Genomic DNA, 113,128 nt, shown 5'->3' with positions numbered 1-113,128 from the left:
GCTTGTCCAGTTCCGCGCGGTCCGTGAGCCCGCCGCGGATCTTCTCCACCGACTGGACCAGCGTTTCCTGCGACGAAGCGTCGATCAGGCCCTCCTCGGTCTTGCTGCACCCGTACAGGGCCAGCGAAACGGCGAACACCAGGAAGAACTTGTGGGCATTGTTGAACAGGGACATGCGATTAGCTCGTTGGGTTGGATGCCTTGCGGGCATGTTTGATTTGAAGGTCCACCGTGGTGTTGCCACGGAAGGTGTTCGCGGAAAGAGTGAAAGCAGCGTTGATCTCGTCGCCTGCCTGCACCGGAGGGATGGGTTCTCCATCGTCCGGACGCAGCACCGATTTCTTCACTGCGCCGAACCAGATGGCGGAGGTCACTCCACCGTACTGGTCCTTCAGGCTGAGCTTCAGATGGGTGCCATCGGCACCGATGACCTTGGCGGTGAGAACGTCAAAGCGGCCGTGGAAGACCGGCGGCTCGAACTCGCGCCCGTACGGTTCCAGTTGGGCCAGTTCGTCGATCATGCTCAACGTCGGGGAGCGATCGAGCTCGCCATCGGAAAGGATCTGCGGGTGAAGCTGCGACGGATTGACCTGCAGCAGAACTGCCTCGCAGAACAGTTCCTGCAGTAACTCGATGTTCGCGGCCTGGACACGCAGGCCGCCGGCGCCGTGATGGCCGCCATGGGAGAGCAACATGCCCGGTTCCCACTCATTCACCTGATCCATCGCCTGCTTGACGTTGACGCCGGCAGCCGTGCGCAGCGAGCCGGTGAACACGCCTACCTCACCCTCCTTGGGCGAGAGCATCATGGTGGGCCGGCCAAAGGTTTCAGTGAGGCGAGAAGCGGTTATACCGTGAATGCCGGCGTGTCCGTTGTCCAGACGAACGACGATGGCGGGGCTACCGCTGCTCACCTGCAACGAGGCCAGCGTCATCGCGGCCGCGGTCAGTTCCTTCTCGATGGCCCGGCGCGTGGTGTTGTCCTGTTCGAGGACCGTAGCCAGCTGCACAGCATCGTCGTGGTTCGTGCTCATCAGGAACTGCACGCCCGTCATCGCCTCGCTGAGCCGCGAGCGGGCATTCAGTCGGGGGCCGATCTTCCATGCCAGATCGGGAGCGGTGTAGGCATCCTGCTTGCCCAGAACGACGGCCATGCCTTCCCACGCGGGGCGGCGCTTGGCGTTCATCACCTTCAGGCCGTGGGCGATCAGGGCACGATTGTTGATCGACTTGGACAGGCTCACGGCGTCGCACGCACTGCCCAGCGCCACCCAGTCCAGCAAGTCACCCAGACGCGGTGCGTTCTCCGGCAGGTGGCCACGCTTGATCAGCTCGGCACGGACAGCGCACATCACCAACCAGGAGACATGGCAGCCTGCAACGTTCTTATCGGGGAAGTCCGAGTCCTCGCGGGCAGGATTGACGACCGCGATCGCGTCTTCCGGTACGCCCCGCGCCGGGATCTCATGATGGTCGGTGACAACCGTCTCGATGCCCTCTTCGAGCATCCGCGTGATCCGATCATGGTCCGCGCTGCCTTGATCGCCAGTGACGATCAGGGTCGGACGGGGCTGATGCTGCAGGATGCGGTCCACAACCGCATTGCTGACGCCGTAACCTTCCTTCATTCGGTGCGAGTTGAAGAGCAGTACGTTCTGCTTGTCGACTCCGAAGTGGTCGACCAGCGCCGTCAGCATGACCGCGCCGGCGGTGGATCCGTCAGCATCATGGTCGACGACGCAAGCGATCACCTCGCCATTGATGACGGCACTGCAGATGCGGTCAACGGCCTGCTCAATGTCGGGGAGCAGCTGGTAGGAGTCCAAATCCGCAATCCGGGGGAGCACGCGCTTTCCGATGGGCTCCTGGCTTTCCTGCGCCTTCATGCGGCCCGCGATAACGCGAGCCTGCAAGGCGGTGAAGCCATCGCGTTCTGCAGCCGCGAGTACATCGGCATCGACCTGGCGCTTTCGGATTTTCGGTTCGGGTGCCACGTCGAGAAGTCCAAACGGTAGAGATTCAACCTTAATGGCGCCGTCGTGACCCACAGTGGGGCCCTTGTTTCTTTCACCGCGCGAGACGAACTTCGGGGCGACGGCGCTCATGTGTCAGGCACACTTGGTCTTGGGGTACGTGACAGGAGCTTCATCACGCGTCGCGGGGTTGTCCACATATGACCAGAACATCGTGGTGATGTTTCGCACCAACACTCGCTCCAATCGGTACGGCAGCTGACGGTGCGGATAAATGTTGCGAACGGCGGTGACGCTCAGGACCAGCTGTACGCCGTTGCTGTTGAGGTTCATGCCGACGTTGATGTGCGCCGTTGCTACCGGGCGTTGGCCTGACATGCTGTCGTGGCAGACAAGAATCCATCTGCGGCCTTCCATCTTCACTGCAGCGGCCGCCTGCCCCGCGCCAGATACGTCAAAGTCTGGGTGCCGAGTGGCGGCGGGAAGAGAGAACAGCTCTCCTGCCAGGACGTTGGCATCCACTTCATGAATCGGATGGCGCTGCTCATGGAAGTCGCGCACGAAGGATCGGATCAGGCTCAACGTCGTGGATGCCGGCACGATCCGGCTGCTGATGGAGGTCATGACTGGGATCCTTTCTCGCCTTTGGTGATCACAATTCGAGGCGTCCTGGACCAGTACTTCTCGAACGTGCCTTTGAACAGGGTTTCGTCTTTGGGGACAAGATGGTCTTCGACAGCCTTGATCAGGTTGCTTCCGTCGGGCCGGGTCATCTTGGGCTTTCCATCCATCTGCACCTTGATGGACTCAGGCCAGGAGTTGGGCATCGGAAAATGGAACTCGATGCGGTAGTTCAGCGGCAGCTTTGCCCCACGAAGACGTAGCTCATCGCCGAAGGCCCTGTAGCGACGAACGCACGCCCGAGGAGCAAACTTGTCCCGAACCGACATGCGAGGCTTTGGCACTGCCAGCATCGGAAATTCCTGGCGATCGGGCACCGCCGCATCCAACTGCAGCACTGCGTTGGCGGAGGACACCAGCTGCGCGAGGTATGCGTTCTTGCTGGGACGAGTCGGCTGGTTCCGGCGAGCGGGTCGGCTGCGCAGCATCACCGGCGCCGTCGAGACAGCCTGCCCCTGCAGGTGCTTCTCCCACGCGCTGCGCTGGCCGAAGCCCTTCTTCATGCCGAGAGCTTCCGGGTCAAGCCGTTGCTCGGCCGGAAGGTCGGTCGGCGAATGGTGTGGGTGGCCTGTAGCGCGGGCGCCAGGCGGCGCGTACTCGATGCATAGACCGTCACCGGCTCGCTGGCGAAGACGCCGAACCCACTGATGTTCACCTCGCGGCCCTTGTCCAGCTGAGCCACGATGGCATCGAACAGAACGGCAACAGCCTTGGTGGTCTTGTGCTTGGGAATGTCCAGTTCATGGGACAGCAGCAGTGCCAGGTCTTTCTTGTTCATCAGGTGCGTTCTTTCAGTTGCTGGTGTTGAGGTGCCAGGTATCGGCGATGTCGAGGCGGGCGATGGTGTGGATTGCCGAAAGACCGTGCTGGGCGAAGACCTCCCGATCGACACCGAGGAGACTCATCCACTGGTTGAGCCGGCGCCTGTGGTACTTGGCTTCCTCATCGTTGGCCGGGAGCAGAATCGACTGCAGCGCATAGACCAGGGCGTTGACATCGGTAGCGAGCATCAGCCCGCCATTGGCATCTGTAAGCTCAACATAGTTCCTGGAGCGACCGCGCCGGATGCCGCGAATGACCAGCGTGGCAGCGTCAGGAAAGGCCTGCTTGATGCTGTTGATGGAGAAGGAAAGCAGCGGGTTGGCATCGGTGCTGGAACCGTTTGCCGACGTAATCACCCCGTCTGCAGTGACCTTCCGACCAAGCGGAGCATCGGGATTAATGCAGATCCGCGAGTGGGGAATGCCTTCATACAGATCCCTCATCAGGCCCCATGCCTGCCGCGCACGCTCGGGGCTGACAGCCTTCTCGCGATTGATGATGACCTGCTCTGCATGCTCGCGTGCGGTCACGATGTAGGAGCGGTTGTGGGCGCTCTTGGCCTCCATCTCCATCAACGTGACCATGGGGGTGTCGTTGGACTGCGAGCGATCCTTGTGCTTTCCACGGGGCTCGGTCACTACGGCACGAACCCGCGGAATGATTGCCGAGAGTTCCGAGGTGAGTTCGCGTACTTTCTGGACGCTAAGACGAGTGGTCATCGCTTATTGGTTGCTGACGAGTGCGGTAGTGGTTTGGCCCAGGATCGTGGTGCGTTCACTGGAGCGCTTGGCGATGAGGCCGATGTAGCGCTGCTGATGCACGGGCGTGGGCGAGTGGTAGTGCTTGATGGCCTTGATGATGTCGCCGTTGTGGCGCTTGAGTTCCGTGGCGTAGATCCACATGGCAACACGCACGTTGGTGCACAGGTCGCTGGTCACGGCGTATTCGCTGATGCCGTATCGGGACAGTTTCGGCAGCCACGCTGAGTTGATCTGCGCCGGACCCATGTCATAGGTGCCGTTCTTGTTCATGGACACCTTGCCAAGGGTGCCCCGCTCCACGTCCAGGATCAGATACATCGGCGTGGGCTCAACACCGAAGCTCGCCGCGGCCTGGGTCACGCAATGCACCACTGCAGGGTCCTGCTCCGGCAGGACGCGTCGGCTTGCCTTTTTCCTGGTCGCCGGCTGTGCCGCCGCCCGAGGCGCCGCGGATCTCGCCGGCGGCGTCATGCTGGCCACCGTGGGGTACCGGATCATCTCCACCGCATTGACCACATCCCCGCCAGACTCTGAAACTGTCCGGATCATTTGCGGGCGTACGGCCTCGCCTGGTTGGGTGGCCTCAGCCTCAGGTGTGCTGGCCAGCGCCAGGCCAACCAGCAGTGCTGCCGTGCTCGGATAGATCAAGCCTCTGAAGAAGAAGGAACCTTTGCCCATTGGGACGCAAACCTGTTCTGGGATTGCGTCCAAGTTAGCCCCCTGGCCATGTAATGAGCCCCCGTATGGTTCGCCGGAATCGGGCTGTCTGGAGGGGCTTATTCGCAGGCCCCATCACCATCGAACAGGGTCTGCTGACCCTTCCGACGTCTGGGTAGGGCGTCAGGTCCACGCTCACCCGCCTGCCTGTCCCTTGACGCCATCAGGTGGTGGACCCTCCCCAGCACCCGGGCTCGATCGCTGGGGCGCAGCTCAACGGCCCCGACCTCAATGGCGACCGGCACCATCCCTTCCGGGATCGAGTAGTGTGGAATCAGGGCGTGCCTGTTGAAGTACTTGCCGCGGTCGAGCTCGAGCTTGAGCGCCAGGTCGTGGAGGGCCTGCAGGTCATCGGAAAGCAGGTGGCCACACAGCACATCCATCCGCATCCACTGAGCCTGCTCCACCCAGACCGTCATCAGCGAAACTGCCCCATGCTCATGGCGTGCAGGCGGCAGATCTTCGTGCACAGCCTCTTCAGGGCGGCTTGGGACTCCAGAGCGAACCTTGGTGCATAAGCTCCGCCGCCGGTGGCCAGCAGCCAGCCCAGGCGTAGCTCGATTGCCTGCAGGGTGTCCGCGGTCAGGACAAGCTGCGTGCGTTCGACCTCCAATGCCCCATTCGATGCCAGTACCAGGGTCAGAGGCTCCCGCTTGCACCTGGTCAGCGAAGGCGCGTCCCACTTCATGTGGGCAAGCAGGCCATCGAAGGTATCTGCGGTCAGCCTGGTGGTCGGAATCGCAGTTGAGAGAACGCCCTCGAACCAGTTGCACAGCCTTGCGGCATCAACGCCGGCGTCGATGGCCAGATTGACGTCTTCCGACCAGGCCTGCTGCAGCTGGTCAGCAGTACCTGCGTATCGACACTCCCACCGCGTTCCCTGCTCTCCACGATCGATCTCGACCATCAGCAGGTAGCCCCGCTTCGCGTTGGCCACACTCTCCACACTGGAGGGATCAATCGCGCAGCTGGACTGATGATAGGCCTCCAGGCTGAAAGACAGCGCCACCTGGTTGATGAAGTTTCCCTGTCGCATGGGGACCTCAGTGACGCGTGCCGTTCGAGCTGGACACCAGCTGCAGCACAGGGGCGCCGGCGCCAGCATGCGAGCCAAGACGCTCATTGAGCACCCACTCGACATCCTCGTAGCGCAGCTTCAGCTCCTGACCCAGCGTCGGGCTGTAGGGGCTCTTGCTTCGACGGTAGGCGTTGATCGGATCCGAACGCAGCCGGAAGATCGTTTCCCCGTCCTTGGCCAGGCGGAACATGGCCTTGTCACCCAGGTAGGCGTCCGCCATCAGGGTCAGCAAGTCCACCATGGCATTGTGCAGGTCCTGCTCGACCAGTACGCCGGCACGCATCAGCGCCTGGGTGTGCTGCTCGAAGTGCGTCTGGTGGCAATCGTCGGTGAAGCACAGGTCCATTGCGTACACGGGCGCACTGTCTTCTGCCCGCGCGGCCGACTCCCCGGCCTCGCCATCGGTCTCAGGCAGCGTGATCAGCTTGCCCACGGCGGCACCATTCACACAGATCGTGGCGGCCCATTCGTCCGCGGCTCCTGCACGTACAGTGCGGACACTGCGCAGGCTGAAGGGAGCGAAGTTCTTCTGGAGTAGATCAAACATGTTCTTTCCTACTTACCGCGGGAATGTGATGCGGTCGTTGCGTGGGTTCCAGCGGGCGAGATCCTGGAGCATGCCGATCGCTGTATGGAGGTTGGCGGGCGTGGTTCTCAGCTCACGCGCCTTGGCTTTGAAGCTTGCTGGCCACTCGATGTCCCCGGTCCAGTCTTGAGTGGGCAGTTGGGGCCTCTCCGGTAGCTCGCACTGGCGGCCGCCGGCCAGATGCACGGTGAAGATCAGACCGGACCGCTGGCGAGCCCACCGGACTTCGTGGACCGTGTGGATCAGGCGACGAAGATGCCCCGCACGCGGCCACCTCTGGAACAAGGTGAGCCCCGGATCCGGCGCCAGATCACGAATTCCAATGCTCCTGCGGATAGACGGCGGCAGGTGCCGTGCCATCATCTTCAGCTCATGGGGTGTCATAGCGCGGCCTTGTAGGGAAAGGAGACCGACGTGCGGCCATTGAAGTCAGTGCCGGCCAGCCAGTAGTGCAGCTGGTGCAGCCACTCGGTCCCGATCTGACTCTCGGACCACGTGGTGAAGAGCATGTTCTGCTCATCCCAGTCATCCTCAATCTCATCGGCCCGATTGTTGAGCAGCTCGATCGCCGCACTGGCGTCTGGGTAACGCAATGCAAGGATCTGCGTCTCTTCCAGATCCCACGTGCCACCCACCCTGACTTGCTGCCCGTCATCTCGCAGCAGGGTCACATCAAAGCGGCACATCGGCTGGCCGAGGCTCTCGTAGCGCTCCTCTGTCCACGTCGCACCGGTGATGCGTCCACGCTCACCATTGATGGTGCTCAGGGCATTGGCCAGCCGGTCGACAGGTGCCTGACAGCGGCATGCCTGTGCCGGAGCTTGTGCGTTCTGGGTCTGGATCATGCGCAGTTCCTGCTAGGTCTGTGATGACAGAATCGCACCGGGTGAGATCCCGGCGTGGGGGATCAGGATTCCTGCAACTCGGAGATCTCGATGCTGCCTTTGTCTGCGAGATCCGGCTGGGCCCGGACCCACTCGAACATGGCATCTGCCAGCGAGAGTCCGATCAGGTTGGGCACGCCCGCCCACTTCGCGAAGGCAGCATCGACCATCTCGTCATCCTCGATCCCGTTGTACTGAAGCTTGGAGACGATCTCGGCGATGGTGCCGCCATCGGAGTAGGCATCCCACTCGACCTCGCGGCTTTCAAGTGAGTGCGGGCTGGAAAGATCCAGTGACTGTCCGTCATCTCGCTCCAACACGATGGCGCTGACCGCATAGGCGTCGACCGTTTCGTGGATCGACTCGATCTCCCACTTCAGTACCTTGATGCGACCGGCGTTGGCTGCGATGAAGGCTTCCAGCGATCCGATGTACGCGCTGCGGTACTGATCGAACTCCATGCGCAGCTGGGCGAGGTCGGCCGTGGTGTTGATCATCATGTCGATGGTGCAGGTCATCCGGAGTCATCCTGATTGGCTATGGACTCAGTTTGGCGTCTGGACGGATAGCGAAATTGGGGGGCAATGTTTCCGCACGCCCATGAAAAAGGGCGCCCATTGGGCGCCCTTTCTGGTTTGCTTCGCGCCGGATTTACCAGCTGAAGCGCACGCCGGCCTTCCACAGGTCGGCGTTGGAGTCTTCGCCGAAGCTGTACTGCGCATTGAAGCCCACGTTGGCCCACGGCTTGATCAGCGTGCCGATGGTGCCTTCGGTGGCGCCGCCGATCTCGTCCACGTCGGTGTAGGCGACCTTCACGTACGGCTCGAAGTACTTGCCGGCAGCGAAGCGGGCGCCGACGCCGGCCTGATAGCCATCGGCGTCGAAACCGCCCACGTCGACCTGGTAATAACCCGCTTCGCCGAACAGGGCAACGGCATTGCTGACGTTCTTCTGGTAGCCCAGCAGGACGACGGACTCCTTCAGGTCGACGCCGGCGGCTTCGACGTCGAACTTGGAGTACTCGCCCGACAGGTACAGGCCGGTACCGCCGAACGCGACGCTGCCCTTGATGCTGGTGCCGTCGATGTTGTCACCCATGTCGGCGTACTGGGCCTGGACGTAGGAGGTGCTGAAGTCGCCGGCGGAGGCGGTGGCGGCGACAGCGAACAGCGAGGAGATCAGGGCAAGCGAGAAAAAGGACTTCTTCATGTGGTGCATTTCCTTGTTGTTTTCCGCAGTGACTTCTGCGGTATGGGTATTGGAACTGATGTGTATCGGGGCTCGTAAGGTAGGTTGGCGGTAGTTTTAGAAGGCCGTCTCCCGTTGGCTTTTGGTGGAGCCGGTCTTGCCGGCGACAGGGATAGATTCGCCCAGCTGACAAGCCGCAGATCGGGGTGCGGAAAAGTTGCAGGAACACAAAACGCCTTGTTTTAAGCTCTTTTCTAGGATCGCCAAACGTAGACGGCCACCCGAAGGTGGCCGCAAGGCGTCGAACTGTTGGGTCCAATCAGGTACGGGGGAGCGATGCCTGATGAATGTTGGCGTTGATCCAGGAGCTGATCCTTGGGGGGACTGCCCCTTCAGGGCGCTCGAATAGTGGTGGGATCTCAACCATGGTGAAGACCTCGCCTTCCTGCACCTGGTACTTACCGCTGGGCTCATCCCAGACGTAGGTGTCCTCAGCGTACCCGCCGCTTCGAGATGCGGCCGCATAGAAGATCCCCTCACTCGGATGCTGGTCGATCAGCAGGACCTCATCGAACGGGTAACGCAGATTCGCGAACTGGATTGCCTGAAGGAAGAGCTCTTCGGTCGGAATCAGGTGGAAGTCACGAACAATCTGCATTGCCGTCCGGCCGCCGGCGAAGAAGATGGCTTCGTAGTGCCGGCGGACGGGCTGTCTGCTGGTTGCGAACAGCGAATGAATGCCGTCAATCAGGCGAACGAGGCGATCGCTTTGAATGACGACATCGGACATCGGGCTTCCCCTTCGGTCAGTGCTCGTAAACGGGCAGCTGCTCGGCGATCTCGCCATCCCCGTCAAAGCGAATGTATGCGATCCCATTGGCCCGGGCAAAGATGACCACGTTGGACAGTCCTGGCAGGAGCGTCGAGGTTTCAACGTCCGCGCTTCCCGCTTCCGGGTCAACCCAGAACATCGGGCCGTAGGAGCTGTGCATGCTGTGTATGACGCCTGGCATCTTCAGCTCATCCTTCTCCAGCTGGAGCAGTTCATATCCGCTCAAGTGGGCGGTGCTGAAGGTCGGGATGATATTGCACTCCAGCCCTTTCAAGTTGACCACGGCGTTGCGCAGGCCGGTCAGCGACTCCAGCTCGGCGGCCGGAATGTTGTCCTTGGCCAGCTCGAACAGGCGCTCGATGGAGTTTGCAAACGTGTCGGTGGTGAAGTTGTTGAGCATGTCGAGCCTCTATGTGTGTTGAAGGGGTGTGCGTCTGTATGAGGCTCTAGATGTTCATCGCGAACATGCTGCTGCGCTTGGGGATGAAGGCCGCTGGATCAACCGCCTTCTTCGGTGGTGAAGCCACTGGTCCCGGCACGGGTTGCATGTACTTGGAATAGAACGCGATTGGGTTGTTCAACAGGAAGTCGAAGGCGTTCGCATCGAGCCTTTTCACTTTCCCACCTTCATTGGCCACCTGTTGCCACGACTTGTACTTCCTGCCCTTACCGTTCTCGGCGAAGTCGAAGAAGATGTGCGTTGAGTGAGTGACCAACTGCTGCACGCTGCCACCAACACGGGCAATTGCAGCCTCAATTTGACTCCTGTTGTAGCCGTTATGTCGGCCGGTAATGACGAAACTCAGCGGGGTGGGAAGGGATGCCATTGCCTGCTCCGAATGTTCTAAGTCAAGGCTATCTCTTTGACCGTTGAGACCCTTGGGGCACAGCGTTCATGCCTCTCCATATCACCTCATCAGGCGTCGTTGCGCTCCGTGCCACCCATCGCCTGCCACTGCTTCAACGATGGCGGCAATCCGTCGAGGAAGAAGTAAATTGGCACCAGCATTGCGCCCTTCACCGCAACACCGTCCCGCATCGCCGGTTTGAACTGCCATGTCGATATTGCCCGCAGCGCTTCCAGGGTCAGCAACTGGCCGGCCCGATCTCCGGGATCACGCGTGGACATCGGCGACCACCTCGCGTGCATGATCCTTCTCCATCCCCAGCCACCGCTCGGCCAGAACCGCGTGCAGGGCACTGGCATCGTTCAGTGCATCCAGCGGATCACGCCCCCGCGAGGCCTCCAGTGCCTGCTTGAGCCAGAAGCTGGTGCCGGGATCGGCCAGCACACGCTGCTCGATGCCGGTGGTCGCGATGTCGATATGGGACTGAAGGGGATTGGGGGTGGTGCTCATGCGGCTGCCTTGGCCTGATGGACTTCGATGTCTCGGGGGTTGATGCGGTAGGTGTGCTGCTCGCGACCGCTGCGCGTGGTGGCCTCGACGACGATCCAGGCATCACTGACCTGGGTGATCTCGACCGACGCATAGCCGGTACCATCGATCTTGACGTCATGGATGACGGTGCCAACACGCCAGTTATTGGCTGCCAGGACACCCGAGACCTCGCGGCCTTTGATGTACGCGCGGTACTGCTGACGGGCGGCATAGATCTCGTCGTACTGCAGCTTGCCGAGGATGGCCGCATAGCTCGGCTCATCAGTGAACGTGTGGATTGCAACGTCGCCCCGTCCAGTGGAAATGATGGCGTCGATGAAGACGTCATTGGTGGGCATCCGCTGGGCGATGAAGCCCCAGGTTCCACGCGGCATCGTTCGGATGTTGGCAATCAGCCTGTCCGCTGCAGCGTTGAACTCGGTGATGCTGTCGTAGGTCCCGCCCAAGTCGCTCGCCGTGGTCGTTACCAGCTGTTCGGCGCTCGGGTAGAGTTTTTCCCACTCCGGTCGCACGGCATCAATGAAGGCATCCGTTGCCAGGGTGTTCGACAGGTTCAGCGATTCGATGATGCCAAAGGCGGGGGTAAAGGTGATCATGTGGGATGCTCGGCGGAAGTCCCCTACATCCTTGCAGTAACGCAAGGTCTGAACTTGGGGCGCGGGGTTGTTGCCCTATACCGCCACGCTTTCCTTCTTCAGGGCGATCAGCTGTTCAACCTTCGCGCTGGGCAGACCATGGCGACCGTCATGCAGTGCAAGGAAGATCGCCTTCTCGGAGATGCCGGCATGAAGTGCGTCGGCAATAGACTTGCTTTGCGCCTCGCGTTCCGACCTGCGAACGGCGTTGGGGATGTTCCCCAGGGGGATCATCGCTGCGTCCTGCAGCAGCCGTTGCGTTGCGCCCTCAAAGCTCATGACTGCCCCCTGTTCTGCTGAGTGTGTATCCGCAAAGCAACCGCGACCTCCGCGCCCGCGTACGCAAACACGATGGCCAGTAAGCTCACTGGCTCGAATGCGATCGAGCAGGCAGCCAAGACCACCATCTTCACCAGCTGTGCGTTGAACTCCTGCTGGCGGGTCGGTCCAGGCGCCGCGTTCGGTTCCTGGTTGTCAGGCTGCTGCATTGATTCCTACCTTCGCCGCGTCCAAAGGGGACGGAACAGCGTTGTTGGGGAGTGCGGATCGCTCGATCCGGGCCAGCTCATCCATGACCTGCCACGCGGAGCGATACGGGCCGTACTCGGCCCCTTCATGGATCACCAGCCAGCCGTCCATCACCGCCGCGATTGCCGCCGTGGTTCCATCACCCATCAGCACGCGCTTGCCATCACACACATCGCCGCGCATTGGGTGGAACTGGTCAAATGCAACTGCCGACATCGGACACCTCCGTGCTTGTCGTGAGTATTGCGAGCCTCAGAGGGGCTCGAAAGTGGGGTTTGCGGTGGATTCGGAGAAGCCGAAACTCGGCTGGTAGGCACGCAAGTCCTCCCGATCCTCCAGCAGCTGGTCAATGTGGGGAGCGATGGCGGCAAACACCGCCGACTCCATCAGGTCTCGGCATCGACCCGTGATGCGCCCATCCTCGCCAGTGGGAAGCATTCCCAACAGGGACTCGCCCGATGCCGACCTCGCGTACACCGCACGCGCCGCCGCGGCCGGCAGATCGAAGGTGTCGGGAATGCGCTCGATGCCGGTAGTGAGCCAGCTGGTCAGTTCGGCCTCGACCTCCTCGGCGCGATAGCCGCGCTGGACCATCTCCAGCAGGCGCGTGATGCGCCAGCGGGGAATCTGCGTCAGAGTGAGGGGCGAAACCTGTTTGTTGGACATGCCGGCGTTCCTCGCTGGGATACAACGAGGATGACGCCGGATGAAAGGCGCACGTGGGGGTGCGCGAAACCTGCGTGATTACAGTTCGAGGTAGGACAGCTGCTTCAGCACGTCGCCGAAGTACTTGGCCAGGTCCATTCGCTGGTAGCCCTGCGGATAGATGCTGTTCGTGTGCGAATCGCGGTCCCGAATGTACCCGTCGACGTGTCGGACAAGGAACTCGTTCTGCACGTTCGCCGCCAGCATCCGGTCCAGGGCAAAGGTCTCGAACGCACGGGCGAACAATTCCCTGGGCAACGCCCAGTAAGCGTGTCCGGCATCATTGTCGCGGTCATCGCTTCGCGCATAGAACGAGTCCTTGAGCCTGCGGAACATCAGGCTCTCGAACAGCGAGTCCATCATCTTGATCGTATGCGGATGCCGCCCCTTCTTGAGCATCCCCACCACACCACTGCTCATCGTGTAGCGACCGTCGGGATCGTAGTACTCCGCCATCAGATCGGACAGGAAGTAGGTTTCTGGCGGGAGCTTGTCGGGATCGAATAGCGCATCGAGCAGCATCGCATCAAGCGCATGCCCGAACTCATGGCACAGCGCACCGCCTCCACGGGTCTTGGTCAGGTGCATCAACCACTGCTCGCGGTCGAAGTGCGCTGCGCCGGTGGCGGCGCCCCGGCCCTGGCTACCGAAGCCAATGCCCAGGCGACCGACGCACGAAGCAGCGATTGGCGGCGCCTGCAGCACTTCGCACAAGTCCATCGCAGCGTCGTACAGGCCATTGAGGAATGCCTGGCGCTCAGTTGCGCTGACCGTTTTTCCGAACTGCAGTCCCTTGAAGCGGAATGCCGTCAGCAGCATACCCTCCGTCACGTCCTGACCTTCTCGCCAGTTCGGACCGGTGCGGCTGTAGTCCAGCACCGGCGTGCCGGCACGCGTCTGCAGCACCTCGTTTCGGCGCTTCAGTTCCTCAGTCGCATCTCGAACCGCTGCGGCCTTCGACGCAAAGGGCTCATGTCGAATCGGGACAACGCGACCAGTGCCGGTGATGGCAAGCGCCGGATAGAAGCCGTCGCTGAAACCGGAAACAGGTTTTTCGGGTGTCACCTGCATGACACCCACCCGCGCATCGTCAGGGATCTCGGGATCTTCCGGCCATCCCATGGCCTCCAGGCTGTAAATCCGCATTCGTATGTTCGCAGGGAAATCTGTTGGTGAAGCGTTTGGTGAAAGTCGACCTTTAGCCGTTGCCGCCGTGGCGTACTGACGCTCGCCCTCGGACACTGCCAGCGACTGCTGTGAGGCCCGGTACGCCCTGGCCAGGCGATCTGCGGTGTGGAACTGCCTCGTTTCCCAGGCGCGACGCATAAAGCCCACGCCTGATCTGTACATCCGTGACCAGAAACCCTTGGTCAGTTCGTCCGTTTCGGGGCGAGTCACCGGCGAACGGCGCAGGTTGTCGTATACGGACATGTAGAGCAGCGCGATGGATGGCGTCACCTCACCACGAAGTGCTGCCGCCCGGAAATCTGGCCGCGGCCATAGGTCCGAAAGGGTGATCTCTGCCGGCGCACGCTTGCGCCTCGGCTCGTGCTTCCTGGCACCCCTGTATGCCTGGCCGAAGTCGCCATCGGACATGCCTGAGTTTTTCGGATCATTGTCCGGCATGTAGGACCAGCTGCCCGCAGGCAACAAATAGTTCGGGGTGCCTGCAGGAAGCTCATGGGACGTCAGCCGGGAAGGCGTGCCTTCACCGCACCGGCCGTCACCAACTGCGCCCTGCTCTCATGAGACTCCGGAAGGTAGTCCCCCCACCCTTCCAGCGTCTTTAGAGTAACACCGAGGGCCTTTGCCGCCTCTGATGGGCTTCCCAGAAGCTCGACCAGGGTGCTGACCAGGATAGGATTGGCGCCGTTGATGGCAATTGGCCTGTCGATCGCCGCCTTAGAGATCATCCCCTGGAGTACGTGCAAACGGCGTAAACGGGCAACTACCACACGAAGATCTTCATCCAGTGCAACCGGGACGTCCTTGTTCGGATCAGCCAAAGCCAACAGCTCGCGGCCCGTCAGGCGCTGCGCGTCCTGTGTGGACTCTCCTCCGGCCGACTTCCGAACCTTGGGCGGTTGCATCTTCTTCAACTCGTCTATGATGGTCGAAACCACTTCCGACGAGATCGAAGCCGGCAGTTCAGAGGTCTCATCGAGACCCATCACCTTGCGCGTGGTTGCTGCCACGACATCAGGCCCAAGCTTCGACTTCAGGATGCCGATGTAGTGCGTTTGATTGTCGGTACCGAACTTGGTGTTGGTCAGCATTGTCTCTTCCTAGCGAGGTGTCACAGTGTCAGGCTATCGGGCGCCGCCGGTAACGAATGCGCTTATGGACGTGTGTTTTCGCGAAATTTCGGAATGAAAAGGGCCGCACATTGGCGGCCCTTTCTGCTCGATCTGCTTACGATGCCATGCGTCTGGCGCGGCGCGGTGCCGCATTCCGGACGCTCCTGGCTTCCTGCCAGTCACGCATGTTGATCACGACATCGATCGGGTCGTTTCCGTTGCGCTTGTAGGTGCGACCCTTGTCCAGGGGCTTGCGGCCAGTGGGGTGACGAAGGGCGTTGAGCACCTCATCGACATCCTTCCACTTCGCCGTAGTCTGATAGGACAGCTTCGCATCAGCGTGGATGCGACGAACGTATCCACCGCTGCAGAGCATCGAGATGATGTGGTCCACCCACACGCGCAGCGGACGCACCAACATCACCTCATCATCCCAGTTGACCGCATCTGCGGTGCGCAGAAGGACCTGGGTGCGAGAGACGACCTGACCAGGCGAAAGCAGGTTCTCCACCAGCAGGCAGGCACGTTCACTGGGCAGGATGTGGTAGAGGGTGAGGTTCTTGTCGGAGCGCTTGCTGTTGTTCATGGCATTACCTGCGACGATTGCTTGTGGCATCGAGCCCATCAGCGAGCTGTTGGGATCCGGTCTTGTGGTTTCGGGCGAGAGCACGACACGGCGCGGCGGCGCGCTTCGGTGTCCATGTGTCCATTCGCGACTCGATGTCCTTCGTGCACGCACCAAGCAATCGCTCGCGAGCAAGGTCATCGGCGGTGTAACCCACCGTGCGCAGCGGATTGCGCTTGCGGAAGTCCTCAACGCTTACCAGGCTGGCCGAGATTCGTGCGTTCTCAGGGAGCTGGCGCAGCCGCTTGTTGAGGTAGGGCTGCTCAAGGATGCTGCAGCAGGTGAGTTCGACCAGGCGCGAGGATCCATCCGGGATACCGATTGCATCGCTCCACGTCAGACGTCCCGTGTAGACCGGCATTTCCTCGCCCGGCACCTCGATACGAACATCGAAGCTGGGCTTGTTGATCGTCAGCCCCGTAGAGTTCGACATGCGGAAGGCGAAGATCGCCCGGTTGTTGGCAACCTTGACGTCGCCGTCCGGCGGGGCGATGAAGGACGGGGGATTGAATTGCAGCTGATCGAGCGTGAAGTACCCGGACTGGTTGAGCGCGAGTCGGTTGCTTTCCAGCGCCTTGAGTTCCATCCGCATCGTCTCGACCAGACGGCCGTTGATCCACACCGGATGTTCCGGATCGATTGCAGGAACATTCGTGTCCTGGATCTGTCGGGCCTGCCTGGTGAACTCCTCCACCGTCATGCCATTGAGGGCTGAAAGCGGAGTGGCTGTGTCCAAACCGGACCGGTCGTTCGACTTCAGGTGCGAGAGGTAGATCTCCAGCGCCTTGGACAGCTCTGCGCCGGCGGCTTTCTGTTCCTTCGCCGCGAGCGCGGCAATCGCCTTCCGAAGCCCTTCCTCACTTCCATCGAACTCAATGGTCCGGCCACCCGACTTCGTGCAGCCAGCCAGAAGGCCGACGGCAAGCGCCATGGTGAGCAGGGTTTTCTTGTGCTTGCGCATCGAAACTCATGGGTTGAGCAGATGCGACACATGTTGGGAGGCTCGGGAAGTAACGAATCCCCGTATGGGCGCGGTCAAAACACCCCAGCTAACCGACCTTCGTTGCAGGGGCAGGAGGCGCCACGGGCATCAAGGGGAGGATTGCCCTCCCCGTTCACAGTCGACTATCGACGGTTGGCCTGGCGGGTTCGGACCGGGGCCACGCTGCAGGTCTCGGCAATCGGGCAATAGCGGCAGTTGGCCGGATCCCTGGTGGGAATGGCCGCGTCACCACCATCAACCAGCCAGTACCGATCATAGATCTCGATCAGCTCGCGGTCCGTCAGCAGTTGCGTGCGCAGGTAGACCGGGTTCCGGCCAGGCGCCACCTTCCTCACATAACCCCACGTGGCCACATTGCCCGCCGGCCTGCTGGCGGAAGTGCTGTGCCGTAGAACTGAGGCCTGAACCGACAGCTCCACCAGATCCGCACGTCGAACCTCACGCCGGAATCCAGTCTTCGTGTCGACCGGGACCAGCATGCCGTTAGGAGTCAGGTACACCTGGTCCACCCGGGCGCCGAACCTACGTGGCAAGTCGCAACGCAGGTAGTGCTCTGAGAGGACCAGCACCCCATTGGCGATCTCGGCCGGCTGGAACTGCCTCTCCTGCTCGCCATATCCCCTGCCGCCAGCCCGCCTCACACCCACGGGCTGGCGGTAGATCAGTACCAGCGCCAGGACGATCAGGCCAATGCCGAGCAACGTCCCCATCATCGGCAGACCCATCAGTCGAAGTCCCGCTGAGGGTTCGGCTCGTACCGAACCATGAGGATCGGTCCACTCTCGACCTCATGGATCACCAGCTCCACGGATTTCGGCACCGCGTCCTCACAGATCAGGGCCATCAGAGATCGAACCTCCTCATAGGCGAGGAAGGCCATGCTCTGGTACGAGTTGAGCTGCGAAGACAAGCTGGCCGCCGCACGCAGGGTGTTGGCGCCATAGATCGAGCGAGCAGCCTTCATCGAGCCCAGCAGGATCGTGGTTGCTTCCAGAGAACCGAGCAATGCCCAGCACAGCGGGTTCGAGCTCAGATCCTGGGGCCGATTCACCCAGTCGGTCACGTCATCCATCTGGCGAAACAGCGCCGGCGTTGTGTGGTCGCGAAGCTTGCGGACCATGTGCATCGAGAAGTTCTGGAGGTGGTGCTCCAGCTTTTCCCACTCGGCATCTGCATCCGCCAAGTTCTCCCGAGCCATCTTCAGCAAGTCGCGCACACGCAACCACAGCGCGGCAGCCTGGGTCACCCGCGAGACATAGCTCATCCAGTAGGGGTCGTGGTTGCCTACCCGTTCGACCAGCTTTCGACCCTTACGTGCACTCATCTTTTCCATCGCTTCCGTTCTCCAGTAGCGGGTGGACCATCCTGGTCCGAACCCAATCCAACACCTTGGCCACCTTCGCCGCAGCGGCCGGCCGGCTCGAAAGCCAGTTGGCCAGCGGCGGACTGATCGCGTAGTAGGTAGCCACCACCCACGCCGTCCACTTCGTACGCAACAGGACTTGATCGCGGAATGCCCGCAGTTCATCGGTCCTGAAGTCGTCGTAACCGTACACGGCCGACGCCACGAAACATGGGCCGCGGCCTCGACTCCGTTCCGGCCGGTTGTGAGCACTGGTCACCTGCAGGTGGAAGCGGTCGTGCTCAGCAATACCCTCCTTCCGAGCAGCCTCTCCCTCCTCCGTCACCACCTGGCCATGTCGCTGCTCCTGTTCCACCAGGCGTTCGCATCGAGCAAAGCGAGCCAGCACCGAGGCGGGGAGGTAGTCCCCCCGCTTGTAGCGACGGACTCGGCGGATCCCTTTCACTCGATCGCTCCCTGTTTGGCGCCGGAGACGAACGAACGGGAAACCGCTTCAGCCGTCAGACCCATGTCCGTCATGAAGGAAGACTTCGCGCGGTACTGGTAGATGCGCTTGTCCTTAAAGCGGGTGAGCTTCAGGTCTTCCAGAACCGCTATCTCATCCACAAGCCCCAGCTCCATCGCATCCTGCGCAGTCCAGATCCGGCCCGACATCAGCTGCTCACGACTGCCTTTGAGCTTCGTGCCCCGTGCTGCCTGCAGCTGGCCGTAGAACTCGCCGGCCACCTGAACCACCAGTTCCGACATCAACGCCGAGTCTTCAGGCGAGGTCCCCGACAACGTGGACGGACCACCCTTAAGCTGCCCCGACTTGTAGACCTGCTCGACCAGGCCGAGGCGCTGAGCCAAACCGCTGGCATCAACGTACCGGGTGATCGCACCGATGGACCCGACCAGGGAGTAGCGCGATGCGTAGATCCTGTCCGTGTGCATGGCGATCATGTACGCAGCACTGGCACCCATCGAGCCGATCACCGAGACCACCGGCCTCTTCGCGGCCTTGCAGATCTTCAGGGCCGACACGATCCGATCCGCATCGGTGGGCGAGCCGCCGGGCGAATCGATCAGCAGCACCACTTCGGTCACCCGCTCCGCACGGCAGGCCTGCTCGATCAGCGGAATGACGGACGTGGCGGACGCCTTGCCCATGTCGCCGATACCGCCGTTGATGGTGATCAGGGCGATCGAGTCCCGCGCCGGGTCTGCATTCAGACCCCACAGCCGACGGAAGTTGTGCAGGTTCACCAGGATGGCGAAAACGAACACCGAGCCCAGGGCCGCGAATTTGACCGCGTTCCAGTAGCCCTTGCGCCGCTCATTTCGGGCCGCGGTATCGGCGAGCACCGACACTGCAGACATGGCGTCCTTGATTGCCGGGGCCAGATCCGCGAGCAGATCGTCCCGGGTCGGCTTGTCAGAATTCTCGTTGGTGTTGCTCATGGGATTTCCTTTTCGTCGCCTGCAACGGTCTTCTCGACCGAGCGGCGAAGGGGGAGAACGTCAGCGGATCCGCGGGCGGTGACTGCGGGCGAGTTGCCCTGCCGGAGAAATGCGTACGGGCGGCGCAGCACCGCTGCCAGCGGCACCGGCAGGTTCAAGTAGCTGCGGAGGGAGTCCCACACGCCGACCTCGGCCGGCGTCATGTGGTGTGCGGTTGCGGTGATGTGCATCTGGTCCGTTCCTTGGGTCTGTTCATCAGGGCAGCCATCCGTTGGCTTGGTACTAGTCATACACGCCCTCTTGGTGGAGAGCCAAACCGGTTTGGGGGAACTCAGCGGCCGCAGCGGCAAGTTCGTCGTCAGGCGGCTGGTCGTTGGATGCGGGGGCGGTGGGCGCGGCAGCCAGCTGGGCGACCCGAACCTCAATCGCATCTGCCCCCCGCTGGGTCGATAGCTCCTCGACCTGCGAAGTGATCTTCCGCAGTGCCAGCCGAAGGGTCACCACGCGCGACCAGAAGTCACGAAGCGCCGTGGCCCTGCGCTCAGCCTCAAGTACCAGGGTCAGCTCGTAACTCCTCGCCTTGGAGGCCAGCTTGCTCACGTCATAGCTGTGTCGCTTGCCCTTGTTCAGGCGCGTCCTGAACCAGCCCGTCTTGCCGTCAGCGCCAGGCTTGGTCTTGCCCTTGGTCTCTGACCAGTAGATCTCCAGTGTGCCCTTGTGAAGTCGGGCATGAAGTGACAAAGGAGCGAACCTCTCCCTGAACTCCTGCTTGGTCGTTGCCTCCCCAAGCTGAGCTTGGATCTTCTTCCGCTCTTCCTTGAACCACTCGCACAGTTCATGGGCCTGCATTTCCGCAAGCGTCTCCATGACTGCAAGGTGGCCGTTTATGGCCTCAGCAGGTTTGATGACCTGCTCAACATCGAACGCCGGATGGTGCTGTGTGTTTTCTGCCCTCATCCCATCTCTCTACTTTACGTGGGACTGAAGAAAATCCCACTCAAGAAGGACGGGCGTAAGGTAGGTTCGGGGGTGTTTCGATTTGAGGTTATCCACGAATTTGTGGGGAACCGACTTCAGTCCTCCTGCAATGAGTGGGGAAGACTATGCAGTCTCACCCATGCGGTATTGCCACCCTAGCGGGGACGCTGCACTGAGTCCCACTCAATTGAGTGGGAACGCAACACTGTTCCCGAAGTGACTGCAGGGCTCCTTTCATCACTCGGAACTGTGGGAACGCTTACCGCGTGCGTGCGGATCCAGGCGCCGTGTAACCCAGCGCGCGGTGGTGAGATCCGGCACAGGCGGCTGATTGCCATGTCGATATTGGACACGCCGATTTCTTCCGCCGTCGATTGTGCGAGATTCCTATCGCGCTGAATCCCTTGTGGCGCAAACGATCTGGGGCATTACGTGTGCCGCCAGACAAGAACAATGTTCGACTTTCTTCCTGGTGCCAGCGAAAGCGATCGCGAGCCAGCTGTTCTCGCTTACGAATGTTCTAGTTTCCATTCCGCCTGAAATGCTTGCGTAGCAATGCTTTCGAGGTGCCAACCGCCAGCCGTGCCTGTTCGATTGTTCGAGATTCTTTCATGGCGTGCTGGGTGACCCCGGAATGGCAGTTCGCCACACCCTTTGTCCGACTTTCCTTCCTGCGCCGAATCGCTTGTGCTGCAAGGCCATCGACGTGGATTGCTCCGTCAGTGACGAATCGATTGTTCGAGTTTTTTCAAACACCCCACAACCTCGCTTACGCGCGCACTTTTGCCGGTCAACGCTACCCATGTGACTGAAACGCGGAATCCCCCGCCACATGGAGTAGTCGCAATGAGCACCTTTCCCTACACCGCAGCCGGGCTCGACGTCGGGTACGGCAACGTCAAACTCAGCGTCCGTGTCGCCGGCGAGGCAAAGCCGCGCGAGCAGACGATGCCGATCGGCGCTGTTCCGTTGGACCAGGCACCGAAGAAGCTCTCGGGTGGCTACGACATCCGTGATGGCGTGATCGTGTCGATCGATGGACAGGCGTGGGCCGCCGGCTTGGAGCCTTCGCACCTGCAGGGTTTCTCGCGCCCCACCCATGAAAACTACCCGGCCACGAATGAGTACAAGGCGCTCATGATCGGCGCGCTGGCCAAGGCAGGCATCACTGAGGTGGACATGCTGTACACCGGCATTCCGGTCGCCCAGTACTACGGCCACAACGGTGTCGCCCTTCGCACCCAGATCAGCAACACCATGACTGGGACCCATTGGATCAATTCGACGACCTCCATCAAGGTCAAGGCGACCACCGTTGTGCCCCAGGCCGCCGGCGCCTACATGGACATCCTGGCCCGCAGTCCGGAGCTGAAGCCGGCCAAGGGCTCCCCCACCCTGATCATTGACGTTGGCTACTTCAGCGTCGACTGGGTTCGCGTGATCGATAACGCCGTGCTTGATGACTCCAGCGGCTCGTCCCTCAACGCGACCTCCGTTCTGCTGGAGAAGGCCGCCGCCCTGATTCGCCAGAAGTACGGCCGCCCGATCTCGGCCGCCCGCCTGGAGACGGCATTCCGTGGTGGTGAGGGAACGATCGACTGGGGTCAGGTGACCCTGCATGTCGGCGAGTGGCTCGAACTGGCGTCCGAAGAGATCGCCCCGAAGGTGTTCAACGACGTGGTGCGGATGCAGCGCCACCAGGAAGACTTCCCGAACCTGATCATCCTGACCGGCGGTGGCGGCTCGCTTTACAAGAAGGCAGCCGAACAGTTCTTCCCCCACTCGAAGGTCGCGCTGAGCCGTGAGCCGGTGATGGCCAATGCCCGCGGCTTCCAGCACCTGGCCCACCTGAAGATGGGTTCCCAGCTGAAGGCGCAGGCCAGCGAGGCGGCAGCAGTTCCCAACCAGGCTGCGGCTTGAGTCTTCCCGTGAACGGAAAGCTCCCCTCCACGGCACAGTCCCCCAAGCGGACCAAGACCCTGCTCAACGTCTGTTGGCTGCCAACAGACGCTGTGCTGATGGACGCGCTACGTCCATACAAGGCTCGCTCCCGGGGACGCAGGCTGAAGGAGCTGGCTTTGCTCGGCGCCGAACTTGAGCGGCTCGGATTCCGTTTGGAGTCCACTGGCACGGGCTATCGCGTAATGCATCCTGCCAATCTGGACGCAGGTGTAGACGCGGCGGCCTGGGGCCCAGTTGCTGGCAGCCCGGTCACCCCTGCTCCAGCGTTGCTAGCTCAGATGGAAGTCGAAGCACCGGCCACCGGCCCAACAGACCACACTCAGGAACCCCTGCCGGTTGTGGCGCAGGCCGGATTCGCCACCTCTGCTCCGCACGTTGCACCTGAGCCGGTCGCTGCAATCGACGATCACGATGCGCTAGCGTTCGCTGCCAATTTTTGACGGCAGCACTGGACTGTGGGGGGCAATGCCCCCCCTCTCTTCAGGGCTCGCTCCCCAGCGGCTTTCTGACCTACTCGCCTCTGTAGCCGATCCGCTCAAGGATCCCCTCCAGGTCATCGTTGTCCACAAAGGCGAACACCAGGCGCCCTCCTCCCCCCTTTGTGTCGATCGAGACCCTGGCTTGGTACTGGCTGGACAACCTGCGCTCGAGGTCCGCTACGTTCGGGTCGGCACTAGGTTCCTCCAGCACCCTGACACCCTTGGCCTTTGTCACTTCCTTGCGCAAGTAGTCTGTGGACCAGCCGTATTGCATAGCCCGCCGAAGAAGCTCGTCTGCCAGAGCGGGCTTAAGGTTGAGCACGTATTCCAGGTGCTTGAGGGTCAGGGCCCCTCGGTCCACCCACTCAAGCCATTCTGGTCGGGCTCTCTTCAGGGTTCGGGCAATGTTGGCCACGCGAGGCCTGGACAGACCAAGCAGGATCGCGATGTCCCGTTGCTTCGTCTTCTGCTCGAGAAGCTGACGCACCTTCTCGATGTCGGATGGTTGAACAGCAATCACTGGCCGGCCGCGCCCCAGATGTTCCTGAGGAACATTTTAGCCCGATTCCACGTGCGAAATGTTCCTGGGGAACATTTACCCTACGTCCTATCGGGGGCGTCGATCAGATCAACCTCGTTAGCCAGCCTCTTCTGCCCGCCGTGGGCTTTGGACCAGGTGCTGCCCGGCACACTGATCTGCCACACAGACCCACCGGTCTTGGGCACCCTACCAAGGCTTCATGAGGCGCTTGATAGCGACGAATCCCGCCAGGTGAATGACCGTAAGGCATTTTCCTACATGGCCGGACGCATTGGAGTGTCCAATATCGACTGGCGGCGCCAGCGAAGGTGAATGATGGACGCCTCCATTTCCTGTGCTCGTCCCACGGTATTCCGATAGCGATGCCTGGCCGCTTGAAACCGTGATGCCAGGTAACCTACGGGTTGCGTGCCCTGCCCTGCTACGCCGGCGTTCGGCATTGAGCTGTCTTGCCAGTAACCAGTGGAGAGCCCCGGTCTGCTTACCTGCATGTCCTTCCCTTCCCCCTCCAGCTCTCGGGGTTGCTTCCGAAGGGCCGACGCCTTTGATTTGAGCTTTGTTTATCAGGCTTTCGGGCGGAGCCCCAAAGAGCTGCATAGATAGATCTAAAGCAAAGCTAAAGCATTGCTAGCCAGGCCGGCTTCTGCCCTGTAAGACCCATGCCGTAAGCCTTTGCCAATCTGCACGGTCGGGAAATCATCTCGGTCCGGTCGGGAAATCATCTCAGCATGGTCGGGAAATCCTCGCACCTTGGTCGGCAAACCGTCTCAGTCTGGTCGGGAAACCATCGCACCCTTGGTCGGGAAACCATCGCACCCTTGGTCGGGAAATCGTCTCACCCCTGATTCGGCGGCTGGCCAGTCTGGTCGGGAAAACCTCTCACCATTCATTGTATTCAAAGCATGACCGGCGTCTCGTTTGGTGGGCTAATCTTTGAGCCACAACATAGTGTGTGTGGTGGATTCTAACCCCCTACTTGTAGGGGCAGACCCTACGGAGGCTTCAGCCTGGGACACAGGAGGGCCTCGGTTTCGGGCCGGGTGAGATGATTTCCCGACCGCTGCCCTGCCGAGGGGGTGAGATGATTTCCCGACCGCTGCCCTGCCGAGGGGGTGAGATGATTTCCCGACCGCTGCCCTGCCGAGGGGGTGAGAGGATTTCCCGACCGCCTCCCCTGTAGAGGGGCCGTGACCTCCCGATCACCAGGCACCAGCTGGATCCAATGATCTGTCTGGCTGGGCGAGCCCTACCCTGTCTGCCGCCTGCCGCCTGCCGCCTGCCGCCTGCCGCCCGCCGCCCGCCGCCCGCCGCCCGCCGCCCGCCGCCCGCCGCCCGCCCGCCGCGGTGACGCTCATGAGCCGCACGCTATGATCGGCTTGCCAGCTCAACTTACGCGTCGACCCATGCACTGGGGGGGGGGCTGCGGCAGTCGTCGTGAAGGCTCTTACAGCCATCAACCGCAGGCAAAAAAAAGCCCGGCATTTGCCGGGCCTCTTCCTCAGGTAAGCCTTAGCGGCTTCGACCTCACGATGTAGATCTTGTCGTCCTTGATCTCCCAGGAGTCGATCTCCTCGATCGCGACCAACTCATTCAGTGCGTTCTTGAGGTTGGATTTGAAGTGCTTTGGGGAGGTCGTGGTCCCAGTGAACTGCCTCATGGTTTCGACTTTGATCGGGTACACGTGATTCGTGTGTGTCGAATAGAAGCGCAGGAGGTACCGGGCAAGGTTGCTGCTCAGCTTGCGATCGGTTTCCAGGTGGTACCGGGCTTGGACGCCAGGACCAAGCAGCACGATCAAGTCTTTGCTGAACTCCACGGACCACTGATCAGCCTGTCCAGATTCAATACGAAGAAAGGAAGCGATCAGCTGCCCTCTGTACTGAATTCTCCTGTCTTCATTCTTGTAGTTCAGTTCGATCTCGGTGCTACGCAGGCGCTCAATCGACTCACGCACACGGGTGAAGTTCTCGCCATTGGCATGCAAATCGAGGTCAAGGCAGAGCTCCCGCAGGGAGAACCAGACCTTCGTACCGAAAGGCTGGTTCCTCTGGTAATGCAGCAGCTGCGCCTGGACGTCGGCGTCGAAGATGTTGGTCTCTTCACCGGTGGCCCTCAGCTCGAAATTCGACATGCTGAAGAGCAGGGTTTTGTGGCGCCGCGGGCGTTCGGCGCCCATGCCGTAGCGGTTGATAGTGAAGAGAGAGCTTCGCAGTAGGTCCGCCGGCATCGCGCGAACATCTCGAGGCCAGACGTGGGAAAGCGTGCCTTCCTCAATATTCTGGGTTGGGCGACTGCGTTGTACGGACCGCTGGGGCGGGCGAGGGGAGATGTCAGTGCCCGATGCCTTCCTTGTGTCCTCGCTAGCGCCGGCACTTGGCCCCGACTTGATCGCCTTTGTGGCTGGAGGGTCGCCGATGGCGATTTGAACCTCGGTCAAGCCGTCGGGCAAAGCGTTCCTGATGTCTGGCCTGACTACGGCAACCTCTTCCGAGACGAAGATGTTCGGGGCGTAGAGGATGAAGCAGTAGTCATGGATCCACGGCTTCAGTGGAGCGATGTTGGTGGCCAACCAGTCGGGATCGTGGTTGGCGAAAAGCTGTTCCTTGATGGTCTTCCAGAGGTGTTCGGGCTTCATTGCGGTGTTGTTCTCGGAGAACAGTCTGTGGATAAGTTCATAACGCATTGTTTTATATAGCTTTTAGCTGCTACAAAAACGCCGCGAAACGTCCGTGTATTGAATACTCAATACGCTATCACGTAGACACTGTTGCACCAAAAGCGCAGTGCGCCGTAAAGTAGCACGGAGCCGTGCTCTCAACCTTGCGTGGGAAGAGCAATACAGTTGGGGAGGCGATTTTGAAGATCCTGTGCGTCTCACAGAACAAGGGCGGCGTCGGAAAGACCTCGCTCTGCAAGATTCTTGCCGTTGGCTTCGCCCGAATGGGGCAGCGTGTACTTGCGATCGATCTCGACGCTCAGTGCAACCTTAGCAAGCGATTTCTTGAGATGGTCCGCGACCCTGAGCTGCCGGATGGTAGCTGGCCGCCAGTACATCCTGACTATGACCCCGAAGAAGACTTCGACTGGATCGGGACATCAAGTAGCGCAGACATCTTCACGGCAGGGCAGGTTGTCCCATACCCGACCGGCATCGAGAATTTAGAGATCCTCCCGGGCAACGGTGAAGCGCTCCGCGCCATCGAACAGGTCACGATCGAGGATGCGGTCGCCCGCGTGCATGGTGCGCTGAGAACATTCCTCCGAAAGGAGGAGGTGGCAGCCGCCTACGACCTGATCATCATCGATACGCCCCCCTCAAAGGGTCCGTTGGTTCATAGCGCCATCAGGGCTGCTACGCATGTTGTGGTTCCGTCAGTGATGGAGCCAAACAGCGTTGAAGGCCTGGAAGGCATGTTCGCGCTCTGGATGCAGGAGTCTCGAACTCGCGCCGACAACGACGAGATCGTCAATGTCGGGATCCTGCCCAACATGTTCCGAAGCAACGTGGCTCTCCATGAAGGCATTCGTCAGAGCCTCCTGGAAGATCCGCTGCTCGGGCCGATGATGCTTCCCCTTCAGCTTGCGCAGCGAACGGCATTTGCGGAGTCGGATCACGATAGTGCCCGCCCAGGCTCTGTCTTCACTCTCCCAGCCAAGAATGCTGCCAGGCGTGAGGCAGAGGAAGTGGTTAAGCACATCGCGAAGGTAATGGGAGTTGCAGCATGAGTCAGCCCAGCAAGCGACAGCGGTTCTCGGCTGCAACGACAGCGACAAACAATGTGTCGGCAATGGTCGAGAACAAGGCTAACGACACAGGTACGTTTCTCTCGATTCCTGTCTCATCTGTTATTCCCGATCCAAACAACCATCGTTTGGTGAAGCTTGATTGGGATAACCCTGAATTCATTGCTGAAGATGACCCTCAAGCAGAAGCGAAGCAGGCGGAGCTCGAAGATCTTCGTCAGATGGCCAAATCCATTGGCAAGGATGGTGTCGGACTAATAAACCCCATACTCGTTATGCGTCGAGGCGATAGCTATCAGCTGATCGCCGGCTACCGTCGGACGCTTGCAAGCAAGCTCGCGGGAGCACCCACGGTCAAGGCGAACATTCGGACCAAGGTGCTGACGAGGCTTGCTCAGCATGTAGAAAACGCACAGCGACGTGACATCTCTTTCCCGGAGCTTCTAATCTCCCTTCGAGGCGTCCTACAGGAGATTGGCATCGCTGTCGTCGCAGGCATCAAGCACACGCAGGTCCAGCAGGCTCTCGAAAACGAAGTTGGATACGGTCGTATCCAGGCCTATCGACTTGCAGTCATCCTTGTCGGTTCTGGCGCCTTGCACGATGCGATCGAGTCTGGTCGTGTCACCAGCATCATTGACGCCGCTGAGCTTGCGAAGCTATCTGAAGATGACCTCGCCACTGAACTGCTTGCGCGTGAGGCGGGACCTTCATTGCTCCCAGCACAGGATGATCGCAATGAGGGGGGGGCAGGGCAGGTGGCGGCAACCAGGTCTTCGGCTCCTTCCAGAAGGACGAAGGACTATGTGAGCCTGGGCAAGGTGCGCGACATGGGCGTGGTAAAGATCTTAATGGAGAAAGTACTAGGTGACCGGGTTCCAACTGACATCAACTGGAACGACACTAAGTCAGTGACTAAGGCTTTCAAGAAAATGCTGGAGCAGCTGACTGAAAGTGCGAAATGATGGCTACCACAGTTAAGAAGCTCCCTCACACAAAAGCAACATCGGTTCGTATGACCGCGGCGATGGCAGAGAAGTATGTCTCCGCCTACACGTCCATCTATGGCCCGAGGGGTGGTGGTAGATGGGTCGAGGAGGCATTGGCACAACTGCTTAAGCATCCAAGCTTCCTGACCAAGATCGGTGCAGGTGAGGCCAATATCGAGTTCGAGATAAGCAGGCACATCGGCTTGACTCCTCTGTCGCAATCACAGATTGAGGAGGCCGTTCGCCAGGTGAGGCGTGTTGATCCGCTTCTTAGTGGCTTGCCTTCCATGATCATTCGAGCCGCAATAAAGCACAGACTCGATTCCGAGCCGGTACCTGCCAGGATGGTTGAGCAAGTCGCTACGCCGCAGGCTGAGATCTCACCGGGAAGTTTGAGGCGTCGTAAGCAGGCTTGATGGGAGCAAAGGCCGCCGAGAGGCGGCCTTTCTCGTCTAGCTGGCAGAAGTTGCATCACGTTGCAACAGAGAAGATGCTTTCCATTCGCGCACCTGAGCCGAATTGCATGCATTGGTCCTGATTACAACGGTGACGCTCGTCAAGGAATCGAAAAAAGGATTGGGCGCCGAAATTCCGACGCCGCCCGCGACAAGTTGTCGCACCCGCAAAGCACGAAAGTTGTTTTTGCGCTCCGTGCGTAAGGGATGCCCGGACACGGGCGCGGCATGTCACCCGCATTGCCGCCATGTTTGATGTAAATCGTCGACTCTTTGACGCAATCACCTGAACGCGGTTCAGCTTCCGAGCACTGTGCTTAAGACGAGTGCGCAGCATGCTGAGTAACGACACCAATTGATAACAAATACAATCGCGCCGCTTTTAGGGGGAAGTGTGTGCTGGTAGTGAGCTGCTGCCTGCAATGAGCGCTGAGTCTGTTCCCCCAAACTAAATTGACGGCACTCTTTGCCGTTACATACTGGTTGTTAGGTAAGGCAACAGAACGTGTCGCGATGAACACAGGTGCATGGAACATCGATCTGGTCGAATTCAATATGGCTTATCTGAACCTGCTTCGGATGGCCATGCTGGATGACCCAACTGAAGCAGCGGAAGCTTTCGGCTTCGCCGGTCATGAGGAGCGTCTGCGTACGCTGACCTTCCTTACCGAACAGCAGCTCATGGAGCTGGCGAGCAACGACATCCTCTTCGGATGCGACAACCTGGACGAGCTGGAGCGGGAGCTGGAATCGGCAAGCTTGCCAGGCCCGTGTGAACGAGCCATCGACCTGCTCGACGCCGGCGGCGGTAAAAGGTTGACCGGCTGGCAGGCCGAGCGCCGCCTGTTCGACATGCAGTGGTGGTTCGTACTGCGAGGCCTCACCGCAGAAAACCCGCAGGTCGCCAGTGCGGTGTTTCGCCTCCCGAGCCCCATCGTGATCCACCGAATCCGCGTGCTGACCCGGAAGTCTGTTCTCCGACTGGCCAGCTGGGGCGGCAACACGCGCCTGCGCCTGTCGCCGGCATTCCTGAGCTACATCCAGATGTTGTCGGGAGGCCTGAAGGCTGACCACCTTCGCATTGCCGGCGGCGCCATGCTGACCAGCAACCGACAAATCAACACCAACGCATTGATCTGAGTCGCGCCATGACCCAACAACTTCGCAAGCTCAAGCCCCGCCGTATGCCGCTCAATGCGGTCGACGCAAGTCAGAACTCGGCGCTTCTGCTGATCCGTGCAGCACTGAGGAATGATGAGGTTTCCAAGGAAATTGGGAACGCTGTCAGGCTGCTGAAGATGAAGCTCAAGACGCCCGACATCGCGGACTTGACGGGCCTCACCCGAGAGATGGTCTCCCGCCTGGGAAAGAAAGAATCGCGAGTGCTGGTTCAGACCGGGCGCAAGCTGCAGTCGGTGGGCACAGTGGTCCAGGACGCTTACACCCACGTGAAGGCTTCGGCCTTCCTGGTGATGCTGGAGCAGGTGTTGGCCTCAGACTCGAATTACACACTGACAGCAGACGTCTTCCTGGCCGCCATTGATGCCCATGAGGTTTTTACGCATCAGGATGTCGAAACAACGCCGTACAACATGTACGTGCTCCTGGCACGGAAATTCATGAGCCGGGATGTCTTCTTGACCGACTGCCCGCGTTGCAAGAACCGTTTCCTGCAGCTGACCTTCGACGAGCGCGACCTTCGCGAACCCCTCGAGGGCGAATGCCCCCACTGCCGCCTGGTGAGCTCAGTCATGGGTTGCAGGCCTAACTCCACGCGCGGCGAGCCTGTCATGCGTCGCGTATCGCGCATCAAGCGGAAGATCAGCGATCAGGAGACCACCACGAAGGCATTCCGCATGATGGTGGGGACCGGCTGGGATTGATCCAGGCCAAAAAACCACTAATACGTGAGAATCCTCCCACCAATTAAAAGTGGGCGACGGGCGGAACGAACACCCCTCTAACCGCCGGGATTCACCCATCCCATACTTGGGTTCGTTACATTTCGAGCCCCGCACACTGACTGGCATGACTAATGCCAGCAGAACCGTAACTCGCAGGATGCGCCCACGCCGCTGGGCAACCTACCTGCTCTCATTGTCTCTATTGGCCGGCCTGCAACAGGCCAGCGCCCAGTCATCCCTCGACCCACGCGCGGTGTTCGACCAGGCCATCAGTAGGCCGGCAGGGCAGGGGACAGCAATGCCCGCCCAAGGGGTGCAGAGCCCGCAGGGGATGACTGGACAGCAGAAGGGCAGCACGACTGCCGTCGCCGCACCTGGCGCCCGAAACCAGTTTCTTGGCCGCCATGAAGATGGCTGGTTCTGGTACGAGGAGCCGCCGCCGCCGCCGCCGCCCAAGTCGGACGAGCCGCCGCCGACCAGCCAGCCGAGCCAGCCTCAGGACAAGCCGCTGAGTGTGGAATGGATCCGGAACAACATCGATCGCCTACGCGACCAGGCCATCAACAATCCCACGAAGGAAAACGTGGAGATGTTCCTGTACGTCCACAAGTACATGATGGATCTGTCCGAGCGGTTCGCTTACACGTACCGGTCCGTCGCAGAGCAGAACACAGCGCTGGACGAGACGATCTCCAATCCAGTGACGGCGGTGTCACGTCGGCAGATCTCCGATGCGACGGAGGCTGCTCAGAGCGAGATCATCCAGCGACTGGCCGGCCAAGTGGGGGTCTGGTACTTCTTCCAGTCCACTTGCCAGTACTGCCTGCGCCAGAACCCCATCCTGGACTACATGCGGCAGGAAGCGCCGATGTCGATCCTGCCCATCAGCCTCGACGGTCTACCGATGATCGATGGCTCTCACCCGAACTGGGTGGTCGACAACGGACAGGCAGCTCAGCTGCAGGTCAGCACCACACCCACGCTCTACCTGGTTAAGCCGGACACGAATGAGGTCGTGCTGTTGGCGGCGGGACTGCGCTCGCTACCTGAGTTGAAGCAGCGCTTTGTCGAGGTTGCCAGGGCGCAGAACTGGATCACCAGGGATGAGTACGAGACGGCAATGCACGGGCTCCCGCGCAGGCTGCTGACCGATGGTGTCGATCTTGAGGAGGTGCCGCAGGGTACGTCCGATCAGGAACTACTGAAGATCATGCGCCGTGGCGGTGTTCACGGCGGGGGCGAGCAACTCAACACGCAGAACGAGGGTGGTAACACGCCCTGGAGGAAACAGTAATGGCGAGCTATTTCATCAAGTGGGTTGCCGCAGCTGCATTGGCGCTCGTTTTCTTGCTGGGTTCCCAGGGGGCCAAGGCTGATACAGGCTTTGACCGTGCTGTGGGTGACATGTTCGGTGCAATGTCGAACACGACCGATCCCCACATCTTCATGTCAGCGAAGCGAGGCGTCGTCTCTGGCGGCGGGATCGAAGTTCGCAACAAGATGATGAACATCAATGCCTACAACTTCCAGCCGCCGAGCTTGTCGATCGGTTGCAACGGCATCAGCGCATTCTTCGGCAGCTTCTCCTTCATCACGAAGGAGCAGCTGCAGCAGGCAATGCGAGCGATCGCAACAGCGGCGGTGATGTATGCATTCAAGATCGCGCTAGCAGCCATGTGCCCAACCTGTGAGGAGAAGCTGGCTGCCCTGCAGGACAAGATGGACAAGTGGAACATGGGCAACCTCAACGCCTGTGAGATCGGTGAAAAGCTGGTCAGGGACACGAAACTCGAAGGTGCGATTCAGGAGAAGTCCAAGGCGTTCGGCATGGCTTCTGGTCTGCGGGATGACCGAGAAGATGCATCCGCCCGAGGTGAGGGGCGCTCGCCATCGGCCTGGGCCAACTCCCGCATGACGAACGCCATGCGAAATGAAGTCTTCAAGGGTAACCAGGCATGGAGGCTCATGAAGGACAAGGGCCTTGGATCGTGGGGAATTGGTGTAACGAAGGAACTGATGGAGGACGTCATGTCCTACACGGGAACCATCGTGGCTTGTGTGCCCAACGTTGACGCTACGTGTCCGGCGCGAGCCAAGGCGAGCGGGGCAGCCGAGGATGTTTCGATTCACTACGTCGAGCCCTCAATGACGTTGCGTGAGCTCATCAAGGGGCGCAACGGCAACCGGAATGTCACTCGCATCGTTTGCAACGACAACGATCTCTGCCTGAACCCGCGTGCCACCGAGATCCCGACGTTCAAGGGGATCGAGGAGCGGATCAAGACGGTCTTCATTGGTGAAACGGGACAGGGTGGTCTGGTTGCCAAGATCCGCGTACCCGGCGCGACTGAGCCGACGACTTCCGAGATCGGCTGGATCACCAACACTGGCTCATACGGCCAGATCATCCTGAGCCTTGCTAAGACCAATCCTGATGCAGCTATCGCGTTCGTGGACACCTTCTCTGAAGAGATGGCAGCGACTGTCGTCTCTCAGATCATGGGCCAATACCTGCAGTCGATCCTGATCTCGCTTAGTTCGGAAGAAGGGGAGGGCACCCAGGAGTTCCGCGAGAAGGCACGAGAGGCTACCCAGCGCCTTCGGGAAGAGTCTCGCCCCTTCTTTGAACGCACCAAGAGCCGCAGCGCACATCTGGACTACTACATGCGCGTTCGCGAAACCTCATCTGAGCGGCCGTTCCTGGCCACCACCCCCGCGAAGTAATCAAGGAAGACCCTATGTTCGAGATCTACTCACTGGGAGACGGCCTGTTCATGAAGCGCGTGCTCGATGGCGTAGCCATGATGAGCAACGAAGGCTTCCTGCTCGCATTGGGCGGTTTCGGCATGCTGATCGGTTTGCTGCTCATGGGCTTGAAGGCCATTGAGTCAGGTGGCCAGAAGGTCGAGCTACCGAACCTGTTCGTCAGCTTCATCCTGATCCTTGGCATGTTCTCGGTCAAAGTGGACACGACGATCTATGCCCTGGACGGCGCACCTGGCGCCAACACGCTCCAGACCTACACCGTCGACAATGTGCCGATTGGTGTTGCTGCACCGGCAACCATCGTCTCGACAATCGGCAAGGTGATCACCGAGAAGATGCAGCAGGCATTCTCGGTTCCGGGCATGGAAGAGTTCGATGTCAACAGTGGACAGTTCGGCAACACGCTCAAGTTGCTGGACATGACGCGTCGCTGGGATCTGGGAGGGCTGAAGGGCACCCAGAGCAAGGTGTCGACTTTCAAGACCAACCTGCGCTCCTACTATGCCGAATGCACCATCCCCGCCATTCAGCGTGGCGCCGTCGATCAGAACGCGGTGATGGCGGCCACTAATCCACTCAGCTTCCATGAAACCGATGGAGGAATTGGTTTCAGGGATAAGTGGACATCGGTCAACTACATCACCTCCACGGGTCCTGCGGTCCTTGACTGTGATACGGCAATGGAGCGACTGATCGTTGACTCGAATGATGCCGGTATGGTCGGTTCGTTCCTGAATTCAGCGATGGCCATGACGGATGCCAGGTCAAACTCTACCGACCCGACTGGTGCAGCTAACTCCGCCTTTTCTGCCATCGGTGCGGCGACCAGTAGCATCCACAGTCACGTGATGGCTTCTGCTATCAGGGAGATCATGGATGAGGCCGTGGCAGGTTCCTCCACACTGACGCCGCAAGACATTCAGGCCCAGCTGATGCTGATCCAGGGTAACCGCCAGCGGCAGGACGAGTGGGGTGCCGGTGAGGTGATGTTCCGCAAGGCCATGCGACCCTTCATGGCGTTCCTGGAGTGCATCGTCTTCATTGCAGCGCCGTTTATGGCTCTCATCGCAGGCATGGGCACATTCGGCCAGCGTGTGGTTGGCAAGTACTTCACAATCATCTTGTGGGTGACTACGTGGGCGCCAATGTTCGCTGCCGTCGATCTGTTTCAGCTCACGATGGTGCAGCACGCCGTGACTGCCATGGAACGACTCCATGCAGCAAATCATGGTGTTCCGCTATCCAGCATCGCTGGTGCCGCTGCGCTGAATTCGGAACTGACTACCTGGATTTCGGTTGGCGGCTGGATGGCGACCCTGGTGCCGCCGATGGGCTACTTGCTTCTGAGTGGCGGCGCTGTAGCTATGACCAGTTTTGCCGGACGCTTGGGCGGTGGTGATCACGTCAATGAGAAGATGACGTCGCCAGACCTTGCGAAGATGGGCGAAGTCATGAGCGTTGGTTCAAGGATGTCGCACTCTGGAGGCGCTGGTACAGCAATGACCGGTGTCGAGAACCTTGGCGGTTCGTTCAATATCGGAAGTTCCGCCAGTGCTTCCGTTGAGAGTGCAAGAAGTGCCATGGAAACAGCCAGCAGAACGGCGTCCACGACATTGAACAATGCCATCAATAGCTCGCTCTCTTCTACCCAGAGTGTCAGCACGACCAGCGGCGTTACGTCACAGGTCTCGGACTCCATTGGAGATGGCACCAGCTTCACACGCGGCCAGTCGGTCGGTTCGGACGTGAGCGATCAGTCCAGCCGCGACAAGAAGACCAGCGATTCGACAAGCCTGGATAAGAACATCGGCCTGACATCAAACGGATCAAGTACTGCGTCTGGAGGTGGTGCTGGCGGAGCTGGCGAGGGTGGGAAAGGTGGTGGCACCGGCAAGGCTACGTCGATCGTCCAGGGGGGCATCAGCACTGCGAACCGGCAGACGTCGAGTGAAGACTCCTCGTTTGGTAATTCAAGCAAGCTTTCCCAGTCCGAACGCGCGGGCTTGGATCGTGTATTGAAGGCTGAGTCTGCATCTCAGAAGGTCGACATGCTCGGCCGGATGGCGCAGGAAGGAAGTTCCGCCGCGCAGTCCATCCTTGATTCCTATACCAAGTCGCAAGCATCGCAGGACCTCAAGTCCGCATCTGACCAGTATTCCCAGGCAGAGCGGATGTCGACAACCGCAAGCAATCTGACTGGAACGTCGGTGCAGGACTGGAGCTGGCACGTCAGTCAGCGAGGATCCGGTGCCGTCCAGGACGCAGTTGCGGCCGCGGTTGAAACTGGTGGCTCTGCAGCCTATCAGAAGAACCTCAGCCAGGTTCAGGAGTGGCGTGGGGCAGGATTCTTCTCGGGCGATGACAACCAGGCCCGTGCAATGGCCGCTGGCATGACGCTGGCTGGCAATGGTGCTGGGTACTACTCGATCACTCCGGGTAGCGAAGGAGACCGTTTCGAGGCACTGGCCGACTTGACGAACAAGTACTCCGTCGGTGCGGCAGGCGCAAGCGTGGGTAACGCGTCTAGCAATGCTGGACTTCAGGACAATGCCCCCGTCTATGGTCAAGCAAGTCAAGCAACATCTGGCCTTTCGATGAGCAGCATCCCGAATGCGAATGGGATCCGTGATGCAGTCACAAGCGACATTGCGGCCGGATCAGGTGTTAACGCCGATCGCGTCACTACTGCGGCTGACAGTGCTTCCAACATGGCCCAGCGTGATGTTCGCGATGATTTCTTCAATAACAACTACGGCGCGTCACGACAGGACGTGCAGGAGGAAGGACGTGGGAACCTTCGGGAGAGTCTGAACCAGGGTGTGAAGACTCCAGACCTGACCTACGCGCGGTCGATTGGTGACTTCTGGGGTGCTGAGGGATCGAGCCCGTCTGGGCTGGCCATCTTCAATGGCTACATGGCCAACGGCCGCGATGGCTCAATTCCAGAGGCGACAGGAGCAGGCGGGCCCGTTCTTCAGCGCGACGAGGGCAGGGCTATGGTTGGGGACTCCGGGCTGACACGCTACGAAGAACTGCGTAGGGAAGTCACTGCAGAGAGTGGATTCTCAAAGAACGTGACCGATGCCGATACAGTCAACGTCGTCGCTGCAGCGCGACTGCTGAATGAGAGCAGGGGTGAGTTCAGCAATGCGTACTTGACCAATGCTGATGCGGACCGGGTTGAGCAGTCGATGCAGAACCTGTCGCAGCATCAGAAGAATGCGTTGTTCGGTGGTGATCCGACTACGAACGACATGATGAATGCTGCTGGCGGCGGTGGTTTCACCGGATCAGGTATCGGTTCAGCCATGGTCAGAGAGTCTATCGATGAGCGGCCATTGCCAAAGCCCATTGGCGACTAAGGCGAAATAAAGAAGGCCCCCATTTGGGGGCCTTCTTCAGTCATCCAATCCGTTCTTCGTACCCCACGCCCTAGCGTAGGTGTCGTCGCTTGCACCCCGAACAGGGTTGTAAGTCTCCATGTCGTCGTCCTGATCGGAACCCTGCCGAGGCGTGGAAGAACCGCGGAATGCGACATACAGAAAGATGCCGGCGGCGAGCAGAATTATGAACACGTAAGCCATAGGGCACCTCCATTAATGGACCCACTATAGCTCATGCGCTAAGTGGTGGATTGGGGCGCTTGATTCCTGCACAGAGGCACCATAGGATGATCGCGAATCTGCGACGCAGACCACGACTGGGGTTCCTTCCCCCTCCAACCCGCCTCTGGGCCATCCGCCCACAGGCGCATGGTCCATTCACTATGGAATGACCATGATCTCCAATACAGCAGTTTTCCTTGTTGTTCTACCCATCCTGATTGTTGTTTTCACCTTGATGGATCCACTCGGCGCCCTAAAGGCCGATCGGACTCAAGAGCCGAAAGCACTTCCAGAACTACCTGTTGCCCAGGTCCTGCCGACCCCCGTTCTCTTGCCGCGTCCGGCAGTTGAACCCTCCCTGGCGCCAACCGTTAAAGCCTCCGCACCGGAGGTTGCAGTTGCCCAACGGTCCAGCCATGAAGACGATGAGCGTCGCCGTGCAGAACAGGCGTTCCTTGATGAAGTCGATAGTGACGAACCTCCGCTCGTTGAGCCCCCGGAAGGCTGGGAGCAGATGGCCGAGTATCAGGGGCGTACCCCTATGTTCGACTACTCAGAGAGTGATCGATACAGCATCAGTGATAGTACAGAGAAGTCCGGAAGCCGGATGATCTCTGACGAGTACATTGACGAAGCGCGTGGTTTCTACCAGGCGCCGATCTACGAGACTGAGCCAGAAGAAGTGTAAGAAGAAGAGCCCGCGCAAGCGGGCTTTTTTTTGCCCTCAGCTCAGGACTAGCCAACACCTGATCGAGAAACCCTCTCTGTCGCGTATGGACGGAGGGCTGGCTGCCTGCAACGAATGCGAGAAAGGACCCCGGTTTAGACCCAACCCATACGAGGGTTCAACGCGTATGCGGAGGTCTACCTTGGTCACACCCCACCGATGAGGCCAACCGTGTCACAGATCATGCCTTTCCCGCGATACCTGAACACGCCACAGCGGCTGCTGTTCTGGACGCTGGACCAGCTGATTCCCTTCGGCTTCTTCATGTGCGCGGGAATCATCACTGACCGCCCCTTGATCTGCATCACGCTGGGCGTGGTCGCAAGCCGCTGGCTCACCAAGTACCGCGACAGCCGCCCCGACCACTTCATGTATCACGCCCTCTACTGGATCGGAATCATCAGCTACAAGGGCCGCGCCGCTATCAACCCCTTCATCAAGCGAGTCTACCCAGCATGAAGCTCGGAATTTTCGAGAGGACATGGAATGGTCTTCACCTGCAAAACAAGTTTCTGATCGCCTTCGGCGGCGCAATGCTGATCTGCAACCTGCTCCTGGGCATTGCGCTGATCGCCAAGGACAAGACGGTCGTGCTGGTCCCCCCGCGACTGCTGGGTGAGGCAAGCGTCACAGCCGATGACGCAGATGCCGCCTTCAAGGAGTCCTTCGGGCTATCCCTGGCGACGATGTTGGGCAACGTCACGCCAACCACCGCGCCGTTTCTGGCGGACAACGTGTCGCGTTACGTAGCACCAGAAGCCCACAGGGAAATGGTTGCCGCGGTGACGGAACAGGCCGATCAGATCAAGGGTGAGCAGATCTCGATCCAGTTCGCTCCCAAGGAGGTCTTCTATCACCCGGGCATCAAGAAGGTGATCGTCAGCGGCGACTACTGGATCCGAGGCGCCCGAAATAGCGAACAGAAGATGGTTCGCACCTACGAGCTTGGCCTTGACGTTCGGAACTACTCCGTGCAGCTGGTGAGCCTGAAGACCTACGAAGGCCCCTGGTCAGCCCCGAATGAGAAAGAGCTCGAAGCTCAGATCGCTGCGGCCCCCAAGAACTGATTCCTGAAGGTACGAAATGAAGAACCGCATCCATCACATCGTTCTCGGCGTGGCAGCTGTCATGTCGACGGGTTCCGCTGCAGCGCAGGTACTCGCCCCGCAAGACATGAAGCCCGGTGCGGCCGCAGTGGCTACCGCCAGCACCCTCCCAGGTGAGCGGCCGTTGGGAACGACTCCCGAACCGCGCGTGTTGCCCACACCGGCCGCACCCCAAGCAGCGCCTGGCGGAGCAGTGAACGCAGGCGTTCTGCAGCAGGTAGAGATGCAAGCCCAAGCCGCTGCGAACCAGATTCCGATGCGTCCGCGGAAGATCCTGCCGGCGCCGCCGCCGGAGATCGAGGTTGTCTCCGGGCAGAACAAGGCTTTCGGCATAGCCCTCTCCCATGTGAACCGGATCATCACTCCTTTCCGCGACCCGGAGATCAAGACGACGAGCGTTGCCACGATCTCTGCAGAGCGGGGTGTCATTTACGTATCGACCCTGCTGCAGGACGAAATCGCTCTGATGGTCTACGAGAAGGGCGACCCCTTCAATGCCATCTCGATCACCATGGTGCCAGATGCCATCAGCCCGGTGAGTGTGAAGGTCAACGTGGCTGGCTATGTGCCCAGCGCGGAAACAGGTTTCTCGGTGGCCAATACCGAAATGGCGAAGGGCTGGGAATCAGACCAACCGTTCGTCGAGGTGGTCAAGTCGACGTTCCGTGAGATCGCCCTGGGTCGTGTGCCGGAGGGGTATGGATTCCAGGCCATCCGCCGAGTCCCGGCGCAGATGCCGGACTGCAACATGCCGGGTGTGGAGATCGCTCCCCAGCAGCTGATCACCGGCAATTCGATGGTGGTGATCGTCAGCCGCATCACCAATCGGAGCTATCAGCCGATCACCGTTGATGAGTCCAAGTGCGACTCCCCCGCACTGATCGGAGCCGCCACTTGGCCAAGCCAAAAGCTGGCACCGGGGCAGTCGGCCGAACTGTACGTCGCCGTGCGACAGCACGTGGAAGTAGAGACCAACCAGCGTCCGTCGCTGCTGAGCACCGGCTTTGGCCGCTAAGGAATGACCATGAAGAAGAGTGGAACTCTGCAGCAGAAGTGGGAATCGATGCCGGCGGGCCAGAAGAAGATGACGATGGTCATCGGTGTGTTCGGCTCCCTGATCCTGGTCTGCATGCTTGTGGTGATCCTTACGGGTGGATCGGACAAGCCGCGCAAGGAGCGTATCGCCGCATCGCGCATCGAGAACGCTCTGCTTCCAGGCGGCGACTCAGCGAAAAAGATGGGCCTGAGTTCGTTGCCGCGCGAGATCGACGTACTGAGCCGGGATCGTGCACGCGACAAGGAGCTGATCGACAAGCTGAAGTCCCAGGTCGAAGGCCAGTCGCAGGGTGACAGTGGCGCGGCACAGGCCCAGGAAGCGACCCAGGCGCTGCGAAAGGAAGTCACCGAGATTCGCGATGTTGTTGAGCAGCTGGTGAAGCTGCAGGCAAGTGGTGCGGCAAACGTTGCGCCGGGTGGCCAAGCTGGACCGGGAGTGGGCACGCCTGTAGCGCAGCCGACGCCGCAGGCCTATGGCGGGATCAGGACCATTGGCGCACCGCAGGTGGTGACTCCGGCGGCGGTTTCGCCGACTGCAGCCCCCGTGAGCGCCCCCCGCTCGGATGGCGGGACGGTTGATGCGCCGCCGAAGTCGGCTCAGCAGGGTGAGGCAGGCAAGCTCGCTGAGACCTACACACCTTCGGGTTCCATGATCCAAGGCGTCCTCCTGACTGGTCTGGATGCTCCGACAGGTCAGGGCGCGATGAAAGAACCCACGCCTGTGCTCATCCGGGTCAAGAAGGAATCCATTCTCCCGAATCGCTACCTGGCTGACTTCCGCGAATGCATGATCATCGCGGCAGGCCACGGCGACCTTGCGACTGAGCGAGCAATGCTTCGCGCCGAGAACTTGTCCTGCATCCGCACCGACCGTTCGGTCATCGACGTCAAGCTGCAGGGCTGGGTTGTCGGCAACGACGGCAAGGCTGGTGTTCGTGGACGACTGGTGAGCAAGCAGGGCGCTGTCCTTGCCCGAGCCAGCTTGGCTGGTTTGGCCGACGGTATCTCGCAAGCCTTCAGCGGAAACATCCGTGGCCAGGTGCCGGGAAGCGGTATGGACTCCGGGTACGCGATGGAATCGGGCGCCTTTGGTGGCGCAAGCACGGCGATGGATCGAATCGCCAAGTACTACCTGGATCTCGCGGACCAGATGCATCCGGTCGTTGAGATCGACGCGGGGCGAGAAGTGACTCTTGTCCTTGTGCGCGGCATTTCCTTGCCGCCACTGCGAGCACGAACCCCTTCTAGGTAAGGGAAATCGCCCCTCCCATACGGGGGTTCATCGCACACCTTCCTTTGTAGCCTGATCACGTCAGGAGGACACATGCTTATCTTGAAAAACCTGTTTACGACTCTGAAGTGTCTCGCATCCGTCGGTACGGTCCTCGCGCTTAGTGCGTGCGCCTCGATGACCGGCGGCGACTTCTCATGCCCAGCGCCCGATGGCTTCCGATGCATGAATCCGGTGGAGGTCTACGAGGCAACCAACCACACCTCCAATCTTGACGAGGTGTCGGAGTCGAAGAAGGGCAGGAAGCAGGAAGCTGCTCAGTCGATCGTTGTGCAGCCGGTTGCAGTAGCCGCGCCTTCAGCGACCGCCGTGGGCCCGGATCGTTGCTGCAATCCCGTGCTGACCGGTCTCTCGGTTGGTGCGAACGACTCTCTGTCCCTCGCGCGGCCAACTGCACAGATCGCGCCGACCAGGCAGGAAGCGGAAGTGTTGAGCCGTGGGGTCAAGGCGGCTTCCGCAATGCCCACCGGTGACGCATACCGCGAGTCGGCAAAGATCATGCGGATCTTCGTCGCACCCTGGGAAGACGAGCAGGGCGACCTGCACATGGGCGGAATCATCTATTCGGAAATCGAGCCACGGAAGTGGCGGGTTGGGCAGCGCATGCCCGAAGCAGCGAACACGTTTTCCCTTTTGAGAGGGCAGGCAGCGGCAGCGGACGACGAGGTGGCGTCGAACGAACCGGCATCAGGAACCACCAGCAACAACTTCAACCCACAGCGCTAATTTTTCAAGAGGAACGCAGATGAACAACATGAATGTGGACGCAGGCGCGGCCGTGGTCTCCAAGCCGGAAAACCGTGCGGTCGCCTTCGTCAAGGACAACGGCCTGATGCTGCTGCTGGCTGCCATGGTGATCGGTCAGGCACTGGCATCGAGCGGCGGCGCCGCAAGCGGCGGCTCGGAATTCCAGGACCTGTACGATCTGGTGCTGGGCTGGACCGAGGGTGTGCTGGGCAAGACCATCGCCGTCAGCGCCTTCCTGATCGGCATGATCATGGGCGTGGCCAAGCAGAGCATCTGGGCATTCGCGATCGGCATCCTGTTCGCCGCTTCGTTCGCCTTCGGCCCGGGCATCATCGACGGCGTGTTCACCGCCGGCTTCACGCTGTAAGTTGCGGAGCCGGTCAACGTGAAAGCAAAGGAACGAGCAGAGATCCGCGAGCGGGTGTTCGGTGTCATGAACGCCTTCGACAGCGACAATGACATCTTCATCATCTCACCGGACAAGCTCGGCTTCGGCTTCATTTGCAACCCGTTGACCGGCTTCAGCGATGTGACGCAGCAGAGCTTGAACTCTCTGCTGAATACCAACCTCCCGAACGGGACTCTCATGCAGTTTGTGCTGTATGCGAGCCCCGATCTGGAGTCGACTCTCCACAACTTCATGGTGATTCGTCAGGAACAGAAGGACGAGACCTTGCAGGGTCTGTCGCGTTCGCGCGTGGAGTACCTGCGGAGCCTGACTGGCCGACAGATCTCCAAGACCCATCAGGCGAAGCTGCGAAACATGCAGCTTTACGTAACCGTCCAGGTACCGCATGGCACGACGCCTCCGAACGAGGCGCAGCTGGCGCGTCTGTCGGAGCAGATGTCGACCATCAAGGCCGGCCTTAAGACTGCTGGATTCCGACCGGAGAACATGACGGCACGCTCCTACAAGCGCGTCATGGAAACCTTGCTCAACCATTCGCCGACTGCCGGATGGAAGGCGCTGCCGTTCTCGCAGTACGACGAGGACAAGCTCCTTTGCGATCAGATCCTCGATCTCGACACCTGCGTCGACATTGAGCGAAACAAGCTTCACTTGGGTGAATTTGCCCAAGTCCGAGTCATGAGCGTCAAGCACTACCCGGACGATGTTTTCCCGGGCATGGCCATGAAGTACGTCGGCGACCTGATGCGTGGTACACGCGCTCTGCGTGAGCCCACGGTCATCACCGTCAACATCATCTATCCAGATCCGGACGATGAGCGTTCCAAGCTTTTCGCCAAGAACACGTGGGCGACCAAGAATGCGGATGGTCCGCTCTCAAAGTACATCCCGGACTACGCCAAGCAGAAGCAGTCCACCGACATTGCAGTGAAGGCCGTCAACGACGGCGATCGCATGATCCGCGCCTACATCGGTGCGTCTGTGTTCGCGCCGGACAACGACCGCCTCATTCAAGCCGCCAGTGACCTCAAGAGTGCCTTCCAGGAGATCGGCTTCTCCCTGCAGGACGATGCCTTCATGGTCGGCCCGATGTTCTTCCAGATGCTTCCGTTCGCGGCAAGCGCGGACATGGAAGATGCGCTGGGCCGCTACAAGCTGATGCCCACGCGCCATTGCGTGGCCATGCTGCCGCTGGTCTCCAGCTGGGCCGGTACCGGCACGCCGATGCTGACCCTGTTTGGACGAGATGGCCAGTTGATGTCCTTCTCTCCCTACGATTCGGACGGCAACTACAACTTCCTCATCTGTGCCCAGTCGGGCATGGGTAAATCCTTCCTTGCCAACGCCCTGACGACCAACTTCCTGAGCATGGGCGGTCGTGCATGGATCATCGACAAAGGCTTCTCGTACAAGCAGATTTGCGAGTTCTTGGACGGGCAGTACATCGAGTTCGATGCGAGCTCGAATGTGTGCATGAACCCCTTCTCGGGTGTGCAGAACTACGAGGAGGAGGCCGACATCCTGACGGGCATCCTGACGGTCATGGCGGCACCGAGTCAGGGTCTCTCGGACTTCCAGTTGTCCGGTCTGAAGCGGGTTCTGAAGTCGTGCTGGGACGAAAACAGCACGGCAACGACTGTGGACATGATTGCCGACATGCTGGTTGGTGAGGAGGATCCTCGCCTGAAGGACGTCGGACACCAGCTCTTCTCCTTCACCTCAAAGGGTGAGTTCGGACGCTACTTCAATGGCGTGAACAACCTACGCATGGATGCGCGCATGGTGGTGCTGGAACTCCAGCAGCTTTCCGGCCGCATGCACCTTCAGCGTGTCGTGCTTCTGCAGCTGTTGAACCAGATCCAGCAGGCAATGAACGCGCTACCGCGCGATATGCCGAAGCTGCTGCTGGTTGACGAAGCCTTTGCACTGCTGGCGTCCAACGAGACCCAGAAGTTCATCGAGACGTTCTATCGCCAGATCCGAAAGTTCGGCGGCAGCGCAGGCATCTGTACCCAGTCGGTGAACGACCTGTACGTAAACGCTGGCGCCATGGCAATGGTCGAGAACTCGGCTCACATGCTGCTGCTGGGCCAGAAGAAGGAATCGATCGCGCAGGTGAAGAAGGAGAACCGACTTGAGCTGGGTGAGGGCGGATTCCGCTTGCTCTCCACGGTGCACACGGTTCCGGGCGACTACTCGGAGATCCTCATCAACAACGCCTTCGGCATCGGCATCGGACGACTGGTCGTGTCGGATGTCGAGAAGCTCATGTTCTCCTCCAAGGCTCAGGACGTCATGGCCATCAAGTCGTATCGCGATAAGGGACAGAGCCTGATGGGCGCCATCCACTCGGTGCTGCGTGATCGCGGCGTCGAAGTGAAGGACTTCTCGGAACGCCTCGCTGGTTAATTGAAAGGAATCGCAATGGACAAGAAGCTACTCGCACTGCTGCTCATCTATCCGCTCGCCATCGGCGCCGGCACCTTTTACGCCTGCTACAACCTGATCAAGGGTGAGCTTGCATCGCGGCCGCCGATCGCTGTGATCGATGAAGCAACGTTCGTGCAGGAGAACCTGAAGGCTGGCGCCACTACCCAGGAACTGGAGAAATTGCTGGTCCGTTCAGAGCAGGCCGCATCGACGCTGACGGAAAACGGGTTCCTGGTGCTTCGCAAAAACCAAGTCTTCTCTGCCCCGGCCGAGATCGAGGCCAAGCCGTGACCGAGGTGCAGGCCCCTGTCCGAAAGCGGTGGTCTGCTCGCTTCGTGAAGAACCTGATCGCCATCTTGCTCATGGCCACGATCATCTCTGTCTCGTACTTACAGCAGACATTCGCGCTGGGCTTCGACATGCAGGCCTCGCGATGCCTCCCCTGGGTTGTCTACTGGATCAAGAAGGAGAGCCCGCAGGCGGTGAAGCGTGGAGAGCTTTACCAGTACAGATTCGACTCTGATGAGCTGCTGGCGGGTAACAACCTCGTCAAGTACGCCGCAGCCATTCCCGGTGATCGAGTCCGACTCGACGGCACGGGCGTCTGGATCAACGAGGGTTACTGGGGGCCGATGCATCCGGTGCAGGTGGAAAGGCTGCTCGGCATGGACAAATCGCCTTTTGCAACTTTCGTGATCCCCAACGGCAAGGTCCTGATGTTGGGCACGCTGCCTCAGACCTATGACGGCCGATATGCCGGATTGGTCGATCTCAATGCACTCAATGGAACAGCAACGCCCCTATGGTAGTTCGCCTCTGCACCCCCTTGATCCTCCTGGCGGCTCTCATGCCGCTTTTGTCGTTCGCAGCAGACCCGCAGCAGGGGTCGTCTCCTGCCGAGATCGCGGCACCTGTTGAGCAGGGTGATCCTGCTGACAGCTTCGCCCATGACGTGATGTCTCAGTCCGTGGATGTTCTTCGGAACAGTTCCGCTTATGTCGGCGACATGGACGAGCTGATGGCAACGGAGAAGGTCCAGCAGATCCAGCGGGATCAAGAAGCCTACTTCCAGTCCTTGCTGGTTGCCGCGACCAGCTACAGCGCGGACGCAATGAATGCAGCTGCGGTCAAGTACGGCCTGAAGCCCGAAGGGAAGAAACTGCAGGCTGGCAAGGGTGGTGATCCCACCCATTTCCGCTATCGGCTGCATGTGTCCTGGTCGATGGGTGAGGGGGCAATGCGCCAGGCGCTGCAGTACGGCCTGAAGCACCGAGACTCTATGGTTATTTCCCTGCGAGGCCCGCGCCCTGGCGAGAAGATCGAGCCGCTGATCTTCGCCATGGTGAAGCTGATGGGCGAAGTCAAAGAGGGCTCGGTAGTTCCGAACATTGAGATCAACCCCCCATCGTTCACCGACAACAACGTCACCGTTGCTCCGACGATGGTGGTGATGGACGAACAGAACCAGGTGGTCGCAAAGGTCGCCGGCGTCATGAATCCGGAATGGATCGAAGCCGAGATCGATGGCGGCCGCCGCGGCGATCTTGGCAAGCAAGGGCAGACCTCCGGCATCGGCGAGATCGACATGCTGCAGGCGATGATCGAGAAGGCGAAGGCCACCGACGTCAAAGCCATGGCAGAACGAGCCAAGGCAAGGATCTGGCAGAACCTTCCGATGCTCCCGCTCCCGAAGACGCGCGAGCCCCGTGTACGCGAGCTGGATCCCGGCTTCTACGTCACCGAGGACATCCCCTTGCCGGATGGCACCTTTCTCGCTCGCAAGGGCGACTACGTGAACCCGCTGGAAGATGACGTCATGGCGTTCGACGACGTGATCGTCATCGTGGACGCCAACGACCCGGAGCAGGTCGACTTTGCGGCTGCAGTGAATGCTGCCTACCGGTCTACCGGGGTCATCACGATGCTGTCGGATCTGGACAGAGAAGACGGGTGGGGCGTGATGGGCCGCCTTACTCATCGGTTCAAAGATCAGCCCTTTCTACTGACCAGTGACGTCAAGGAGCGCTTTCGCGTCGAGCGTGTCCCGACGGTCATCACCGTGGTCGACAAGAAGATCCTGGTTCAGGAAATCCCCGCAGACAGCATCAAGGTGAAGCAATGAAAGGACTCGTACTGGCGTTCGCGCTGCTGCTCTCGGCAATCAGTGGCGTAGCAAAAGCGCAGGATGGAGGCGATGGTTCCTTCGCCTGCCCGGATTCCGAGTTCCTCGGCGCTGCTTTCTTCAACAATGTCTGCTGGAGCTGCATCTTTCCCCTCCGCGTCATGGGCATCAATCTGGGCCCGGCCGATGGTTCGTCCAGTTACGGCGACAGTGGCGTGGGCAACATGCTTCCGGACATCTTCGGGTCCGGTAACTCGACCCGCATTCCCAGTGGCACGGCGGCTCCGATCTGTGTCTGCCCGGGCAAGATTGGCTACCCCTCTCCCGGCATCACCTGGGGCTATTGGGAGCCTTCCCACCTCACTGAGGTAGTGCGCAAGCCGTATTGCTCCCCCCTGTTCGGAACCACGCTGATGAAGGACAGCGGTTCCAGCATGCCTGGTGGGGGTGGGGATGCCGCGGCTGGCCAGCAGGCAATGAAGATGATCCGCTGGGGTGGTCCGAACAACGCCTCCGATACCACCAGCGAGAACCTTGGCCAGAGCTTCTACCACTACCACTGGCTGAAGTCGCCCTATGGTTACGTGAGCGATTGGATCCAGTCGGCTCTCTGCTCTGGCGGTGGCGGCGGTGACATGGACTTCCTGTGGCTGAGCGAGATCGATCCTGTCTGGACGAAGGAGAAGCTGGCCAACCTCACCCATCCCGAAGCGAAGCTGTTCGCGAATCCGGTTGCGCAGCTTGCCTGTATGGCCGATGCCGTCACCAGCACCGTCGGCAAGCCCACAGAGCTGCTGTTCTGGTGCGCGGGTTCATGGGGGGCGATCTACCCGCACATGGGCTACCTGGGATACGAGGCGAGCCCACCTCGCGAGACTTCCCTGATGGCCACCCGGGTGATGGCTCAGATGCACAGGCGAGGCCTGGCGAAGAAGCGCTATGGCAACCAGTCCGTCTGCAGTGCTCGCATGTATTTCACGCTGCCGAAGCAGGGCTACCGCTTCCAGACCTTCTATCCGATGCGCGAAACGAAGAACAACCACTGGATCGGTGCGAGCACGTTCCGGTGGGGCGAATGGCGCAACGTCCCCTACTCCGGCGAAGACTATGTATATCTTATGAATAGCTTCTCGGAATGCTGTGCAACCTTTTATTAATCAAGCACTTACGATGCATATTACACCTAAAATCTGCGTATTGCTAGCGTGTTTGATGCCCCTCATTTCGGTCGCCCAGAACACCGTTGGCGACGCATCTGGGACCGTAGGGGGAAGCGCCGCGAAGGCGGGATTCACAGAAGGCGCAGGCAAGAACGGCACCGGTACTGTGCAGATCAACGGCCGCACCTATCAGGCAGACGAGATCCTGCCTTCGGGTGACAACAAGGCTTACGTCGATCGCCTGAAGCAGGTCGATGGCTCGCGCAATTTGCAGGGCTTGAAGTCGGCGTACGACGAGCTCAACCCGCAGATCGACAAAGACCCATCGTCATGGGCCGAAGCGACCCGTACCTCGACCGTCGTGCCGAAGGACATGCATCGTGTCCAGGACGAGGTTCGGAACGACAGTTCGTTCTGGGAGCACAGCCTCCAGAAGCTCAGCGACGGCGGCGCACGTGACACGCTGGGTGACATGCTGACCGAGTGCAAGACGACGACCGTTGTCACGCCTGGCAGCAAGGAGCACACCTACACCGAGGAGCGGTATTGCGACAAGGTGAACCTGCCGGCAGAGGCAGGAGACAAGGACGTTTGCGCCCGGCAAGCGGAGTACACCGAGACGCCGACCACGGACCGAAAGGAGAAGGTTTCCCAGCTGTTCGTCACCGACGAAGGCAACGGGACGGTCTGTAAGCGAGAAACCCGTGCCGAAAACTATCGTGACACGCTGGCCGGTACGATCACGTCCACTATCGACCTGACGGCCGAGACAGGTGGTCTTTCGTGCCGTCGCGAGATCATTCCTGAAGTCATCACCTCCCAGGTCACAGGTGAGAAGTCGGCGACGCTGCCAATCGACACCCAGATCGGCGGCTACCAGTGTGGCAAGTCCGTCTGGCCGAGCACCGTCAACAACCCGACCTTCGGCGCGATGGACGCGAGCCTAAACGTCAACAACGAGGTTGGCGGCGTCGCGTGCAATCGCTGGCGAGAAGTTCGTGTTGGCTCTGGCTCGCAGACTAAGACTGTCGACTACACGCATGCCTGGGGCAATGTAACGAGCAGTTTTGGCAACGATGGCCCAGACCTCTACATCGCTGAACCTCCTGAGGCAATCATCAGCCATGTGTCTGCCGTCAAAATCGCGGGCTGCGGTCCCTCACCCATTAACTACCAGACCTTGTATTCATGGGGTGGTCCTGCACCTGCAGACTGGCCGAAAGGCTCAACTATTTACGACTCAGGTCGCGGTGCATGGTGGGTTCCTACATCTATCGCGGGTTTCAGCGCGCCTACGTGCCGAAATCAGACTGCCACGTACCGCATCACCTACAACGTTGAGAAGCCTGGGCGCTTCTGGGACATCAAGGAAAGCGGCAACTGCTCTGATCCGGGCACTACACAATGTCCGACTCAGTGGGCGTGTACGGCTAATGCCCCAACTACGATCAATGGCATCGCCGTATCTGCGGCGGAGGTTCAAGCTCTGGGTGCGCTTTATCCAGGTGCAGGTGGAACATGTACAAGCGCGAGCCTGACCCGTGTCTGTGGCGGTACGGCATCGATGTCGAACGATTTCAGCATTGCATGGGCCCTTCCGGCAGGCACGACCGGTATCGACAATTTCCAGTTCGCTGTCAGAAACCCACAATCTGGTGTAAATGTCGTTCTGACGCAGGTCCCATCAGCTGCCAACAACTGGATCGCGCGATTCCGAGTTGACAGGACGAACTTCTCGTATGTTCCTGCGCAGCCTCAGATCCAGATGACCTGGATTGCCAATAAGTGGGACACCCATATCGGAACAGTCACCGATGGCAACTGTGCCGCTAACGGCTCGCCGAACTGCCCGACACAGTGGCGTTGCACCGCTAATGCGCCAGTGGTAATCAACGGGATCACCGTTACCCCTGAACTGGCTGCACGGGCTGCGCCCTTGTTCCCCGGCGCCAGCAACAGCTGCGCCAAGGCCGAACTGCACAAGGTTTGCTCGGGTAATGCGGATCTCAGCTCCGTCATCAGCATCGCCGACAAGCTGCCGGAGAACACTGTCTCGATCAGCAACTTCCAGGTGCATGTACTGAATCCGCAAACGGGTGTGCAGGTGATCCTGACCCAGACGCCGAGTCGTGACAACGCGTGGAACGCCCACTTTGTTGTCCGCCGTACGGACTTCTCGTATCAGCCCGTGAACCCCCAGATCAAGATGACCTGGGGCGCTACCGTGACGATCATCGAGACGAAGGTCACCGACACCGGTAACTGTAGCGACCCTGGATCAACAGCGTGCCCTACGCGCTGGACCTGTGCGGTGAATGCACCCACGACGGTGAACGGCATTGCCGTCTCAGTTGCCATGGCCCAGCGTCACTCTCCCTTGTTCCCGGGTGCGATCAACTCCTGCACCACGGGCCACTTGAATCGCGTGTGTGATGGCAGCTCGGCGCTGATCACCTCGATCTACATCGGTCATCTCCTATCGCCGGACTCAAGCGAGATCACGAACTTTGCCTGGAAGGTCAACAACCCACAAAACGGTGTGACCATCCAGCTGGTTGAAGCTCCGTCTTTGGCGAATGGATGGCTGGCCAAGTTCCGAGGCACGCGCAACTACGCGATCGCCACCAACCCAGCCAAGCCAAGCCTGACCTTGAACTGGAACTACCTATCTGAACTGAAGATTCGTACCACGATCATCACGACGGGCGACTGTGCCGATCCCTATGGATCGATTGCGGCAATGGGGGCACCTGAGAAGCTATCTGTAGGTGCCATGCAGGTCATGGTCGCTGCGAATGACGATGTGCCTGCAACGGAGAACGTCACCGCATTTGAGAAGGCCGCGCAGGCGATCCTTGATGGGGTCTTCCCGACCGCGAAAGCGAATCCCATCATGGTTGCCGGGATGACGGCCGTGGCAGCTAACAGCTGCCCGGTACGGTGGTACTGCACCAAGACCGCTCCAGGCACAGCCAATGGCATCTATGTGACGCCAGCCGACCTGCATCAGCGCGGGGAGCTCTATCCGGGCGAGAACTTCACCTGCTTGGACGCAGAATACCGTCGTGAGTGTGCGGGTAGCGGCTCGAACCAGACCGTGATCTCGATTGCCGACCAGATCCCGGCCAACATCACGACCATCGCAAACTATGGCTGGCAGATCGTTGATCCGGGTGCCGGCGTGGCAGTGCGCCAGGTTCAGGCACCCTCGTACGCCAATGGCTGGAAGGCCATCTTTGAAACTACGCGTACCGATTGGAACGTCGAACCCAAGCAGCCGTCCGTACGTCTTATCTGGAACCAGGTGGGTATCCCGGACTGGGACATCGACGTCGTTGACCAAGGCGACTGCAGCAAGGACGGTGACGAGTTCTGTAAGACGGAATGGACCTGTCTTGAGCGGTACCCGGAAGATCCGCCGGTTCCTGTTTCCCATGTCACCGGCGAGTTCGTGTTCACTGGGTCCGACACGCTCAATGGAACCGTGGAGCAGCAAGTTGGTTTCAGTCGACCCAATGCTGGCGAAACGGCTCTGCATGATTTCCGTGTCAACTCATTGTCCGGCACGCTGGATGTAACGATCCTTGTTGAGCCATCTTTGGCCAATGGGTGGCAGGCCACCCTTCGCCTCACTACGAAGGGATTCGAGTATCAGTACCTTCCAGGCAAAGGACTGCAGAAGTTCTCCAGTGCCAAGATGACGTTCACGTGGAAGAAGGGTCCGCGTCCTCCGTACGTTGCACCGCCGTATCGCAGTCAGAGTCCCGGCCCGTTGTACCCGGGGGATGATGGCTCGTGTAAGCGAGCCGAGAAGAAGATGAACTGCAGCGGCATCTGGACCGGCGAGCAGTGCTTCATTGACGAGGATGGGAAGCGTGAATGCGTCACCCAGCCGCCGACCAGTGAGGTGCCCAACGATTGCAAACGCCTGGAGGACGATGAGACCTGCACGGAGGTGCGCGAGGTCTGCTCCGAAGGCGGCATGTCGGCAAACGGCCACTGCTACACCAGCACGAAGGTCTACGAGTGCAAGGTCACGGTGATCGGCGAGGACGTCGAGATCGACGAGGAGACCGTGTGCGAGGGCGCCCAGCCCGCGCCATGTGCTGATGGCAAGTGCGGTCCGCAGGACAAGGGCCCCATCAGCGTGTCGAAGGCGGGTGCGGAGCTGGTGACGAGCCAGACGATCCTCATCGACTACAAGGTGGATGGCGCCGCCGCCGCTGGTGGCGGGATGGCCAAGGCCATTCCTGTCGAAAAGGGATCGACGGTTGGCTCGATGGTCGCTTCTGTCTTCCAGGCCGTGCTCGATGGTGTGATTCCCAGTGCTGCGGCTCAGTCCAATCCGGACGATCCGTTTGGCCTGCCCCTGCCGTTCCCGGTACCGGACCCGGATCCGCCGGGCAACCCGGATGAGGTCCTTGGACCAGGCGTTGCTCAGGACATGCTGTCGAAGGTGAAGCTGTTCACTGGCGAGCGCGAGTCGTGCAAGAAGATGCTGGGTGGCCTGCTGGATTGCTGCACCAAGGATCCGCCGGATAGCCAGAAGCAGTGGTGGGAGCGCTACGGCACCTTCGCCCGAGAGAACGGCATGGCTGAGCTTGGTCAGTACACGGACGAGCAGAACGAGGACGGCACGGGCGTGTGGGACAACTTCGATGCCACATCGGACTCAATGACCTTGAACCAGTCCTTCACCTCGCTGGCGGAGAACATCAACGCCGGCGGTAGCGGCGGCAATGGCACGACCGATGCGACGTTGGAGGACTACGCACGTCAGTTCTCGAACTACTCTGCGACCAACATCCGTCCGAAGCTGGGCTGGTACTGCAAGGATCATGAGAAGGACCTGGCAATCAAGAAGAACCTCGGCCAGTGCACCTACCTGGGCTCGTACTGCCAGACCGAATCGCTGCTGGGCGTGTGCATCGTGAAGATGCATGTGTCCTGCTGCTTCAATTCGACGGTCAGCAAGTCCATTCGCGACCACATGGCAAAGGACGGCCGCTACGGAATGGGTACTGCCAAGCGTCCGCAGTGTGGTGGCATTCCGCTGACGGATCTGATCAGCGTGGACCTGGAGAACTTCAACACGGACGAGATCGAGGCACGCATGGCCGCCGGCGGCTTCACCCCGGACATTGGTGAGCTTTCTGGCCTTTCGGGCGAGGAGTTCGACGTGGCCATGTTCGGATCGGGCAACTCGCTGAACGACCCGGATCGTAAGGGTCTGCAGGAGCGCACCGGTGATCGTCTGGGCGCAATGGATGACGACATCGTGGATGGCTATGACGCGATCGACGGGGCCATCAACCGCCGCTCCAGCACCGCCAACACCGATGTGCCCGACCCGGAGAGTCCGGGTGCCATCACCTTCAACCCGGGTCTGTACTTTGTGGACCAGGGGCAGGTGGTGAACGTGAAGGTCAATCGCAACGGCGGCAAGGGCGCCGTCAGCGTCACCCTTCGCACGGTCACTGGTGGCACCGCTGTGTCCGGTACCGACTTCACCGCGGTCAACACGACGCTGACGTGGGCTGCCGGCGAGATCGGCACCAAGTCCGTCGGTATCCAGACTGCCAACCGGAACCGGGCCTCGGTCGCTACGGTGATGGTGCAGATCTCCAATCCCACTGGCGGCGCCATCATCAACCCGCTGAACAACGCAACCGTCGAAATCAACAAGGCAAAGGAGTAGGGCCGTGGAAGAGAACACCAGGATCAGCAGCAGCAACGCCGTCGGCCTGATCACCGAAGCGCTCAGGGAGATCGTCCCTGACGTGGGTCTGCGTGTACGCCGAACCTTCGCCTTCGATGAGAACGACATGACGCCTGTGGAGTTCGTCCACTCCCTGGCCGCCTCCTTCACCAATGGCTTCAACGGCTACAACACGCGAGGGGTCGGCTACATGCTGGTCCCCATGACCACGGTTTTCGCGCCCATGTCACCTGGGGAGGCGTGCGCGGCTAACGTCCTGCAGCGCCGGCTGGCCTTCATGGAAACGTGCCTGAAGTACACGCATCAGTTCTATCGGGAGGCGATCGCGCGGGAGCTGGAGACGGCACCGCTGCGTGACGTGGACGACGGGGCTCCGGCGCTGGTGAAGCGGATCAGCGAGCTGTGCCTGCAGCTGCTCGATGAGGAGGCAATGCGCGAGGCCCTTTCCTTGTTCTGGGAAGAATCCCAGCATGAGGCAGCCACGCGCTCGCGCACGATCCACGAATTGACCTCCGAGCGTCTGGTATGGACGGTCGGATCTGACCGCTTCAGCCTCACTGAGCGTGGTCTGGGGTGGAGTAAGAGCGGTCAAGACTGGTTCGATGCCACCCACATCGAAGGATCTGTCCACAAGCTGCGCTTCATGCCCCAGACCCAGCTGGGCGCCCAGCTGGCAGAGGCCGCACGGGGAACCAAGCAAAGCCCGGTTCTGACCGTGGTGGGCTGACATGAAGGGATCTTGGGTTTTCCTGGTTTACCCGATAGCGCCGGCAGCCGCCGGCGTGCTGATGGGGACATACCCGCTGGCGCTGGCGGCCTTACTGGTCGCCGGCGCTGCCGCCTGGGTCTGGAAGGCACGCAAACGCCCAGTACTGGACATACTGATGCCTGCAGTGACAGTTGAGGGCTTTTCTCGGCTGGCAGCTGCATTGGTGGTCATTGCGCTCATGGTGCAGGCAGTGGCCAGCTTCCTTCTTGGCCTGGGCACAGTTGCTGGCTGGTCCGTCGCGTGGCTTCTGCCTTACTCCATTTTGCCGTCGTGCCTGCTTGCTGCCGCTGTTTACCTGAAGCTCAACCTACTGCGTTGAACGGCGGCTGGTGTAGGGGGAGAACGCACCTCGCAGAATTGATCTAATCTGGACTCGATAGGGGAGTTCAAAAGGAGTGGGGAGCATGGATATTGAAGAGTTCAAGCGTGGATTTATCACCAGAGGTGAGCCGCTACCTGATGACATTCTCGGGGCGTATACCACCGGCTTGCCTCCCGAGGTGATCATCCAGCGGAGACGACAAGAGTCTTTGCACAACTCCGATTCCCATCAATCGAGTGGTGCTTCCAGAACCTCTAGCAATATCGTCAGTCGGACGCCCCTTTTTCCTAGACTTGTTCGATTGGCGAAAGTGATGCTGGTGGTTACGTTTGCAGGGCTGGCGATCATGTTCGCATTCGATCTCACTCGTCCCATCACATACATCGCACTGGCATCCCTTACGCAGCCAACGATTATTCCCGGCAGCGAACTTGCGCATATCAGACAGGTAGTTCCTGGGACGACAAACCATGGCCCGAAGGATGGCCACCTGAAGGCACTTCGTGGGGCGCCTGTGGAGTGGGAGCGAATGAATGCAAAACAAAGGACAGCGTTGGCATCCGTCCATGCAATCTTCGTGAGCAATAGCTTCTATCCAGACCTGACAATCAAAGAGTCGCAGTGGAACTACCTGCAGAAGGCGATCCCCTCTTATCTGAGCGCATACGCCAACACTGATCCGATCTACTCTCGAATGCTTTCCGAGTTCTATCTGAAGGACATCGGCGGTAGGAATCAAGACGCTGCGCTAACAGCCTTGGCACATGGATCCAGCGATGCGATGCCGTCTGGTCGTGGACGTATCAGCAACTGGTTCGCGTATAAGGCGCTCGCTGGCCAGATCGCCAACAGGGCACGTACTCAAGATGCGCGGGCTACGAGCCGCTAAGGCATCACTGCAGGCGTCGAAATCAGCTTCTCGAACCTGTCCCTCACGGCGGGTATCGCAAGGTCAAAGACAGGGATTGACCGAGAACGGCTGATCCTGATTGCCTGGCCCGTTCCGCCGCGGCCGCTCCCGCCGAGCGTCCAGCAAATCACCAGCTCTACAGGGCTGGCTAGATCACGGCCTAGTGCTTGGTAGCCATTTCTGGCGTGGTTCAGACGACCGCGGCTGCCTACGCGATGCCACGCTGGGTGGTACTGCTTTGCCAGATCCATTGCAGCCTGGTCTGTCCCAGCATGAACGACTCGGCCGGGACCACAATCCTCAGCCGATCGCCCGTTGAAGCCCTGCGCCGGCAAGAAGATCTCTTTCGATCCGCCCACCAGGTCGCAACCGTCCTCAAACGCGGAATCTGCACCTGGCGCTCCACCTGATCGGAGTGTCCAACCTCGACGTCCGTAAGCAGCTCCGATCTCGAACATGAGCGCGAGGACATCATCGGGTGTGACGGTTGATCCGATGCCAGCGTATGGGCGGTAGGGAAGGGGAGGGCTACCTGCAGCCATCCAGCACCGCGTCATCAGGGTCAACGCCGTTCGCCACAGCCATCTCGCGGTAGCTCGCGAATAGGGTATGCCCGGCGTCGCTTACATCGTCCTTAATCTTGCCTCGCATACGATGCAGGCGAACCGTCAGATTGTGGTCCGCTCCGCGCAACAGGAACCCTGCGCAGACTGCTGGTCGATCAGCGCCAGCTGTGTGGCACGCGAAGGTATTTGATGCCATGTCATAGGTGGTCGGGGCGGAATGCTTGAACCCTGATGCAGGGAATACGCCCGTTGCATCAACCCGCCAAGGACAGTCCTCGCATGGCTTCTTGCAGTACCTGACTGCACCGGCCTCAGATGATACCGTCACTACCTGGTGATCATCGCCTGCCGGACGAATGTTGAGGATTCGACTGCGCTTCGACATGAAGAAAAGGCCTCACTTGATGCACCCAGCATGCACCGAAGCAGCGTTCACCTACGCGGGTGCAGCCAACCTGCCAGGTCTAGAAATCAGACTCGTTGATGCGTTCGGTTTGCATGTTCCCGTCGACCACTTTGTACAGCGTCATCGACATGTTGTCATACTCGATTCCAGAGTCAGTTTGTCTTTCAGCAAGAGCAAACGGTTCCGACTTGGAAAAGGCACCACTGGTGCCATCGAGGTATCGAACGTCATAGTTGCCAGCTGTCACATCTGAGGCTTTGAAGCGACCGAGTTTTGGGATGTAGAAGGTTCTGACCGCTGCAGCTGGATACACATCAAGGGAATAGAGCTTCACTAGAACGTCGGAATCGTTCTGCGTGTTGTCGATCGTCACTGACGAGAGCCCATCACTTCGCAGGTAGGGCTCGTCCTTTATGTACGCAGGAGAGTAGGGGATGCGGCTTTGCCCAATGCGCTTTGCGATGTGACCTAAAGATGGATCCATGGCTTCAACCCGCTCGACCTCCGCTTGCTCCTCTTTCTTCATCCTCTCCAGCAGCTGCTCGTAGGACTCGACTTTGGGGGATTGAAGCTCGATCGGCGGTGGCACGTCTTTAAAGGACGGTTCGCGATAGGAATACGCGGGTTTCGGATTGCCTGTGTCCTTGAACATCTTGTTTGCAAGGTTGGCAAGGAATGCCAGAACACCGATCAGAATCAGTACGCCCATCGCACGGCTGGCAAGGGATGCGTCACCTTGCTGCCGCTGTTGATGCTGCGACTTCGGTCCTGGTGATGGCGCAGGAGCTGGTTGTGGTTGCGGTGGCGGCGCCGACGCCGGCGAGGAGGGGCGGGGCGGGGTATAGGCCCACTCGGCGCCTGCGGCCGGGCCGGAGGGGTACGAACGCTCCTGATCACGGATCCAGGCGTCGTGTTCGGCTCGCAGGTCTGGGTTGGACAGCACCTCGTATGCCCGATTGACCAGTTGCATGATGCGGCTGGCATCAGGGTCTTTGTTCACGTCCGGGTGGTACTGCTGCGCCAGTGCCCTGTAGGCAGCCTTGATGACCGCCGGCGGCGCCGACCTGGCTACCTTCAGGTTGTCGTAGTGCGTGACTAGCTTCCCCATCGCCCCTAACCCCATCTTCCCGGCCTCATTCTAGCGGCTGGCGGGCTCTGGGCGGTCGGGCGGGGGTATGAGCGCAGCGGCGCTAGGAGAGCCCCAGCGCCGCTCTGGCTTTGGCGTACTTGGCCAGGAGCCGCTGTTGGGCGTCGATCGGGAGTAGGGCCAGACGCTCGGGAGAGGAGTTGTCGCCGATGTCCGCATCCTTCACCACCAGGGCTGTCGCGTTGTCACGGATGGCGGCGTAGTAGTCCTCCGGCGAGATCCCGGGCCGGCGGGTAAGGAGCTGCACCGGTACGACGACTGAAGGGGGGAACATCAGGACTGCAGGCGCATGCTCTGGCTGGTCTTCCAGGACGTCGTGAAGCCATGCCGCAGCGACGGCCTCAGCGGGGTGTCCGGCGGCCGACACACGCGCTGCCACGCGACCGACGTGCCCGATGTAGGGCAGGCCCGCCTTGTCGACCTGGTTTGCGTGGGCGAGCGTTGCCAGCTCACGCGCCCGCGTGACGAGATCAGAGTCCTGCGTGTTCAGTTCCATGGGCGTCGCTCCTGTTCACCTTCATTCTACCGAGGGCAAATGCTGGCGTAGGGGGTACTTGAGACCACCGTGGTGACATAGCTTCCGCCCCAATGGACTATGCTGACTCCATGGACATCATCTCGATTGCTCAAGAGCGCCTGTCTGGTCCAGATTGGACTGACTTCCTAGCGGCGCTGGACATTGTTCAACGCGATCGCGTTGCCGGCGAGGAGGCCTTCTGGCACGCCGTGGATATGTCGAAGGCGCACCTGTTCGACGGCATCGCTGACCAGGATGCAGACCAGATCGAGGCCGCGGTGAATGCCGAGCTGGTTCGTCGGAACTTGATCACGCCGGCGGGCGAGCTGGTTTCTTCCTGAGCCAATCCAGCACCTGGTCCAGGCTCTGACCGTCCTGCAGGCGCCGGAAGACTTGCCCCCGCTCTTTTCGTGAGAGAGGCCTGCCGATAAGGCGACCAAGCTCTACCGTGCGAATGGTGGTGCGGATCCGCCGAACCACGAAGTCCTGCTCCTCGGGAGCAAGAATTCCTCCGCGCTGAATTGCGGCCAGCACTTCCGCCTCCAAAGGCGTGAGTTGCTCTGATGGAAGCGGGCTGTCGCCGTCCTCATCGATCATCGGATCTACCTGCATTGGACGAGGGCATACCTGGCCAGCGCCGCCAGCCGTGCCGTGGTCCCTTCGTAATCGCCATCGGTATCTGTGCACGCCATTGAGTAGTCCTTCTTGTAGGAGAAGACGGCAATGTCGCTGTAGTCGAGCGGATAGCCTGGCGGGAGAGTGAAGTTCAAGAAGGCGCCGCCCCCCTTCAGGTCCACCACTTCCACGCTCGATGTCGGCACTGGCACACCAAGGATGAAGTGATACCCGTTAGTCGGACCAGCCTGGCACTGGCGAAACCAGTTGGCGTTTCCCTTCGTGTCGGCAAATGAGAAGGAGCGCCGGCCATTGCTGCAGGCAATCTGCATGGACTTCGTGCCGTCCTGCGAACGGGAGATGATCCAGGGAGAGCCGCCATCCTCGCCACCAACTACCTCCCACGGCAGCCACATGGCGGGGTCGTAAACGACCTTCAGCTCCGTTGCTTCCTTCATGGTGAGCCAGCGCATCTCTTCCGGACCGGCCTCAATCGTGTAGGCCAGTAGGCGAAGATCGACTCCCATGTACACAGCGTACTGGAGCAGGGCACCCATGATCTTCTGGGTGCCATCCATATCCAATGCGGTGATAGCTGCAGCGGTGGGCTCTTGTCCTCTGTTGTCGGAGTAGAACCTATGGATGCCGAGTAGCGGCTTGTCGCCTATTGCGGTCCGTTTGGTCCCACCGAGGAATGCATATAGGCAGGCGGAGGCGCACATTGTGGCCTCCGTCTTAAAACCCTTCTCTCGAAGCCAGATGCCAAGCTCGACGCCCGCTATCAGGCTTCCACCTGGAGAGTCAAAGCGTATGACCTTGGGCGAGTACGCATTCGTGGCAACGTATGCCTTCAGATCAGCCAGAGAATCGCTATCTATGTCACCTTTGGCATTGATCCAGGCATGGCAGGCCACCGGATCACGGCAGCCTTCGGTTGAACCTCCGTGAGAATAGTCCAAGGCGAAGCATTGACCGCTTAGCAGGAATGCTGCGACTAAAGTAACCAAGCGCATACGACTCCCTCAGACAATGCAGTCGATGAAGCTAGAACCATTCTGCATCGAAGCTGCAGAACCCACGACAAAACTGCTCAATGCAAAGATGTCGTGATCGTTGAAGCATCAAGTATGGCCTTATGCTTGACTGATTCAATGATCAACTTGCGCGATGCAGGCTGCATCTCAGCTATCAATGCATGGGCCACTGCGCACGGCGAATGCAGAAAGGATCCATCGGTAAAGTCAAGAAACGACGTCATATCGAACTCGTCCTTGTCGAAATAGTCCAGGTCATCCTCCATGCACATGCGCAAAGAGTCGCAAAGGTAACCAAGCGACTCGCCCATGCCTAAGCTGAATGCATCGACATACGGTTGAGTGAAGGTATCTGGGTCCAAAGCCGAGCGTATGCCTAGTTCCATCACTCGAAGATCATGGCTTTCAGGATTCGCTTTTGCCAGGCGAGTTACGTGCTTCAGCGCCTTGTCCAATCGTTTCCTAGCCACATCAGCTGCGATGATCCAAGTTTCCAGCTCTGTTGCGTGGGAGATGTTGTATGGCTCTGCAAAGTAAGCGGGCTGCCATCTCCGCCAGTCGCCAGGGATCCTTAGAAGCGATCTTGAAGATCGTGCAACAAGATCGAAGTGACCCTCGGTCGACGCATAAGAAAGGATCTTCCCCACGGAGCACATCAAATTCCACTGGACATCCTCAATTCCGCAATGGTTAGCAATAGCCAAGCTACGAGAGATCTGCTGGATTGAGGTTGCAATTACCTCTCGGTACAAGGTTCTGCTACCTGCCAATTTTGCCAAGCCGGTTAAGGCTGTGAACCAGCGTGCGGGAACCAAAGGCTTCTCGAAGACGGTTGATACCGACTTGTGCAGTGGTCGAAAAGTGTCCCATTGATCCGAGATGTCACCCTTTTGGTAATCAGACAAATCAGTTGGCCCACACTCGGCGTCCCGCAAGTGGGCAAGACAGATCTCCAAGTGCCTTGCAGGATTTGATTTGAGGACCTCTTCAGACCAGCTGATCTTTCTATGCGACAAGACAGTTTTCGAGGACTGTGTACTAGTCAAATGACTAGGCTTCCAAAGCGCTCTTGCCTCCCAGAAAGTTCCAGCAATAGGTACCCCTGCTCCACTCATGTCGTCTAGTTCATAGTCGAGGAGACGCGCTTTGGCCCTTATAGCTTTTGCAAACGCATCTACCCCCTCACGAACACTCTTAACTGGTACGACCATGCGTGCTGTGTCATTGAGCATTCCAGGAGCGATTACCAACGCATCAGCCTTTTCATTGTCGAAGGCGATGATGATGGCAGGCGACCAGCTGGCACCTACGCGTACAGCACATGCCATTGGAGAGCATGGAGGCAATGACAGCGAGGAGATCGGATCTCCCGAGAGGCGAATGTGTCCAGCAAGAGGGATCGCCCAGCGAACCTCGTACCCCCAAACGAACCAATACACGATGTGTTCACGCGTGGTCATCTGTATGGGAGTCCGTCGCAAGCTTGCGAAGACATCTGGCGGAATCATGCTTCCTACACCAACACTGGTTCCACTTGGACCAAAGAATGACTCGCCAGGATTACCCGGCTTCCAGACCATGAGTGATTGGTGAGTGCCAGGGGACTTACGGTTGTCCGAAACTTCAGCCCGCCATTCCAGACGAGTCAGGCCCTCTTTAAGGCCATCTCTTTGAATGTCAGCGAGGGATGTTCCAGCGCCGTGGCATAGATTCCTGGAAAGCTGGAAATAAACCGTTGTTGTCAACTCAGCTAAGGTTGATGCCTTCAATGCGGCTGCTGCGCGTTGCTCATCCGTCACATGGGACTGATAGATCTCCGGGCAACGAGAGGCGTCAGATCGGGAGTCTTCAGGGGCATCGAGAATTTTGAGTTCTTCGCCAATGAAATCTAGTACCACGTCATAGAGGACTGGAACGCCCACATCTTGTGCCATCGGCAGAGGCACATAGGGCAATAGATACTCCTCCTTGCCAGTAGTTTGATTAGTTCGCTTCAGGATCTGGTTGTCTCGAAGAAGAGCGGAGATCTGAGCTGCTTTTGTTGGCACCTGCTGAGTTGCAACACAAACACGAAGAGTTTGGAGAAAGACAGACTCGTTTGGAAGCAAATCCCAGGCCATACCAACGGTCGTCTCAGCCATGACACCGGAAGCAGCATCTTCTGCCATCTTCCCTAGCTTGGGTACAAGACTCGCAACTACGTTCTTGAATTCAACCATTCGCCCAAGATCTTTTGGCGCCGTGAGAGGGAGCTTGGGTTCCCAATATCGACCATACTTGTACCCAATGTTCCACCTTATGAACTGCTTCGGGCTTTCGCGAATCGGAACATCGTCAGAAAACCATTTAAGCTTCCCAATCATTGCATTGAACTCATCTGTGGCTGGCGCAGATGAGTGGCTCTCAAGGAAAGCCTTTGCGAACAAGATCGGGTCCAACCGGTAGCTTTCAGCTACGGCCTTAAAATATGGAGGTGGAATCATGACTGACCTGAGAGTCCCAGCATCATCTGCAGCTACGCATGCAGAATAGGACTTGTTGAAAAGCGCCTTGGTGATGGCGTCTCGCAACTTGGCCATTGAAAGCGTTATGCCAAGGTCTCGCGCGGACAATTCGACGGCGCGGACATAGGAACGTATCGACATGACTACTCCTCGCGGCCCCTGGGCGATCCGTTTAAACACCGATGGCCGCAAGGTAGCGGTCTGTCGGGAGAATTTGGTTGTTCAACACGCTATCGAGGTCGGATCGAACCTGTCCGGGCGCCGGACCAGCCTTTGCTGCTGTAATTACTCTCTCACCCGGCAGCAGAGTTCGCAAGGTGTCTACCTTGCCCTCTTAACTGGACTTCGCTTTCTGGTGGCCGACTGATTTTTAGGGGATTGGCGAGCCTTCGTCTGTTGCCCACGTATCACACCGGCAACCTTTTTCACCCTTGTTGAGACGACCTTTTTAGCGGGCGCCTTCTTTCCTGCACTCCTACTACCCGGCTTAGCAGCATTGCTCTTCGATCTGCTCACCTTTGGTTTCGGGGCCAATGTTGTCTTTCGCTTGAGCATTGCTACCGAAGGTGCCTTCCTGGTTGCGACCGAGGTACTAGTACTCGCCTTTTTTTTGGTCGCCTTCTTTGCTACGGGCTTGGAAATGTTCTTTGCGGCCTTCTTGACTGCTTTCCGCGCAACCTTCGATGCAGCCTTCTTGGCTTTCGCTTTTGCGGGGCTCTGTGTAGTCCCCTTGGAAACTTGTTTTGCCGACTTCTTGGCGACCCGCTTAAGAGGCTGCGCTTTGCGTACTGCAGTCTTTACGGCTGCTTTCCGGATGGTCCTCTTTGGCGCTGGAGCCAGCACTTCCTTCAGAGCGGCTGGGAGATTGTTGAGTGCTACCAGGAGAGCGTCTAGTCTCGCAACCAGCTCTGTGCTCGGCTCAGCATTTGATGCCGGGAGTGACGTGTAGATCTTGTCGATTGTCGACACAATGTGCTCCAAATCCTGTTTCTGGAGGGTATTCGCGCGGCCCTCATTTCGTTGTGTCGACAAGTGACCAGCCAAGGCATCAATGCGATCAATGACGGGTACGAGTAAGTAGGAAAGATCCACCGGCGGCGTCGGCAGAGCTTCGATTGTTGCGGGTACTGCCGAAGCCGGCGCAGAGTCCATTTTCAGTGCGATGGCCTCGATTTGATGACCCATCGTCACCAGCTGCTGCTGCATTACTTCAGCAGCTCCAGCAGGCATCCGCAGGCGCAGGTCCCCCAGATCAGACAGGACATTCCGGAGATCGTTACGGATCTCCGGAAGGCCATTCTTGTCGTCGCTTTTCGACGCCCTCCCGCCGCGAACGAGTTTGGCTACTGCGGCCAACGTTTCGCCCTGGATCTCGGTTGCCCCCGCGATCAGCTTGAGGTGATCGCGTTGCTCCTCAAGTGCCTGCATGACCATTGCGCCAATCACGTGGGAACCGTCGACTGCCCGGCCATCCGAACCCTCAACGCCTGCAGGGGCGCCCTCGCGCCACGCCTTCACCAGCGGAGCAATGTCACGCAGAGAACCGCCCAGGACACGCTGGACGTTCCGCGTGCTCGCCATATCCCCCAGCTGCGTACAGACGGCCGCAACGTTGTGCGCCGTCACGCGGGTGCGGCGACTGATTCCTTTCAGCCTCAAATCGCGCACGGCGGCCTGTAGGTCGCTGCCATCGGTACTTCTGCGGCGCATGCTCTTTCTTTCGGGGGTTTGACTGTGTTTCAACATACGGAAAGGATACCTGAAAGAACGTGAAACCCTTATACAGCAATACGTAAGGTGTTACCAAAGGTGATACCAAAAAAGATTAGGCAGAGGGGTTATGCTGTTCAGGTGCAATAAATGGCCGTTATCGTACCTATTGACTGATAACGCGGATAACATTAGGCTCAGGCCGTGAAAATCCGCCGCCTAAAGGACGCGCAGCTGCATGGCATTGATCCTTGATCCGTACATGGTCAGAGCGATGGAGCGTGTAACGCCCGATCGCCTGTACGAGTCGCTTGCTCGCCTTTACCCGGATCTCGACTGGGATGATTCGGAACAGAAGGAAATTTCTGCGTCTTGGCTTCCGAAATGGCTGGCCAAAGCACGTACGCGACCTGGTACTGCGCTCAGCACCGGGCGCCGCAACAGCATGAGCGGCATGGTGACGTGCGCGTTACTTGACGCTATGGGCGCCCCGAGTCCAAAAACAGCGAGAACGCGTTTAGACCTGGCCTGGGCTCTTCTGGATAGCCCCGAAGGGCGAAATGTTCTGGGCTCGCTGCCAGAACTTGAAGCCGAGCGTCAGAAGCGCCAAGGCGCATAACGGAGTAAAGCACCATGCCTGACTTGTCCTATCTCGACCTGTACGAGCACGATGGTCACTTGCACCAGCAAACTGGTTCAATGCCCATGGAAGAACTGCTTAAGCAGTTAGAGCGCGATGTTCGACAGTCGAACGAGCAGGTGGCGCGGGCATCTGAGATGGCGGCGCAAGTGGCGCACAGCATCCGTGCTTTTACCCGCGCAACACACCAAAGTCGCCATGGCGAGCCATTGTCAAAGCTCGCTTCATTGCAGAGTGCGACCATGCGAGTGCTTCAGTCATTGCTGCCAAGCTACAGAGCGAGAAGTACAGAATTGGAAGTCCTGGACCTGTGTGTTGCATGGGATCCGTCCCGTCACACCATGCGGCGTCTCTATGGCCGAACGCTGGCCGAGAACATGGATACATGGCTACGTACCGGCGACGCCAACGAGACTCTTGTCGAGGTGCCCGCGAGCGAACTAGCTTCGATTGAGGCAGTGGTTCGCGAGATGGAGATCTACTTTGGCCAACTGCAGGCAAGCATCATTGCTGATGGCTTGTCAAAGGCATCTCCAACATCGCAGGTCCAATCTGAGGACTCGTCGATGGTCCGGCGGCGGGAGCTTGCGCGAGATTGGCCCACCGCCGCGCAGGTTAGCCGCCAGCTGGGATCCACCGCAGTAAACGCGAGTCACCGAGCCAACCAGTTGAGGCGTGATGGCCAGCTGCTAGGCGTGTGGTTGCCCTCCGAGCAGGAATATCGCTTCCCGACGTGGCAATTCGCCGGCGACGGCCAACCACAGCCAGTACTGGCTGAGTTGTTGGCGCTGCTACGCGGTGCGGGGGGGATGGGCACGGAGAATCGCCAGACGTCCGGTTGGGGTGAGGTCGAGTGGTTCATGACTCCACACGCCCTTCTCGATGGGGCAACGCCCGAGGAGCTGATTACAAGCGAACCGGAGCGTGTCCTTGCGGTGGCCAAGGAAGAGTTCGGGGAGTCCGCAGATGCCAGCTGGTAAGCCGTGGTGCACGGAAGCACCCGACTTCCGCAATGTTCCAACTGAACCGATGTGGCGCGTACACCCGCAAGCCTATGGCCCGTTGGCAGCCAACCGTAACTCCAGGGCTCGGGGCGCACTGGTCGGCACCCACGGGATGTTTTTCGCTGCTGACAGCCTCTCCGGCGCCCTCTGGGAGGCTACGCTACGGTATGCGGCGGTGGGCCGAGGCCGGGTCGCCAGATTCCCGCTATTCAAGCTACGCGGCATGGTTGCCTCCCGTATCCGTGCGACTCGCTCCGACATTCCGTTGCTCGAGCTCGGCCGTCCAGGAATCCTCTCCCTTTTCCCAGACGGCGACGGCCCGGAAGTCCTCGCGGTCAATTCGCTGCTGGCCACTCCGAAGCATGAGGAGACCCACTCGGAGTTCCGCCAGCTTGAGCAGGATCTACAGTCGGTGGGCGTAGTGGACATGCCTGTGGTGTCCTGGCCATCCCGCCAGTTCCCCAAGTCGACTGTGTACCTAGCTTACGACCCGCCGATGGTAGGCAGCTGGTGGGAAGTCCTTGGGCCACCGATCGCGCTGGACAGCGCTGCAGGCCTCGCCCTGATCCAGGATGAGCTCGCAACTCACGGCTTCACTTTCGAGCCGCTGGATACCATTCCGCCTGGGCCACCATGATGAGTAACGAATTGCTGGTGGTGGACTCGCTCGATCCGGTGCTGGTGCGGCCGGCGTCCGCCGTACCGTCCCCGGCACCCGCGCTACCGTCGTGGGACGCCATCCGGGTGCGCCTGACCGCGTGGGAGGCCAAGTTCCGTGCCGCCCGCTCGGTGGCCACGCTCAAGGCCGTGCGCGCCGACTGGCAGGTGTTCCTTGGCTGGTGTGAGGCCAGTCGCGTCTGGGCCCTGCCGGTGGCGAGTCAAGACCTGCTGCGGTTCCTGACCGACCAGGTGGTGTTCGGCAAAAAGCGCTCCACCCTCGACCGCTACGTCAACACCATCCGCCTGATCCACAAGGGCGCGGGGCTACCCGATCCCACTCACTATCCCGATTGGAAGCTGGACTGGCAGGCCATCGTCATCCGTCTGGCCGACCTCGACGCCAATGCCCCCGAACAGGCCGAGCCTATGCGCACTGCGCACGTGCGCCAGATCCTGGCCTCGCTCGGCGACGCACCGCTGGATCTGCGTGACGCGGCGCTGATCAGCCTGGCATCGGACACCCTGTGCCGGGAATCGGAATTGGCCGTGCTGAAAGTGGAAAACATCAGGCGCGCCGGCGACGGCTGGTCGGTCGACCTGCGCCGCAGCAAGACTGACCAGGCCGGGCTGGGCACGGCGCGATACTGCAGCCCGGCTGCCAAGGCGCGCCTCGACGCGTGGTGCGCCAGTGCCGGCATCGAGCGCGGTTACCTCTTCATCCCGGTCGGCAAGGGGCGCACATTCACGGCGCCGCCGCCGAAAGAACGCAGGCCGCTGGGCGCCGTCCAGGTTGCGCGCATCCTGCGCCGGCGCGCAGTGCGTGCAGGCGTGCCCGGCGGCGTGCTCCTCACCGGGCACTCCGGTCGGGTCGGATCCGCGATCGAGATGCTGGAGGCGGGTGCGACGATTGCCGAAGTCCAGTTCGCCGGCGGCTGGAAAAGCCCACGCATGGTGCTGCATTACGGCAAGCAGGCGCTGGCCGGTAGCAATGCTATGGCCAAGCTGCGTGCCGCACAGGCCCAAAAGGAACCAGGCGAGCAGAAAGAAGACTGATAGCGTCCAGGCTACGGTGCTTTCCTTGCGCGCTTTGTTGGCTTCGACGATGACTTGGCAGCCGACTTTACTCGTCTCGCCTTCTCCTGCCTCTTCATGTTGCTCACATGCTCCTGTGCCGCCTTCTTAGTCCACGTGCACGAAGCGCTGGTGCTCAGCCTCACGTAGGCAGGGCCCACATTGCCCTGCCCCAACGGGAGCACCACACGTCTGTTGCCATCCGGAGAGTACCCGAGCCCAAGGAACAAGATCTCGCCAATCAACACGATGGCAGGATCTGATGGATCACGCCTTTTGCCGATCTCCAGCATGTCATGGGCACTAACGACGTTAACAACATCATACTTAGTTTCCCAACGCGCGATTGCGACCCGCGAGAAGGCATCTAGAGCGAAGCCAAGATCGCTGTGGTGGAGCAAGAACGAGAGCCAGCGAACATGAAGATCTGATAGGACATACTCTGAGCAACGCCAGGGGTGCGGCCTACTGTTCAAGTCTGTGATGTTGAGCGCGACCTCAAACGAATCATTCCCCAGCGCGATAAATGCTGGTCGACGTTGTGAGGTTCCTTGCACGTTCGCACCACGTGGATCGCCTGGACGAATCGTAAGCGAACCATCCGTCAGCCCGCATAGCAGAAGATGTCTGAGTTCGCCCTGGTGAAGGATGGATTCGCTCGATCTAACTTGGAAGCCATCGACCGTATGTCTGCTCTTGCCAAACTGACCTAGTGAGTCGACATCGCGGGGAAATACCCTGCCATCAAATACGGGCTCACTGTCCGCAAGCTTCTTAACTGGCGATCTAAACTGAATGGCAGGCATGGGCCTCTGCCTGTCAATGAGTTCCAGCAATACGCGTTGAGGTAGTGCGACCACGTGGGGACTGGTACTGACAAAGCCTAGCTGCAGCGCAAGACCACGGGCGGTTGGACGTCCGGTAGAGGAATTGAACTCTTGCCCACCAAAATCAGCGATGACAAGCGCAGATGGGTCTACGGCGCGGACTGCTTCACGCGACGTCCCCCCACTTTCAGTAGCGGGGCTCTTTAGAGTCCGGGTTTCATCGTACCGGCTTTGGCCGCCAGTTGTTCGGCGTAAGCGGCCGGGGTCAGGCCACCCAGGGTCTTCTTTGGTCGCTCCTCGTTGTATTCCCGTCGCCAGGTCTCGATCTCGGTGCGGGCGTGCAGCAGCGTCGGGAACCAGTGCTCGTTGAGGCATTCGTCCCGCAGGCGGCCGTTGAAACTTTCGATGTAGGCGTTCTGGTTCGGCTTGCCTGGCTGGATCAAGCGCAGTTGCACACCGCGCTCGTGGGCCCACGTCACCATCGTCTTGCCGCAGAACTCCTTGCCGTTATCGGTCCGGATCACCTGCGGCAGGCCACGGGTCAGCGCCAGCCGGTCCAGCACCCGTGCCACGCCGTGGCCCGAGATGGCCCGCTCCACCTCAATCGCCACCGCCTCGTGCGTGGCATCGTCCACGATGGTCAGCGCCTTGAGCACACGACCCTCGGCGGTGCGATCGAACACAAAGGGGTCGTTTGCGGGAGAGGGCGAAATCCTACGCTAAGGCTTTGGCCAACGATATTCTCCGGTAAGATTGATGTGTTCCCAGGGGATAGGAGAAGTCGCTTGATATCTAGTATGACGTCTGTCGCACCTGCTTGATCGCGGCCGCGATAGCTAGATCGCGTTGCTCCTCTTCTCCATCCGCGTTCCAAGCTGCGGAAAGGCACCCATAAGCGTACGCCTGGTCGAGCAGGCGACGCGGATCGACGTCCAGCGCACGAGAGAATGCGTCCGCCATCTGTGCAATGCGTCTAGGATCGAGACAAAGGTCGTCTCTGTCAGCCGGATCGTAGAACATATTGGCGGCGCCAAAGCCCACTTCACCGACCAGACCGACGGGATCTATCACCAGCCAGCCGCGACTGGAGAACATGATGTTTTCATGATGCAGATCGCCATGTAGCCCACGCAGTTCCGAGGCATTGCTCATCATTTGATCGGCTATAATCGCCGCGTGGACGTAGTCAGTTTGACAACCTGCGTTTTGATCATCGCGCGCCCGCTGAAACAAAGCTGCAAAGCGATCCCGGATCGGGAGAAGGGCAGAAGGCAGGGGTTCCTCAGATGCGGCATACAGCTTCGCCATTAGTTCCGCTGCAATTTCGGTCGCCTGGTAGTCGCCGTGCTCGGCAACGATGTGAGAGAGCATTCGCTCCCCGGCATATTCGAGCAACATCAGATTGTTCTCACGACCGAGCAACCGGACTGCTCCCCTCCCATTGCGCCATACCAGATAGTCGGCCCCGCGCAGTTCATCAGCAATGTCTTCTATAGGTTTCAATCCCTTGACGATTGCAGGAGTCCCGTCTGGCAATGAAACTTTCCAAACGAGGCTGGAAAAGGTGTCCGCAATGAGAACAGGTTGCGAAACGTGCCAATGAGCAGGAAAAACAGGCGGCATGAACATCAACCCCAAGTCAGAGGGTCCAATCGCAGATAGAAGGCAAGGCGTTCGCGGTCGGGGGCTTCGATCCCCAATACATTGAATAGGACAGCGAAGGCGCGCTCTGCTTCATCTGGCGCTGCCCAGTTCTCTTCGGCGTTAGCAATCATGAGTGCCAAATCGGCATAGCGATCTGCTGTTCCGAGCCGCCCAAGGTCGATCAGACCCGTGCATTGAAGAGTTTTAGGGTCCACCATGAAGTTCGGCATGCAGGGATCACCATGGCAAACAACCATATCGGTGCGCTCTTGGTCGAGCCGCACCGGTAGCTCTCGTTCGACACGAGCCAAAAGATCGAGCTGCGGCGTACTCTTGTCCTCGTCCGGTAAGAAGTCGGGATTGACGGCATTGCGGGACACCACATCAACGGCGCGTCCGAACATTCGCGACAGCCTGCGCTCAAACGGACATTGATCAACCGATAGGCTGTGAACAGCGCCAAGTTGCTGCCCCATTGACGGCCACGCTTTGAGCAAATCCGCTCCAGACAGATCAGCCGCCGGTACTCCCGGAATTGCCGTTATCACCAAGCATGCACCCTCCTGTTCCTCCTGCCAGTTGATCACCTCGGGGCAAGCCACACCTCGACCTTTGAGCCAAATGAGGCGGTCACGCTCTCCAGCGAGCTCACCGCGGCGGGAAGCAGGTGCGATTTTCGCGAAGGCATGCCCGTCACCACGTCGAAAAACAAAATCACCAGATTCTCCGCCTCTGACAGGCAACCAGTCAGAATGCGATTCACCAAAAAAAATATTAGTTCGATTCAATGGAGGTTCCTTCAGTTTTCTGATGAAGCGCGGAGGTGGCTCAACCTGCGAAAAGAAACGAGTTGCTACGTAAGTCCGAGAACATGCTTTCCATGGTCTCTGAGCTCGCCTTTGGGACCGACATATCGGTAGAGAGTGACGCGCTCGATGCCGAGTTCCTTGCAGAGATCGGAAACTGAAGTATCGCGCTGGGCCATGGCGGCTTGCGCGAGACGCACCTGAGCTTTGGTGAGCGCGAATTTTCGTCCGCCCTTGCGACCGCGCGCTCTCGCGGAGGCGAGACCCGCCATGGTGCGCTCTCGGATCAGATCCCGCTCGAACTCGGCCAAGGTGGCGAAGATTCCGAACACCATGCGACCGGACGCAGTCGTGGTGTCGATCTGAGCGCCCTTTCCAGTCAGAACCCGCAGGCCGATCTTGCGGTCTGACAGCTCCTTCACCGTGTTGACCAGATGGGCAAGCGATCGTCCGAGGCGATCGAGCTTCCAGACCACCAGCACATCGCCGTCACGCAATGACTTGAGGCAGGCAGTCAAGCCAGGGCGATCATCACGACCGCCGGAAGCAAGATCATCATAGATATTGTCCCGTTCGACACCTGCGGCGCGCAAGGCGTCGTGCTGCAGGTCGAGAGACTGCGAGCCATCGGCTTTGGAGACGCGGGCATATCCGATCAGCATGTATCACAAACGTTGGTTTGAGGCGGCGCTTCGGCCACGATTGCATTGACCTCTGGAAATGTATCTCAACCAGCTTCATAAACAAAGCGTCTTGAACGCTATCAGATTTTGAAAAAGGAACATGTATGCCGCGTCGCGTCACTCTAACCGATCGGCAGAAAGACGCGCTGTTGCGCTTGCCGACTTCACAGACGGATTTGCTCAAGCACTATACGCTGAGTGATGAAGACCTTGGGCATATCAGGCTGCGTCGGCGCGCTCACAACAGGTTCGGCTTCGCCCTGCAATTGTGTGTCCTGCGCTATCCCGGCCGGGTGCTGGCTCCAGGCGAACTGATCCCTGCAGAGGTCATCGAATTTATCGGAGCGCAGCTTGGCCTGGGTGCCGACGATCTCGTAGACTATGCTGCCCGCGAGGAAACACGGCACGAGCATCTTGCCGAGTTACGGGGGCTCTACGGCTTCCGCACCTTCTCCGGACGTGGTGCGAGCGAGCTGAAGGAATGGTTGTTCCGAGAAGCCGAGATGGCGGTGTCGAACGAGGATATCGCCCGTCGCTTCGTAGCCGAGTGCCGACGCACCCGCACTGTCCTTCCCGCGACATCCACGATCGAGCGGCTTTGTGCCGCGGCTCTCGTCGATGCCGAGCGACGCATCGAGACGAGGATCGCCAGTCGGCTGCCTATGTCGATCCGAGAACAGTTGCTGGCATTGCTCGAGGAGACGGCTGATGATCGGGTGACCCGTTTTGTGTGGCTGCGCCAGTTCGAGCCTGGCTCGAACTCTTCGTCGGCCAACCGGCTGCTCGACCGGCTCGAATATCTGCAACGCATCGATCTCCCCGAGGATCTGCTTGCCGGCGTTCCTGCCCATCGGGTGACTCGTCTGCGCAGGCAGGGTGAACGGTATTATGCCGACGGCATGCGCGATCTCCCGGAGGACAGGCGGCTTGCGATCTTGGCTGTTTGCGTCTCGGAATGGCAGGCGATGTTGGCCGACGCAGTGGTCGAAACCCACGACCGGATCGTCGGCCGTCTCTACCGTGCTTCGGAGCGTATTTGCCATGCAAAGGTCGCAGACGAAGCGGGGGTGGTGCGTGACACCCTGAAATCCTTCGCCGAGATCGGGGGCGCCCTGGTCGATGCACAGGATGATGGCCAGCCGCTGGGCGATGTCATCGCGAGTGGGTCAGGGTGGGACGGCTTAAAAACCCTTGTTGCAATGGCAACCAGGCTGACCGCCACCATGGCCGACGATCCGCTCAATCATGTGCTCGACGGTTATCACCGCTTCCGCCGATACGCTCCACGCATGTTGCGCCTGCTCGATCTGCGAGCTGCGCCCGTTGCACTGCCGCTTCTGGAAGCGGTGACGGCCCTTCGTACCGGTTTGAACGATGCCGCGATGACCAGCTTCTTGCGGCCCAGCTCGAAATGGCATCGCCACCTTCGGGCCCAGAGGGCTGGCGACGCTCGCCTATGGGAGATCGCGGTGCTGTTCCATCTGCGCGATGCGTTCCGCTCCGGAGATGTCTGGCTTACTAGGTCCCGGCGCTATGGCGATCTGAAACACGCACTCGTTCCGGCACAATCCATCGCGGAAGGCGGTCGTCTCGCTGTGCCATTGCGGCCGGAGGAATGGCTGGCAGACCGGCAAGCTCGCCTCGACATGCGGTTGCGCGAGCTTGGCCGTGCCGCTCGCGCAGGCACGATCCCGGGCGGGTCGATTGAAAACGGCGTTCTGCATATCGAGAAACTCGAAGCCGCCGCGCCGACAGGCGCCGAAGATCTGGTGCTCGATCTCTACAAGCAGATCCCGCCCACGCGCATCACCGATCTCCTGCTGGAGGTGGATGCGGCGACCGGCTTCACCGAAGCGTTCACCCATCTGCGCACAGGAGCACCCTGCGCTGACCGGATCGGGCTAATGAACGTTATCTTGGCGGAAGGGATCAACCTCGGCTTGCGCAAAATGGCGGATGCGACAAACACCCACACCTTCTGGGAATTGATCCGCATTGGACGGTGGCATGTCGAGGGCGAAGCCTATGACCGGGCGCTGGCCATGGTGGTCGAGGCACAGGCAGCGTTACCCATGGCCCGGTTCTGGGGCATGGGCACGTCGGCTTCGAGCGACGGACAGTTCTTCGTCGCTACAGAGCAAGGTGAGGCCATGAACCTGGTCAACGCGAAATATGGCAATACCCCGGGCCTGAAAGCCTATAGCCACGTCTCCGACCAATATGCGCCGTTCGCAACCCAGGTGATTCCTGCAACGGCAAGCGAAGCGCCTTACATCCTCGATGGCCTGCTGATGAACGATGCTGGACGCCATATCCGCGAGCAGTTCACCGACACGGGCGGCTTCACCGATCACGTCTTTGCCGCATGTGCCATTCTCGGCTACCGGTTCGCTCCGCGCATCCGCGACCTGCCATCCAAACGGCTCTACGCGTTCAATCCGTCGGCCGCCCCGGCGCACCTGCGAGCGTTGATCGGCGGAAAGGTCAACCAAGCCATGATCGAGCGCAATTGGGGTTCAGCCGACATACGTGTAAAAATGACTCACAGAATCTGATTTCTTTTTTGAAATCATGATGTTGCCGGATAAAAACTGCACCAGGGCTATCCGTGGCCACGCCCCTTTCCACCTGACGCCGCTTCAGCTGCAGGTTTCAGTTGCTCCAATAGCTGCTCCAGTGTTTCCAGACGCACGCCGGCGCGCAAGGCGTCGACTTCGGCCCGCTCGCGACGTTCCCTTTCCTTCATGGCCAGGTTTGCCCAACGCCCAAAAATGTAAAGTTCGCAAAGCCCGCCGGAGAATCAGGCTTTCGCCGCCCACCCCGACGCAGTTGACCAATATCGCTATGGCGTGGACGACATAGCGTCTGCAGGCGGTTGGTCGATCGCTCGGAAAAGGAGCACCCGGGCCGCCTGACCCCGGAGCTGCTGGCACACATCCGCGGCCGGTTCCGTTCGGCAACATCAACTTCAGCGACACTCTCCGCTGGAGAGGTCATCGCCGGGGAGATGACGATGTCACCGGAGCGAAGGGGGCAACGGACGGACGCGGCCACTGCCCAAGCACTCACCGCCGCGGATGGCGCGTGGCCTTGCTTGCTTGCCACGAACCCGATGCGCTGCACGACACACATCAGATTGGCTTCAGCACCTTGCGTCGTTCGGGGCGCTAAGGCGCTCTCCGGAGCAGGTCGTAGATGGCGATGATCGTGCTGCCCACGCCGAGCGAGAACCAAAACACCGAGAAGTGATACTGCGGCAGCGCAGGTTCGATGATGAGGATAAGCCCAATGGCGAGTAGGGCGTATACGGGGTTCTGCCGAGATACGTGTAAAAATGCCCCACAGAACTCAAATAATTCTTTTGGCACAATAAGTTAGCGGATATTTTGCGCCAGCCGATCGAGCGCAGGACACGCCTCTCCAGTCGCTACGTGATTGCACTCGTCCACCAACTGTTCCAGTTCCGCCTCCAAGAGCCGCAACTCTTCCATGCGTTGCCGGACTTCAGTCAATTTCCGCTCGGTCAGCAATCGCGTCTGCTCGCAGGTGCGCTGGCCTTTGACTTCGAGCAGGCCTGCGATCTCGTCGAGTCGGAACCCCACTGCCTGTGCCCGGCGGATAAATTGGAGCCGGCCGACATCGTCGGCACCGTAACGCCGCACGCTGCCCTGCGGCCGTTCGGGCTCCTGCAGTAGCCCTCGCCGCTGGTAGTAGCGGACCGTTTCGACATGCACACCGGCCGCTGAGGCCAGCCGGCTAATTGTCATCGCATTGGTGGTCATGGCTTGACTCCGTACCTTGGTACGGAGATTACCATGCCGACATGGCCCAGCCCCGATCTCGATCCTCCCTGCCTGCCCTTATGGGAGCCGCCGCCGCAGCGGCCGGCGCGTCTGTGTGTTGCGTGGTCCCTTTGGTGCTGGTCCTGATGGGCATCAGTGGCGCATGGATCGCCAACCTCACCGCCTTGGATGCCTGGCGCCCCTGGTTCAGCGCGGCCACACTGGCTTGTCTGGGTTGGGCGTTCTGGACGCTGTATCGCCCGGCGGCGCGGTGCAGGACTGACGGTGCCTGCGTCGATCCGGCGCAGCTGCGACGCCGCCGGCGCTGGCTCTGGATCGCCACCGGCTTGATCGCGCTGTTGCTGCTCTTCCCCTACTACATAGGCTGGTTCCTGTAAGGAGTTCCCGATGCGCAAGATCCTCCTTGGTTTGATCCTCACAGCATGGATGGGGTTGGTCTCCGCAGCGCCCCCCAAGCAAGTCGTCGCCCTGCACGTGGAAAACATGACCTGCCCGGCGTGCAGCATCACCATCGATAAGGCCTTGGACAAAGTGCCGGGTGTGACGGCGCGCCGTGTCGACACTCAGGCGGCCACCGTGATCGTGACCTTCGATGCCGAGCGCACCAATACGGCGGCCATCGCCAAGGCCATCACCGATGCCGGGTTTCCTGCCACCGCCAAGGCGAGCGCGAACGGTGGCTGAGGTGCAACTGCAAAGCACGCTGACGTGCCCCGCGTGCGGGCATCAGGCAACCGAGACCATGCCGACAACCGCGTGCCAATTCTTCTACGAGTGCCCGGGGTGCCATACCTTGCTGCGCCCCAAGGCGGGTGATTGCTGCGTGTTTTGCTCCTACGGCACGGTGCCGTGTCCGCCCATCCAGCAAAGCAGCCCCTGCTGCAGCAACGTGGGTTGATTCACCCTACGCGGCCAAGGCCAGAGGTAGTTCGATTTCGTAGGGTTCCGGGATCGCTTCCACGTCGATGAGATAGTCGCCGAAGCGTTTGACGTGGCTGGTCACATAAGGACTGAGCGTAGCCACGTCTTCCGGGGTGATCTTCCAGCCCGCACGCATGAGCGATTTGATGATGCGGGTCTGCTCGACCACGTTGTGGAAGATGACGGCGTTGGACACCAGGTCGTTGTAATTGACCGCCTTCTCCTGTTCGAGCGGATCGTTGTCGGCGATGATGCCTTCCCCGCCGAAGAAGAAATGCTTGGCAAACCCGTTGTAGGCCTCGACCTTGTTGGTGGAGGCCGTGATCTGTTCGCGCAGCTCGCGGTTGGAGATGTACTGCAGCAGGAACAACGTGCGTACGGCCGCGCCCAGTTCGCGGAATGCCTGGTACAGGCGGTTCTTGCGGCTGTAGTTGCCCAGCTTGCGCAGCAGCGTCGAGGCGGCGATCTTGCCGGACTTGATCGACAACACCACCTGCATCAAATCCTTCCAGTGGGTCTCGATCAGGTCCCAATCGACCGTGTCGCGGAACAGCGGGTCGATGTGCTCGTAGCGAATGTCTGCGTCGGGCCGATAGAACTTGTAGTCCCGCCAGTTGCGAATACGCGGCATCAACTGGATACCCAGCAGGTGTGACAACCCGAACACCGGCAGCGACTGGCCCTGGGTGTCGGCATGCACGGTGTCAGGCTGGATGTCGGAGGTGTTCTTCAGCAGTCCGTCGATGATGTACACCGCTTCCCACACACCGCACGGGATGAAGTGACTGAAGAGCGCCACGTAGGTGTCGGAGACGTGATGGTAGGCGATGCCACCGTAACCGCCGTAGCGAATGTGATACGAGGCCAGCAGGTTCTGATCGTAGAGGTCGTACTTGGTGCCGTCGGCGGCGGCGCTCTTGCCATCGCCCCAGAATTTGGGGAGCTGCAGGCCGGCATAGCTGTTGATGATGTCGCGGCAGGCCGCGGCCAGCTTGTTCGCGTCCACATGCCGGCGGTTGACGAACGACAGCATGTGCGCGGAGACCGCACCGCGTAGGTGTCGCGCCGCCTGCGCCGGCCCGAGGTTGCAGCCGTAGGTGAACGTGGTGAGCACGTAGCGCTCAAGGGGCTGCTCGATCTTGGTGTCGGAGCCGGACAAGGGGCCGAAGTGCCGCGTCCAGCCGGTCCAGTGGGCGACATCGCACAGGATCTCGATGACGCTGCGCTCGCGCAGGCGGTCGAGGATGGCCGTTTCCAGGGCACGGGCGTGGCTGCTCATCTCCTTGGCCTTGCTCCGCTTCAGCACCGGCAGCCCGTCCTCGCCGATGATCACCTGGCCGTTGTCCAGATAGCCTTGGTCGGTCAGCTCGGCGACCTGCAGCAGGCGCGATTGCAGCGCGTTGACGAACTCCACGGGCGTGGAAGGCAGATTCAACTGCCGGCAGTAGTCCGCCACCAGCGGTTCGCATTCGTCCCACGGCAGCAACTGGTGCCGGTAATCGGCATAGGTCTCCGAGCCGCGTACCGCCACGTCCCCGGATTTGAGTTCGTTCGCCAGCGACGAGAACACGCAAACCTCGAACAGGCGACGATGCACACGCTCCTCGCCGGCTTCGGTCCGGTGCACGATGGTCTTGCGCCACGGCTGGGAAGTGAACGCCAGATCGACCGGCTCGTCCAGCCAATCGCCGCGGGCACGTTCCTGGCGCAGGATCAGTTCGATGGCGTTGATCAGCGAGCGGTCTTCGGTCGTGGATTCCAGATCCAGGTGCCGCACCATCCGCAGGATCGTGGCCCGGTGGCTCTTGTAGAACGGCCACAACAGCGGCAGATGGTTGTCGCCGGCATGGGCGGCGATCGCCTCGCAGTCGGCCTGCAGTGCTTGTGCGCCGCCGCGCCGGGCGACCAGCTGGCGGATTTCGCGGCCGGCCTCGGTGTCGCTGGGATGGTGGTCGAGCACGCGGACCACATCCGACATGGTGGCCACCAACGCCTCGGTCTTCTCGCGATACCGCGCCCGCAACCGCTCCAGTTCCTCCCGGCCGCGGTTGTGGATGTTGCCCAAGCGCTTGATGAACATCTCCGCGAGGTCGTCGCGGGTCTGCACCCGGGCGCGGTGGATCAGGCACAGCAACACCGCGTGACGCTTGGCCGGCCGGAAATCCCGCAGTTCGGCGGCATCCAGGGCGCGGGCTTCGGCTGCGAAGTGCTTGCGCTTGAGTTCGGGCACCTCCACCAGGTGCTGCTCGCTACCGACCAGGTTGTCCAACGCCGCAATGTGATCGAGCAGTTCCTGGAAGTGTTGCAGGGAGGCACGCTTCGGCAGCCGCTTGATCGCCTGCAGCGGGCTCTTCTGGCGAGGATCGCTGACCACCAACAAGTCATCCAGACGCTGCTTCTCGTCGGCCGTCAACCGTCCCGCAATCAGCGCAAAGTAACGGCCATTGACGAGCGTGCGGATGCGCCGGGCCATGCGATCCAACGCGGAGAACGCCGGCAACTCGATGCGGTCGCGCACCAGTTGTTCGATCGCGACATTGATGAGGTCTGCCGGATTGTCCATGACGGCGGCCGCGTCGTTCATGGCGCGGGCAGCCACGCCGAGGCCGCCGTCGGCATAGGCGCGCACCTGCAGGTAGGCACGGATGCGCTGGTAGTAGCGATACCGCTTGTTGGGTGCGACCGGCGCCGGTTTCACCTGCACCCTGTACTTCAGTTCGCCGCGGATGTGACGCACCACCGCCGCGGGCACTTCCTCCAGGGCCGGAAAATAGCCCAGTCGCTGGAACGCCTTCAGCAGGACGGCTAGGGTCAGGCGGTGCGCGGGCTGCCGTGCCTGTTCGGCGACGAAAGTCAGTTCGGCTTCGGTGGGGGTGTAGGCGGCGACCAGTTCGCGGACGACGGGATTGCGCTTGAACTGGGGATACGCGGTCCGTTCGATCGACGCCATTGAAGCCTCATTCGGTCAGGGTGCGGGTAACGCCGGCGGCGGCAAGCTCGCCTCGATGCGCTGGCGCGCAAACGGGTCGCTGCCGTCGAGGTAGCGCATGGCCGAGTGCACGTCGCGCCAGCCGACGTATTCCATCAACGCCTTCACGTCCCAGCCGTTGGCATTGGCCCAGCCGGCGAAGCCGCGGCGCAGGGAGTGGCTGCTGTAATCCGCCGCATCCGGGAGCCCCGCCGCGGTGAGCAAGCGGCGCAGCAGTGGAATCAGGCTGTTGGGATGCAGCGGCGTTTCGCTGACGCGCCCCCAGCGGTCGATGCCGCGGAACACCGGCCCCTGCGTGAGCTCGGCCGCAGCCGTCCATTCGGCGGTTGCCATCACTGGGCACAACCGCGACAGCGCCGGCACCTTGTAGGTGGTACCCAATGCCTGGCGGTCACCCTTGCTGCGCGGCAGGAAGCAGGTCATGCCTTCGCCCGGGACCAGGCGCAGGTGTTCGACTTGTACGCGGATCAACTCATCGCTACGGAAGCCGCGCCAGAAGCCCAGCAGGATCAGCGATCGGTCCCGGCGATGGCGCAGTTCGTCCGCATAATCGCCGCGGTCTCGCGCCGCCGTGATCGCGCCCGCAAGCCAGTCGTCCACCTGGGCTAGCCGGGTCAGTTGCAGTGGCTCAGCCTGGGTCTCGACCGAAGGGTGCACGGTCTGGATGCCCTTGAGCACTTTGCGCACCAGTGGCGCCCGGGTTGGATCGACGAACCCGTGCTCGCGGTGCCAGTGCGCGAGAGCGGCCAGCCGCTGTCGCAACGTGTTGTTGGCCAACTGTGCGGCATGATCAGCCAGGTAGCGGGCCACGCTGTCCGGCGTGGCCGGCAGGTGGCCGCCCCATTCGACCTCGAAGTGCCGCAGCGCCGAGGCGTAGCTGCGCTGCGTGTTCTCGCGCTCGGCGGCCTCCAGGTACCGTTCCAATGTCATGGGCGGCACACCGGATCGGTGCACGAAGTCGAATCGTTGCCCGGGTGCCGCAGCGCCCCCAGGATGGTGCAGGTGCCGCGCTCGCCGCCCGCGCACTGGGCGATCACGCCCTCCAACTCGCTGGCCATTCGGGTCAGCGCCTCGATCCGCTGATGGATGTCGGCCAGGTGCGCCCGGGCCAGCACATCGACGTTGCCGCACGACAGCTTCGGATCGTCGTTCAAGCGCAACAGGCTGCGGATCTCCTCCAGACTGAAACCCAGCTCGCGCCCACGGGTGATGAAGCGCAGCCGTTCGACGTCGCCCGGCGTGTAGGCGCGGTAGCCGCTCCCCGTTCGCGTCGGTGGTGGCATCAGTCCGACCCGTTCGTAGTAGCGGATGGTTTCCAGGTGGCAGCCGCTGGCGACGGCAGCTTCACTGATTTTCATTCGCATTCTGCTTGACTCTGTAGTGGCTACGGACTTTACGCTGAGCCTGTGCCCGCTGCCACCCCGGCCGCGGCCTGCTGCGTTCGTGCCCATGCCCCTGCCGATTACCCTGATTCGATCCAGTCTCTTCGCCCTTCTGCTCGGGTGGGCCGCGCTGCTGCCGGTCCGCGCCGAATCGCCGGCAGCCAACCCCCGCCAGACCTGGCAGATGCTCGACTACATCGCGGTGGACTATGCCGGCGCCGTCCAGGGCGGCCGTGTCGTTGCCCCCAGCGAATACGCCGAGATGCAGGAGTTCGCCGGTGCGGTCCGCACGCAACTGGCGAGCTTGCCTGCGACCCCGAAACAGCCGGCGCTGCTGGCGCAGGCCGACCGGCTGGCGGTGGCGGTGGCCACCAAGGCCGAACCTGCGCAAGTCGCGGCGCTCGCCCGCGGGCTGGCCGACGACCTGCTGGCCGACTACCCCATCGGGGCGGTGCCGACCTCTCCGCCGGAACCGACACGAGCCACGGCGCTCTACGCCCAGCAATGCGCGGCCTGTCACGGCCCAAGTGGACGCGGCGACGGTCCGGCCGCCGCCGGGCTGGATCCGCCGCCGATCGCTTTCACCGATGCCGACCGCGCCGCCCAGCGCACGCCGCTGGCGCTGTACGAGGTGATCTCGCAGGGCGTGCCGGGCACCGGCATGGCCAGCTTCGCTGGATTGCCCGACGCTGACCGCTGGGCGCTGGCGTTCTATGTGGGCAGCCTGGCGTACTCGCCGCAGGCCCGTGCCGACGGTGAGGCGCTATGGCGCAAGAATGCCGACGCGCATGGCCGCATCCCCACGCTGGAAGCGCTGACCCGCACCCGCGAAGCCGACCTTGCGACGAGTCTGCCCGCGACACAGGCCAACGCCATCGTTGCCTACCTGCGTTCCCGGCCGCAGGCCGTCAACGAACCGGTGGCCGGCGCCGGTCCGCTGGCATTGGCCCGGCAGCGACTGGCCGACAGCCAGCATGCCTACGCCGCCGGCGATATCGCACAAGCCACGACGTTGGCGTTGTCGGCCTACCTCGATGGCGTGGAGCCGATCGAGCCGACATTGGCCGCGCGCAACACGGCACTGCTGCGCGACATCGAAACCGCCATGGCCCGCTATCGCACCCAATTAGGGCGCCGAACGGCCCCAGCGGACATCGCCGCGCAGGCGACAAAGATCAATGCACTGTTCGATCGCGCCGAGGCGGTACTGCAGGATTCGCACACGGACACGACCACTGCCTTTCTCGGCAGCTTCACCATTCTTGTGCGCGAGGGGCTGGAAGCACTGCTGATCGTGATCGGCATGATCGCGTTCCTGCGCAAAGCCGAGCGCCGCGAAGTGCTGCCCTATGTGCATGCCGGTTGGGCCGGCGCCTTGCTGGCCGGCGCGGTGACATGGGCGGCGGCGACCTACCTGGTGGACATCAGCGGCGCCAACCGCGAAGTGACCGAAGGCGTGTCGGCGTTGTTCGCCGCCGCCGTGCTCCTGAGCGTGGGCATCTGGATGCACCAGAAGAGCCTGGCTGGCCGCTGGCAGCACTACCTGCACGCGAAGCTGTCGGCGGCGTTATCGCGGCGCTCGGCGGTCTTCCTGTTCGTGCTCGCGTTCGTGGCGGTGTACCGCGAGGTGTTCGAGACGATCCTGTTCTACATCGCGATGTGGAGCGAACAGGCCTCCGCCGCCATCCTCGCGGGTCTGGTGGCGGGCAGCGTGGTCCTGGCCGCCGTGGCGTTCTGGATGTTGCGCGTGAGCAAGCGCCTGCCGATCGGCCGGTTCTTCTCGATCAGTTCGATCCTGATCGCGGTACTGGCGGTCATCCTCGTCGGCAAGGGCATCGCCGCCCTGCAAGAGGCCGGTTGGGTATCCCAGGCCTTGGTGCAGGCGCCGCGCATCGAATGGCTGGGCATGTATCCGTCCTGGCAATCGTTGCTGGCACAGGTGGTCGTGGCCATCGCCGCGGTGGTCGGATTCATCGTCAACACCCGGTCCGCACCGGTACCGGCACATAGCCCCAAGACCCAAGCAAGAGGGATAGATCAATGAGTGACTGCGGCTGCCACCACGAAGCCAAGAATTCCCGCGAACGTCGGGTGCTATGGATCGCTCTGGGACTCAACGCCGCGATGGCGGTCATTGGCGGCATCGCCGGCTGGATCGCGCAATCCACCGGCTTGCTCGCCGATGCGCTGGACATGCTGTCCGATGCCACCGCCTACACGATCGGCTTGATCGCGATCGGGCGAACGGCCCGCTTCAAGGCCAATGCGGCCTGGCTCAGCGGCAGCATCTTGCTGGTGTTGGGCATCGGCGTGCTGGTCGAGGTCGGTCGACGGGTCATGTACGGCGCCGAGCCGCTCAGTAGCTGGATGATCGGCACCGCACTGTTGTCGCTGGCGGTCAACGTGAGTGTGCTGCGCATGTTGGCGCCACTGAAATCCGGCGAGGTGCATCTGCGGGCGACCTGGCTCTTCACCCGCGCCGACGTGGTGGCCAACCTCGGCGTGATCCTGGCCGGTGTGCTGGTGCTGTGGCTGGATTCCCCGTATCCGGATTTCGTTATCGGCGCACTGATCGGCTTGTATGTGATCAAGGAAGCCGTCGAGATCCTGGGTGATGCGCGCCGCGCCCAACGTGAGGCCAAGGCGTGAGGCGCTGGCGGACGTTACGTCGCCGCTTCGCGGCAACGCTGATCGCAATCTGCAGTGCCCTGGGTATACAGGCCCAGGCCGCACAACGTTTGACCTTGGATGACGCCATTGCTCGCGTGGCGCAGATGCACCCGGAGATTCGTTGGGTGGAGGCTCGCACGGTGGTGTTGGCCGCCGAGCGCGAGCGGGCCGAGCAACGCCCGCCCTGGATCGCCGGCGCCGAGGTCGAGAACGCGTTCGGCACAGGTCATGCCCGTGGTTTGGACAGCGCGGAGTTGACCCTGACGCTGGCCTCGGTCCTGGAGCGCGGCGGCAAACTGGACGCCCGGCGCACCCTGGCGCAAAGCCGCATTGATGCGATGGCCGTGCAGCGGGAATCCCGCCGGCTGGATCTGCTGGCCGAGACCGCGCGGCGTTACTTGGCGGTCGTGGCCGCGGAGCGTAGCCGGACGCTGGCGGAGGCCGACATGGCGCAACGTCAGCGCACCGTGGCAGCGGCGCGGCGGCGACTTCAGGCCGGCGCCTCGCCGGAATCGGTGCTTCTCACGGCACAGGCGGCACTGGCCCGAGCCGAACTCGCACGCGACCGGGCCGAGCAACAGAGAACGGCCGCCCGCCAGCACCTGGCCGCACTCTGGGGCGAACGCGCCCCCACCTTCGACTCGGTCGCCGGCGACCCGCTGGCCTTGCCGACCATCTCACCGTTGCAAACGCTGGCAGCCGAGCTGGAACGCACCCCCGAACTCGCCCAGTTCGCCGGCGAGCGCCGCATTGCCGAAGCGCGCCTGCAGCTGGCGCGCACGGCGGCGACGCCGGACCTGGAATGGCAAGTCGGTATCCGACGGCTGCAGGAAAGCGACGACACCGCCCTCGTGGCGGGGGTGTCGATGCCGCTTGGTAGCCGCGCCCGCGCGCAACCGGAAATCCGCGCCGCCGACGCCGAACGGGAAGCGTTGTCGATCGAGCGGGAGGCCAAGGGCCTGTCGCTGTACTCGACGCTGGTCGAGGCGCACGGTCGTTACACCGCAGCGCAGGTCGAAGTAGCGCGCTTGCAGCAGGACGTGCTGCCCAAGCTCGCTCGCGCCGAACAGGCCGCCGAGCGCGCCTACCGCGCAGGCGCCATCAGCTACCTGGAATGGGCGCAACTGCAATCCGAGCGGACCGCGGTCCGTCAGCAACAACTCGATGTCGCGCTCGATGCGCAGCGCGCCCTGATCGAAATCCAGCGCCTGACCGGTCAGGCGCTCGTGACCGCGCCGACAGCCGCTTCGTCTGGAGATATCGCCCCATGATCCATCCGCGTTGGCCCGCCTTGGGCCTGGTCGTGTTGTTGGCCGCCTGCAGCGCCTCGGCGCCCGAGCCCGAGACCGCCGAAGCCCAGGAAGTGGGCGAGCACGAAGAAGCGCCGCAGCACACCACGATTCCGGCCAAGACCGCGCACGCCGCCGGCATTCGCATCGCCGCCGCCGGTCCCGGCATCATCGCCGACGAGCACGAAGTACAAGGCTTGCTGACTCCCGTCGAAGGACGCGTTGCGCAGGTGACCGCACGGTTCCCGGGACCGGTGCGTTCGGTGCGCGCCGGCGTTGGCGACCGCGTGCGCGCCGGCCAGGTGCTGGCGAGCGTCGAGAGCAACCTGAGCCTGACGACGTATTCGATCACCGCGCCGATCAATGGCGTGGTCATGGCCCGCACAGCCGCGGTGGGCATGTCCGCGGTTGAAGGCGCGCCGCTGTTCGAGATCGCCGATCTGTCCACGCTGTGGGTGGACCTGCACATCTTCGGTGCCGACGCCCAGCACATCAGTGCCGGAGTACCGGTGACCGTGACGCGCCTGAGTGATGGCGTGTCCGCGAATACCACGCTGGAGCGCGTGCTGCCGGGGACGGCGACCGCAAGCCAGAGCACGGTCGCCCGGGCCACCGTGGTCAATGTCGATGGTTTGTGGCGCCCAGGCTCGGCGGTGAAAGCTCGTGTCACCGTGGATCGTCAGCCAGTGACGCTGGTGGTGCCGATCACCGCCTTGCAGACCGCCGAAGACCGGGATGTCGTTTACGTGCAGCAAGGCGACACGTATCGCACCCGGCCGTTGACGCTGGGTCGGCGCGATGCCGAGCGCGTGGAAGTACTGGAGGGCCTCAAGGCCGGTGAGCACGTGGTCGTGGCGCAAAGCTTCCTGGTCAAGGCGGACATCGAAAAGTCCACCGTCGAAGAAGAGGAGTGAGCGCGGCCATGCTGGAACGCCTCATTCGTTTCGCCATTCGCCACCGCTGGCTGATGCTGGTGCTTACCGCCGCGCTGATCGCGCTGGGCGTGTGGAGCTACCGGCACCTGCCGATCGACGCCACGCCCGATATCACCAACGTCCAAGTCCAGATCAACACGCAGGCACCGGGCTACTCACCGCTGGAGGCCGAACAGCGCGTGACCTACACGATCGAAACGGCGATGGCCGGGTTGCCGAAGCTGGACTACACCCGCTCGCTGTCGCGCTATGGCCTCTCGCAGGTCACCGTCGTGTTCCAGGATGGCACCGATCTGTATTTCGCCCGCCAACAGGTCGCCGAACGCCTGCAGCAGATTGCCTCGCAGTTGCCCGGGGACCTGGACCCGGAACTCGGTCCCATCGCGACCGGCCTGGGCGAGATCTTCATGTACACCGTGGAGGCCGAGCCCGATGCCCGCAAACCCGACGGCACGCCGTACACGGCCACCGACCTGCGCACCCTGCAGGATTGGGTGATCCGGCCGCAGTTGCGCAACACGCCAGGCGTGACTGAGGTCAATACCATCGGCGGCTTCGAGCGGCAGATCCACATCACTCCGGATCCCGCGCAGCTCGTGGCCTTGGGCTTCACGCTGGATGATGTGGTTCAGGCCGTGGACCGCAATAACCAGAACATCGGCGCCGGCTACATCGAACGCAACGGCCAGCAGTTCCTCGTGCGCGTGCCCGGCCAACTCGCGGACCTCAAGGCGATTGGCAACATCGTGCTGGATCGGCGCGACGGCGTGCCCATCCGGGTGCGCGATGTCGCGACCGTGGCCGAAGGCAAGGATCTGCGCACCGGCGCGGCCACCCAGAACGGTCACGAGGTGGTGGTCGGTACCGCTTTCATGCTGTTCGGCGCCAACAGCCGCGAGGTGTCCCGCGCCGCGGCTGCGAAACTGGAGGCCGCCAACGCCAGCCTGCCGGCGGGGGTGCACGCCAAGCCGGTCTACGATCGCACCACGCTGGTCGACCGCACCATCGGCACGGTCGCCAAGAACCTGATCGAAGGCGCATTGCTGGTGATGCTGGTGCTGTTCCTGCTGCTGGGGAACGTCCGCGCATCGTTGATCACGGCGGCGGTGATTCCGCTGGCCATGCTGTTCACCATCATCGGCATGGTCCGTGGCGGCGTCTCAGGCAATCTGATGAGCCTGGGCGCGCTCGACTTCGGCCTGATCGTCGACGGTGCGGTGATCATCATCGAGAACTGCCTGCGCCGCTTCGGCGAGGCGCAGCATGCGCTCGGCCGCGAACTCAACGACGAGGAACGCTTCGACGTGACGGCCTCGGCCACGACCGAAGTGATCCGGCCCAGCTTGTTCGGCCTGGGCATCATCGCCGCGGTGTACCTGCCGATCTTCGCGCTGTCGGGCGTGGAGGGCAAAATGTTCCACCCGATGGCCATCACCGTCGTGCTGGCGCTGACGGGCGCGATGATACTGTCGCTGACCTTCGTGCCGGCGGCGATCGCGACCTTCCTGCGCGGACGCGTGGCTGAGCACGACAACCGATTGATGCGCTGGTCGCGCGCCCGCTATACGCCACTGCTGGAGTGGGCATTGCGCCAGCGCGTGGCGGTTCTGGTTGGCGCTGCGGTACTGGTGCTCGGCAGCGGCTTGCTGGCGACGCGCCTGGGCTCGGAGTTCGTGCCGAGCCTGGATGAAGGCGACATCACCCTGCAGCCGCTGCGCATTCCGGGCACAGGCCTGGAGCAGTCGGTGGCCATGCAGAAGACGCTGGAGCTGCGGATGCGGCAGTTCCCCGAGGTGGCCAACGTGTTCTCCAAGATCGGCACGGCCGAGGTGGCCACCGACCCGATGCCACCGTCGATGGCCGATACCTTCCTGATGCTCAAGCCGCGCGAGCAATGGCCTGATCCGCGCAAGCCCAAGACGGAGCTGATCGAGGAGCTGGAAGCCGCGGCCCGCGAGATTCCCGGCAGCAACTACGAGTTCACCCAGCCCATCCAGATGCGCACCAACGAGCTGATCTCTGGCGTGCGTGCGGACGTGGCGGTGAAGGTGTACGGCGATGATCTGGAGCGCCTGACGCGGGTGGCCACGCGCATCGAACGGGTCATGCGTCAGGTGCCCGGTGCCGAGGACGTAAAGGCCGAACAGGTCACCGGCCTGCCGCTGCTCACCGTCACGCCCGATCCGGCTGCGCTGGCGCGCTACGGTCTGAACCCGGGAGACGTGCAAAACACCGTCGCCACGGCTGTCGGCGGCACCGTTGCCGGACAGCTGTTCGAGGGCGATCGCCGCTTCGACCTGGTGGTGCGTCTGCCCGAATCACTGCGGCAGGACCCGGCAGTGCTGGCCGATCTGCCGATCCCGTTACCGGCCACCATTGATGCCGACGCCGACGAATCCAGCCGCGTCGCGACCTGGCGCAGCGGCGCGCCGCGCACGGTGCCCTTACGCGAGGTCGCCCGGATCGAGGTGCAGCGCGGTCCGAACCAAGTCAACCGCGAGAACGGCAAGCGTCGCGTGGTGATCACCGCCAACGTGCGCGAGCGCGACCTGGGCGGCTTCGTCGGAGAACTGCGCACGCGCATCGGGCGCGATGTGAAGCTGCCCGAGGGCTACTGGGTCGACTACGGCGGCACCTTCGAGCAGTTGATCTCGGCCAGCCAGCGGCTGGCGGTGGTAGTGCCGGTGACGTTGGCCATCATCTTCGCGCTGCTGTTCATGGCCTTTGGCTCAGCCAAGGACGCGGCGATCGTGTTCAGCGGCGTGCCTTTGGCCCTGACCGGGGGCGTGGTCGCGCTTGCGTTACGCGGCATTCCGCTGTCGATCTCCGCCGGCGTCGGCTTCATCGCGCTGTCCGGTGTGGCCGTGCTCAATGGCCTGGTGATGATTGCCTTCATCCGCCGTCTGCGCGAGCAAGGCGATCCGCTGGACGAAGCCGTTCGGGATGGCGCGCTCGGCCGATTGCGACCGGTGTTGATGACCGCACTGGTGGCCTCGCTGGGCTTCCTGCCCATGGCACTGAATGTCGGCGCCGGTTCGGAAGTGCAGCGGCCGCTGGCCACGGTGGTCATCGGCGGCATCCTGTCCTCGACGGCCTTGACCTTGCTGGTGCTACCGGTGCTGTACCGTTGGATGCACCGCGCAACGCAAGGGCAAGCGCCGATCGCGACGCGTTGAGGGCCACCCATGAGCGATGCGGATGTCGAAGCGGTGCGCCTTGCGATGTTCGTCCATTCCGGCGTAAAGGCCGTTGACGAGCCCTGCCTCTATCGCACCTCCGATGGCGAATTGGGCCTCTCGGCCACGGTGACCGTTGCCGCACCGGATGTGGACTTGGCCGTGGTTCGAGCCACCGTGGAAAAGGTGCTGGAGGAGCAGTTCGGCATCCGCGAAGTGGACCTTTGGTTCAAGGACCCGGGTCCGCTGCCGGTGTTGGCGCCGGGCGGACTGCTGGAGAAGAAGTGATGGATCACCGCCTGTCGCGCGATCCATCCTGGCCCGGAAACGCATGGCGACCGGCGTCGCCATGCGTCTGCACAAGACTCACTGGGCCGGTTCGATCCGGGTGATCGTCGCGGCCATGCCTTGGGTGGTGAACTCAAACTGTACTTTCTGCCCGGCCTGAACCGAAGCCACCTGCTCCGGCGCGGCCTTGAAGCCCATCGTCATCGCCGGCCACTTCAACGCCTCGACCGGACCGTGGGCGATGGTGATCTTGCCGGCGGCAGCATCCACCGATTCGATGGTTCCCATCGCCATGGCCGTGGTCGCCGCTTGTGCATCACCGGCCATTTGCTTGTGCTCGGCTTCGGACATCTGCATGTCGTCGGCGCTCGGGGCGGCGGCGGGCGGCGCCTCCATCGGCATCGACTGCTGCGCGGCCTCGGGCATGGGCTGATCCTCGGCGTTGCCCGGCGGTTGCGAACAGGCGGCCAGCAGGACGGTGGTAAACAGAACGGCTTGAAGTTTCATGTTGCTTTTCCTTGGTGGGTGTGGCTGGGTGAAATTGCGGGGTGACACGATCGACCGTCACAAGCGCTCAGCGGGGCTGTGCATCGCCCAATTCCGGATATACGTAGTCATGGCGACGCGCCTTGCCTTGCACCAAGCGAGCCTCCACGCAGCGCCCGGAAACCGAGGTTCCGATTTCCGCCTTGCCGACACGGCGTTCGCGGAAGGTGAGTGCGAACTTGGGATTGCCGAACTGCTCGCGGCGCACCAACTGGACCTGCTGGCCGGCGGCGGGAGCCGTGGCATGCGGATCGAGGCAGACCTGCAGGTCGCCATCCGACACGGACGCGATCGTGCCGATGCGATACGCCGGATTCAGCGAGGCGCAGGCGCTCAGCACTCCAACGACGGCGGTGAGGAAAACTATGTGGAAAAGACGTTTCATGATGGATCTCCGGTTCAATGGATGAGCGAATCGTGCGCGCCGCTCATGTCGCGGTGCCCGCCTTATTGACGGGCGAAGCAGGACGGGTCAGGGATCGGCCGCGCAGCAGCCGGAAGGCGGCCGGAATGACGAGCATCGACAGCAACGGCGCGGTGACCATGCCGCCGAGCATCGGCGCGGCGATGCGCTGCATGACTTCCGAGCCGGCGCCCGCGCCGATGAACAATGGGAACAGGCCGGCAAGGATCACCGCGACCGTCATTGCCTTGGGGCGCACGCGCAGTACCGCGCCTTCGCGGATGGCCGCTTCCAGCGTCGCGAGGGTTTCCGGTTCACCGACCGCCAGGCGACGCTCCCAGGCGTGCCGCAGGTACAGCAGCATGATCACGCCGAACTCGGCGGCGACACCGGCCAGGGCGATGAAGCCGATCAAGGTCGCGATCGACACCGCATGGCCCAGCACCCAGATCAGCCACAACCCGCCGACCAGGGCCAACGGCAGACTGAGCAGGATGATCGCCACCTCGCCGAAGCGCCGGAACACCAGCCAGATCAGCAGGAAGATGATCGCCAGCGCCGCGGGGACCACCCACTGCAATCGCGCCAGTGCCCGCGCCAGGTACTCGTACTGGCCCGACCAGGCGATGCCGTAACCAGGCGGCAGCTGGATGTCCTTCGCGGTGCGTTGCTGCAGGTCCTTCACTACCGAGCCCAGATCGCGGCCGGCGACATCGACGAAGACGTAGCCGACCAGGCGGCCGGCCTCGCTCTTGAGCATCGGTGGGCCGGGCGTCAGCGTCAGATCGGCCACCTGTCCCAGCGTAAGTTGCACGCCGCCCGGGGCGACCAGCGGCAACTGCGCCAGCGCCGCCAGCGAATCACGCTGCCCGCGCGGATAGCGCAGCACGATGGGATAGCGCTCGCGCCCTTCGATGGTTTCGCCGATGGGATCGCCGCCGACCACCGTGGCGATGAGCTTCTGCAGATCGGCCTGGCTCAGGCCGTAGCGGGCCGCGACTTCCGGGCGGATGCGCACGTCGACGTAGCGGCCGCCGGTCACGCGCTCGGCCAGTGCGGAACTTACGCCGGGCACCGTTTTCGCCAGACGTTCGAGTTCGTTGCTGATCTGTTCGATGATGCGGGTGTCCGGCCCCGACACCTTGATCCCGATCGGGCTCTTGATGCCGGTACTGATCATGTCGATGCGGTTGCGGATCGGCGGCACCCACAGGTTGGTCAGGCCCGGGATCTTCACCGCGGCATCCAGCTCCTGACGCAGCTTCTCCGGCGTCATGCCCGGCCGCCATTGGTCGCGCGGCTTGAACGTCACCGTGGTCTCGAACATCTCGATCGGCGCCGGGTCGGTCGCGGTATCGGCGCGGCCCGCCTTGCCGAACACGTGCGCGACCTCCGGCACGGTCTTGATCATGCGGTCGGAGAGCTGCAGCAACTGCCCGGATTTCCCCGCCGACAGCCCCGGTAGCGCCGTGGGCATGTACAGCAAAGTGCCTTCGTCCAGCGGCGGCATGAACTCGCTGCCGATGCGCGCATACGGGATGGCGGTGAGCAGCAGCAACAGGCCGCTCAGGCCCAGGGTCAAGCGTGGATGCCGCAATACCCAGTCCAGCACCGGCCGGTAACCCGCGATCAGCACGCGGTTGACCGGATTCGCCTGTTCCGGCCGGATGCGGCCGCGGATCAGGTAGCCCATCAGCACCGGGATCAGCGTCACCGACAGGCCGGCCGCGGCCGCCATCGCATAGGTCTTGGTGTAGGCCAGCGGCGAGAACAGCCGGCCTTCCTGTGCCTGCAGCGCGAACACCGGTACGAACGAGAGCGTAATCACCAACAGGCTGGCGAACAGCGCCGGGCCGACTTCGGCGGCCGATTCGGCCATCAACTCCCAGCGTTCCTCGCCCTCCGGGTCGCGCCCGTGGGTCTCGCGCCAGTGCTCCAGGTGCTTGTGCGCGTTCTCGATCATCACCACCGCGGCGTCCACCATCGCGCCGATGGCGATGGCGATGCCGCCAAGAGACAGAAGATTGGCGGTGATGCCCTGGTAGCGCATCACGATAAAGGCGGCCAGCACGCCGAGCGGCAGCGTGACCACGGCGACGAAGGCCGAACGCAGGTGCCACAGGAACAGCGCGCACACCAGCGCGACCACCAGGAACTCCTCGCCCAGCTTGTGGGTGAGGTTGCGCACGGCATCAAAAATCAGCTCGGAGCGGTCGTAGACCGGCACGATCTCCACGCCCTTGGGCAGGCTGGCCTGCAACTGCTTCAGCCGCGCCTTGACGTTCTCGATCGCACTCAGCGCATCCTTGCCGGTGCGCAGCACGATCACGCCGCCGGCGACCTCACCCTCGCCATCGAGTTCGGCGATGCCGCGGCGGAAGGTCGGCCCACGGGTGATCGTCGCCACTTCGCCCAGCAGCACCGGCACGCCGGCGGCAGTGCTGCTGATCGGTACACGCTCGAACTCCTCGCGGCTGCGCAGATAGCCCTCGCTGCGCACCATCAGCTCGGCTTCGCCTTGTTCGATCACCGAGCCGCCGGTGGCACCGTTGGCGGCGTCGACCGCATCGATCACCTGCGCCACGGTCAAACCGCGAGCCGCCAATGCCTGCGGATCGGGCACGATCTGCCACGCGCGCACCATGCCGCCGACGCTGGCGACTTCGGCCACGTCGGGCACGGTCTTCAACTCGTAGCGCAGGAACCAGTCCTGCAGGGCGCGCAGCTGGCCGAGATCGTGCTGGCCGGTGCGATCGACCAGCGCGTACTCGTAGATCCAGCCAAGGCCGGTAGCGTCGGGACCGAGCGCGGGACTGACGTCCGCCGGCAGGCGGTCGCGGACCTGGCTCAGGTACTCCAGCACCCGCGAACGCGCCCAGTACAGGTCGGTGTCGTCGTCGAACAGGATGTAGACGAAGGAATCGCCGAAGAACGAGAAGCCGCGGACCGCCTTGACGCCGGGCACCGACAGCATCGTCGTGGTCAGCGGATAGGTGACCTGGTCCTCGACGATGCGCGGCGTCTGGCCCGGCCACTCGGTGCGGATGATGACCTGGGTGTCGGACAGGTCGGGCAGCGCATCCAGCGGCGTGTGCTGCACCGACCACAGGCCGGCGGCGGCCAGCAGCATGGCCGCCATCAGCACCAGGGCGCGGTTGGCGATGGAGGCACGGATCAGGCGGGCGATCATGGCTGATCTCCCGCGCGCTCTTCGATCCGCTCAAGCCGTTCCACCGTCAGTCCCTTGGTGTCGGAACGGACGAAGACGCGTACGCGGTCGCCGGCCTTGATGTCCTTGGCCACGTCCGGGTTGGCCAGCGGGAAGGCCATCGTCATGCCCGGCATGTTCAGCGTCTGGAACGGGCCGTGTTCGAGGGTGATCTTGCCGCCCCCGATGGACTCGACAGTGGCCTGCGCTTCATGCAATACCGGTTGGGCCGCAGCTTCGGGCGCCTTGGCCGTTTCGAGACGTCCAAGCAACCCCGACAGGCTGGCCTCCGAGTCGATCAGGAACTGGCCGGACACGACCACGCGTTCGCCGCCCTTGAGTCCGGCGAGGATTTCGGTGCGGCCACCGCCGCTGCGCCCGGTGCGTACGCGCACCGGCTGGAAGCCGCCTTGGGCGTCCTGCACGATCACCCGGCTGTCCGTACCGGTGGCGATCAGCGCTTCGGTCGGCACCAGCGGCACCGGCGCGCCGCCTTCAGGCTGCACCGTCACTTCGGCGAACATGCCCGGCGCCAGCACGCCGTCGGGATTGCGCAGCACGATGCGGGCCTGCTGCGTCCGGCTGGCCATGTCGACCTGCGGCAGCAAGGTCTCGACTTCACCGGCAAAGGTCTGCCCCGGCACCGCGCTGACGAGTGCCTCGACCGGCGTGCCCGGTCGCAACCGTGCCGCATCGGCCTGCGGGATCGCCGCCTCCAGCCACAACGTGACGGTGCCGTTGACGCGGAACAGCGGCGTGCCGGGCATCACCGCCTGGCCTTCGCGGGCCAGCACCTCGGTGACGACACCGTCGTGCGGTGCGCTCAAGGTCACGCTGCCGTCGCGGGCCAGGCCGCTGGGCACGCCGAGCACGCGCAGCCGCTGTTGCGCGGCCGACTGCAGTTCCCGCGCCGCGGCCGATTGCGCCTGCCGTAGCGCCTGCGCTTCGGCCAGCGCACTGCTCCAGCCCGGGGCCAGCAGCGAAGCCAATGCCTGCCCCCGAGCGACCTTCGTGTACGGTGCCTTGACCTGCACCCAGCTCACCAGCCCTTCGGTCACCGCGCTGACCACGGCTTCCCGGCGCAGGTCCCAGGCCAGCGTGCCCGGCACGCGCACCGTCGCCGTCAACCGGCCGACCTCGACTTCCTCGGTGCGGATGCCCACGCTCTGCCGCAGGCCCGGATCGATGCTGACGCCACCGCCAGCCACTTCGTCGGCGTACTTCGGGACCAACTGCATGTCCATGAAGGGCGACTTGCCCGGCTTGTCGAAATGCTGGTCCGGCACCATCGGGTCGTACCAGTACAGCACCTTGCGCTCGCCAGCCTCGGTCGTCGGCGCATCGGCCATCGCCATGTCGTGGCCGCCGCCTCGCTGCGCCCACCAGTAGCCGCCGGCCAGGCCGACAACCAACAGGGCGGCGGCGGCGGCGATCAGCGCCACTCGATTCGTCGTGTACGTCATGGTGAGTGTTCCTCTTCGGGCAGCAGGTAGACCAGCGCCGCCCAGGCGCGGCCGAGTTCGCCCAGATGGCGGGCGTGTTCGAGGTGCAGTTCGATTTCGTCGCGGCGCGCTTCCAGCCACGGCTGCAGATCGGCGCCGGCGGCGTAGGCGGCCAGTGCGGTCTTCGCGCGGTCGCGGGCCAGCGGAAGCGATTCGGTTTCCTTGCGCGTCACCTGGCGCTTGAGGCCCTCCCATTCGGCCAGGGTCATGCGCACGCGCTCGGCCTGCGCACGACGGGCGTCCTCGCGTTCGGCAGCCACCGCGTCCAGTTCGGCACGCCGCGCGGCCACGCCGCGGTCCTGCCGATTGCGCGTGAACAACGGCAGGTCGATCGCGAACTCGACCATCAGCATGTCGCTGCGCGGCACGCCTTCGGGGGTGCGCTCGCGTTGGCCGTAAGTGACACCAACGCTCCAGTCCGGTCGCTTCTCGGCGATGGCGGCATCGACTTCGGCTTCGGCGACCGCCTCACGCGAGCGCCAGGGCAGCAGCGGCCCTTGTCGATCAACCGAGGCCAGCAGCGTGGCCGGGGCCACCGGCAGCGCCATCAATTCGGGCGGTGCGCCTTCGATGCGAAGCGCCGCAGGTTCTTCGCCCAGCCAGCGCGCCAGGCTGGCACGCGCGGCTTCCAGCGTGGCCTCGGCGGCGTCGATGCGGTTTTCCAGTTCCAGCGCGGCGTTCTGCGTCGCCATCGCATCGACCGCCGAACCGGTGCCGCCGGCGAGCCGTGCCTTGGCGGAACGGACGGCCACGGCGGTCGGTTCCCGCAGGGCTTGCAACGCTGCGAGTTCCCGTTGCGCCGCCCACAGGGCGATCCACGCTTGCGCCACCGCCTGACGCACCGCAAGTTGCTCGGCCTCCGACAGCGCCTGCGCCTGTTCGACGGTGCGGTCGGCCACCGCCTGACGCGCCTGGCGTTTGGCGCGTGCCGGGAATGCCTGCATCACGCCGATCTGCTTCATGGTCATGTCGTCGGCGCGGAAGTCGAACGCGTCGGTGCCGGTGACCGGCCAGTTGGCAAGACCGAGTTTCAGCTGGGGATCGGGCAATGCCGCCGCGCGGGCGGCTTCTTCGCGACCCGCCGTCACTTGCGCCTGGCGCGCCTGGAGCATGGGCGCGCGCTCAGCCGCGATGCGCAGTGCATCGTCAAAGGAGAGATCGGTCGCCGCGGACCAACCGGGAACAAGAACCAGGCCGAGGGCGAGCCACCATGTGGCAGGCCAGCAGCGGGTGCTGCACCAGCGGCGCAGCGGAAAAAAAAGGGTATCCGGAATCTGGTGTGGGTTTCAGGGTTTATGGCTGTTGTAGCTCTCATTTCAAAAGACGGATTCTAGTGTTGGAACCGAGAACGAGCATGCTAAGCTAGAAACCGGATTTCAGTGTGGGCTCGCCCAGGTGTTGAGTGACCGATTTTCTGCAGTTGCGTAGCCTCAATACACTTGAAGTCGTAGGCGATGACGAGCGCTATGTCGTCAAGGCTGAAGGCGTTGCGCCAGTGGCAACCTGCCCGCTGTGCAAGGTCGGACGTTTGCACGGTCACGGCTCACAAGAGCAGTCGTTTCAGGATACGCCGACGCACGGCAAGCCGGTCGTGGTGTTCATCCAGCGCAGGCGATATCGCTGCATCTCGTGCAATAAGACGCTCTTCGAGCCTGTCGCCGATCTCGACAGCAAGCGTCAAGCCACGGCCCGCCTGGTGCGTTATATCCGTAAAGAGAGCTTCACCAAGACCTTCGCGGCGCTGGCGCGCGAAGTGGACTTGGACGAGAAGACGGTCCGCCACGTCTTTGACGACTTCATCGAGGAGTTCGAGGCCAAGGTCCGGTTCCGGACGCCCCGCATCCTGGGGATCGACGAGCTCAAGATCATCGGCCAGTACCGGGCGATGATCACCAACATCGAACGCAAGACGGTATTCGACCTCCGGCCGAGCCGGGCCAAGGCCGACCTGTTGCCCTATTTCCGCAACCTGCGGGACAAGGACACCATCGAGTGGGTGGCGATGGACATGTACCACGTTTACAAGCAGGTGGTGCGTGCCACGCTGCCGCAGGCGCGGATTGTGGTCGATCGTTTCCATATCCAGCGGATGGCCAATGACGCGCTGGAGAAGCTGCGCAAGCGCATTCGCAAGGATCTGCCGGCTCGGCAGCGCCTCAAGCTCAAGGATGAGCGCTTCCTGTTGCTCAAGCGGCAGCACGATCTGAAGGGCGCAGACATGACACGGGCCCTGGAATGGTTCCGCCAGTTTCCCCAGCTCGGGGAGGCGCACGCCCTCAAGGAAGGCTTCTTGTCGATCTGGGATCACAAGAGCCGTCCGGAGGCTGAAGCGGCATGCGCGACGTGGTTAGGCAACATTCCACCGGAGCTGGCGGCCACGTTCAAGGATCTGACCACCGCCGTGCACAACTGGCACGACGAAATCTTCTCTTACTTCGAACAACCCATTACCAATGCCTATACTGAATCCGTCAACCGACTGGCCAAAGACATGAACCGCATGGGCAGGGGCTACAGCTTCGAGGTGATTCGGGCGCGGATGCTCTACAACGAGAAGGCGCGCAAGGACGGGGCCGTAGTCGAGACCGTAGATGTCGATGATGACCAGGTATCAACGAACTTCGAGTTCCAGCGAATGACGATGGCATCGATCCGCAAGAAGCAGGTCAGACGCGTGGTCGAATATGGACCTTACATTCCGACGTTGGTGCGGCTGCTCGAAGAGGGGTATTTCGAGTAAACCTTGACCCATCGCACAAGCCCCGAAGCTTCAACCTGGGTGTTTGGCTCAACGGATGAAGCTGAGCATTTGGGCCTGAACGCTCAGCACAGCACTACCCCGCGCAGCAGGACAGTTGCTTCACATCCTTGGTGAAAGTCTGCGCTGCGAGCTTCAGTCCCTCGACCATGGTCAGGTAAGGGAACAACTGGTCGGCCAGCTCCTGCACCGTCATCCGTGCCCGGATGGCGAGCGCGGCCGTCTGAATCAGTTCGCCCGCCTCGGGGGTCACCGCCTGCACACCGAGCAACCGGCCAGTGCCGGCTTCCGCGACCAGCTTGATGAAGCCACGTGTGTCGAAGTTGACGAGCGCCCGGGGCACGTTGTCGAGTGTCAGCGTGCGGCTGTCGGTCTCGATGCCGGCATGGTGTGCTTCGGCTTCGCTATAGCCCACGGTGGCGACCTGGGGATCGGTGAACACGACCGCCGGCATCGCCGTCAGGTCCAGCGCCGTGTCGCCGCCGGTCATGTTGACCGCGGCGCGGGTACCGGCCGCCGCTGCGACGTAGACGAACTGCGGCTGGTCGGTGCAGTCGCCCGCGGCGTAGATGTGCGGTGTGCCGGTGCGCATCCCATTGTCGATGATGATGGCGCCCTGCGCGTTGACCGCGACACCTGCCGCGTCGAGATCCAAGGCGCGGGTGTTCGGTGTGCGGCCGGTGGCGACCAGCAGTCGGTCAGCGCGCAGTTCGCCGCGCCCGGTCGTGAGCACGAATGCTCCGCTTGCAAAGGCCACCTCACTGGCCTGCGTGTGCTCCAGCACTTCGATGCCTTCGTTGCGGAACGCGGCCGTGACGGCTTCACCTATAATGGGATCTTCGCGGAAGAACAGCGTGTTGCGCGCCAGGAGAGTCACCTTGCTGCCGAGTCGGGCAAAGGCCTGCGCGAGTTCGACCGCCACCACCGACGAACCGATCACCGCCAGCCGCTCGGGAATACGGTCGCTGACCAGCGCCTCGGTGGAGGTCCAGTAGGGGGTGCCCTGCAAGCCGGGGATCGGCGGAATCGCCGGGCTGGCGCCGGTGGCGATCAGGCAGCGGTCGAAGGCGACTGCGCATTCGCCGCCTTCTGCCAGTTGCACGTTCAGATGGCGGTCGTCCAGGAAGCGGGCGTCGCCGCGTAGCACGGTGATGGCGGGAGTGCTGGCCAGAATACCTTCGTACTTGGCGTGACGCAGTTCGTCGACGCGCTCCTGCTGCTGCGCCAGCAAACGCTCGCGCAGGATCGCCGGCGAAGCGGCCGCAATGCCGTCGTCGAACGGACTCTCGCGCCGTACATGGGCGATATGCGCGGCACGGATCATGATCTTGGACGGTACGCAGCCGACATTGACGCAGGTACCGCCGAGGGTGCCTCGCTCGATCAAGGTGACGCGCGCTCCTTGCTCGACGGCTTTCAGCGCCGCCGCCATCGCCGCGCCGCCACTGCCAATCACAGCGACGTGCAATGCCGGCTCTGCATCTCCGCGCTTCGGCTCGCCGTTTAACCCGCCCAGCGTCTTGTTCAACAGGTCCGCAGGCTTGCTCGGCATGTCGGCAGCCTGCGCCCGGTAACCGAGTGCAGACACGGCGGCGACCAGCGGTGCCATCTCCAAATCGGCGCCCGCATCAGCCGTGATTTCAGCCCGCCGTTGCGGATAGGACACCGCTGCCGAACGCACACCGGGCACCTTCTCCAAAGCTTGCCGGACGTGCTCGGAGCACGCCCCGCAGGTCATGCCATCGACGTGCAGTGTGATCGCCTCGGTCATGGGACGATCACTTCTTGACCGTGGAAGGGTAGCCTGCGTTCTCGGTGGCTTTGGTCAAGGCGGCTGGCGTCGTCTTGGTGTCGTCGTAAGTCACCACCGCTTCCTTGGGCTCCCAGGTCACCTTGGCTTCAACGACGCCTTCGACCTTGGACAACGCCTTCTTGACCGTGATCGGACAGGTGGCGCAGGTCATGCCCGGTACCGACAGCGTGACGGTTTTGGTGGCGGCCCAAGCTGGAGCGCTCAGGGCTACAGTCAAAGCGAACAGTGCGACAAATTTCTTCATGACAGTCTCCTTCAGTAGAACAGGGGCATGACGTAGGGGAACGCGAGGGCGATCAGTACCAGGGCGGACACGATCCAGAAAATCACCTTGTAGGCTGTTCGCACCTGGGGCACGGCACACACGTCGTCCGGTGCACAGGCGCGGGCGGGCCGGAAGATGCGGCGCCAGGCGAAGAACAGCGCGACGAGCGCGGCGCCGATGAAGATCGGCCGATACGGTTCGAGCGCGGTTAGGTTGCCGATCCAGGCGCCAGAGAAGCCTAGCGTGATCAGCACCAGCGGGCCGAGGCAGCAGGTCGAGGCAAGGATGGCGGCCAAGCCGCCGGCAGCCAGTGCACCGCGGCCGTTGCTAGGTTTTGCCATGAGGGTCTCCTTCCGGGACTTTGCGTGATGCGCTAACGTTACTTCCGTAGCCAAGTACGGAGTCAAGCGCCATGATGAACATCCCGGAAACCCTGACCATCGGGGCCTTCGCCAAAGCAGCCGGGGTCAACGTGGAGACCATCCGGTTCTATCAGCGCAAGGGCTTGCTGCTGGAGCCGGATCGGCCCATCGGCGGCATCCGCCGCTATGGGCCGACGGACGTGGACCGGGTGAAGTTCGTGAAGTCCGCTCAGCGCTTGGGCTTCAATCTGGACGAGGTTGCGCAATTGCTCAAGCTGGAGGACGGCACCCATTGCCACGAGTCCGCCGACCTCGCGGCAGCGCGGCTGGCGGATGTGCGCCTGCGGCTGGCCGATCTCCAGCGCATGGAGTTGGCGCTATCCCAATTGGTCAAGGCATGCAGGTCGAGCCAAGGCAAGGTGACCTGCCCACTGATTGCTTCCTTGCACCGACATGCGCCAGCAGGAAAAACCCACACTGAAGGCTTGAAACGGACGAGCCTGCGAAACTAGAAACCTACAAGCAAGAACAGTCAGACAAGCAAGTGCTTTAGCTGTCGTCCCACACTAAAATCCGGATACCCAAAAAAAAGGGACATGAGACCTCCGAACACGCAACGACGAGCGCGCCGCCGAATCCGGCAGCGCGGGAACGAGTCACGCTCGGGGTCTAGATCTGCAGGCTACAGAAGCGCTGCGCCGGCGGCGGATCGGACCGGCAGGTGGGGACATCTTCGTAGTACTGGGCTTCAACCGGCGGCAGCAAGGCCGCGGTCAAAGCGAAGTGCAGCGGTGGCAGGGCCAGCGAAGGCACCTGCGGCGCCTTGAGGTCCGGGCTGGTGACGTGGTCGCGCAGGCAATGCTGGTCGCACAGCGCCGGCGCCTGCGGATCGGGCATTTCCATGCCTTCGCAGCCGGCCATGACCATCTGCGGTTCCGGGGGCGTTTCGTTGATGGGACACGCATAGGCGGCCAGCGCAGCCTGTTGGAACAGCAGCGCCAGCAATGCCAGCCAGGCAAAGCGCAGGCGCAGCGAGCGAGCCCGGAATGCGCGCAATTTCATCGGCGCCCCTCACGGCACAACGCGGCCGCCGGGCGAACAAGCGCCACAGTCAGGCTTCGCGTCAGCAAGGGCGAGGATAAGGGCATCGCAAATCAGTGTACCGCGGACTGTTCGGTGTAGAGGTGAAAAGCACGTCGAAAGTTCCACAGATGTACTTATGTCAATTATGTAGGATACTCTACCAATGAACTGGCTCATCATGGTTCTCTCCCTGCCTACCGAGAACGCCACGGTGCGCCAACGGGCTTGGCGCTCGCTCAAGGCGGCGGGTGCCGCGGCCCTGCGGGACGGCGTTTACGTGCTGCCGGCGGCGGCGGAGCACCGTGCCGTGCTCGAAGCGGTGGCGGTCGATGTGACCGGGGGTGGCGGTGTCACCCATCTGCTGACCGCCCAGACCACCGACGAGGCGCCCTATGTGGCTCTGTTCGACCGCAGCCGGGACTACACCGAGCTGCTGGCCGACGCCACCCGGCTTCGTCAAAGCCTGCCCGACACCACGCCGTCAGAGGCGTTGAAGCGCACACGCAAGTTGCGCAAGGCCTTCGAGTCGATCACCGCGATCGACTTTTTCCCGGGCGAAGCACGGCGCCAGGCCAGGGACACGCTGGCCGAGCTGGAAACGGCCTGCGCCCGGCTGCAAGCGCCGGACGAGCCGCATTTCGTGGCTGGTGCGATCCAACCTCTGCCCGTCGCCGACTACCAGGGCCGTCTATGGGCGACGCGGCAGCGTCCGTGGGTGGACCGGCTGGCCAGCGCCTGGTTGATCCGCCGCTTCATCGATCCCGAGGCCCGCTTTCTGTGGCTCGCCCATCCGGCCGACTGTCCGCCGGAGGCGCTGGGGTTCGACTTCGATGGCGCGACCTTCAGCCACGTCGGCCACCGCGTCACCTTCGAGGTGCTCGCCGCCAGCTTCGGTCTGGAACACGGCCCCATCGCACGCATGGGTCTTCTGGTGCACTACCTCGACGTGGGCGGGGCGCCGCCGCCGGAAGCGCCGGGCGTGGAAAGCGTCCTGGCGGGGTTGCGCGACACCGTGGCCGACGACGACCAGTTGCTGGAACGCGCCTGCGCCGTGTTCGACGGCCTGCTGGCCAGTTTCCGCAGCAACGGGAGCACAGCGTGATCGCCTCCCGCTCAATCGACGCGCGCTCGCGATGCAGGAATGCGATGCGCCCGCACCTTTCTCCTCAAGCTCCCGTGACCACGAGATGACCATGACTCCACCGATCGACACCCAACGCCGTCATGTACTGAGTCTGGCCGCTGCGGCCCCCCTCGCACTGGGAGTCGCCAAGGCCGCCCATGCCGTTCCGACTTCGGAGACCACCGCCATGCCCAATCCCGTCCCTGCACCCAGCAGTGCCCCCGCGCTCAAGCCGCTGCCGTTCGACCCGGCCAAGCTGAAAGGGCTGTCGGAACGCCTGATCCGCTCGCATTGGGAAAACAACTACGGCGGCTCGGTCAAGGCGCTGGCCGTGACGAAGAAGCACCTTGCCGAGGCGCTGGCCGCACCGGACATGCCGCCGTACCTCTACAACGAACTGAAGCGGGAACACCTGCTGCGCACCGGCTCGGTGGTGCTGCACGAGTACTACTTCGACAACCTCGGCGGCGGCGGCGGTCAGGCCGATGCGGCCAGTCGCAAAGCCCTGGCCGAGGCCTTCGGCAGCTTCGATGCGTGGGAAACCGAGTTCCGCCGCATGGGCACAGGGCTGGGCGGCGGCTCGGGCTGGGTGGTGCTCGGCTTCAACACCCACACCCGCCAGTTGGAGAACTACTGGATGGCCGATCACGCGCATGGCCCGGCGGCCACGCTGCCCATTCTGGTAATGGACATGTACGAGCACTCCTACCAGATGGATTACGGCGCCGCGGCCGCCAAGTACGTGGATGCGTTCTTCCAGAACATCCAGTGGGAAACGGTGGCGCAGCGACTGGAGGCTTGCTGCAGGCCCTCGGCTGCCTAGCTCCAATGTTCGCCAGTCCGATAGCCAATGAGCGCAATCCCTAACCCTGTGGCAGCGAGTGGGACCGGCGATACGCCCACCTACACGGTGCCGCGCGAGCCGTGGCTGCGGCTGTTCCTGCGGTTCCTGCGCTTCGGCGCGTTGGCCTGGGGTGGTCCGGTGGCCCAGATCGGCATGATCCGGCACGAGCTGGTGGACGAAGAGCGCTGGATCAGCAGCGCCCAGTTCAACCGGGTGCTGGCGGTCTACCAGATCCTGCCCGGGCCGGAGGCGCATGAGTTGTGCGTGTACTTCGGGATGCTCTCGCGCGGCCGCTGGGGCGGTGTCCTGGCCGGCCTGGGCTTCATGCTGCCCGGGTTCGTGCTGATGTTCGCGCTCTCGTGGGCGTACGTGCGCTATGGGCTGAAGACCGACGGCGTGCTGGCCGTGTTCGCGGCGGTGCAGGTGGCGGTGGCGGCGCTGATCGTGCGCGCCGTGTTCCGCATCGGCGGCCATGTCGTCACCGATCGCTGGCTCTGGGCGATCGCGGTTCTCGCGGCGGGCGCACAACTGGCCGGTGTGCACTTCGCGCTGATCCTCGCCGTGGGCGGGATCATTTACCTGATGGCACGTCACGGCCTGAGCACCGCCGCGCTGGGTGTGATCGCACTGGCGGCCGCCGGAACCGTCGCGTTCGCGGTGCGCAACGGCGGCCTGGCCGGACTGGACGCCCTGAGTCACGCGGGCGGACCGAGTGCGGCCGTCGCGCAGGCGACGGTACCGCTCCTGCTGTTGTTCTGGTCCGGGTTGAAGGCCGGCCTGTTGACCTTCGGTGGCGCCTATACCGTCATTCCGTTCCTGCAGCGCGATGCCGTGACCCAGGGCGCGTGGATGAGCAATGCCCAGTTCCTCGACGGCCTTGCCCTATCGGGATTGCTGCCGGCGCCGCTGATCATCTTCTCGACCTTCGTGGGCTACCTCGGCGGCGGGCCGTGGGGCGCCGTGGCGATGACCGCGGGCATCTTCCTGCCGGCCTTCGCCTTCACCCTGCTGGGTCACGATGCCCTGGAACGCCTGGTGCATCAGCCGCGCATACGGCTGTTCCTGGAGGGGGTGACGGCAGGCGTCGTCGGCCTGATTGCGGGAACGACGCTGGCCCTCCTGCGCGTGAGCCTGACGGGTCTGGAGGCGTTGATCCTGTTCGCGATCGTCCTGGGCGTCCTGTTCGCTTCCAAGGCGCGGCTGCTCATTCCGGCCGTGATTGCGGGCGCCGCCCTGTGGGGCTGGGTGTCGCAGGCACTTGGCCACTGAACCGGTTCGGTCGGGCGACAGAACAGGGCGCCCTTCCACCATCAAGCCGGCGATTGCCGGAACGGAGGTGTACCGTGCAATGGGTCACCCGAGAACGTCCCAAGATCGATCGGATCGCCTGTCCCTGGCTGATCCGCCGCTTCATCGATCCGGAGGCGGAATTCCTCTTCGTGTCGCCGGGCGAGGTGCGCGCCGTGGCGCGTACCACCGGCGCGATTCCCTACGATGTCCCGGACGTGGAATTGAGTCACGTCGGCGAGCTGTGCAGCTTCGACGTCTTTCTTCGCAAATACACGCTGGACGATCCGGCGCTGGACGATCTCGCGCGGATCGTGCGCGGAGCCGACACCGCGCGCCTGGATCTGGCGCCGCAGTCGGCCGGACTGCTGGCGATCTCACTGGGGCTGTCGCAATTGTTCGAGGACGACCACGAGATGCTGCGACACGGCATGGTGGTCTACGACGCCCTCTATGCCTGGAGCAAGCACGCCCAGGGCGAGCGCCACACCTGGAACCCGGACGCGCTCCGGGAGAAATCGTAATGAGGACCGCAGTCTCAGCGTCAAATTGAAGCGAGGAACAGTCGCGCATTCGACACTTCTGGCCGGCCAGCAGCTGTGGTGCTTCGCAGTACACCGCGATCAGATTGGGCCACCAACGGCTCTGCTGTACTGGATTTCCTGTCGTCACACCCGACAAGTCACGATCAGGCGGGATAAATCACTATTATCCCGTCTGAATTTATAGTTGAATTATGCCGATTTCCATAATTTGATTGGTATGTAATTACGTGGTATGTAATACATTACGAAATCGTCTGAGGAGACGGCCATGGCCCGCGGCGGGTTGTACAAGAGCGATGTACAGAAAGCCCGCGACGCGTTGCGCGCACAGGGCAAGCACCCGTCGGTGGACGCGGTGCGGGTGGCGCTGGGCAACACCGGCTCCAAGACCACGATCCACCGCTACCTGAAGGAGCTGGAAGAAGAGGAAGGGCAAGGCCCGGGCGCCAAGGTCGCGGTCAGCGAGGCCCTGCAGGACCTGGTCGGCCGACTGGCCGGGCGCCTGCACGAGGAAGCCGAAGCGATCGTCACCGAGGCCCGGCAGCGATTTGAAGCGCAGCTGCAGGAACGTGGCCAGGCGCTGGAACGCGCCCAGCAGGAAGCAGGCGCGCTGAGCGCCCAGCTCCAGCGCACCGAAACCGCCTTCCACGAAGAACAGACCGCACACGCCGCCATTCGGCAGACCTTGGCCGAGCGAGTGACGGAAGTCGCGCAACTCGGCGAACGCATCGCCGGCCTGACCACGCGCCTGGCCGAGCACGAGGCCCATGCCCAATCGTTGGAGCAGAAGCACCAGCACGCCCGCGAAGCGTTGGAACACTACCGGACCTCGGTGAAGGAGCAGCGCGAACAGGAGCAACGCCGCCACGAGCACCAGGTGCAGGAACTGCAGGTCGCGCTACGGCAGGCCAACGAAACCCTGACCGCCAAGAACCACGAATTGCTGCAGCTCAACCGCGACAACAGCCAGTGGCTGGAGCGACATGGAAGAATGGAACGGGAACTGGCGGACGCCCGCCGGGGCATCGAGGCCCAGCAAAAGGAACTGGACGCGCTGCGGCTTACGGCTGCCGAGCACCAGGCCCTGCAAACGCGCTGGGCGCAAGATACCCAGACCCTGGAGACCGTACGGGCGGAGTTCGCCGCCACTCGCGCCGATCTAACGAAGGAGCGGGAGCGTCGCGAACAGGCCGAGGCCGAGGCGTTGCGCGCCGGCGTACGTTTGACCACGCTGGAGCAGTTGCTGGCGCAGCTGCGGCCCGAACCCGTCGATAATTCAAGCGCCCAAAAAAATCCGGCAACTCGATGATTTCACGGAGGAAATGAAATTCTATGGGGCATTTTTACGGGTATCCGGAATCTGGTGTGGGTTTCAGGGTTTATGGCTGTTGTAGCTCTCATTTCAAAAGACGGATTCTAGTGTTGGAACCGAGAACGAGCATGCTAAGCTAGAAACCGGATTTCAGTGTGGGCTCGCCCAGGTGTTGAGTGACCGATTTTCTGCAGTTGCGTAGCCTCAATACACTTGAAGTCGTAGGCGATGACGAGCGCTATGTCGTCAAGGCTGAAGGCGTTGCGCCAGTGGCAACCTGCCCGCTGTGCAAGGTCGGACGTTTGCACGGTCACGGCTCACAAGAGCAGTCGTTTCAGGATACGCCGACGCACGGCAAGCCGGTCGTGGTGTTCATCCAGCGCAGGCGATATCGCTGCATCTCGTGCAATAAGACGCTCTTCGAGCCTGTCGCCGATCTCGACAGCAAGCGTCAAGCCACGGCCCGCCTGGTGCGTTATATCCGTAAAGAGAGCTTCACCAAGACCTTCGCGGCGCTGGCGCGCGAAGTGGACTTGGACGAGAAGACGGTCCGCCACGTCTTTGACGACTTCATCGAGGAGTTCGAGGCCAAGGTCCGGTTCCGGACGCCCCGCATCCTGGGGATCGACGAGCTCAAGATCATCGGCCAGTACCGGGCGATGATCACCAACATCGAACGCAAGACGGTATTCGACCTCCGGCCGAGCCGGGCCAAGGCCGACCTGTTGCCCTATTTCCGCAACCTGCGGGACAAGGACACCATCGAGTGGGTGGCGATGGACATGTACCACGTTTACAAGCAGGTGGTGCGTGCCACGCTGCCGCAGGCGCGGATTGTGGTCGATCGTTTCCATATCCAGCGGATGGCCAATGACGCGCTGGAGAAGCTGCGCAAGCGCATTCGCAAGGATCTGCCGGCTCGGCAGCGCCTCAAGCTCAAGGATGAGCGCTTCCTGTTGCTCAAGCGGCAGCACGATCTGAAGGGCGCAGACATGACACGGGCCCTGGAATGGTTCCGCCAGTTTCCCCAGCTCGGGGAGGCGCACGCCCTCAAGGAAGGCTTCTTGTCGATCTGGGATCACAAGAGCCGTCCGGAGGCTGAAGCGGCATGCGCGACGTGGTTAGGCAACATTCCACCGGAGCTGGCGGCCACGTTCAAGGATCTGACCACCGCCGTGCACAACTGGCACGACGAAATCTTCTCTTACTTCGAACAACCCATTACCAATGCCTATACTGAATCCGTCAACCGACTGGCCAAAGACATGAACCGCATGGGCAGGGGCTACAGCTTCGAGGTGATTCGGGCGCGGATGCTCTACAACGAGAAGGCGCGCAAGGACGGGGCCGTAGTCGAGACCGTAGATGTCGATGATGACCAGGTATCAACGAACTTCGAGTTCCAGCGAATGACGATGGCATCGATCCGCAAGAAGCAGGTCAGACGCGTGGTCGAATATGGACCTTACATTCCGACGTTGGTGCGGCTGCTCGAAGAGGGGTATTTCGAGTAAACCTTGACCCATCGCACAAGCCCCGAAGCTTCAACCTGGGTGTTTGGCTCAACGGATGAAGCTGAGCATTTGGGCCTGAACGCTCAGCACAGCACTACCCCGCGCAGCAGGACAGTTGCTTCACATCCTTGGTGAAAGTCTGCGCTGCGAGCTTCAGTCCCTCGACCATGGTCAGGTAAGGGAACAACTGGTCGGCCAGCTCCTGCACCGTCATCCGTGCCCGGATGGCGAGCGCGGCCGTCTGAATCAGTTCGCCCGCCTCGGGGGTCACCGCCTGCACACCGAGCAACCGGCCAGTGCCGGCTTCCGCGACCAGCTTGATGAAGCCACGTGTGTCGAAGTTGACGAGCGCCCGGGGCACGTTGTCGAGTGTCAGCGTGCGGCTGTCGGTCTCGATGCCGGCATGGTGTGCTTCGGCTTCGCTATAGCCCACGGTGGCGACCTGGGGATCGGTGAACACGACCGCCGGCATCGCCGTCAGGTCCAGCGCCGTGTCGCCGCCGGTCATGTTGACCGCGGCGCGGGTACCGGCCGCCGCTGCGACGTAGACGAACTGCGGCTGGTCGGTGCAGTCGCCCGCGGCGTAGATGTGCGGTGTGCCGGTGCGCATCCCATTGTCGATGATGATGGCGCCCTGCGCGTTGACCGCGACACCTGCCGCGTCGAGATCCAAGGCGCGGGTGTTCGGTGTGCGGCCGGTGGCGACCAGCAGTCGGTCAGCGCGCAGTTCGCCGCGCCCGGTCGTGAGCACGAATGCTCCGCTTGCAAAGGCCACCTCACTGGCCTGCGTGTGCTCCAGCACTTCGATGCCTTCGTTGCGGAACGCGGCCGTGACGGCTTCACCTATAATGGGATCTTCGCGGAAGAACAGCGTGTTGCGCGCCAGGAGAGTCACCTTGCTGCCGAGTCGGGCAAAGGCCTGCGCGAGTTCGACCGCCACCACCGACGAACCGATCACCGCCAGCCGCTCGGGAATACGGTCGCTGACCAGCGCCTCGGTGGAGGTCCAGTAGGGGGTGCCCTGCAAGCCGGGGATCGGCGGAATCGCCGGGCTGGCGCCGGTGGCGATCAGGCAGCGGTCGAAGGCGACTGCGCATTCGCCGCCTTCTGCCAGTTGCACGTTCAGATGGCGGTCGTCCAGGAAGCGGGCGTCGCCGCGTAGCACGGTGATGGCGGGAGTGCTGGCCAGAATACCTTCGTACTTGGCGTGACGCAGTTCGTCGACGCGCTCCTGCTGCTGCGCCAGCAAACGCTCGCGCAGGATCGCCGGCGAAGCGGCCGCAATGCCGTCGTCGAACGGACTCTCGCGCCGTACATGGGCGATATGCGCGGCACGGATCATGATCTTGGACGGTACGCAGCCGACATTGACGCAGGTACCGCCGAGGGTGCCTCGCTCGATCAAGGTGACGCGCGCTCCTTGCTCGACGGCTTTCAGCGCCGCCGCCATCGCCGCGCCGCCACTGCCAATCACAGCGACGTGCAATGCCGGCTCTGCATCTCCGCGCTTCGGCTCGCCGTTTAACCCGCCCAGCGTCTTGTTCAACAGGTCCGCAGGCTTGCTCGGCATGTCGGCAGCCTGCGCCCGGTAACCGAGTGCAGACACGGCGGCGACCAGCGGTGCCATCTCCAAATCGGCGCCCGCATCAGCCGTGATTTCAGCCCGCCGTTGCGGATAGGACACCGCTGCCGAACGCACACCGGGCACCTTCTCCAAAGCTTGCCGGACGTGCTCGGAGCACGCCCCGCAGGTCATGCCATCGACGTGCAGTGTGATCGCCTCGGTCATGGGACGATCACTTCTTGACCGTGGAAGGGTAGCCTGCGTTCTCGGTGGCTTTGGTCAAGGCGGCTGGCGTCGTCTTGGTGTCGTCGTAAGTCACCACCGCTTCCTTGGGCTCCCAGGTCACCTTGGCTTCAACGACGCCTTCGACCTTGGACAACGCCTTCTTGACCGTGATCGGACAGGTGGCGCAGGTCATGCCCGGTACCGACAGCGTGACGGTTTTGGTGGCGGCCCAAGCTGGAGCGCTCAGGGCTACAGTCAAAGCGAACAGTGCGACAAATTTCTTCATGACAGTCTCCTTCAGTAGAACAGGGGCATGACGTAGGGGAACGCGAGGGCGATCAGTACCAGGGCGGACACGATCCAGAAAATCACCTTGTAGGCTGTTCGCACCTGGGGCACGGCACACACGTCGTCCGGTGCACAGGCGCGGGCGGGCCGGAAGATGCGGCGCCAGGCGAAGAACAGCGCGACGAGCGCGGCGCCGATGAAGATCGGCCGATACGGTTCGAGCGCGGTTAGGTTGCCGATCCAGGCGCCAGAGAAGCCTAGCGTGATCAGCACCAGCGGGCCGAGGCAGCAGGTCGAGGCAAGGATGGCGGCCAAGCCGCCGGCAGCCAGTGCACCGCGGCCGTTGCTAGGTTTTGCCATGAGGGTCTCCTTCCGGGACTTTGCGTGATGCGCTAACGTTACTTCCGTAGCCAAGTACGGAGTCAAGCGCCATGATGAACATCCCGGAAACCCTGACCATCGGGGCCTTCGCCAAAGCAGCCGGGGTCAACGTGGAGACCATCCGGTTCTATCAGCGCAAGGGCTTGCTGCTGGAGCCGGATCGGCCCATCGGCGGCATCCGCCGCTATGGGCCGACGGACGTGGACCGGGTGAAGTTCGTGAAGTCCGCTCAGCGCTTGGGCTTCAATCTGGACGAGGTTGCGCAATTGCTCAAGCTGGAGGACGGCACCCATTGCCACGAGTCCGCCGACCTCGCGGCAGCGCGGCTGGCGGATGTGCGCCTGCGGCTGGCCGATCTCCAGCGCATGGAGTTGGCGCTATCCCAATTGGTCAAGGCATGCAGGTCGAGCCAAGGCAAGGTGACCTGCCCACTGATTGCTTCCTTGCACCGACATGCGCCAGCAGGAAAAACCCACACTGAAGGCTTGAAACGGACGAGCCTGCGAAACTAGAAACCTACAAGCAAGAACAGTCAGACAAGCAAGTGCTTTAGCTGTCGTCCCACACTAAAATCCGGATACCCATTTTTACACGTATCTCGGCTGAACCCCGGGACCGCATGGGCATTAAACATCAAGTCGTCTTCTACCCCGTCGGCAACGGGGACACCACGCAACTGATCATGGCCAGCGGGCGCCGGGTGCTGTTCGATTTCTGCCATCGCGAGAAAGGCGAAGACAGCGATGCGCCCGAGATCGACCTGCAGGCTCGGCTGAAGGCCGATCTCAAGGCCGCCGACCGCGACTACTTCGACGCCGTCGCGTTCACACACGCCGACAACGACCACATTCAGGGCAGCACCGAGTTCTTCGAGCTGCAGCACGCCCAGTGCCACCAAGGCGATGGACGGATCAAGATCCGTGAACTCTGGGTGCCCGCGGCCATGCTGCTGGAGGAGGCAAGCAACGATCAGCAATCCGACGAATTCGTCATCCTGCGCCAAGAAGCGCGTCACCGCCTGTTGGAAGGCAAGGGCATCCGGGTCTTTTCCAAGCCGCAGGCATTGATGGATTGGCTGGAACCAAAGTTGAAGGAACGCGGTGAAACGGCCTCGGCTCGCGACCATCTGTTCGTGGACGCCGGCACCTTGGTACCGGGGTTCACCCTAGCCACAGACGGGGTCGAGTTCTTCTGCCATTCGCCCTTCATCAAGCACTGCGATGAAGGCGACATCATCCGCAATAGCGCAGCACTGGTCTTCAACGTGCGTTTCGATGCCGATGGCGAAACCTACGACTACCTCGAGGTCGGCGATGCCGAGCACGGCGATCTCGAAGACATCGTCGCGATCACCCGCTACCACGGCAACGACGATCGTCTGGCCTGGGATCTGTTCAACATTCCGCACCATTGCAGCTACAAGGCGCTGAGCGACGACAAGGGCGACGACGAAACCGAGCCGACTGACCTGGTCAAGGACCTGCTGCGGATGGGCAAGTCGGACGCCTACATCGTCAGCTGCAGCAAGCCCATCCCTGACACCCGCGAGGCCTACAAGCAAATCCAGCCTCCGCATATCCAGGCGCGCAAGGCCTACAAGCGCTACCTCGACAAAGTGGGCGGCCGCAAGTTTCTCGTCACCATGGAAGAACCCAACGGCTTCAAGCCCGAGCCGATCACGTTCGAGATCGAAAAGGGCGGCGTGACCTGGGTGCGGGCAGCGACCGCATTGGGAGCGGCCAGCATCATCACCTCCCGTCCGCCGCGGGCCGGATGATGAGCGAGGACTTCCATTCACTCGATCAAGTTGAACCGCTTGCTGACGCCCGGGGGCTGACTTTCCCCCGGGCACGACACCTTGCCGACACGATTCAACGTCATCGCGACTTCGAGCTGATCGGGGTAGGCCGCTGGACCTGGTCCGACGGCAGCCCCGTCGAATGCCTGTTCGTCGAGGCGACCTGCGATCGCGTACCAAAGAACAATCCATACGGCCTGCGCTATCGCGAGCGCCTGGCACTGTTGGTCCGCGCCGGACGCGAGGACCTGCCGATCGTCCTCGCGTTGCGCAAGGAGTTCCCGCGGTTGGTTCACATGAACCGCTTCGCTCCCGACACGCCTGCGCACCTGTGTCTCTATTTCGAGCCGGCCACGGCAGTCTTGCGCACCTGGACGCCGGAGTCGTTTCTGCACCGCATCCTATGGTGGATCGAAAAGAGCGCCCGCGGCGAATTGCATCTGGCCGATCAGCCGCTGGATCATCTGTTCTTCTCGTCGAAGTTCGAATTGGTCTTGCCATGGAATTTCGACACCCTGCGCGAGGGCAACCCGGAGTTCGTCATCGCGCGGAGCGAGATGCGCCCGGACAATGGCACCACCTATTTCCTACTCCCCAAACAAGCGACCGCCAATCACAAGGTCACTTCCGCCGTCTCAGTGGATGTGACCCTGCCGGCGGTCGTGAACAACACGGTAGAGGTCGATCCAGACACATTAGGGCAATTGGCCGATTTGCTGACCGACCGCGGCATAGCGCTGCTCACAGAGCTGCAGCCGAAATTGCGAGCATTGGTGGATGCGCACGGAGCGGTTGCGCGAGCGGACCAGCCGTTTACCGCCATCTTGCTGCACATACCGATCTGTCGTGACGCAGGAGGGCCTCCGGAAAAGGTCACCCATCGCGCCTTCATATTGCCCAATGACCCGCTAGAGCTCGGAGTGGCAACCGGCGCCCTGATGTTCCATGAAGGCAAGTATTACTCGGCGGCTGGAATCCTAGATGCCCCCGAAGCCTTGACATGGCGGGATCTCAAGGTGATGCCGGTCGATGTGCTGTCTGCAAACACGTCCGAGAAAGCACGGCAACAATCGGGCTTGGCGAACGAGGGCCCGGACGGTGTCGTGGTCGGCGCCGGAAGCCTGGGCAGCGCGGTCCTCAACCTGTGGGGGCGCAGCGGTTGGGGCCGATGGACTGTGATCGACAAGGATCACGTCAAGCCGCACAACCTTTCGCGACACACCGCGGTCGCCAAGCAGATCGGCGATGCGAAAGTGCACGCCGTCGCGGCCTTGCACCAGGCCGTCACGCAAGGCGCCAGCGTCATTGTCC

The 113,128-nt window shown here is 61.7% G+C and carries 112 protein-coding genes and 3 pseudogenes (2 of these 115 only partly in view); 52 read left to right on the top strand and 63 right to left on the bottom strand.

Annotated features, from left to right (window positions below; genetic code table 11):
* The 34 genes from ACGHX3_RS20620 to mobI form a co-directional block, all read right to left on the bottom strand.
* Positions 1-175: the beginning of a hypothetical protein gene (locus tag ACGHX3_RS20620; protein ID WP_394697413.1), read on the bottom strand. The gene continues 734 nt to the left of window position 1, outside the view; the window shows 175 of its 909 coding nt (coding positions 1-175); the start codon lies at positions 173-175; its stop codon lies beyond the left edge, outside the window.
* A 4-nt stretch (positions 176-179) separates the two neighbouring features.
* Complete coding sequence (locus tag ACGHX3_RS20615; protein ID WP_394697412.1) at positions 180-2,105, bottom strand: DHH family phosphoesterase; 1,926 nt, start codon at positions 2,103-2,105, stop codon at positions 180-182.
* Between the two features lie 3 nt (positions 2,106-2,108).
* Positions 2,109-2,597 carry a hypothetical protein gene (locus ACGHX3_RS20610; protein ID WP_394697411.1) on the bottom strand — a complete coding sequence of 163 codons (489 nt, stop codon included), beginning with the start codon at positions 2,595-2,597 and terminating at the stop codon, positions 2,109-2,111.
* Positions 2,594-3,157, bottom strand: coding sequence for a RusA family crossover junction endodeoxyribonuclease (locus ACGHX3_RS20605; protein WP_394697410.1), 564 nt, complete (start codon positions 3,155-3,157; stop codon positions 2,594-2,596). The genes ACGHX3_RS20610 and ACGHX3_RS20605 overlap by 4 nt, the downstream gene beginning before the upstream one ends.
* Positions 3,154-3,432, bottom strand: coding sequence for an HU family DNA-binding protein (locus tag ACGHX3_RS20600; protein ID WP_394697409.1), 279 nt, complete (start codon positions 3,430-3,432; stop codon positions 3,154-3,156). Before ACGHX3_RS20600 ends, ACGHX3_RS20605 begins: the two co-directional genes overlap by 4 nt.
* Before the next feature lie 13 nt (positions 3,433-3,445).
* Positions 3,446-4,195, bottom strand: a complete 750-nt coding sequence (locus ACGHX3_RS20595; RefSeq protein WP_394697408.1) for a hypothetical protein — start codon at positions 4,193-4,195, stop codon at positions 3,446-3,448.
* Between the two features lie 3 nt (positions 4,196-4,198).
* Positions 4,199-4,915, bottom strand: coding sequence for a lytic transglycosylase domain-containing protein (locus ACGHX3_RS20590; protein WP_394697407.1), 717 nt, complete (start codon positions 4,913-4,915; stop codon positions 4,199-4,201).
* Positions 4,916-5,013: 98 nt separating this feature from the next.
* On the bottom strand, positions 5,014-5,373 hold the full coding sequence (locus ACGHX3_RS20585) for a DUF4031 domain-containing protein (RefSeq protein WP_394697406.1): 360 nt from the start codon (positions 5,371-5,373) through the stop codon (positions 5,014-5,016).
* Positions 5,373-5,990 carry a hypothetical protein gene (locus ACGHX3_RS20580; RefSeq protein ID WP_394697405.1) on the bottom strand — a complete coding sequence of 206 codons (618 nt, stop codon included), beginning with the start codon at positions 5,988-5,990 and terminating at the stop codon, positions 5,373-5,375. Before ACGHX3_RS20580 ends, ACGHX3_RS20585 begins: the two co-directional genes overlap by 1 nt.
* A 7-nt stretch (positions 5,991-5,997) precedes the next feature.
* Entirely contained in the window at positions 5,998-6,579 is a 582-nt protein-coding gene (locus ACGHX3_RS20575) for a hypothetical protein (protein ID WP_394697404.1), read from the bottom strand.
* Between the two features lie 12 nt (positions 6,580-6,591).
* On the bottom strand, positions 6,592-7,002 hold the full coding sequence (locus ACGHX3_RS20570) for a hypothetical protein (protein ID WP_394697403.1): 411 nt from the start codon (positions 7,000-7,002) through the stop codon (positions 6,592-6,594).
* Positions 6,999-7,463: a hypothetical protein gene (locus ACGHX3_RS20565; protein ID WP_394697402.1), complete on the bottom strand. Its 465-nt coding sequence runs from the start codon at positions 7,461-7,463 to the stop codon at positions 6,999-7,001. The genes ACGHX3_RS20570 and ACGHX3_RS20565 overlap by 4 nt, the downstream gene beginning before the upstream one ends.
* A gap of 62 nt (positions 7,464-7,525) precedes the next feature.
* Positions 7,526-8,020 carry a hypothetical protein gene (locus ACGHX3_RS20560; protein ID WP_394697401.1) on the bottom strand — a complete coding sequence of 165 codons (495 nt, stop codon included), beginning with the start codon at positions 8,018-8,020 and terminating at the stop codon, positions 7,526-7,528.
* Between the two features lie 133 nt (positions 8,021-8,153).
* Positions 8,154-8,711, bottom strand: coding sequence for a hypothetical protein (locus ACGHX3_RS20555; RefSeq protein WP_394697400.1), 558 nt, complete (start codon positions 8,709-8,711; stop codon positions 8,154-8,156).
* A 298-nt stretch (positions 8,712-9,009) separates the two neighbouring features.
* A complete protein-coding gene (locus tag ACGHX3_RS20550) occupies positions 9,010-9,480 on the bottom strand; it encodes a hypothetical protein (RefSeq protein WP_394697399.1) in 471 nt (156 codons plus the stop codon).
* Between the two features lie 16 nt (positions 9,481-9,496).
* Positions 9,497-9,922: a hypothetical protein gene (locus ACGHX3_RS20545; RefSeq protein WP_394697398.1), complete on the bottom strand. Its 426-nt coding sequence runs from the start codon at positions 9,920-9,922 to the stop codon at positions 9,497-9,499.
* A gap of 46 nt (positions 9,923-9,968) precedes the next feature.
* Positions 9,969-10,349 carry a hypothetical protein gene (locus ACGHX3_RS20540; protein ID WP_394697397.1) on the bottom strand — a complete coding sequence of 127 codons (381 nt, stop codon included), beginning with the start codon at positions 10,347-10,349 and terminating at the stop codon, positions 9,969-9,971.
* 89 nt (positions 10,350-10,438) lie between these two features.
* Positions 10,439-10,651, bottom strand: coding sequence for an energy transducer TonB (locus tag ACGHX3_RS20535; RefSeq protein WP_394697396.1), 213 nt, complete (start codon positions 10,649-10,651; stop codon positions 10,439-10,441).
* On the bottom strand, positions 10,638-10,880 hold the full coding sequence (locus tag ACGHX3_RS20530) for a hypothetical protein (RefSeq protein WP_394697395.1): 243 nt from the start codon (positions 10,878-10,880) through the stop codon (positions 10,638-10,640). Before ACGHX3_RS20530 ends, ACGHX3_RS20535 begins: the two co-directional genes overlap by 14 nt.
* A complete protein-coding gene (locus ACGHX3_RS20525) occupies positions 10,877-11,518 on the bottom strand; it encodes a hypothetical protein (protein ID WP_394697394.1) in 642 nt (213 codons plus the stop codon). Before ACGHX3_RS20525 ends, ACGHX3_RS20530 begins: the two co-directional genes overlap by 4 nt.
* 75 nt (positions 11,519-11,593) lie before the next feature.
* On the bottom strand, positions 11,594-11,836 hold the full coding sequence (locus tag ACGHX3_RS20520) for a hypothetical protein (protein ID WP_394697393.1): 243 nt from the start codon (positions 11,834-11,836) through the stop codon (positions 11,594-11,596).
* A complete protein-coding gene (locus ACGHX3_RS20515; protein WP_394697392.1) occupies positions 11,833-12,045 on the bottom strand; it encodes a hypothetical protein in 213 nt (70 codons plus the stop codon). The genes ACGHX3_RS20520 and ACGHX3_RS20515 overlap by 4 nt, the downstream gene beginning before the upstream one ends.
* The gene (locus ACGHX3_RS20510; protein WP_394697391.1) at positions 12,032-12,301 is read right to left on the bottom strand and encodes a hypothetical protein; all 270 of its coding nucleotides are present in this window, start codon (positions 12,299-12,301) and stop codon (positions 12,032-12,034) included. Before ACGHX3_RS20510 ends, ACGHX3_RS20515 begins: the two co-directional genes overlap by 14 nt.
* Positions 12,302-12,337: 36 nt before the next feature.
* Positions 12,338-12,751, bottom strand: a complete 414-nt coding sequence (locus ACGHX3_RS20505) for a hypothetical protein (protein ID WP_394697390.1) — start codon at positions 12,749-12,751, stop codon at positions 12,338-12,340.
* A gap of 78 nt (positions 12,752-12,829) precedes the next feature.
* Complete coding sequence (locus ACGHX3_RS20500) at positions 12,830-14,416, bottom strand: LPD1 domain-containing protein (protein ID WP_394697389.1); 1,587 nt, start codon at positions 14,414-14,416, stop codon at positions 12,830-12,832.
* Between the two features lie 62 nt (positions 14,417-14,478).
* Positions 14,479-15,066 (bottom strand): Cro/CI family transcriptional regulator, encoded by a 588-nt coding sequence (locus ACGHX3_RS20495; RefSeq protein ID WP_394697388.1) that lies wholly within the window; start codon positions 15,064-15,066, stop codon positions 14,479-14,481.
* A gap of 136 nt (positions 15,067-15,202) precedes the next feature.
* Positions 15,203-15,673 (bottom strand): hypothetical protein, encoded by a 471-nt coding sequence (locus ACGHX3_RS20490; protein WP_394697387.1) that lies wholly within the window; start codon positions 15,671-15,673, stop codon positions 15,203-15,205.
* A gap of 4 nt (positions 15,674-15,677) precedes the next feature.
* A complete protein-coding gene (locus ACGHX3_RS20485) occupies positions 15,678-16,673 on the bottom strand; it encodes a hypothetical protein (protein ID WP_394697386.1) in 996 nt (331 codons plus the stop codon).
* A gap of 164 nt (positions 16,674-16,837) precedes the next feature.
* Positions 16,838-17,440 (bottom strand): hypothetical protein, encoded by a 603-nt coding sequence (locus tag ACGHX3_RS20480; protein WP_394697385.1) that lies wholly within the window; start codon positions 17,438-17,440, stop codon positions 16,838-16,840.
* Positions 17,440-18,039: a hypothetical protein gene (locus tag ACGHX3_RS20475; RefSeq protein WP_394697384.1), complete on the bottom strand. Its 600-nt coding sequence runs from the start codon at positions 18,037-18,039 to the stop codon at positions 17,440-17,442. The genes ACGHX3_RS20480 and ACGHX3_RS20475 overlap by 1 nt, the downstream gene beginning before the upstream one ends.
* Positions 18,026-18,523 (bottom strand): CFI-box-CTERM domain-containing protein, encoded by a 498-nt coding sequence (locus ACGHX3_RS20470; RefSeq protein WP_394697383.1) that lies wholly within the window; start codon positions 18,521-18,523, stop codon positions 18,026-18,028. The genes ACGHX3_RS20475 and ACGHX3_RS20470 overlap by 14 nt, the downstream gene beginning before the upstream one ends.
* Positions 18,520-19,518, bottom strand: a complete 999-nt coding sequence (locus tag ACGHX3_RS20465) for a S49 family peptidase (protein WP_394697382.1) — start codon at positions 19,516-19,518, stop codon at positions 18,520-18,522. Before ACGHX3_RS20465 ends, ACGHX3_RS20470 begins: the two co-directional genes overlap by 4 nt.
* A complete protein-coding gene (locus ACGHX3_RS20460) occupies positions 19,515-19,748 on the bottom strand; it encodes a hypothetical protein (protein WP_394697381.1) in 234 nt (77 codons plus the stop codon). Before ACGHX3_RS20460 ends, ACGHX3_RS20465 begins: the two co-directional genes overlap by 4 nt.
* Positions 19,749-19,800: 52 nt before the next feature.
* The gene (gene mobI / locus ACGHX3_RS20455) at positions 19,801-20,475 is read right to left on the bottom strand and encodes a conjugative transfer protein MobI(A/C) (protein ID WP_394697380.1); all 675 of its coding nucleotides are present in this window, start codon (positions 20,473-20,475) and stop codon (positions 19,801-19,803) included.
* Between the two features lie 867 nt (positions 20,476-21,342).
* On the opposite strand from mobI, the gene ACGHX3_RS20450 reads away from it, so the two are divergent.
* Both ACGHX3_RS20450 and ACGHX3_RS20445 read left to right on the top strand, forming a co-directional pair.
* On the top strand, positions 21,343-22,416 hold the full coding sequence (locus ACGHX3_RS20450; protein WP_394697379.1) for a hypothetical protein: 1,074 nt from the start codon (positions 21,343-21,345) through the stop codon (positions 22,414-22,416).
* Between the two features lie 8 nt (positions 22,417-22,424).
* Positions 22,425-22,898, top strand: coding sequence for a hypothetical protein (locus ACGHX3_RS20445; RefSeq protein ID WP_394697378.1), 474 nt, complete (start codon positions 22,425-22,427; stop codon positions 22,896-22,898).
* Positions 22,899-22,968: 70 nt separating this feature from the next.
* On the opposite strand, the gene ACGHX3_RS20440 is transcribed toward ACGHX3_RS20445, so the two are convergent.
* A complete protein-coding gene (locus ACGHX3_RS20440; RefSeq protein ID WP_394697377.1) occupies positions 22,969-23,457 on the bottom strand; it encodes a hypothetical protein in 489 nt (162 codons plus the stop codon).
* Positions 23,458-24,976: 1,519 nt separating this feature from the next.
* Positions 24,977-26,113, bottom strand: a complete 1,137-nt coding sequence (gene trfA, locus ACGHX3_RS20435) for a plasmid replication initiator TrfA (RefSeq protein WP_394697376.1) — start codon at positions 26,111-26,113, stop codon at positions 24,977-24,979.
* Positions 26,114-26,334: 221 nt separating this feature from the next.
* Here trfA and ACGHX3_RS20430 point away from each other — a divergent pair, with 221 nt between their 5' ends.
* The 24 genes from ACGHX3_RS20430 (at position 26,335) to ACGHX3_RS20315 (ending at position 55,688) form a co-directional block, all read left to right on the top strand.
* Positions 26,335-27,204, top strand: coding sequence for a ParA family protein (locus ACGHX3_RS20430; RefSeq protein ID WP_394697375.1), 870 nt, complete (start codon positions 26,335-26,337; stop codon positions 27,202-27,204).
* The gene (locus tag ACGHX3_RS20425) at positions 27,201-28,187 is read left to right on the top strand and encodes a ParB/RepB/Spo0J family partition protein (RefSeq protein WP_394697374.1); all 987 of its coding nucleotides are present in this window, start codon (positions 27,201-27,203) and stop codon (positions 28,185-28,187) included. The genes ACGHX3_RS20430 and ACGHX3_RS20425 overlap by 4 nt, the downstream gene beginning before the upstream one ends.
* Positions 28,187-28,627: a hypothetical protein gene (locus ACGHX3_RS20420; protein WP_394697373.1), complete on the top strand. Its 441-nt coding sequence runs from the start codon at positions 28,187-28,189 to the stop codon at positions 28,625-28,627. The genes ACGHX3_RS20425 and ACGHX3_RS20420 overlap by 1 nt, the downstream gene beginning before the upstream one ends.
* A 552-nt stretch (positions 28,628-29,179) precedes the next feature.
* Complete coding sequence (locus ACGHX3_RS20415) at positions 29,180-29,806, top strand: hypothetical protein (protein ID WP_394697372.1); 627 nt, start codon at positions 29,180-29,182, stop codon at positions 29,804-29,806.
* Between the two features lie 8 nt (positions 29,807-29,814).
* Positions 29,815-30,549: a hypothetical protein gene (locus ACGHX3_RS20410; RefSeq protein ID WP_394697371.1), complete on the top strand. Its 735-nt coding sequence runs from the start codon at positions 29,815-29,817 to the stop codon at positions 30,547-30,549.
* A gap of 319 nt (positions 30,550-30,868) precedes the next feature.
* Positions 30,869-31,864 carry a conjugal transfer protein TraF gene (locus tag ACGHX3_RS20405; protein ID WP_394697370.1) on the top strand — a complete coding sequence of 332 codons (996 nt, stop codon included), beginning with the start codon at positions 30,869-30,871 and terminating at the stop codon, positions 31,862-31,864.
* A complete protein-coding gene (locus tag ACGHX3_RS20400; RefSeq protein WP_394697369.1) occupies positions 31,864-33,294 on the top strand; it encodes a conjugal transfer protein TraH in 1,431 nt (476 codons plus the stop codon). Before ACGHX3_RS20405 ends, ACGHX3_RS20400 begins: the two co-directional genes overlap by 1 nt.
* A 14-nt stretch (positions 33,295-33,308) precedes the next feature.
* Entirely contained in the window at positions 33,309-36,698 is a 3,390-nt protein-coding gene (locus tag ACGHX3_RS20395) for a conjugal transfer protein TraG N-terminal domain-containing protein (RefSeq protein WP_394697368.1), read from the top strand.
* A 415-nt stretch (positions 36,699-37,113) separates the two neighbouring features.
* Entirely contained in the window at positions 37,114-37,629 is a 516-nt protein-coding gene (locus ACGHX3_RS20390) for a hypothetical protein (RefSeq protein ID WP_394697367.1), read from the top strand.
* A gap of 210 nt (positions 37,630-37,839) precedes the next feature.
* Positions 37,840-38,127: a type IV conjugative transfer system protein TraL gene (gene traL / locus ACGHX3_RS20385; RefSeq protein ID WP_394697366.1), complete on the top strand. Its 288-nt coding sequence runs from the start codon at positions 37,840-37,842 to the stop codon at positions 38,125-38,127.
* Entirely contained in the window at positions 38,124-38,735 is a 612-nt protein-coding gene (locus ACGHX3_RS20380; RefSeq protein ID WP_394697365.1) for a TraE/TraK family type IV conjugative transfer system protein, read from the top strand. Before traL ends, ACGHX3_RS20380 begins: the two co-directional genes overlap by 4 nt.
* A gap of 16 nt (positions 38,736-38,751) precedes the next feature.
* Complete coding sequence (locus ACGHX3_RS20375; protein ID WP_394697364.1) at positions 38,752-39,789, top strand: type-F conjugative transfer system secretin TraK; 1,038 nt, start codon at positions 38,752-38,754, stop codon at positions 39,787-39,789.
* Positions 39,790-39,798: 9 nt separating this feature from the next.
* Positions 39,799-41,082 carry a TrbI/VirB10 family protein gene (locus ACGHX3_RS20370; RefSeq protein WP_394697363.1) on the top strand — a complete coding sequence of 428 codons (1,284 nt, stop codon included), beginning with the start codon at positions 39,799-39,801 and terminating at the stop codon, positions 41,080-41,082.
* A 72-nt stretch (positions 41,083-41,154) separates the two neighbouring features.
* Positions 41,155-41,847, top strand: a complete 693-nt coding sequence (gene traV / locus ACGHX3_RS20365; RefSeq protein ID WP_394697362.1) for a type IV conjugative transfer system lipoprotein TraV — start codon at positions 41,155-41,157, stop codon at positions 41,845-41,847.
* A gap of 19 nt (positions 41,848-41,866) precedes the next feature.
* Entirely contained in the window at positions 41,867-42,235 is a 369-nt protein-coding gene (gene traA, locus ACGHX3_RS20360; RefSeq protein ID WP_394697361.1) for a TraA family conjugative transfer protein, read from the top strand.
* Between the two features lie 18 nt (positions 42,236-42,253).
* Positions 42,254-44,686 (top strand): type IV secretion system protein TraC, encoded by a 2,433-nt coding sequence (gene traC, locus ACGHX3_RS20355; protein WP_394697360.1) that lies wholly within the window; start codon positions 42,254-42,256, stop codon positions 44,684-44,686.
* 15 nt (positions 44,687-44,701) lie between these two features.
* Positions 44,702-44,998, top strand: a complete 297-nt coding sequence (locus ACGHX3_RS20350; RefSeq protein ID WP_394697359.1) for a hypothetical protein — start codon at positions 44,702-44,704, stop codon at positions 44,996-44,998.
* Positions 44,999-45,042: 44 nt separating this feature from the next.
* Positions 45,043-45,516, top strand: a complete 474-nt coding sequence (locus tag ACGHX3_RS20345; protein ID WP_394697358.1) for a S26 family signal peptidase — start codon at positions 45,043-45,045, stop codon at positions 45,514-45,516.
* Positions 45,517-45,554: 38 nt separating this feature from the next.
* Complete coding sequence (locus ACGHX3_RS20340; protein WP_394697357.1) at positions 45,555-46,829, top strand: TrbC family F-type conjugative pilus assembly protein; 1,275 nt, start codon at positions 45,555-45,557, stop codon at positions 46,827-46,829.
* The gene (locus ACGHX3_RS20335; protein ID WP_394697356.1) at positions 46,826-47,986 is read left to right on the top strand and encodes a TraU family protein; all 1,161 of its coding nucleotides are present in this window, start codon (positions 46,826-46,828) and stop codon (positions 47,984-47,986) included. Before ACGHX3_RS20340 ends, ACGHX3_RS20335 begins: the two co-directional genes overlap by 4 nt.
* Positions 47,987-48,041: 55 nt before the next feature.
* Positions 48,042-53,687 (top strand): conjugal transfer protein TraN, encoded by a 5,646-nt coding sequence (gene traN, locus ACGHX3_RS20330; RefSeq protein ID WP_394697355.1) that lies wholly within the window; start codon positions 48,042-48,044, stop codon positions 53,685-53,687.
* Between the two features lie 4 nt (positions 53,688-53,691).
* Entirely contained in the window at positions 53,692-54,435 is a 744-nt protein-coding gene (locus ACGHX3_RS20325) for a hypothetical protein (protein ID WP_394697354.1), read from the top strand.
* 1 nt (position 54,436) lies between these two features.
* Positions 54,437-54,796, top strand: a complete 360-nt coding sequence (locus ACGHX3_RS20320) for a hypothetical protein (protein ID WP_394697353.1) — start codon at positions 54,437-54,439, stop codon at positions 54,794-54,796.
* 85 nt (positions 54,797-54,881) lie between these two features.
* Positions 54,882-55,688 (top strand): hypothetical protein, encoded by an 807-nt coding sequence (locus ACGHX3_RS20315; RefSeq protein WP_394697352.1) that lies wholly within the window; start codon positions 54,882-54,884, stop codon positions 55,686-55,688.
* Between the two features lie 549 nt (positions 55,689-56,237).
* Here ACGHX3_RS20315 and ACGHX3_RS20310 read toward each other — a convergent pair.
* The 3 genes from ACGHX3_RS20310 to ACGHX3_RS20300 form a co-directional block, all read right to left on the bottom strand.
* A complete protein-coding gene (locus ACGHX3_RS20310; RefSeq protein ID WP_394697351.1) occupies positions 56,238-56,660 on the bottom strand; it encodes a DUF6283 family protein in 423 nt (140 codons plus the stop codon).
* 79 nt (positions 56,661-56,739) lie between these two features.
* Complete coding sequence (locus tag ACGHX3_RS20305; RefSeq protein ID WP_394697350.1) at positions 56,740-57,789, bottom strand: J domain-containing protein; 1,050 nt, start codon at positions 57,787-57,789, stop codon at positions 56,740-56,742.
* Positions 57,790-57,871: 82 nt separating this feature from the next.
* Positions 57,872-58,324 (bottom strand): phosphohydrolase, encoded by a 453-nt coding sequence (locus ACGHX3_RS20300; RefSeq protein WP_394697349.1) that lies wholly within the window; start codon positions 58,322-58,324, stop codon positions 57,872-57,874.
* A gap of 110 nt (positions 58,325-58,434) precedes the next feature.
* Between ACGHX3_RS20300 and ACGHX3_RS20295 the strand changes: the two genes are divergently transcribed.
* The gene (locus ACGHX3_RS20295; RefSeq protein ID WP_394697348.1) at positions 58,435-58,686 is read left to right on the top strand and encodes a hypothetical protein; all 252 of its coding nucleotides are present in this window, start codon (positions 58,435-58,437) and stop codon (positions 58,684-58,686) included.
* Here ACGHX3_RS20295 and ACGHX3_RS20290 read toward each other — a convergent pair.
* The 4 genes from ACGHX3_RS20290 to ACGHX3_RS20275 form a co-directional block, all read right to left on the bottom strand.
* Positions 58,655-58,942, bottom strand: coding sequence for a hypothetical protein (locus tag ACGHX3_RS20290; RefSeq protein ID WP_394697347.1), 288 nt, complete (start codon positions 58,940-58,942; stop codon positions 58,655-58,657). The two genes, ACGHX3_RS20295 and ACGHX3_RS20290, sit on opposite strands and share 32 nt — an antisense overlap.
* A 5-nt stretch (positions 58,943-58,947) precedes the next feature.
* Positions 58,948-59,919: a hypothetical protein gene (locus tag ACGHX3_RS20285; protein WP_394697346.1), complete on the bottom strand. Its 972-nt coding sequence runs from the start codon at positions 59,917-59,919 to the stop codon at positions 58,948-58,950.
* A 131-nt stretch (positions 59,920-60,050) separates the two neighbouring features.
* Complete coding sequence (locus tag ACGHX3_RS20280) at positions 60,051-62,639, bottom strand: hypothetical protein (RefSeq protein ID WP_394697345.1); 2,589 nt, start codon at positions 62,637-62,639, stop codon at positions 60,051-60,053.
* A 180-nt stretch (positions 62,640-62,819) separates the two neighbouring features.
* Positions 62,820-64,244 (bottom strand): hypothetical protein, encoded by a 1,425-nt coding sequence (locus ACGHX3_RS20275; protein ID WP_394697344.1) that lies wholly within the window; start codon positions 64,242-64,244, stop codon positions 62,820-62,822.
* Positions 64,245-64,446: 202 nt separating this feature from the next.
* Here ACGHX3_RS20275 and ACGHX3_RS20270 point away from each other — a divergent pair, with 202 nt between their 5' ends.
* From ACGHX3_RS20270 to ACGHX3_RS20255, 4 genes are all read left to right on the top strand, one after another.
* Entirely contained in the window at positions 64,447-64,827 is a 381-nt protein-coding gene (locus tag ACGHX3_RS20270; protein WP_185896182.1) for a hypothetical protein, read from the top strand.
* Between the two features lie 14 nt (positions 64,828-64,841).
* Positions 64,842-65,828, top strand: coding sequence for a hypothetical protein (locus ACGHX3_RS20265; RefSeq protein WP_185896183.1), 987 nt, complete (start codon positions 64,842-64,844; stop codon positions 65,826-65,828).
* 247 nt (positions 65,829-66,075) lie between these two features.
* The gene (locus ACGHX3_RS20260) at positions 66,076-66,489 is read left to right on the top strand and encodes a hypothetical protein (protein ID WP_185896184.1); all 414 of its coding nucleotides are present in this window, start codon (positions 66,076-66,078) and stop codon (positions 66,487-66,489) included.
* 17 nt (positions 66,490-66,506) lie between these two features.
* Positions 66,507-67,565 carry a tyrosine-type recombinase/integrase gene (locus tag ACGHX3_RS20255; protein ID WP_394697556.1) on the top strand — a complete coding sequence of 353 codons (1,059 nt, stop codon included), beginning with the start codon at positions 66,507-66,509 and terminating at the stop codon, positions 67,563-67,565.
* Between the two features lie 1,048 nt (positions 67,566-68,613).
* Here ACGHX3_RS20255 and ACGHX3_RS20250 read toward each other — a convergent pair.
* From ACGHX3_RS20250 to ACGHX3_RS20235, 4 genes and pseudogenes are all read right to left on the bottom strand, one after another.
* Positions 68,614-69,123, bottom strand: a pseudogene (locus ACGHX3_RS20250) (integrase core domain-containing protein); the annotation flags it as partial.
* 79 nt (positions 69,124-69,202) lie between these two features.
* Positions 69,203-70,039, bottom strand: a complete 837-nt coding sequence (locus tag ACGHX3_RS20245) for an aminoglycoside O-phosphotransferase APH(6)-Id (RefSeq protein ID WP_000480968.1) — start codon at positions 70,037-70,039, stop codon at positions 69,203-69,205.
* Positions 70,039-70,842, bottom strand: coding sequence for an aminoglycoside O-phosphotransferase APH(3'')-Ib (gene aph(3'')-Ib / locus ACGHX3_RS20240; RefSeq protein ID WP_001082319.1), 804 nt, complete (start codon positions 70,840-70,842; stop codon positions 70,039-70,041). The genes ACGHX3_RS20245 and aph(3'')-Ib overlap by 1 nt, the downstream gene beginning before the upstream one ends.
* Positions 70,843-70,907: 65 nt before the next feature.
* The gene (locus tag ACGHX3_RS20235; RefSeq protein ID WP_000904906.1) at positions 70,908-71,522 is read right to left on the bottom strand and encodes a recombinase family protein; all 615 of its coding nucleotides are present in this window, start codon (positions 71,520-71,522) and stop codon (positions 70,908-70,910) included.
* Positions 71,523-71,647: 125 nt separating this feature from the next.
* On the opposite strand from ACGHX3_RS20235, the pseudogene ACGHX3_RS20230 reads away from it, so the two are divergent.
* Positions 71,648-74,056, top strand: a pseudogene (locus ACGHX3_RS20230) (Tn3 family transposase); the annotation flags it as partial.
* Positions 74,057-74,917: 861 nt separating this feature from the next.
* Here the strand turns inward: ACGHX3_RS20230 and ACGHX3_RS20225 are convergent.
* Positions 74,918-75,325 (bottom strand): MerR family transcriptional regulator, encoded by a 408-nt coding sequence (locus tag ACGHX3_RS20225; protein WP_115857979.1) that lies wholly within the window; start codon positions 75,323-75,325, stop codon positions 74,918-74,920.
* Positions 75,326-75,366: 41 nt separating this feature from the next.
* Here ACGHX3_RS20225 and ACGHX3_RS20220 point away from each other — a divergent pair, with 41 nt between their 5' ends.
* From ACGHX3_RS20220 to ACGHX3_RS20210, 3 genes are read left to right on the top strand one after another with little or no spacing between them, the layout of a single operon-like run.
* Positions 75,367-75,723 (top strand): mercuric transporter MerT family protein, encoded by a 357-nt coding sequence (locus ACGHX3_RS20220; protein WP_115857980.1) that lies wholly within the window; start codon positions 75,367-75,369, stop codon positions 75,721-75,723.
* 10 nt (positions 75,724-75,733) lie between these two features.
* On the top strand, positions 75,734-76,030 hold the full coding sequence (locus ACGHX3_RS20215) for a heavy-metal-associated domain-containing protein (protein WP_115857981.1): 297 nt from the start codon (positions 75,734-75,736) through the stop codon (positions 76,028-76,030).
* Positions 75,984-76,244: a GDCCVxC domain-containing (seleno)protein gene (locus ACGHX3_RS20210; RefSeq protein ID WP_343133220.1), complete on the top strand. Its 261-nt coding sequence runs from the start codon at positions 75,984-75,986 to the stop codon at positions 76,242-76,244. Before ACGHX3_RS20215 ends, ACGHX3_RS20210 begins: the two co-directional genes overlap by 47 nt.
* 6 nt (positions 76,245-76,250) lie before the next feature.
* Here ACGHX3_RS20210 and ACGHX3_RS20205 read toward each other — a convergent pair whose 3' ends face one another.
* The 3 genes and pseudogenes from ACGHX3_RS20205 to ACGHX3_RS20195 form a co-directional block, all read right to left on the bottom strand.
* Positions 76,251-79,217 (bottom strand): Tn3 family transposase, encoded by a 2,967-nt coding sequence (locus ACGHX3_RS20205; protein ID WP_394697343.1) that lies wholly within the window; start codon positions 79,215-79,217, stop codon positions 76,251-76,253.
* Positions 79,218-79,235: 18 nt separating this feature from the next.
* A pseudogene (locus ACGHX3_RS20200) lies at positions 79,236-80,186 on the bottom strand (site-specific integrase); the annotation flags it as partial.
* A complete protein-coding gene (locus ACGHX3_RS20195; protein WP_115857984.1) occupies positions 80,183-80,614 on the bottom strand; it encodes a helix-turn-helix domain-containing protein in 432 nt (143 codons plus the stop codon). The gene ACGHX3_RS20195 and the pseudogene ACGHX3_RS20200, both read right to left, overlap by 4 nt.
* Before the next feature lie 91 nt (positions 80,615-80,705).
* Here ACGHX3_RS20195 and ACGHX3_RS20190 point away from each other — a divergent pair, with 91 nt between their 5' ends.
* From ACGHX3_RS20190 to ACGHX3_RS20165, 6 genes are read left to right on the top strand one after another with little or no spacing between them, the layout of a single operon-like run.
* Positions 80,706-82,682, top strand: a complete 1,977-nt coding sequence (locus tag ACGHX3_RS20190; protein WP_115857985.1) for a cytochrome c/FTR1 family iron permease — start codon at positions 80,706-80,708, stop codon at positions 82,680-82,682.
* The gene (locus ACGHX3_RS20185; protein ID WP_115857986.1) at positions 82,679-83,287 is read left to right on the top strand and encodes a cation transporter; all 609 of its coding nucleotides are present in this window, start codon (positions 82,679-82,681) and stop codon (positions 83,285-83,287) included. Before ACGHX3_RS20190 ends, ACGHX3_RS20185 begins: the two co-directional genes overlap by 4 nt.
* A gap of 38 nt (positions 83,288-83,325) precedes the next feature.
* Positions 83,326-84,579 carry a TolC family protein gene (locus ACGHX3_RS20180; RefSeq protein ID WP_379605948.1) on the top strand — a complete coding sequence of 418 codons (1,254 nt, stop codon included), beginning with the start codon at positions 83,326-83,328 and terminating at the stop codon, positions 84,577-84,579.
* Positions 84,576-85,511, top strand: coding sequence for an efflux RND transporter periplasmic adaptor subunit (locus ACGHX3_RS20175; RefSeq protein WP_394697342.1), 936 nt, complete (start codon positions 84,576-84,578; stop codon positions 85,509-85,511). The genes ACGHX3_RS20180 and ACGHX3_RS20175 overlap by 4 nt, the downstream gene beginning before the upstream one ends.
* Positions 85,512-85,519: 8 nt before the next feature.
* Entirely contained in the window at positions 85,520-88,708 is a 3,189-nt protein-coding gene (locus tag ACGHX3_RS20170; protein WP_394697341.1) for an efflux RND transporter permease subunit, read from the top strand.
* 9 nt (positions 88,709-88,717) lie between these two features.
* The gene (locus ACGHX3_RS20165) at positions 88,718-88,996 is read left to right on the top strand and encodes a hypothetical protein (RefSeq protein ID WP_394697340.1); all 279 of its coding nucleotides are present in this window, start codon (positions 88,718-88,720) and stop codon (positions 88,994-88,996) included.
* Between the two features lie 78 nt (positions 88,997-89,074).
* Here the strand turns inward: ACGHX3_RS20165 and ACGHX3_RS20160 are convergent, their stop codons facing one another.
* The 5 genes from ACGHX3_RS20160 to ACGHX3_RS20140 all read right to left on the bottom strand — a co-directional run bounded on the left by ACGHX3_RS20160 (position 89,075) and on the right by ACGHX3_RS20140 (position 95,848).
* Positions 89,075-89,503, bottom strand: a complete 429-nt coding sequence (locus ACGHX3_RS20160; protein WP_394697339.1) for a copper-binding protein — start codon at positions 89,501-89,503, stop codon at positions 89,075-89,077.
* Between the two features lie 67 nt (positions 89,504-89,570).
* Positions 89,571-89,927: a hypothetical protein gene (locus tag ACGHX3_RS20155; protein WP_394697338.1), complete on the bottom strand. Its 357-nt coding sequence runs from the start codon at positions 89,925-89,927 to the stop codon at positions 89,571-89,573.
* Positions 89,928-89,970: 43 nt separating this feature from the next.
* Positions 89,971-93,135: an efflux RND transporter permease subunit gene (locus ACGHX3_RS20150; RefSeq protein ID WP_394697337.1), complete on the bottom strand. Its 3,165-nt coding sequence runs from the start codon at positions 93,133-93,135 to the stop codon at positions 89,971-89,973.
* Positions 93,132-94,616 carry an efflux RND transporter periplasmic adaptor subunit gene (locus ACGHX3_RS20145; RefSeq protein ID WP_394697336.1) on the bottom strand — a complete coding sequence of 495 codons (1,485 nt, stop codon included), beginning with the start codon at positions 94,614-94,616 and terminating at the stop codon, positions 93,132-93,134. Before ACGHX3_RS20145 ends, ACGHX3_RS20150 begins: the two co-directional genes overlap by 4 nt.
* A complete protein-coding gene (locus ACGHX3_RS20140) occupies positions 94,613-95,848 on the bottom strand; it encodes a TolC family protein (protein ID WP_394697555.1) in 1,236 nt (411 codons plus the stop codon). The genes ACGHX3_RS20145 and ACGHX3_RS20140 overlap by 4 nt, the downstream gene beginning before the upstream one ends.
* A gap of 209 nt (positions 95,849-96,057) precedes the next feature.
* Between ACGHX3_RS20140 and ACGHX3_RS20135 the strand changes: the two genes are divergently transcribed.
* Complete coding sequence (locus ACGHX3_RS20135; protein WP_062351793.1) at positions 96,058-97,395, top strand: ISL3 family transposase; 1,338 nt, start codon at positions 96,058-96,060, stop codon at positions 97,393-97,395.
* A gap of 94 nt (positions 97,396-97,489) precedes the next feature.
* Here ACGHX3_RS20135 and merA (ACGHX3_RS20130) read toward each other — a convergent pair whose 3' ends face one another.
* From merA (ACGHX3_RS20130) to merT (ACGHX3_RS20120), 3 genes are read right to left on the bottom strand one after another with little or no spacing between them, the layout of a single operon-like run.
* A complete protein-coding gene (gene merA, locus ACGHX3_RS20130; RefSeq protein WP_394697545.1) occupies positions 97,490-99,184 on the bottom strand; it encodes a mercury(II) reductase in 1,695 nt (564 codons plus the stop codon).
* Positions 99,185-99,191: 7 nt separating this feature from the next.
* Positions 99,192-99,470 carry a mercury resistance system periplasmic binding protein MerP gene (merP, locus tag ACGHX3_RS20125; protein WP_028839823.1) on the bottom strand — a complete coding sequence of 93 codons (279 nt, stop codon included), beginning with the start codon at positions 99,468-99,470 and terminating at the stop codon, positions 99,192-99,194.
* Between the two features lie 11 nt (positions 99,471-99,481).
* Positions 99,482-99,832, bottom strand: a complete 351-nt coding sequence (merT, locus tag ACGHX3_RS20120) for a mercuric ion transporter MerT (RefSeq protein WP_046621378.1) — start codon at positions 99,830-99,832, stop codon at positions 99,482-99,484.
* A gap of 71 nt (positions 99,833-99,903) precedes the next feature.
* Here merT (ACGHX3_RS20120) and merR (ACGHX3_RS20115) point away from each other — a divergent pair, with 71 nt between their 5' ends.
* The gene (merR, locus tag ACGHX3_RS20115; protein WP_062351790.1) at positions 99,904-100,365 is read left to right on the top strand and encodes an Hg(II)-responsive transcriptional regulator; all 462 of its coding nucleotides are present in this window, start codon (positions 99,904-99,906) and stop codon (positions 100,363-100,365) included.
* Positions 100,366-100,522: 157 nt separating this feature from the next.
* On the opposite strand, the gene ACGHX3_RS20110 is transcribed toward merR (ACGHX3_RS20115), so the two are convergent.
* The gene (locus ACGHX3_RS20110) at positions 100,523-100,915 is read right to left on the bottom strand and encodes a hypothetical protein (RefSeq protein ID WP_394697550.1); all 393 of its coding nucleotides are present in this window, start codon (positions 100,913-100,915) and stop codon (positions 100,523-100,525) included.
* 184 nt (positions 100,916-101,099) lie between these two features.
* Between ACGHX3_RS20110 and ACGHX3_RS20105 the strand changes: the two genes are divergently transcribed.
* The 6 genes from ACGHX3_RS20105 (at position 101,100) to ACGHX3_RS20080 (ending at position 107,561) form a co-directional block, all read left to right on the top strand.
* The gene (locus ACGHX3_RS20105; RefSeq protein WP_394697549.1) at positions 101,100-102,038 is read left to right on the top strand and encodes a chromate resistance protein ChrB domain-containing protein; all 939 of its coding nucleotides are present in this window, start codon (positions 101,100-101,102) and stop codon (positions 102,036-102,038) included.
* Positions 102,039-102,246: 208 nt separating this feature from the next.
* The gene (locus ACGHX3_RS20100; RefSeq protein ID WP_394697548.1) at positions 102,247-102,882 is read left to right on the top strand and encodes a superoxide dismutase; all 636 of its coding nucleotides are present in this window, start codon (positions 102,247-102,249) and stop codon (positions 102,880-102,882) included.
* Positions 102,883-102,909: 27 nt separating this feature from the next.
* Entirely contained in the window at positions 102,910-104,172 is a 1,263-nt protein-coding gene (gene chrA / locus ACGHX3_RS20095; protein WP_394697547.1) for a chromate efflux transporter, read from the top strand.
* A gap of 74 nt (positions 104,173-104,246) precedes the next feature.
* Positions 104,247-104,714: a chromate resistance protein ChrB domain-containing protein gene (locus ACGHX3_RS20090; protein WP_394697546.1), complete on the top strand. Its 468-nt coding sequence runs from the start codon at positions 104,247-104,249 to the stop codon at positions 104,712-104,714.
* Positions 104,715-105,003: 289 nt separating this feature from the next.
* A complete protein-coding gene (locus tag ACGHX3_RS20085; RefSeq protein WP_115857994.1) occupies positions 105,004-106,044 on the top strand; it encodes a DNA-binding protein in 1,041 nt (346 codons plus the stop codon).
* Between the two features lie 179 nt (positions 106,045-106,223).
* A complete protein-coding gene (locus ACGHX3_RS20080) occupies positions 106,224-107,561 on the top strand; it encodes an ISL3 family transposase (RefSeq protein WP_062351793.1) in 1,338 nt (445 codons plus the stop codon).
* Positions 107,562-107,655: 94 nt separating this feature from the next.
* On the opposite strand, the gene merA (ACGHX3_RS20075) is transcribed toward ACGHX3_RS20080, so the two are convergent.
* Genes merA (ACGHX3_RS20075) through merT (ACGHX3_RS20065) form a run of 3 tightly spaced genes read right to left on the bottom strand, consistent with a single transcriptional unit; the run spans position 107,656 to position 109,998 of the window.
* Entirely contained in the window at positions 107,656-109,350 is a 1,695-nt protein-coding gene (gene merA, locus ACGHX3_RS20075) for a mercury(II) reductase (protein WP_394697545.1), read from the bottom strand.
* A 7-nt stretch (positions 109,351-109,357) separates the two neighbouring features.
* The gene (gene merP / locus ACGHX3_RS20070; protein ID WP_028839823.1) at positions 109,358-109,636 is read right to left on the bottom strand and encodes a mercury resistance system periplasmic binding protein MerP; all 279 of its coding nucleotides are present in this window, start codon (positions 109,634-109,636) and stop codon (positions 109,358-109,360) included.
* 11 nt (positions 109,637-109,647) lie between these two features.
* Positions 109,648-109,998 (bottom strand): mercuric ion transporter MerT, encoded by a 351-nt coding sequence (gene merT, locus ACGHX3_RS20065; RefSeq protein ID WP_046621378.1) that lies wholly within the window; start codon positions 109,996-109,998, stop codon positions 109,648-109,650.
* 71 nt (positions 109,999-110,069) lie between these two features.
* Here merT (ACGHX3_RS20065) and merR (ACGHX3_RS20060) point away from each other — a divergent pair, with 71 nt between their 5' ends.
* The 3 genes from merR (ACGHX3_RS20060) to ACGHX3_RS20050 all read left to right on the top strand — a co-directional run.
* Positions 110,070-110,531, top strand: a complete 462-nt coding sequence (merR, locus tag ACGHX3_RS20060) for an Hg(II)-responsive transcriptional regulator (protein ID WP_062351790.1) — start codon at positions 110,070-110,072, stop codon at positions 110,529-110,531.
* 107 nt (positions 110,532-110,638) lie between these two features.
* On the top strand, positions 110,639-111,796 hold the full coding sequence (locus ACGHX3_RS20055) for a hypothetical protein (RefSeq protein WP_394697544.1): 1,158 nt from the start codon (positions 110,639-110,641) through the stop codon (positions 111,794-111,796).
* Positions 111,796-113,128, top strand: the 5' portion of a protein-coding gene (locus tag ACGHX3_RS20050; RefSeq protein WP_394697543.1) for a ThiF family adenylyltransferase. The gene runs 926 nt beyond the window's last position; the window shows 1,333 of its 2,259 coding nt (coding positions 1-1,333); its start codon is at positions 111,796-111,798; the stop codon falls past the right edge of the window. Before ACGHX3_RS20055 ends, ACGHX3_RS20050 begins: the two co-directional genes overlap by 1 nt.

The organism is Pseudoxanthomonas japonensis, from assembly GCF_043632995.1.
Lineage (GTDB): Bacteria > Pseudomonadota > Gammaproteobacteria > Xanthomonadales > Xanthomonadaceae > Pseudoxanthomonas_A > Pseudoxanthomonas_A japonensis.
Note: the sequence above shows the minus strand (reverse complement) of the source record. Positions and strands in the feature narration are given on the sequence as shown.

Excerpts from the sequence above, each read along its gene's own strand:
- ACGHX3_RS20055 (WP_394697544.1), top strand. The coding sequence starts at position 110,639 with ATGGGCATTAAACATCAAGTCGTCTTCTACCCCGTCGGCAACGGGGAC.
- ACGHX3_RS20150 (WP_394697337.1), bottom strand. The coding sequence starts at position 93,135 with ATGATCGCCCGCCTGATCCGTGCCTCCATCGCCAACCGCGCCCTGGTG.
- ACGHX3_RS20590 (WP_394697407.1), bottom strand. The coding sequence starts at position 4,915 with ATGGGCAAAGGTTCCTTCTTCTTCAGAGGCTTGATCTATCCGAGCACG.
- merA (WP_394697545.1), bottom strand. The coding sequence starts at position 109,350 with ATGACCGAGGCGATCACACTGCACGTCGATGGCATGACCTGCGGGGCG.
- ACGHX3_RS20425 (WP_394697374.1), top strand. The coding sequence starts at position 27,201 with ATGAGTCAGCCCAGCAAGCGACAGCGGTTCTCGGCTGCAACGACAGCG.
- ACGHX3_RS20335 (WP_394697356.1), top strand. The coding sequence starts at position 46,826 with ATGAAAGGACTCGTACTGGCGTTCGCGCTGCTGCTCTCGGCAATCAGT.
- ACGHX3_RS20195 (WP_115857984.1), bottom strand. The coding sequence starts at position 80,614 with ATGAAAATCAGTGAAGCTGCCGTCGCCAGCGGCTGCCACCTGGAAACC.
- ACGHX3_RS20415 (WP_394697372.1), top strand. The coding sequence starts at position 29,180 with ATGAACACAGGTGCATGGAACATCGATCTGGTCGAATTCAATATGGCT.
- ACGHX3_RS20175 (WP_394697342.1), top strand. The coding sequence starts at position 84,576 with ATGATCCATCCGCGTTGGCCCGCCTTGGGCCTGGTCGTGTTGTTGGCC.
- ACGHX3_RS20485 (WP_394697386.1), bottom strand. The coding sequence starts at position 16,673 with ATGCGCAAGCACAAGAAAACCCTGCTCACCATGGCGCTTGCCGTCGGC.
- ACGHX3_RS20520 (WP_394697393.1), bottom strand. The coding sequence starts at position 11,836 with ATGAGCTTTGAGGGCGCAACGCAACGGCTGCTGCAGGACGCAGCGATG.
- traN (WP_394697355.1), top strand. The coding sequence starts at position 48,042 with ATGCCCCTCATTTCGGTCGCCCAGAACACCGTTGGCGACGCATCTGGG.
- ACGHX3_RS20295 (WP_394697348.1), top strand. The coding sequence starts at position 58,435 with ATGGACATCATCTCGATTGCTCAAGAGCGCCTGTCTGGTCCAGATTGG.
- ACGHX3_RS20490 (WP_394697387.1), bottom strand. The coding sequence starts at position 15,673 with ATGAACAACAGCAAGCGCTCCGACAAGAACCTCACCCTCTACCACATC.
- ACGHX3_RS20370 (WP_394697363.1), top strand. The coding sequence starts at position 39,799 with ATGAAGAAGAGTGGAACTCTGCAGCAGAAGTGGGAATCGATGCCGGCG.
- ACGHX3_RS20580 (WP_394697405.1), bottom strand. The coding sequence starts at position 5,990 with ATGCGACAGGGAAACTTCATCAACCAGGTGGCGCTGTCTTTCAGCCTG.
- ACGHX3_RS20085 (WP_115857994.1), top strand. The coding sequence starts at position 105,004 with ATGGCCCGCGGCGGGTTGTACAAGAGCGATGTACAGAAAGCCCGCGAC.
- ACGHX3_RS20460 (WP_394697381.1), bottom strand. The coding sequence starts at position 19,748 with ATGCACATCACCGCAACCGCACACCACATGACGCCGGCCGAGGTCGGC.
- ACGHX3_RS20270 (WP_185896182.1), top strand. The coding sequence starts at position 64,447 with ATGGCATTGATCCTTGATCCGTACATGGTCAGAGCGATGGAGCGTGTA.
- ACGHX3_RS20280 (WP_394697345.1), bottom strand. The coding sequence starts at position 62,639 with ATGTCGATACGTTCCTATGTCCGCGCCGTCGAATTGTCCGCGCGAGAC.
- ACGHX3_RS20100 (WP_394697548.1), top strand. The coding sequence starts at position 102,247 with ATGCCCAATCCCGTCCCTGCACCCAGCAGTGCCCCCGCGCTCAAGCCG.
- ACGHX3_RS20185 (WP_115857986.1), top strand. The coding sequence starts at position 82,679 with ATGAGTGACTGCGGCTGCCACCACGAAGCCAAGAATTCCCGCGAACGT.
- ACGHX3_RS20515 (WP_394697392.1), bottom strand. The coding sequence starts at position 12,045 with ATGCAGCAGCCTGACAACCAGGAACCGAACGCGGCGCCTGGACCGACC.
- ACGHX3_RS20575 (WP_394697404.1), bottom strand. The coding sequence starts at position 6,579 with ATGTTTGATCTACTCCAGAAGAACTTCGCTCCCTTCAGCCTGCGCAGT.
- ACGHX3_RS20205 (WP_394697343.1), bottom strand. The coding sequence starts at position 79,217 with ATGGCGTCGATCGAACGGACCGCGTATCCCCAGTTCAAGCGCAATCCC.
- merA (WP_394697545.1), bottom strand. The coding sequence starts at position 99,184 with ATGACCGAGGCGATCACACTGCACGTCGATGGCATGACCTGCGGGGCG.
- ACGHX3_RS20375 (WP_394697364.1), top strand. The coding sequence starts at position 38,752 with ATGAAGAACCGCATCCATCACATCGTTCTCGGCGTGGCAGCTGTCATG.
- ACGHX3_RS20510 (WP_394697391.1), bottom strand. The coding sequence starts at position 12,301 with ATGTCGGCAGTTGCATTTGACCAGTTCCACCCAATGCGCGGCGATGTG.
- ACGHX3_RS20615 (WP_394697412.1), bottom strand. The coding sequence starts at position 2,105 with ATGAGCGCCGTCGCCCCGAAGTTCGTCTCGCGCGGTGAAAGAAACAAG.
- ACGHX3_RS20210 (WP_343133220.1), top strand. The coding sequence starts at position 75,984 with ATGCCGGGTTTCCTGCCACCGCCAAGGCGAGCGCGAACGGTGGCTGAG.
- ACGHX3_RS20265 (WP_185896183.1), top strand. The coding sequence starts at position 64,842 with ATGCCTGACTTGTCCTATCTCGACCTGTACGAGCACGATGGTCACTTG.
- ACGHX3_RS20610 (WP_394697411.1), bottom strand. The coding sequence starts at position 2,597 with ATGACCTCCATCAGCAGCCGGATCGTGCCGGCATCCACGACGTTGAGC.
- ACGHX3_RS20555 (WP_394697400.1), bottom strand. The coding sequence starts at position 8,711 with ATGAAGAAGTCCTTTTTCTCGCTTGCCCTGATCTCCTCGCTGTTCGCT.
- ACGHX3_RS20530 (WP_394697395.1), bottom strand. The coding sequence starts at position 10,880 with ATGAGCACCACCCCCAATCCCCTTCAGTCCCATATCGACATCGCGACC.
- ACGHX3_RS20585 (WP_394697406.1), bottom strand. The coding sequence starts at position 5,373 with ATGACGGTCTGGGTGGAGCAGGCTCAGTGGATGCGGATGGATGTGCTG.
- mobI (WP_394697380.1), bottom strand. The coding sequence starts at position 20,475 with ATGAGGGCAGAAAACACACAGCACCATCCGGCGTTCGATGTTGAGCAG.
- ACGHX3_RS20535 (WP_394697396.1), bottom strand. The coding sequence starts at position 10,651 with ATGTCCACGCGTGATCCCGGAGATCGGGCCGGCCAGTTGCTGACCCTG.
- ACGHX3_RS20340 (WP_394697357.1), top strand. The coding sequence starts at position 45,555 with ATGCCGCTTTTGTCGTTCGCAGCAGACCCGCAGCAGGGGTCGTCTCCT.
- ACGHX3_RS20235 (WP_000904906.1), bottom strand. The coding sequence starts at position 71,522 with ATGCTGATCGGATATGCCCGCGTCTCCAAAGCCGATGGCTCGCAGTCT.
- traA (WP_394697361.1), top strand. The coding sequence starts at position 41,867 with ATGAACAACATGAATGTGGACGCAGGCGCGGCCGTGGTCTCCAAGCCG.
- ACGHX3_RS20450 (WP_394697379.1), top strand. The coding sequence starts at position 21,343 with ATGAGCACCTTTCCCTACACCGCAGCCGGGCTCGACGTCGGGTACGGC.
- ACGHX3_RS20225 (WP_115857979.1), bottom strand. The coding sequence starts at position 75,325 with ATGACCACCAATGCGATGACAATTAGCCGGCTGGCCTCAGCGGCCGGT.
- chrA (WP_394697547.1), top strand. The coding sequence starts at position 102,910 with ATGAGCGCAATCCCTAACCCTGTGGCAGCGAGTGGGACCGGCGATACG.
- ACGHX3_RS20390 (WP_394697367.1), top strand. The coding sequence starts at position 37,114 with ATGATCTCCAATACAGCAGTTTTCCTTGTTGTTCTACCCATCCTGATT.
- ACGHX3_RS20245 (WP_000480968.1), bottom strand. The coding sequence starts at position 70,039 with ATGTTCATGCCGCCTGTTTTTCCTGCTCATTGGCACGTTTCGCAACCT.
- ACGHX3_RS20105 (WP_394697549.1), top strand. The coding sequence starts at position 101,100 with ATGAACTGGCTCATCATGGTTCTCTCCCTGCCTACCGAGAACGCCACG.
- ACGHX3_RS20495 (WP_394697388.1), bottom strand. The coding sequence starts at position 15,066 with ATGCTGACCAACACCAAGTTCGGTACCGACAATCAAACGCACTACATC.
- ACGHX3_RS20215 (WP_115857981.1), top strand. The coding sequence starts at position 75,734 with ATGCGCAAGATCCTCCTTGGTTTGATCCTCACAGCATGGATGGGGTTG.
- ACGHX3_RS20420 (WP_394697373.1), top strand. The coding sequence starts at position 28,187 with ATGGCTACCACAGTTAAGAAGCTCCCTCACACAAAAGCAACATCGGTT.
- ACGHX3_RS20160 (WP_394697339.1), bottom strand. The coding sequence starts at position 89,503 with ATGAAACTTCAAGCCGTTCTGTTTACCACCGTCCTGCTGGCCGCCTGT.
- merT (WP_046621378.1), bottom strand. The coding sequence starts at position 109,998 with ATGGCAAAACCTAGCAACGGCCGCGGTGCACTGGCTGCCGGCGGCTTG.
- merP (WP_028839823.1), bottom strand. The coding sequence starts at position 99,470 with ATGAAGAAATTTGTCGCACTGTTCGCTTTGACTGTAGCCCTGAGCGCT.
- ACGHX3_RS20565 (WP_394697402.1), bottom strand. The coding sequence starts at position 7,463 with ATGATCCAGACCCAGAACGCACAAGCTCCGGCACAGGCATGCCGCTGT.
- ACGHX3_RS20405 (WP_394697370.1), top strand. The coding sequence starts at position 30,869 with ATGCCCGCCCAAGGGGTGCAGAGCCCGCAGGGGATGACTGGACAGCAG.
- ACGHX3_RS20525 (WP_394697394.1), bottom strand. The coding sequence starts at position 11,518 with ATGATCACCTTTACCCCCGCCTTTGGCATCATCGAATCGCTGAACCTG.
- ACGHX3_RS20500 (WP_394697389.1), bottom strand. The coding sequence starts at position 14,416 with ATGCCGGACAATGATCCGAAAAACTCAGGCATGTCCGATGGCGACTTC.
- ACGHX3_RS20545 (WP_394697398.1), bottom strand. The coding sequence starts at position 9,922 with ATGCTCAACAACTTCACCACCGACACGTTTGCAAACTCCATCGAGCGC.
- ACGHX3_RS20110 (WP_394697550.1), bottom strand. The coding sequence starts at position 100,915 with ATGAAATTGCGCGCATTCCGGGCTCGCTCGCTGCGCCTGCGCTTTGCC.
- ACGHX3_RS20155 (WP_394697338.1), bottom strand. The coding sequence starts at position 89,927 with ATGAAACGTCTTTTCCACATAGTTTTCCTCACCGCCGTCGTTGGAGTG.
- ACGHX3_RS20395 (WP_394697368.1), top strand. The coding sequence starts at position 33,309 with ATGTTCGAGATCTACTCACTGGGAGACGGCCTGTTCATGAAGCGCGTG.
- ACGHX3_RS20465 (WP_394697382.1), bottom strand. The coding sequence starts at position 19,518 with ATGAGCAACACCAACGAGAATTCTGACAAGCCGACCCGGGACGATCTG.
- merT (WP_046621378.1), bottom strand. The coding sequence starts at position 99,832 with ATGGCAAAACCTAGCAACGGCCGCGGTGCACTGGCTGCCGGCGGCTTG.
- ACGHX3_RS20170 (WP_394697341.1), top strand. The coding sequence starts at position 85,520 with ATGCTGGAACGCCTCATTCGTTTCGCCATTCGCCACCGCTGGCTGATG.
- ACGHX3_RS20315 (WP_394697352.1), top strand. The coding sequence starts at position 54,882 with ATGGATATTGAAGAGTTCAAGCGTGGATTTATCACCAGAGGTGAGCCG.
- merP (WP_028839823.1), bottom strand. The coding sequence starts at position 109,636 with ATGAAGAAATTTGTCGCACTGTTCGCTTTGACTGTAGCCCTGAGCGCT.
- ACGHX3_RS20595 (WP_394697408.1), bottom strand. The coding sequence starts at position 4,195 with ATGACCACTCGTCTTAGCGTCCAGAAAGTACGCGAACTCACCTCGGAA.
- ACGHX3_RS20550 (WP_394697399.1), bottom strand. The coding sequence starts at position 9,480 with ATGTCCGATGTCGTCATTCAAAGCGATCGCCTCGTTCGCCTGATTGAC.
- traV (WP_394697362.1), top strand. The coding sequence starts at position 41,155 with ATGCTTATCTTGAAAAACCTGTTTACGACTCTGAAGTGTCTCGCATCC.
- ACGHX3_RS20300 (WP_394697349.1), bottom strand. The coding sequence starts at position 58,324 with ATGGAACTGAACACGCAGGACTCTGATCTCGTCACGCGGGCGCGTGAG.
- ACGHX3_RS20305 (WP_394697350.1), bottom strand. The coding sequence starts at position 57,789 with ATGGGGAAGCTAGTCACGCACTACGACAACCTGAAGGTAGCCAGGTCG.
- ACGHX3_RS20540 (WP_394697397.1), bottom strand. The coding sequence starts at position 10,349 with ATGGCATCCCTTCCCACCCCGCTGAGTTTCGTCATTACCGGCCGACAT.
- ACGHX3_RS20220 (WP_115857980.1), top strand. The coding sequence starts at position 75,367 with ATGGCCCAGCCCCGATCTCGATCCTCCCTGCCTGCCCTTATGGGAGCC.
- ACGHX3_RS20410 (WP_394697371.1), top strand. The coding sequence starts at position 29,815 with ATGACCCAACAACTTCGCAAGCTCAAGCCCCGCCGTATGCCGCTCAAT.
- ACGHX3_RS20380 (WP_394697365.1), top strand. The coding sequence starts at position 38,124 with ATGAAGCTCGGAATTTTCGAGAGGACATGGAATGGTCTTCACCTGCAA.
- ACGHX3_RS20275 (WP_394697344.1), bottom strand. The coding sequence starts at position 64,244 with ATGTTGAAACACAGTCAAACCCCCGAAAGAAAGAGCATGCGCCGCAGA.
- ACGHX3_RS20480 (WP_394697385.1), bottom strand. The coding sequence starts at position 17,440 with ATGGGTCTGCCGATGATGGGGACGTTGCTCGGCATTGGCCTGATCGTC.
- ACGHX3_RS20350 (WP_394697359.1), top strand. The coding sequence starts at position 44,702 with ATGGACAAGAAGCTACTCGCACTGCTGCTCATCTATCCGCTCGCCATC.
- ACGHX3_RS20505 (WP_394697390.1), bottom strand. The coding sequence starts at position 12,751 with ATGTCCAACAAACAGGTTTCGCCCCTCACTCTGACGCAGATTCCCCGC.
- ACGHX3_RS20320 (WP_394697353.1), top strand. The coding sequence starts at position 54,437 with ATGAAGGGATCTTGGGTTTTCCTGGTTTACCCGATAGCGCCGGCAGCC.
- ACGHX3_RS20605 (WP_394697410.1), bottom strand. The coding sequence starts at position 3,157 with ATGAAGAAGGGCTTCGGCCAGCGCAGCGCGTGGGAGAAGCACCTGCAG.
- merR (WP_062351790.1), top strand. The coding sequence starts at position 99,904 with ATGATGAACATCCCGGAAACCCTGACCATCGGGGCCTTCGCCAAAGCA.
- ACGHX3_RS20145 (WP_394697336.1), bottom strand. The coding sequence starts at position 94,616 with ATGACGTACACGACGAATCGAGTGGCGCTGATCGCCGCCGCCGCCGCC.
- ACGHX3_RS20560 (WP_394697401.1), bottom strand. The coding sequence starts at position 8,020 with ATGACCTGCACCATCGACATGATGATCAACACCACGGCCGACCTCGCC.
- ACGHX3_RS20310 (WP_394697351.1), bottom strand. The coding sequence starts at position 56,660 with ATGTCGAAGCGCAGTCGAATCCTCAACATTCGTCCGGCAGGCGATGAT.
- merR (WP_062351790.1), top strand. The coding sequence starts at position 110,070 with ATGATGAACATCCCGGAAACCCTGACCATCGGGGCCTTCGCCAAAGCA.
- ACGHX3_RS20600 (WP_394697409.1), bottom strand. The coding sequence starts at position 3,432 with ATGAACAAGAAAGACCTGGCACTGCTGCTGTCCCATGAACTGGACATT.
- ACGHX3_RS20165 (WP_394697340.1), top strand. The coding sequence starts at position 88,718 with ATGAGCGATGCGGATGTCGAAGCGGTGCGCCTTGCGATGTTCGTCCAT.
- ACGHX3_RS20475 (WP_394697384.1), bottom strand. The coding sequence starts at position 18,039 with ATGAGTGCACGTAAGGGTCGAAAGCTGGTCGAACGGGTAGGCAACCAC.
- ACGHX3_RS20190 (WP_115857985.1), top strand. The coding sequence starts at position 80,706 with ATGCCCCTGCCGATTACCCTGATTCGATCCAGTCTCTTCGCCCTTCTG.
- ACGHX3_RS20570 (WP_394697403.1), bottom strand. The coding sequence starts at position 7,002 with ATGACACCCCATGAGCTGAAGATGATGGCACGGCACCTGCCGCCGTCT.
- ACGHX3_RS20290 (WP_394697347.1), bottom strand. The coding sequence starts at position 58,942 with ATGATCGATGAGGACGGCGACAGCCCGCTTCCATCAGAGCAACTCACG.
- ACGHX3_RS20400 (WP_394697369.1), top strand. The coding sequence starts at position 31,864 with ATGGCGAGCTATTTCATCAAGTGGGTTGCCGCAGCTGCATTGGCGCTC.
- trfA (WP_394697376.1), bottom strand. The coding sequence starts at position 26,113 with ATGAAGCCCGAACACCTCTGGAAGACCATCAAGGAACAGCTTTTCGCC.
- ACGHX3_RS20260 (WP_185896184.1), top strand. The coding sequence starts at position 66,076 with ATGGTTGCCTCCCGTATCCGTGCGACTCGCTCCGACATTCCGTTGCTC.